Below are 111,982 nucleotides of genomic sequence, written 5' to 3' on the forward strand. Positions count from 1 at the left end.
CATCGATCTGGTCCTGCCGTACCCACTTGCGCAGGGTCTCGGTCGTGCCGATGCCCAGCTTCTGGGCGACCGCTTTCATCGCGGCCCACTCGGTGCCGTACTCCGGCCGCACCTCGGCGACCATCCGCACCGCACGACGGCGCAGCTCAAGCGGGTAGGGGGAAGGACGTGCCATGACTCGATCCTCTCAAACGATCGAGTCCCTACCGAACCCGGAACGGTTCAGTCGGCCAGTTGCTGTCCTACGATGCCCCCGCCCGCGAGGCGCGCGGGTGGTGACGTCGGGGGGAATGGATGCTGGCCGAGGAGTACGGGTACCAGGTGTCGCCGCGGCCCGCGGCGGACACGGTGGGGGTCCGGGCTCAGGTGGAGGAGTTCCGGAAGAATGCGCAGCGCCGGGTGCTGTGGTTGGCCTTGGGCTCGCTCGTCTTCCTCGGTGTCTTCTACGCCATCTTCCGTGAAGATCCCGTGATCGTGCTCATACCCGTGACCGCGATGGTGCTGGGTCTGCTGGCGGGCTACCGCACGGCCTGTGTGAAGGCCCCCCGGAAGTTGCTGGCCCTCCTGGAGAACAGTCGCTGGCAGGTCTGGCCGTGCCGTCTGGAGGAGATCGAGGGGAAGGTGGTGCAGCGCCGCGTGGTGCTGCTGGCACCAGACCGGAGTGTCGCCGCCTCGTTCGTGTCGGTGGTCCCGCACAGCGTGTGGCTCGGGATGACCGACGGGCGGGGGGTGCTGTGGATCGCCGGTGATCTGCGGTTCCAGGGAGTGGCGGCCGTGCCCGGCGGCCGCCCGTTGTGGGTCATCGAACCGGAGAAGCCCGCACAGAGGTCGGCCGCGCCCGCGGCGGGTGGTGCCGGCGGGTCGGGCTTCGACGAGCTGGTCTCCGAGGCCCGTTCGGCGGTCGTGTGGAACATGCTGAACTGAACCGGCGCTGCGGGGAGCGAATCCGTCCGTTCGTCCGGCAGTCGGCGTCGGCACGGTTACGGGTACATGAGCATGCGGCGCTCGACGCGGCCGAGGCCGTGCTCGTCTGAGGCTTCCGAGGACAGAACAAGGCGTTGTGCTCACGCCGGCCGGGGCACAGCCTGCGACGGCTCCGAGTCGGGGCGGGCCCGGACGCGAGGTCGGTGCTACCGCGAAGTGATCCGGGCCGCCACCGTCAGAACGGGGGATACCGTGTGTCCCCGAAGCTGGTCGCCATCGCGACGAGCGAAATGAGGGAAAGCGGCGTCTCGTGGTACACAGGCTCCCGCACGATCGGCCAGAACGCCCCGCGCAACGTCCCCGTCAGCTATTTCCTCCCTGGAACGCAGGGCGCGATGTCCAACGGGGACACACTGAGCCGACACGACACGATGGTCTTCCGCGTCGCAACGGGAGGCGAGACCACCGGTACGGCACGACTCAACGTAGGCGGAACCATTGTCGTCGTTCGATGATCTCTTGACACAGGTGAGCGCCAGTGCGGCTCAAGTGGCGGCATCGCTCAGCCGCCTGAGCGGTGTCGGCGTTCGGGTGACGGCTGTGCGGTCCCATGACGACAGTGAGCTGCGCTCCCAAGGGTCGTCGCTGCTGGGCGTGGCCTTGGAGAGCGACTACCTGGAGGCCGCCGTCGACCTCTCCATCCACGATGAGGAAGTACGCGTCTTCATCAATGCCCAACAAGGGCCTGCGGGGCTGGTCGAACAGCTCGCTCACGCAGTGGTGGACAGCGGCCAGGAGATCTTGGGCAGCACGCCCTTTCCGCCCTGCCCCGGGCATTCCCACCCGATGACCGTCGCGGCCTCGGGGGGTCGTGTCTTCTGGTGCTGTCCCAGCGCTCCCGACACGGCGATTGCGATCCTCGTGGAAACCGCCGATGCTGGACAACCGCGTTCCTCGAAGTGGCCTTCGGACACGTGACGAGCCAGTGCGCGTAGCGCGCGGCTCCTGCGTTGCCGAAGGACGTGTTCGGTATCCCCGCTCATTCGCTCAGGAGCCGCACGGCTTCCCGACTCGCCGAAGCCGCATCGCACCGCGATGACCGATGACCGTGGCGGCAACACAACGTACTCATGACCTCTGCGAACACGTATCGAGGCGTCCGAGGGTGGTACGCCCTTTCGGCGCTTCTCCGTCGAGCGTACGAAACGGAACACCCGTCTCGGACCATGCGACAGGCCGCCTGCCCGCTACCGCAGCGTGATCCGCGCCGCCACCGGCAGGTGGTCGCTTGCCGTCCTGGGCAGGGTACGGATGCCGTGGACAGTGGCCGAGCGGGCCATCACCTGGTCGATGCGGGCGACCGGGAAGGCGGCCGGGAAGGAGAGGGCGAAGCCGCGGGGCGGGGTGGTGAGCCGGGAGGTGAGGGGCGTCAGGGCGCGGTCGTGGACCGTGGCGTTGAGGTCGCCCATGAGGATCACGTGCCGTACCGGCTCGGCGGCGACCGCGCTGCCCAGGCGGCGGGCGCTCTCGTCGCGCCAGGATGAGGCGAGGCCGGTCGGGCGGATGCGGACCGACGGCAGGTGGACGACGTAGGCGGCGAGGCGGCCGTGCGGGGTGTGGACCTCGGCACGCAGGCCGCGGTTCCACGGCTCGGTGATGCCGCGGGGCCTGATGTCGAGGGCGCGGGCGCCGGTGAGGGGGTGCTTCGACCAGAGGCCGACGGTGCCCCGGACCTCGTGGTGCGGGTAGTCCGCCCGCAGCGCCTTCTCGTAGGCCGGGACGGCTTCCGGGAGCAGTTCTTGGAGGGCGATGAGGTCCGGTTCGACGGCGGCCAGGGCGCGGGCCGTGGACGTCGGGTCGGGGTTCTCGTCGCTCACGTTGTGCTGGACGACGGTCAGGTCACGGAGCCCCGGGCTCCCTGCGGGCAGGAGCAGCTCGCCGAAGAGGTGGGTCCAGGCGGCCACGGGGAGCAGGAGGGCGACCAGGGTGAGGGCCGAGCGGCGGATCAGGGCCAGGACGAGCAGCACCGGCACGGCCAGGGCGAGCCAGGGCAGGAAGCTCTCCAGCAGACTGCCCAGGCGGCCCACCGAGTTGGGCACCGCGCGGTGGAAGGCCAGGAGTCCGGCCGTCAGGACCGCCAGTGCGGCGAGCACGCGCCCGCGCACCCATGCGGGGCCACGGGTCCACGCGGGTCTGCGAGGCCGTGGCGCCCGCAGAGGGACGCGGCGCGGGGGCGTTCCGTCCGTTCGCTGCACCGTGCACGGCCCCCTGTCGTGTGATGATCAACAGGACGCCGGGGACGGCACGGTCGGTTCCCCGGGGCGGAACCGTGGACTCCGGGCCGTCAGTCCCGGTCGCCCCGTTCCATGCAGAACTCGTTGCCCTCCGGGTCGGCCAACGTGACCCAGCCTCGGCCGTCCGGCCGCGTGTGGTCGGCCAGTTGGCGGGCGCCCAGGGACAGGGCCCGGGCCACTTCCTCGGCGCGGGTGCGGCCGGTCGGCCTCAGGTCGAGGTGGACGCGGTTCTTGGCCGTCTTGCCCTCCGTCACGCGGACGAAGAGCAGGCCGGGGCCTCCGTCCGGGTCCGCGATCAGCGCTTCCGGGTCGCCGGGCTTGTCGTCGTCGGCCAGTGGCTTGCCCAGCAGGGCGCTCCAGAACTGGGCCAGGTCGTATGGGTCCCCCGTGCAGTCGAAGGTGAGGTGGCGGATGGTGGGGTGCAACGGTCCTCCGGTGGTGGGGTGGCGCGGTCCGCGGGGCCCAGGGCGCAACCTCCGTGTGGTCCCCGGGGGTTCGGCGCCCGGGTTCCTCGGACCGCGGTACGCACGCAGCATGTCCCTCGGGGGCGGAGGCGTCATACGGTTTTCGGCGGGATCCCGCCCTCGGAGGCCGCGCCCACCCACGGAGCCGCGCCGGCCCACTGAGCCCGCGCCGACCCACGGAGGCTCCGTCCTCGAAGGCCGCGCCCACCCGCCGATGCCCCACCCACCGATGCCCCTCACGCCGATGCCCCGCACGCACGGAGGCCCCACGCACGGAGGCAGCGCTCTCCCACGGAGGCTCCACCCACGGAGCCCGTGCCCGGGGCTGCGACCGCCCCCGACCCGCCGCCGTCCGCGGAACCGCCGCCCGGACGGGACGTGCGCCGGGCGATCGGTGCGCTGGACGGCAGCGGGGCAGGGGCGGTCAGAGGCCGAGGCGGTCGCGGTCAGGGGCCGGGACGGCCGCGGGCCGGGCGGCGTCCGGAGCGGCGCGCGCCGGCCCCCGGGGTCACTGGGCCGGGGACAGCTCCGCGCGGCCGAAGAGGAGGGCGTAGCCAGGGGGCAGCTGGTCCAGGATGCGGGTGATCAGGTCGTCACCGGCCAGCGTGGGCAGCACGCTGAGGACCGAGCTGACGTCCCAGCGGGCCGTCGCCGGCGTCGCGCCCTCGATCCGGGTGGCCACCGAGTCGACGAACTCCGCCGCCGTCAGCGGACGGGTCGCCGGGACCTGCGAGGCGACCACCCGCGCCGCCTCCTCGGGGAGGGCACGGGCCAGCTCCACCCGCTCGTCGCCGACGACGTGGCCGCCGAGGGCCGACAGGACGACACGGGTGACGCTCTCCGCCTCCGCCCTCGTCGCGTACTGGCCCGACTCGCGTACGGCGTCGACGAGTTCCCGCCACCGCTCGGCGTCCCCGCCGCCCGGGGTGCGGGCGACACGGTCGTGCTGCGGGGCCGGAATCCCCCGGCCCCGGTACGAAGGCGCGGGCTTGTTCGGGGTCATCGTCGTCATCGTGCTCTGGACTCCTCTCCTGCTGCGGGCCTGCGACGCCCTCCGGAACCGGCGGGCAGGGGGTCGCGCCCCGCGACGGCCGGTCCGCGGGGCGCCTTCGGGCTTCGAGCGGCGCTTCAGCCGCGGAGCTGCTTGCGTCCGCCGCCCCCGCTGATCCGGATGCGGCGCGGCTTCGCCTGTTCGGCCACCGGGATGCGCAGGGTCAGGACGCCGGCGTCGTAGGACGCGTCGATGCGCTCGGTGTCCAGGGTGTCGCCCAGGAAGAGCTGACGGGTGAACGTGCCGCTGGGGCGCTCGGCGACGAGGATGTCGGCGCCCTCGGGGGCCGGGGAACGGCGCTCGGCGCGCACGGTCAGGACGTTGCGCTCGACGTCCAGCTCGATCGTCTCGGGGTCGACGCCGGGGAGGTCGAAGTGGACGAGGAAGTCGTCCCCGGAGCGGTAGGCGTCCATCGGCACGGCTGCGGGACGGCCCGCGGGCCCGTCACCGAAGAACTGCTGCGCGAGGCGGTCGAGGTCACGGAAGGGGTCGGTACGCATGAGCATCACTGGTCACTCCTCTCCTCGGGTCCGGTCAGTGCGATGCCCGTACTTCTTATATAGCTCGGAGGAGGAAACTTGACAAGTGGCGACTCAACTAAGGCACCTCACCCCAGACCACCAGGCCATGGGTACCCTCGGGACGTAGGGAGACGGGCATGAGACGGACGTGGAACCGGCTCCCTTCGGGGGAGCACGGGAAGGCAGGGCGACGTGGCGAGGATCCCCAGTTCGGTGGTGGCGGCGAGCGGGCTCGTCGGCGGCTACGCGGTGGCCCGCTGGACGCGGCAGCGCCCGCTGGGCGGGGTCGTCCTCGCCGCCGCGGGGACGGCCGCCGCCCGGCAGTGGCGGCAGCGCGCCGGAGGGCCGGCCGCGGGCGCGCTGACGGCCGCCTACATCGCCGCGTTCGCCGGGTCGCACCCGCTGGCCAAGAGGGTGGGTGCCTGGCCGTCCGTGTTCGGGGTGGCCGGTGCCATGGCGCTAGCGTCCTGGGCAGTGGCCGACCGGCGCGGCTGAGCAGCCGGGCCGGTCGGCCACCACGTCAGGTGACCGACCGCCGGACACCCCACGTCAGGTGACCGCCCGCCGGGGCACCCCTCATCAGCCGGCCGACCGCCGCGCCTCCACCCCCGGGCCGCCCGGTCCCGAGCCCGCCGGCTCCGCCGCGGTGAGCGGTGTGGCGATGTCCTCCAGTGCGCGGCGTTCCGCGTTCACCGCGAGGAACACGGCCACCAGACCCGCCGCGCACATCAGGCCGGCGCCGATCTGGAAGGCCAGCACGGTGTCGGCGACCTGGCCGGTGTTGGTGAGTTCCGCGAACAGCAGCGGGCCGCTGATGCCGCCGGCGGCGGTGCCGATGGCGTAGAAGAAGGCGATGGACATGGCGCGGGTCTCCATCGGGAAGATCTCGGACACCGTGAGGTAGGCGCTGGAGGCGCCCGCCGAGGCGAAGAACAGCACCGCGCACCAGCAGGCCGTCATGGTCGTCGCGTCCAGGGACCCGCGGTCGAACAGCCAGGCCGTGCCGAACAGCAGCACACCGGAGAGCAGATACGTGCCGGAGATCATCACCCGGCGGCCGACGGTGTCGAACAGCTTGCCCAGCAGCAGCGGGCCGAGGAAGTTGCCGAGCGCGATGACGGCGAAGTAGTAGCCGGTGTGGCCGCTGGCCACGTCGAAGAACTGGGTGAGGATCGCGCCGAAGCCGAAGGTGATGGCGTTGTAGAGGAACGCCTGGCCGATGAAGAGGGAGAAGCCGAGCGTGGCCCGCCTGCGGTACCGGGAGAGGATCGTGCGGGCGATCTCCGTGAACGACACGCTGCGGCGCTGGCGGATGGTCAGCTCACCCTCGGGCGCGGGGAGGGCCTCGCCCCGCTCCTCCTCCACCCGGCGTTCGATCTCGGAGACGATGCGTTCGGCCTCGTCGTCACGGCCGTGGATCAGCAGCCAGCGCGGGCTCTCCGGGACGTGCCGGCGGACCAGGAGGATCACCAGGGCGAGGACCGCGCCGAGGGCGAAGGAGAGCCGCCAGCCCACGTCGGCCGGGAAGATCGACGTGTCGAGCGCGACGATCGACAGCAGGGCGCCGCCGACCGCGCCGAGCCAGTAGCTGCCGTTGATGAGCAGGCCGACGCGGCCCCGGTAGTGGGCCGGGATCAGCTCGTCGATGGCGGAGTTGATGGCCGCGTACTCGCCGCCGATGCCGAAGCCGGTCAGGAAGCGGAAGAGGAAGAACCACCAGGTGTCGAAGGCCAGCGCGGTCAGCGCGGTGGCCCCCAGGTAGACCGCCAGGGTGATCATGAAGAGCTTCTTGCGGCCCCACAGGTCGGTGAGGCGGCCCCAGAAGAGGGCGCCGGTACAGGCACCGGCCACGTAGAGGGCGGCGGAGATGCCGGTGACCTCGCCGGAGGTGATGGGCAGTCCGCTGCCGGGCTCGGACAGGCGGGCGGCGATGTTGCCGACGATGGTCACCTCGAAACCGTCGAGGATCCATACCGTGCCGAGGCCGATGACGATCGACCAGTGCCAGCGGGACCAGGGCAGGCGGTCCAGACGGGCGGGAATGCTGGTGGTGACGGTGCGTCCGGTCCCGGACCGCGCGGTGGTCATGGCCCCCTCCTCGGCTCCTCGACGACTCGCCCGGACCGGGTCCTGGACGCCGTGGCGGGCGTGGCCGGGATCCCGGGGAGCGAACCACCGTCGGATGCCCTGAAGACGGCCCTTCACGCCCCCGCGCGGTGCCGGGGCCGCCCGCCCGCACCCCCACGCGCCGCCGAGGCCCCTCGTCCGCACCCCCACGCGGCGCCGAGGCCCCTCGTCCGCTCACCCGCCCGACGCCAAGGCCCCTCGCCCGCTCACCCGCCGGACGCCAAGGCCACCTATCCGCTCACCCAAGCGGCGCGGAGGACCCTCGCCCGCTCACCCACCCGACGCCGAGACCCCTCGCCCGCTCACCCACCCGACGCCGGGGCCTACGCCCCCAGCGCCCGCGAGACCGTGTGGATGAGCAGACCGACCAGCGACCCCACCACCGTGCCGTTGATCCGGATGAACTGCAGGTCCCGGCCGATGTTCGCCTCGATCTTCTTCGTGGTGTGCTCGGGGTCCCAGCTCGCCACCGTGTCCGTGATCAGGGAGGTGATCTCCTTGCGGTAGGTGGTGACCACGTACACCGCGGCGCTCTCCAGCCAGCCGTCGACCTTGCCCTGCAGCTTGGCGTCGGCGGACATCCGGGACCCCAGGGAGAGCAGCGAGGCGCGCACCCGCAGCCGCAGCTCGCTGCGCTCGTCCTCGGCCGCCGCGACGATCATCGCGCGGACGGCGGTCCACGCCGAGGCGATGAGGTCCTGGACCTCGCCGCGGCCGAGGATCTCGCCCTTCAGGCGCTCCACCCGGGCGCGGGTCTCGGTGTCGGACTGGAGGTCGGAGGCGAAGTCGGTGAGGAAGCGGTCCAGCGCGCCGCGCGCGGGGTGCTCGGGCATGTCCCGCATCTCGGTGACGAAGCGCAGCAGTTCCTTGTAGACGCGCTCGCCGACCTTGCGGTCCACGAACCGCGGGGTCCAGCCGGGCGCGCCGACGTGGACGGCCTCCATCACCGTGTCGCCGTGCAGCACCAGCCAGTCGTGGGCCCGGTTCACCACCAGGTCGACGGCCCGCTTGTGGCCGCCGTCGGCCACGATCCGGTCCAGCATCTTGCCCATGCCGGGCGCGATCTCCTGGGCGTCGGCGCGCCGGGTGATGGCCTCGCCGACCACGGCCTGGACGTCGGAGTCGCGCAGCACGGCCAGCGCACCGCGCAGGGCCGCCGCGAGCTCGGCGGTGACCCGGTCGGCGTGCTCGGGGACGGCGAGCCAGGCGCCCAGCCGGCTGCCGATGCCCACGGCGCGCAGCCGGCCCCGCACGACCTCCTCGGAGAGGAAGTTCTCCCCGACGAACTCCCCCAGGGACACGCCGAGCTGGTCCTTCTTCCGGGGAATGATCGCCGTGTGCGGGATGGGCAGGCCCAGCGGGTGGCGGAAGAGGGCGGTGACCGCGAACCAGTCGGCGACCGCGCCGACCATGCCCGCCTCGGCCGCGGCGGCCACGTACCCCGCCCAGGCACCGGCGCCCCGGTGCGCGGCCCACTCGGCGAGCACGTAGACCACGGCCACGAAGACCAGCAGGCCGGTGGCGGTGAGCTTCATCCGGCGCACACCGCGCCGCTTCTCCTCGTCCGCCGGGCTGAACGCGGTCATCGCGCGGTTCGACACGGCGCCGGGACGGGCATGCTGCCCCTCGGCGCCGCTTCCTGCGGTTTCCGGTGCTTCGGTCCGTTCCATCCACTCCACCCGCTCGGTGATCCCTCACACATTGTCCCTTCCCGACCGACTCCCGGAACGGAACAGGAGTTCCCGGCGTCTGTCCCGAGGGGGACTGCGAGGGGGGTCGCAGGCCGCCCGCCGCCCGTGACGCATCATGGGTACGTCGGACCGGAGCCTCGGGGCTCCCACCTCCCGAGGAGAACAGCACAGCATGACCAGGGGACGTGACGGGGGCTCGGGCTCGCCCCCAGCGAAGCAGCGCGCCCTGCTGGCCGCGGTCCTCGCCGCGATCGTGGCCCTGTCCGCCGCCCTGTACCTGGGCGTCGCGGCCGACGACGGCACCGAGCGGCGCGACACCCTCGCCGGCGGCCGCGCCCCGCACAACCCGGCCGCACCCGCCTCCACCGGGACCTGGGTCGCCTCCTGGGCCACCGCGCCCGTCGGCGGCGAACCCGGCACCGAGACCACCGGGCTGGCGGGCCGCTCGGTGCGCAACGTCGTCCACACCAGCGCCGGCGGTACGAGTGCCCGCGTCACGCTGTCCAATCTCTACGGGCAGTCCCCGCTGACCGTGACGCACGCGTCGATCGCCCTGGCGGCCGGACCCGGCGGTGCCGCCGCCGTCACCGGCACCCTGCGCCCGCTCACCTTCACCGGCAGCCGCTCCGTCGTCGTCCCGGCGGGCGCCCAGGTGACCAGCGACCCGGTGCGCATCACCGTCCCCCGGGACGGCGACGTCCTGATCACCACCTACTCCCCCACCCCGTCCGGGCCCGTCACGTACCACCCGCGGGCCCGCCAGATCTCCTACGTCGCCGAGGGGCAGCACACCGCGGACACCACCGGTGCCCCGTACACCACGCAGACCGGCTACTGGCGGTACGTGACCGCGCTGGACGTGCTCAGCAGCGAGGCGGACGGCACCCTCGTCGCGTTCGGCGACTCCCTCACCGACGGGGTCACCTCCGGCGTCGGCGCCAACAACCGGTGGCCGGACGTCCTCTCCGACCGGCTTGGCGCCGCCCGGGACGAAGGGCGGGACGTGCCCCGGCTCAGCGTCGTCAACGAGGGCATCAGCGGCAACCGCGTCCTCACCGACGGCCTCGGCCGCCCGCCGGAGAACCCCAGCGGCCTCAACCGCTTCGGCCGGGACGTCCTCGGCCGCACCAACGTGCGGACCGTCGTCGTCGACCTCGGCATCAACGACATCCTGCGCCACCCCGGCGCCGGTGACCCGGACCGGATCCTGGACGGCCTGCGCACCCTCGTCGACCGGGCCCACGCCCGCGGCTTGAAGGTCGTCGGCGCCACCCTGATGCCGTTCGGCGGGCACCCCGGCCACACCGGGGAGCGGGAGGCGGTGCGGCAGCGGATCAACGCGGAGATCCGCTCCGGGCGGGTCTTCGACGCGGTCGTCGACTTCGACAAGGCGCTGCGCGACCCCTACGACCCGCGCCGCCTGCGTCCCGTCTACGACTCCGGCGACCACCTCCACCCCAGCGACCGCGGCTACACGCGGATGGCGCAGGTCCTCGACCTCGACGAGCTGAGCGGCGGCGCCCCGGCGCAGTTGTGACGGGGCGCGGGTGTGCCCGCCGGCCGGTGACAGATCCTCCGATCCTCGGATCCTCCGGGGCCGCGGCGGGACGGCAGCGGTAGCGCCTGGGCCGTACGAGGGCCGGCATGCGGACAGGGCGCGGGGCACCGGGTCACACGAGTTACGGGTCACGGGTCACGGGCCGCCCGCAGGTGAAGGGTCACCGGCCGGTGGGAGCGACCCGCCGATGGGGGGCGACCCGCCGGTCACGCCGCCCGGGGGCCGGGCCGGGACCGCACTCAGTGCCCGCCGTGTCCGCCCCGCCCGTCACGGCGCTCGAAGCGTTCCTCCGGGCCCGAGCCGTGCAGGCCGTGCAGGCCGCCGTCCCAGGACGTGGAGCCCGAGGAGGCGTCCAGCTCCCGGCGTCGGGCCTTGCGCTCCAGCTTCTGACGGCGGCGCTCCTCGCGCAGCCGCTGCTTCTCCGCACGGGGCAGCTTGCGCTGCACCCCGACCCCGCCCCAGAAGGCGAAGCCGGTGACGATCACCCGGGGTGCGCCCGGCTCCGCCGGAACGCCCTCCTCCCGGTGGTCGAAGCCGCCCATGATGCCGATCCCGCGCACCACGACCTCGACGCCCGGCGGGACGGTGATGTCCACCCCGCCCATGATCGCGATCGCGTTGATCACGATCTCCCGGTCGGCGAAGTTCGCCTCCCGCAGGTCGATGTCCCCGCCGCCCCAGAACGCGAAGCAGTTGAACTGCCGCGGCGCCGTCCAGTGACCCTTGCGCTGGAACCCCGACATCACCGCGACCGCCCACGACGACCGGCCGGCGTCGTCGCCGCCCACGATCCGCCCGGCCCAGTCGTCGGAGGGGGCCGGGTCCTTGGTCAGCGACACCGCCGGGGCGTCGACGCCGGCGGCCGGCAGATCGCGGGTGATCGGCGCCAGTTCGCCGTACGTGCGCGCCCGGTAGGTGGCGTCCAGCCGCTCCCCGAACTCCTCCATGTCCAAGCGCCCTTCGGCGAGCGCCTCGCGCAGGATGTCGGCGACCCGTTCGCGGTCACTGTCGGAGGCACGGAGGTCCGGGGCGGCGTCGTCGGTCATACCCGTCAGCCTACGATTTCCCGCCGTCCGTCGGCTACGACGTCGGACGGGCCGCCCGCCCGGCCCGCTCCCGTCCCCGGCCCACCCCCGAACGCCCCCGGCGGCCGGCAGCCGTCCCGGCCCGCGCCTCCCCCACCCCTCGCCCTCCCCGTCCCGCGCCCCCGCCCTCCCCGCCCGGCCGGGCCCCATGCGTGTGAGAAGCCGCATCCGACGCGGACGCGCCGCGTCGACACGGAACTGTTCCCCGGATGCGACAGTCTTCAATAGAAGGAGCGCACCAGGCGTACAGCGACGAACGAGGCGAAACAGGAGTCCGTGCACGACATGAGCGACGAGCCGCAGCCACAGCCCGGCCCGGGCTGGGCCCCGAGAGAGCCACAGGCGGCCGACGCCCCGCAGGGCACGGCGGAGGGCGGGCGCAGGCGCACCGGCTGGCGTCGCCTGATCCCCACCTGGCGGATGGTGCTCGGCACCGTCGTGGTCGGCGGCCTGCTGCTGGTCGGAGCCTTCTTCCTCGGCTACCACCTGGTGAAGATCCCGCCCGCCAACGCCCTCGCCACGAAGCAGGCCAACGTCTACCTGTACGCCGACGGCTCGGTCATCGCCCGCGACGGCGAGGTCAACCGGGAGAACGTCACGCTCGACCGCGTCTCCAAGGACGCCCGGCACGCGGTGCTGGCCGCCGAGGACCGCGACTTCTACACGCAGTCCGCCGTCGACCCCAAGGCCATGGTCCGGGCCGCCTGGAACACCGCCACCGGCAAGGGCAAGCAGTCCGGCTCCACCATCACCCAGCAGTACGTGAAGAACTACTACCTGCGGCAGGAGCAGACCGTCACCCGCAAGGTGAAGGAGTTCTTCATCGCGATCAAGCTGGACCGGGAGCAGACCAAGGACCAGATCCTCGAGGGCTACCTCAACACCAGCTACTTCGGCCGCAACGCCTACGGCATCCAGGCCGCCGCGCAGGCCTACTACGGCATGGACGCCAAGGACCTCGACGCCGGCCGCGCCGCCTACCTGGCCGCGCTGGTCAACGCGCCCAGCCAGTACGACGTCGTCGCGCACCCGGAGAACCGCCGGGCCGCGGAGTCCCGCTGGAACTACGTCCTGGACGGCATGGTCGAGAAGGACTGGCTCAGCGAGTCCGAGCGGGCCGGCATGAAGTTCCCCATGCCGAAGGAGAGCACCACGTCCACCGGCATGTCCGGACAGCGCGGTTACATCGTCCGCATCGTCAAGGACCACCTGGTGCAGAACCGGATCGTCGCCGAGGAGGAACTCGACCGGGGCGGCTACCGCATCACCACCACGCTCCAGAAGGACAAGCAGGACGCCTTCGTCGACGCCGTCAACGACAAGCTGATGGACCGCCTCGACAAGAAGAACCGCAAGGTCGACACCTACGTCCGGGCCGGCGGCGCCTCCGTGGACCCGAAGACCGGCAAGGTCGTGGCGATGTACAACGGCATCGACTACGTCAAGCAGTACACCCCGAACGCGACCCGCCGGGACTACCAGGTCGGCTCCATCTTCAAGCCGATCGTCTTCACCTCCGCCGTGGAGAACAAGTCGAACACCCAGGACGGCCGGCTCATCACGCCCAACACCGTCTACGACGGCACCAACAAGCGCCCGGTGCAGGGCTGGTCCGGCCACTACGCCCCCGAGAACGAGGACCACGTCTCCTACGGCGACGTCACCGTGCGCGAGGCCACCGACAAGTCCGTCAACTCGGTGTACGCGCAGATGGCCGTGGACGTCGGCTCCGAGAAGGTGATGCAGACCGCCGTCGACCTCGGCATCCCGGCCAAGACGCCGTCGCTGACGCCGAGCCCGTCGATCGCGCTCGGGGTGGCCACCGCCAGCGTGCTGGACATGGCGGAGGCGTACGCGACGCTCGCCAACCACGGCCGGCACGGCACGTACACCATGATCGAGAAGGTGACGAAGGACGGCCGGGAGACGGTGGAGCTGCCGAAGCGGCAGACCCGGCAGGCCGTCAGCCGCCAGGCCGCCGACACCGCCACCTCCGTGCTGCGCGGCGTCGTGCAGAACGGCACCGGCACCGCCGCCCTCGACGCCGGACGGCCCGCCGCGGGCAAGACCGGCACCGCCGAGGAGGACAAGGCGGCCTGGTTCGCCGGCTACACCCCCGACCTCGCCACCGTCGTCGCCGTGATGGGCCAGGACCCCGAGACCGGCGCCCAGAAGAAGCTGTACGGCGCCATGGGCCTGCCCCGCGTCAACGGCGGCGGCGTCCCGGCCGAGATCTGGGCGCAGTTCACCCGGGAGGCCCTGGAGGGCGAGCCGGTGAAGGAGTTCGACCTCGACCTCCAGGTGGGCGCCGACCAGGTCCAGCCCCTGCCGAGCGACGCCACCCCCGCCGACCCCGGCGCCGGCGAGGAGGACGAGGACCGCTCGCCCACGCCCGGCGGGCCGGAGAGCGGCACCGAGACTCCCGGGGACGATCCGGGGCAGACCGGGGGCCAGACCGACGGCCAGACGCAGGGCCAGACCGACGGCGGCACCGGCACCCCGGACGGCGGAACCACCGAGGGCGGCACCACCGACGGCGGCACCGGCACCGGCGGCACCACCGGGGACCCCACGGGCGGCACCGGGGACGGCGGCGCCGACGGCACCGGCGGCATCGACCAGGGCGGCCTCACCGGCACGCTCACCGGCGGCCGCAGACAGTGAGCGGCGAAGGGTGAGCCGGCCGCGGCCGTGAGCGGCCTGCGCGCGTTGCGGACCCGGACCACGGTCCGCGGTCCGCGGACGGCGGACGGCGGACGGCGGACCACGGACCCCGTGCCCCGGACACGCCAGAGGCAGCCGGACACGGCCAAGCGGCCCGACGCAGCCGAGCCGGCCGGAGACGGCAGACAGAGCCGGGCCCGGACACAGGCACGGCGGACAGAGCCCGGCCCGGACACAGGCACGGCGGAGGGGGCCGGTGACCACCGTGGTCACCGGCCCCCTCCGTCACACAGTCGGCGGACCTACAGGTACAGGCCGGTCGAGTCCTCGGAGCCCTCGAACCGGTCCGCGGCCACCGCGTGCAGGTCGCGCTCCCGCATCAGCACGTAGGGCACGCCCCGCACCTCCACCTCGGCGCGGTCCTCCGGGTCGAACAGCACCCGGTCGCCGGGCTCCACCGTCCGGACGTTCTGCCCGACGGCCACCACCTCGGCCCAGGCCAGCCGCCGGCCCACCGCGGCGGTCGCGGGAATCAGGATGCCGCCCCCGGAACGCCGCTCGCCCTCGGTGGTGTCCTGCCGGACGAGCACACGGTCGTGCAGCATCCGGATGGGCAGCTTGTCGTGCTGGGAGCCGTGGTCGTTACTGTTGGCGCTCACGCTCTGAAACCTACCTGCCCGTACCGCCCACGCACGCGGGCGGGGTCAGCTCCGCCGCCGGCGCGAGCCCATCGCCAGCAGTCCCACGACGCCGACCAGCAGCACCGCTGCCGGCACGACCCGCTCCATACGGGGAGACCCGTCCTCGTCCACGAACTGGGCCTTCACCTCGCTCAGCGCGGCGTTGACCCCGACGTAGGCGCGGCCCAGCGTGTGGTCCACGTGGGAGACGACCCGGGCCTTGGCGTCGTCCACGATCGTCTTCGGGTGCACCCGCACGCCGATCTCGTCCAGGGTCTCGGCCAGCACCGCGCGACGGCGCCGGATGTCCGCCTCGATCTCCGCCGGGGTCCTGGTGTCCGCCGTGTCCGCCACCGTGTCGCCTCCGAAGTCTGCTGGATCCGTGAATCCGCTGATGTGAATCCGCTGAAACCGCTCTTACCTGTGCCGGACAGTCTGTCAGCTTCGCGCCGAGCCGCACCGTCAGCACCCCCGGTTACCCTCGATCCCGGCACCCGATCCACCCAGCGCGCACGTACGAGGAGACAGACCGATGAGTGAACGCCTCCAGCCCGGGGACGAGGCCCCCGCCTTCACCCTGCCCGACGCCGACGGCAACGAGGTGTCCCTCGCCGACCGCAGGGGCCGCAAGGTCATCGTGTACTTCTACCCCGCCGCCCTCACCCCGGGCTGCACCAAGCAGGCCTGCGACTTCACCGACAACCTCGACCTGCTGGCCGGCGCGGGGTACGACGTGATCGGCATCTCGCCGGACAAGCCGGAGAAGCTGGCCGCGTTCCGCGAGAAGGAGTCCCTGAAGGTCACCCTGCTCGCCGACCCCGACAAGAAGGCCCTGGAGGCGTACGGGGCGTTCGGGGAGAAGAAGAACTACGGCAGGACGTACCTGGGCGTCATCCGCTCCACGATCGTGGTGGACGAGGAGGGCAAGGTGGAGCACGCCTTCTACAACGTGCGGGCCACCGGACACGTGGCCAAGATCATCAAGGATCTCGGCATCTGATGCGGCTGCCCGGCCGCTAGCATGGCCGGGCAGCATCGAGCGGCCGTGGTGGAACTGGCAGTCACGCTGGGTTTAGGTCCCAGTGGGGTAACTCCCGTGAGGGTTCGAGTCCCTCCGGCCGCACCAGTGTTCAGCCCACCGGCGCGTTCGGCCCACCGGTTCGTCAGCTCAGCGGTGCGCTCGGCCGACCGGTTCGTTCAGCCCAGCGATTCGTCAGCCCACCAGTTCGCGGATCACCGGCACGAGCGCGCGGAACGCCTTGCCGCGGTGACTGATCGCGTTCTTCTCGGCGGCCGTCAGCTCCGCACAGGTCCGGCTCTCGCCGTCCGGCTGGAGGATCGGGTCGTAGCCGAAGCCGCCGGTGCCGGACGGGCTGTGGCGCAGGACGCCGGTCAGGCGGCCCTCGACGACCCGTTCCGTGCCGTCGGGCAGGGCCAGGGCCGCCGCGCAGGCGAAGTAGGCGCCGCGGTGCTCGTCGGCGATGTCGGAGAGCTGGGCGAGGAGCAGGTCCAGGTTGGCCCGGTCGTCGCCGTGGGTGCCGGCCCAGCGGGCGGAGAAGATGCCGGGGGCGCCGCCGAGGACGTCGACGCAGAGGCCCGAGTCGTCGGCGACGGCGGGCAGGCCGGTGGCGCGGGCGAGGGCGTGTGCCTTGAGGAGGGCGTTCTCGGCGAAGGTGACGCCGGTCTCCTTGACGTCGGGGACCTCGGGGTGGGCGTCGGCGCCGACGAGTTCGTGGGGCAGGCCCGCGTCGGCGAGGATCGACCTGAGTTCGGTGATCTTTCCGGCGTTGCGGGTGGCGAGGATCAGGCGGGTCATGGCGTCCAGTATCCCGGCCGGCGCGGGCCGCCCGTCACGGTGTGCAGACCTTGGTGAGTTCCCCGGCCGCGTCGGTGACGGGGCTGAGGTCGGGGGTCTTGTCACCGTTCTCGATGGAGGTGCGCACGTTGCCGACGGCCCGGTCGAGGTCGTCGACGGCCTTGCCGACGTCGGCGTTGTCGGTCGTGTCGGCGAGCTCGTCGAGGTTCTTGTCGATGGAGGTGAGGGACTCCTCGAGCTGGGTGACGTCGTTCGAGGCGTTGTCCACGGCCTGCTGCATCTCCGTCACGCTGTCGGCGATGGCGTCGGCGGTCCGGACGCAGTCCAGCGCCTTGTCGACGGCGGCACAGCCGGTGGTGAGTCCGGCGGTCAGCGCGACGGCCGCCAGGGTGGCGGCGACGGCTGCGGTGCGGCGTCGGCGGCTCGCGGCCATGGGTGGGGTCCTCCCTCGTGCGGGCCGGGTGGGCCCGGTGACTGGGCGGGCGCGCGGAGTCGGCCGTGCGCCCGTTACCGGTTCAGACGCGGCGGTGACCGGCGCGGTTGCCCGTGCCGGCCACCGGAGTCGGGGCGCGCTTCACCTTTCGAGGACGGTGGCGAGCGCGGCTTGCTGGGCGTCGGCGAGGGTGGTGCAGCCGGCCACGGCGAGGTCGAGGAGCGCGTTGAGTTCGTCGCGGGCGAACGGTTCGGCCTCGGCGGTGCCCTGCACCTCGACGAAGCGGCCGTCGCCGGTGCAGACGACGTTCATGTCGGTGTCGGCCTTGACGTCCTCCTCGTAGCGGAGGTCGAGCAGGGGGGTGCCGTCGACGATGCCGACGGAGACGGCGCTGACGGTGCCGGTGAGGGGGCGGCGGCCCGCGCGGACCAGCTTGTTCGCCTGGGCCCAGGCGACGGCGTCGGCGAGGGCGACGTAGGCGCCCGTGATGGCGGCGGTGCGGGTGCCGCCGTCGGCCTGGAGGACGTCGCAGTCGAGGACGACGGTGTTCTCGCCCAGGGCCTTGTAGTCGATGACGGCGCGCAGCGAACGCCCGATGAGGCGGCTGATCTCGTGGGTGCGTCCGCCGATGCGGCCACGGACGGACTCGCGGTCGCCGCGGGTGTTGGTGGCGCGCGGGAGCATGGAGTACTCGGCGGTGACCCAGCCCTCGCCGCTGCCCTTGCGCCAGCGGGGGACGCCCTCGGTGACGGAGGCGGTGCACAGCACCTTGGTGTCGCCGAAGGAGACGAGGACGGAGCCTTCGGCGTGCTTGCTCCAGCCGCGTTCGATGGTGACGGGGCGGAGCTGTTCGGGGGTGCGGCCGTCGATGCGTGACATGGCGCAAGAGCCTAGCCGTCCGTGCGGGGCGGCCCGTGCCCGAGGTGCGCCAGGGCCCCCGCCCGGCTCGGGGAGGGGGCCCTGGGACCTCGCGTCGGCGGGAACGCCGGCGCGGTGCGCGCGCCGCGCATCTCACATGAGGTCTTCGATCTCCGCCGCGATGGGGTCGGCGTCGGTGCCGATGACGACCTGGATGGCGCTGCCCATCTTGACGACACCGTGGGCTCCGGCGGCCTTCAGGGCGGCTTCGTCGACCTTGGCCGGGTCGACGACCTCGGTCCTCAGGCGGGTGATGCAGCCTTCGACTTCCTCGATGTTGTCGATGCCGCCGAGTCCGGCAACGATCTTCTCAGCCTTGGTGGCCATGTTCGCACTCCCTGATCCGAACCGCTTTGTCGCAGTAACCCACAGTTGGCCCAACTTTGCGAGCGGTCATGTCGTGGGTGCCCAAGGATGGCGTCACGACAGCGGAACCGTCATCAACTGGTCTACACCACCCGGTGGACCGGCGACAAACCCGCGGCCAGCGGCGCCCGGGCACCGCCGGACCGGACGAACACCGGACGAGCGTCCAGCGAAGGGGACCGGATGAGTGCCGACAGTCCCGCGAACGCGGCGAACGGGGTCAGCCCCGTCCGCGAGCGGTGGAACCGGTTCTTCCAGGGCCTGCAGAAGATGGGCCGCAGTCTGCAGCTGCCGATCGCGGTGCTGCCGGCGGCCGGCATCCTCAACCGGCTGGGACAGCCGGACGTCTTCGGCGACGACGGCCTGGGCTGGACGAACGTCTCCAAGGTGATGGCCGGCGCGGGCGGCGCGCTGCTGGACGGATCGCTGGGCCTGCCGCTGCTGTTCTGCGTGGGCGTGGCCATCGGCATGGCCAAGAAGTCGGACGGCTCGACGGCGCTGGCGGCCGTGGCGGGCTTCCTCGTCTACTACAACGTGCTCCGCCAGTTCCCGGAGGACTGCCCCGAGGGCTCCACGGCGGTGCAGGCCATCGGCTGCCAGGTGACGGAGGACCCGGCGACGGTGACGCCGTTCACCTTCCAGAACCCGGGAGTGTTCGGCGGCATCGTGATCGGCCTGATGGCAGCGTACTTCTGGCAGCGCTTCCACCGCACCAAGCTGGTCGACTGGCTGGGCTTCTTCAACGGCCGCCGCCTGGTGCCGATCATCATGGCGTTCGCCGCGATCGTGTTCGCGGCACTGTGCCTGTGGGTGTGGCCGCCGATCGGCGACGCGCTGGAGAGCTTCAGCGACTGGATGACCGACCTGGGCGCGTGGGGTGCGGGCGTCTTCGGCGTCGCCAACCGGGCCCTGCTGGTGGTGGGCCTGCACCAGTTCCTGAACGTGCCCATCTGGTTCCAGTTCGGCAGCTACACCAAGCCGGACGGGACGGTGGTCCACGGCGACATCAACATGTTCCTGGCGGGCGACCCGAACGCCGGGCAGTTCCTGTCGGGCTTCTTCCCGATCATGATGTTCGCGCTGCCGGCGGCGGCGCTGGCGATCACGCACTGCGCGCGTCCGGAGCGGCGCAAGGAGGTCGGCGGCCTGATGCTGTCGGTGGCGCTGACGTCGTTCGTCACCGGCATCACCGAGCCGATCGAGTACTCCTTCCTGTTCGTCGCCCCGGCGCTCTACGTGATCCACGCGCTGCTGACGGGCGCCTCGATGGCGGTGACGTGGGGGCTCGGGGTGCACGACGGCTTCAGCTTCTCGGCGGGACTGATCGACTACGTCATCAACTGGAACCTGGCGACCAAGCCATGGCTGATCATCCCCATCGGCCTGTGCTTCGCCGCGCTGTACTACGTGATCTTCCGCTTCGCGATCACCAAGTTCGACCTGAAGACCCCGGGACGGGAACGGGAGGAAGAGGTGGAGGACACCACCAAGGCGTGATCCGGCCCCGACCCCCTAGGGTGGGGGCGGCTCCACCGGCCCTCGGACCTGTCGGTCCGGGGGTCTTTCGCTGCGCCCGAAGGCGTTCCCACTGGCCGCGGCATCGGATTCCGCTTCGCCTCCGCGGCAGCCACGGTGCGTAGCACCGTGGTTGCGATTCTGACGGGTTCCTTATATGGGCCACATCGTGTTAGAACAGGTCTACACCACTCAGTGGTGTAGACCACCACCGATGGAGGACGTATGAGTACCGCCACCGCATCGGCGGCCCCCGCGAAGAAGCGGGGATCCGGCCTTTTCCAAGGCCTGCAGAAGGTGGGCCGCAGCCTTCAGCTCCCGATCGCCGTGCTGCCGGCGGCGGGCATCCTGCTCCGCCTGGGCCAGCCGGACGTGTTCGGCGAGGACGGGTTCGGCTGGGACCGGGTAGCGGCCGTCTTCGCCACCGCGGGTGGCGCGATCTTCGACAACCTGCCGCTGCTGTTCTGCGTCGGTGTGGCCATCGGCTTCGCCAAGAAGTCCGACGGCTCCACGGCGCTCGCCGCACTGGTCGGCTTCCTCGTCTACAGCAACGTCCTGAAGGCATTCCCCGTCACCGAGGCGAAGGTGCAGGCGGGCGAGGACATAGCCGCGACCTACAACAACCCCGGTGTCCTCGGCGGCATCATCATGGGTCTGCTGGCGGCGGTGCTGTGGCAGCGCTACCACCGCAAGAAGCTGGTCGACTGGCTCGGCTTCTTCAACGGCCGCCGTCTCGTCCCGATCATCATGGCCTTCGTCGGCACCGCGATGGGTGTCTTCTTCGGCCTGGTCTGGGAGCCGATCGGTGAGGGCATCTCCAACGTCGGCGAGTGGATCACCTCGCTGGGCGCCGTCGGCGCCGGCCTGTTCGGTCTGATCAACCGCGCGCTGATCCCGGTCGGCATGCACCAGTTCGTCAACACCGTCTCCTGGTTCCAGATCGGTGACTTCACCAACGCCGCGGGCGAGGTCGTCCACGGTGACCTGAACCGGTTCTTCGCCGGTGACCCGGACGCCGGTCTGTTCATGTCGGGCTTCTTCCCGATCATGATGTTCGGTCTGCCGGCCGCCGCGATCGCCATCGCGCACGCCGCCCGCCCCGAGCGCCGCAAGGCCGTGATGGGCATGATGGTCTCCCTCGCGCTGACCTCCTTCGTGACCGGTGTGACCGAGCCGATCGAGTTCGCGTTCATGTTCATCGCCCCGGCGCTGTACGTGATCCACGCGGTGCTCACCGCCCTGTCCATGGCGATCACCTGGGCGCTCGGGGTGCACGCGGGCTTCACCTTCTCGGCGGGCGCCATCGACTACGGGCTCAACTGGAACCTGGCGACCAAGCCATGGCTGATCATCCCGATCGGCCTGGTGTTCGCGGCGATCTACTACGTGGTCTTCCGCTTCGCCATCGTCAAGTTCAACCTGCCGACTCCGGGCCGTGAGCCGGAGGAGGAGGTCGAGGACACCACCAAGGCGTAGGACCGCCCCCGCGGCGGGTCCGTGCGAAGGCCCCCGGCACCGTGACGGTGCCGGGGGCCTTCCCCGTGGGCGGGCGGCGGTCCGCCTCCGGACGTCAGACCTGGTACGTGACCCCCGGCGCCGCCAGTTCCACCGGGCCGTCGTAGACCGCGCGGGCGTCGCGCAGGTTGACCTGCGGGTCGGTCCAGGGGGCGATGTGGGTGAGGACCAGGCGGCGGGCGCCCGCCCGGGCGGCGGTCTCCCCCGCCTCTCGCCCGTTCAGGTGCAGGTCGGGGATGTTCTCCTTGCCGTGGGTGAAGGCGGCCTCGCACAGGAACAGGTCGGCGTCGCGGGCGAGTTCGTCCAGCACCGGGGTGACGCCCGTGTCGCCGGAGTACGTCAGCGTGCGCCCGCCGTGCTCGATGCGGATGCCGTACGCCTCCACCGGGTGCGCCACCCGGTCGGTGTGCACGGTGAACGGGCCGATCTCGAAGGTGGACGGCTTGACCGTGTGGAAGTCGAACACCTCGCTCATGGAGGAGGCCGAGGGCGTGTCGGCGTAGGCGGTGGTGAGCCGGTGCTCGGTGCCCTCGGGGCCGTAGACCGGGAGGGGGTCGCAACGGCCGCCGTCGTGCCGGTAGTAGCGCGCGACGAAGTAACCGCACATGTCGATGCAGTGGTCCGCGTGCAGGTGGCTGAGGAAGATCGCGTCGAGGTCGTAGAGACCGCAGTGGCGCTGCAGCTCGCCCAGGGCACCGTTGCCCATGTCGAGGAGCAGCCGGAAGCCGTCGGCCTCGAGGAGGTAGCTCGAGCAGGCCGAATCCACGGACGGGAACGACCCCGAGCAGCCGACGACGGTGAGCTTCATGGAGCAGAAACCTCCGCTGCGGGGATGTGAGAACGGGGGTTGTGCGGTCCGTCGAGCGTAAGACGCAAAACGTGTGGTCGCTCCTTCACCGAGGGCGGTTGTGGGGGAACTCACCTGCGCAGTCACCGGTTCGGCTGGAACCGGGGCGCATGGGACGGGTGAGGGGGCGCGCGGCCGGCGCCCGCGCCGGTACGGTCGGTGCCATGGACACGTCCTGGTGGTGGCTCGCGCTCGCCGCGGTCGTCCTGCTCGCCCTGGTCGCCGCGCTCGTCGACGGCTGGGGCCGGGGCCACCGGCCCCCGGCGCGCGGAAGAACGAGCCGGGCCCGGGCGGGCGGGCCGCGGCCGGCGGAGATCTGGTGGGCGGGGGTGCCCTTCGAGGACCGGCCGGGAAGCAAGGACCGGCCCTGTCTGGTGCTGACGGTGCGCGGGGACCGGGTCACGGTCGCCAAGATCACGACGAGGTCGGGCGACGGGCGGCCCGGGGTGGTCCCGCTGCCGCCGGGGTCCGTCGGCGACGCCCGGGGGCGGGCCAGTTACCTGGAGACGGACGAGCTGCGGGACGTCCCGCTGGGAGACTTCCGCCGCCGGGCCGGCGTGCTCGACCCGGCCCTGTGGGAGCGGGTCCGCCACCTGGCGGAGTGAGCACGGCGGGGGGCGGGCGGGCCGCCGGGTGCCGCCCGGGCCCTCGCCCGCGCGGACGCCCCCGGGCAGCGGTGAAGGGGCCGGAGCGGTGCTCGGGCCCCTTCGGGGAGGGTGTGCGGACGGCCGGGGGTCAGGCCCAGAGCTGGCCCTGGAGGGCGTCGATGGCCTGCTCGGTCGTCGGGGCGGTGTAGACGCCGGTCGAGAGGTACTTCCAGCCGCCGTCGGCGACCACGAAGACCACGTCGGCGCTCTCCCCCGCCTTCAGCGCCTTCTTCGCCACGCCGATCGCGGCGTGCAGGGCGGCGCCGGTGGAGACGCCCGCGAAGATGCCCTCCTGCTGGAGCAGCTCACGGGTGCGGGTGACCGCGTCAGCGGAGCCGACCGAGAAGCGCGTGGTCAGCACCGAGGCGTCGTACAGCTCGGGGACGAAGCCCTCGTCGAGGTTGCGCAGCCCGTAGACCAGGTCGTCGTAGCGCGGCTCGGCGGCGACGATCTTCACGTCGGGCTTGTGCTCGCGAAGGTAGCGGCCCACGCCCATCAGCGTGCCGGTGGTGCCGAGTCCGGCCACGAAGTGGGTGATCGACGGCAGGTCGGCGAGGATCTCCGGGCCGGTTCCGGCGTAGTGCGCGCCGGCGTTGTGGGGGTTGCCGTACTGGTAGAGCATCACCCAGTCCGGGTGCTCGGCGGAGAGTTCCTTGGCGACCCGGACGGCGGTGTTGGAGCCGCCCGCGGCCGGGGAGGAGATGATCTCCGCGCCCCACATGGCGAGCAGGTCCCGACGTTCCTGCGAGGTGTTCTCGGGCATCACGCACACGATGCGGTAGCCCTTGAGCTTCGCGGCCATGGCCAGGGAGATGCCGGTGTTGCCGGAGGTGGGTTCGAGGATGGTGCAGCCCGGGGTGAGGCGGCCGTCCTTCTCCGCCTGCTCGATCATGAACAGGGCGGGCCGGTCCTTGATGGAGCCGGTGGGGTTGCGGTCCTCCAGCTTGGCCCAGATCCGCACGTCCTCGGACGGCGAGAGCCGCGGCAGGCGCACCAGAGGGGTGTTGCCCACCGCGGCCAGCGGGGAGTCGAAGCGCATCGGCGATCAGGCCGTTCGCGCCGGTCGCCCGACCGCGGCGGCCGAGCCCCCGGCGACGGCCGGAAGGATCGTCACGCTGTCGCCGTCGGTCAGCTTGGTGTTGATGCCGTCGAGGAAGCGGACGTCCTCGTCGTTCAGGTACACGTTGACGAAGCGGCGCAGCTGCTCGCCGTCCACGATGCGGTCCTGGATGCCGGTGTGCCGGGTCTCGAGGTCGGCGAAGAGCTCGGCGAGGGTGTTCCCGGAGCCGTCCACCGCCTTCTGACCGTCGGTGTACTGGCGGAGGATGGTCGGGATGCGGACCTCGATGGCCATAGCGGAGGGCTCCTGTCGGAAGGTGTCGTCGGGTCGGTGGGCGCGCGGCGGCGCGGGTGCGTGGTGACGCGGGTGGTGCTCGGTGCGGGCGCCGCGGCTCACGGGCCGTACGGCGGCAGGGGTCGTCAACAGATGGCGCTGGCGAGCCTGCACAGGTCGACGTGCAGCCGCGCCACGAGCATGCTGCCCGGCGTCTTGTCGCTCACGTCAGGGAGAACCATGGGGTCATCGTATCGATTCCCGATCGGGGGATCCGAGTGTGATCTCACACTGCGGACGGCTACCGACCGGACACCGAGACGATGCAGGTGGGCGGGGCCGTCCCGGCCCGCCGAGCGGGCCTCATGGCGGTCTCAGTACGCCTCGACGACCTTGACCTCCTCCTCCGTGACCTCGCCGTCCACGATGCGGAAGGAACGGAACTGGAACTCGCCGAGGCCGTCAGTGTCGGCGGTGGAGACCAGCACGTAGTGGGCGCCGGGCTCACTGGCCAGCTCGATGTCGGTGCGCGAGGGGTGCGCCTCGGTGGCGGTGTGCGAGTGGTAGATGACCACGGGTTCCTCGTCGTTGTCGTCCATCTCGCGGTACAGCCGCAGCAGGTCCTTGGAGTCGAACTCGTAGAACGTGGGCGAGCGGGCGGCGTTCAGCATGGGGATGAAGCGTTCGGGGCGGCCGGAGCCCACCGGGCCCGCCACCACTCCGCACGCCTCGTCCGGGTGGTCCTTGCGGGCGTGGGCGACGATCTGGTCGTAGAGCGCCTGGGTGATGGTCAGCATGAGGCTCAGCATAAGCAGACGGGCCGTCCCGTACCGAAGGGTGGTACGGGACGGCCCGGATGCCGGACGCCTTGAGCGGCCGGCCGCGGGGAGCCCCACGAGTGCTCCCCGCGGCCAGGGCGTCCTGGAGGGGACGGTCGGCGGTGCCGGAGGGTCAGAGCGACTTCGTCGCGGGGACTTCGGCCTCCTCGGGCCGGGCGTCGGCGGCCTCGCCGCTCTTGCGGCGGCGGACGAACTCCAGGAAGGAGTTGAGCTCCCGCTTGACCACGGGGGCCAGGAGGTAGAGGCCCACGATGTTCACCACCGCGAGGAGGAAGAGGGCCGAGTCGGCGAGGCTGATCAGCGAGTCGAGGGAGAGCAGGGCGCCCGCCACGACGAAGACGCTCCAGACGCTCTTGAAGATCGTCTCGCTGGTCCTGCTGCGGCCGAAGAGGTACGTCCACGCCTTCAGGCCGTAGTAGCCCCAGGTGAGGATCGTGGAGAAGGCGAACAGCAGCACGGCGACGGTCAGCAGGTGCGGGAACCAGGGCATCACGGTGGCGAAGGCGTCGGAGGTGATGGTGACGCCGCCGATGCCCGCGCCCTCACGGGCCTCGCCCCAGCTGGCCGGGTCGGCGATGACGATGGTCAGCGCGGTCATGGTGCAGACGATGACCGTGTCGATGAACGGCTCCAGCAGGGCGACCAGGCCCTCGCTCGCGGGGTGCTTCGTCTTGACCGCGGAGTGGGCGATCGGCGCGGAGCCGATACCGGCCTCGTTGGAGAAGGCGGCGCGCTGGAAGCCGACGATCAGGGCGCCGAGGATGCCGCCCGCGACACCCTGGGGGTTGAAGGCTCCGCTGAAGACCTCGCCGATCGCGTGCGGCACGGAGGTGACGTTGACCAGGATGACGGTCAGGCAGGCCAGCACGTACATGATCCCCATGGCGGGGACCAGGCGGCTGGTGACGGAGGCGATGGAGCGGATGCCGCCGAGGAGCACCAGGCCGACCAGGACGGCGACCAGCACACCGAAGAGGATCGCGCCGGAGGAGGAGGCCATGAAGCCGTCCTCGCCGCCGAACGTGGAGGCGATCTGGGCGTAGCTCTGGTTGGTCTGGAAGAGGTTGCCGCCGAAGAGGCCGAAGAAGAGGATCAGGATCGCGGCGAGGACGGCGAGCACCTTGCCCAGCTTGGCGCCGCCGCGGCCGAAGCGCTCGGCGAGGCCCTTGGGCAGGTAGTGCATCGGACCGCCGGAGACGGTGCCGTCCGCGTGCACGTCGCGGTACTTCACACCGAGGGTGACCTCGACGAACTTGCTCGCCATGCCGAGCAGACCGCAGACGATCATCCAGAACGTGGCGCCCGCGCCGCCGACGGAGACGGCGACGGCCACACCGGCGATGTTGCCGAGACCGACGGTGCCGGAGACGGCGGCGGTGAGGGCCTGGAAGTGGCTGACCTCGCCGGGCGCGTCGGGCTCGTCGTACTTGCCGCGCACGACGTCGAGGGCCAGTTTGAAGCGGCGGGCCTGGACGAGGCCGAACCAGCACGTGAAGACGAGACCCGCGATGGCGAGCCAGGCGACGATGAGGGGGAGTTCGGCGCCGAACACCGTGACGGTGTAGAAGACGACGTCGCCGACGGCGGACGCGACGGGGTCGAAGAAATCGCTGACGGAGTCGTCGATGTTTTGCGTGATGGAGTCGAGTGACATCGAGCTTCCTCAAGAGCGGGGACGTGCTGGCGTGACGCAGCAGAACGGGTGCGACGTGTGCGAACGCCGTGGTCCTTGCGGCGCGGTGGGGGGAGACGGCTCCGGACCGGGACCGTCGTACTTCCTGCCGTGTGGTGCACGCCGGTGAGGGTGGCCGGCTGCCCGTTCCCGGCGGAGGTGTGCCGCGAACGGGCTGGAGATTCGTACCACGCCGCCACCCCGCCCCCGAGTGACACACATCACAGAAAACCGCCCCTGCGGAATAAATCCACGGGGCGGTGACGGGATCGTTATGCGGACTTGAGGTTCCTCTGAGCGAACAATTTACAGGGACCCATATGGATGTATTGGACATCCTTACGGCATGAGCGTCCCCACGAGCGTCTCCTGGAGGCCGCCCAGCCACAGGTAGGCCATCACCATCGGCTTGCGGGCGTCCTCGTCCGGCAGGCCGAAGAGCACGTCGGTGTCGTCCTCGTCGCCGATGTCCAGCCGGGCGCCGATCGCCAGGCGCAGGTCGTTCAGGGCGCCGAGCCACTGCCGGGACTCCTCCGGCGACAGCTTCAGCACCGCCCCGCCCTCCCCGCCGGAGCTGAGGGCGTCCAGGGTGCGGATCACCGCGAGGGCGTTCTCGCGCTTGCCGGCGCGCAGGTCGTTCTCGGTGTAGCGGCGGAACTCCGCGGAGTGGGCCCGCTGCTCCTCGGCCTCGCCGGGGGTGGCCGGGCCCTCGGGGTCGCTGTAGGCGTCCGGGAAGAGGCGGCGCAGCACCGGGTCGGAGGGCGGTTCGCTCGGCCCGTCGGCGAAGAGTTCGGCGAGCGGGTCGCCGGGGGCGTCCTCGGCGGGTCCCGGGCCGATCAGCTCCATCAGCTGCACGGCCAGCGACCGGATGATGGAGATCTCTACGTCGTCGAGGGCGACGGCCGCGCCGCCGCCGGGGAGGGGTTCGAAGTGTCCGGGCATGGAGGCGATCGCTACTTCCGGTCCTGCGCAGGGGGCGGGTGATGTCCGGAAGGTCACTTCCGGTCGTGCTGGAGGGTGGCCCACAGGCCGTAGCCGTGCATGGCCTGGACGTCGCGTTCCATCTCCTCGCGGGTGCCGCTGGAGACGACCGCCCGGCCCTTGTGGTGGACGTCGAGCATGAGCTTGGTGGCCTTGTCCTTGGAGTAACCGAAGTACGTCTGGAAGACGTACGTCACGTAGCTCATGAGGTTGACCGGGTCGTTGTGCACGATGGTGACCCAGGGGACGTCGGGCTCCGGCACGGCGAAGGTCTCCTCCGCCGACTCGGTGCGTTCGATCTCCAGGGGTGCGGGTGACGTCACACTGCCCATGCTGCCACCGGAGGGGGGTGGACGCACAAACCGGCCCGCCAGAACGGGAGTCGACACGCCTCCCCCGGGAAATCGTCAAACTGACGAAATGGGGGTAGCATCGTCGTATGAACACAGCGGATCCAGGGCTGTCGACGGCTGCCGGACGCGAGGCGTCCGCGCGCTCGGGCGGCGGCGGACGGCGACTGGGCGTCCCCTCGACGGCGCTCTTCACGGACCAGTACGAGCTGACCATGCTGCAGGCCGCGCTCAGCGGCGGCACCGCCGGACGGCGCAGCGTGTTCGAGGTCTTCACCCGGCGGCTGCCCGGCGGCCGACGCTACGGCGTGGTGGCGGGCACCGGGCGCGTGCTGGACGCGGTGGAGAACTTCCGCTTCGACCCGGAGATCCTGGGCTTCCTGCGCGAGAAGCGGATCGTCGACGCCGCCACCCTCGACTGGCTGGCGGACTACCGCTTCACCGGCGACATCTGGGGCTACCCCGAGGGCGAGGTGTACTTCCCGGGCTCCCCGCTGCTGCGGGTGGAGGGCAGCTTCGCGGAGTGCGTGCTGCTGGAGACGGTGATCCTCTCCATCCTCAACCACGACTCCGCCATCGCCGCCGCGGCCTCCCGGATGGCGTCGGCCGCCGGGGACCGCCCGCTCATCGAGATGGGCGCCCGGCGCACCCACGAGCTTGCCGCCGTCGCCGCCTCCCGCGCCGCCTACATCGGCGGCTTCGCCTCCACCTCCGACCTGGCGGCCGGCTTCCGCTACGACATCCCGACGGTGGGCACCTCCGCCCACGCCTTCACCCTGCTGCACGACAGCGAGCGGGACGCCTTCCGCGCCCAGGTGGACTCCCTCGGCGAGGGCACCACCCTGCTGGTGGACACCTACGACGTGGCCGAGGCGGTCCGCACCGCCGTCGAGGTGGCCGGCCCGGAGCTGGGCGCGGTGCGCATCGACTCCGGCGACCTGCTGCTGGTCGCGCACCGGGTCCGCCAGCAGCTCGACGCGCTCGGCGCCACCGGCACGAAGATCACCGTGACCTCGGACCTGGACGAGTACGCCATCGCCTCGCTGGCCGCCGCCCCGGTGGACGCCTACGGCGTCGGCACCCAGCTGGTGACCGGCTCCGGGCACCCCACGGCCTCGATGGTCTACAAGCTGGTCGCCCGCGCCGGCTCGGACGACCCGGCGGCCCCGCTGGTGCCGGTGGCGAAGAAGTCCACCGGCGGCAAGACCTCCGTCGGCGGCCGCAAGTGGGCCGCGCGGCGGCTGGACGAGCACGGCGTCGCCGAGGCCGAGGTGGTCGGCACCGGGCCGGTCCCCGACGAGCTGGCCGACCGGCAGCTACTGGTGCAGCTGGTCAAGGGGGGCGAGGTGCTCGTCCGCGAGCCGCTCGACGTGATCCGCGACCGCCACATCGCCGCCCGCGCCGGTCTGCCGCTGTCCGCCACCCAGCTCTCCCGGGGGGAGGCCGTCCTGCCGACGGAGTACCACCACGGCCCCTCGGGCCACTGAACCGCACCGCTTCACCGGGCGCACCGGACCGGGGCACGGCAGACCGTGCCGCGCCCCTGTCCGACCCGCCCCCCGTTCCCTAGGCTCGGTGGTTCACCGGCCGGGCCGCTTCAGCCGACTTCCCACCGGGAGGAAACCCACCATGCGCCGCGCCTTGATCGTCGTCGACGTGCAGAACGACTTCTGCGAGGGGGGCAGCCTCGGCGTGACCGGCGGGGCCGACGTGGCCGCCGCCATCACCGAGCTGATCGGACAGGCCCCCGCCGGCTACCGGCACGTCGTGACCACCCGTGACCACCACATCGCCCCCGGTGGCCACTTCGCCGACAACCCGGACTTCGTCGACACCTGGCCCGCCCACTGCGTGGCCGGCACCGAGGGCGCGGGCTTCCACCCGAACTTCGCCCCCGCCGTGCTCTCCGGCGCGGTCGACGCCGTCTTCGACAAGGGCTCCTACTCGGCCGCCTACAGCGGCTTCGAGGGCACCGACCAGGACGGCACCTCACTGGCCGACTGGCTGCGCGCCCGCGAGATCGACGAGGTCGACATCGTGGGCATAGCCACCGACCACTGCGTGCGGGCCACCGCGCTGGACGCGGTGAGCGAGGGCTTCCGCGCCCAGGTGCTGCTCGACCTCACCGCCGGGGTGGCCCGGGAGACCACCGATCAGGCCCTGGAGGACATGCGCGCCGCGGGCGTGGAGCTGACCGGCAAGCCGGTCGTCGGCCACTGACCCGGGCCTTCGCCCGGCCGGGCCGGCCGCGACCCGTGGTCCGCGGGCCACGGGCCGCGAATCGTGGTCCGCGGCCCGTGGCCCGTGGAGCATGGAGCATGGTCCACGGCCCGTGGAGCATGGAGCATGGTCCGCCGCGGCCACGGCGGCCACGGCGGCGGGCCGAGGCGTCGAGCCGTGGCGGCGAGCCGAAGTGTCAGGCCAAGGCTTCGGGCCGAGGTGGCGGGCCGAAGCCTCGGGCCGAGGCGGCCACGGCGTCGGACCGAGGCCAGTCCGGCCCGGTGCCCCGGACGGCGCACGACGCCCGCGGACGGCGGCGTCCGATGCCTCAGGCCGGGGCCGCGGGGCGCCTCAGCAGGGCCCGGATCGGCTGCCACAGCTCCACGGCCAGCTCCGGGCCGGTCAGCACGCCGGGGCCGGGGGCGGTGCGCCATATCAGGCCGTCGGGATGGTGCAGCACGGCGGTGATCTCGTCGGGGGTCGGCGGGGCGGCGTTGCCCCGCAGGTAGACCGCCCGCAACCCCAGGTTGCGCAGCCTGGTCAGGGCGCGCGCCCGGTTGCCGGCGTGCACGAGGACGCGGACCGCGCCGGTGCCGTCGGCGGCCGGGCGGGGCAGGTTCAGCGCCACCACCACGGTGCCGTTCGGCAGCTTGCAGAAGCCTCCTGCGGCCATGTGATCAGACCCCCGTGTCCGTCGGTGTCAATAAGAAATCCACGGACGCACCTAAACACGGATCGGCGGCGACCCGCCAGGGGGTCACCGCCGATCATGCGCTGAGCTGGGAAAACGCGGACTACTTCACCGCGGGACGCACCTCGAGCTCGATCGTGGAGCCGTCGCGGGCCTCCTTGGTGATCTTGATCTTGGTGTTGGTGTCAGTGATCTGGACGCTGCCGCCCGGGTTCGCGGGGTCGTAGTAGGTGTGCTTGTGGTCGTTGAACTCCGACACACCCTTCGACGACTTGATCTTCGTGCGGACGCCGTCCTTGTGGAGGGTGATGCCGTCCGTGCGGAAGGTGCTGAAGGTGGAGTCATAGGTCTGGATCCGGTTGCGCATCAGCGTGCCGTCGGACCACTTCATGGCCTTCGGGTGCGCGTCGACGGGGAGGATCAGACCGGTGCCCGGGTGCTGGCTGGTGTTGTTGTCCGCCTGGGAGGTGTCCCACTTCCAGATCAACAGGCCGTTCTGGTACGGGAAGTGCTCCACCCAGTCCGGACGGCTGTTGGCGAAGCCGAAGTTGTACGGGCCGACCTTCAGGGTCTTGTCGTACGAGACGTACTGGCGGTTCTCGGCGATGTAGTACTGCGCGTAGTCCTTGGTGAAGGACGCGCCGATGCGGGAGAAGCCGGTGGCCTTCCACGCGTCGTCCGCCGTCTCGGCGTTGTCGGTGAAGACGGCCTCGCCGTCCGCGGTCACCGCGATCCGGTCGGCCGCGAAGCCCTTGAGGGCCACTCCGCCGTCGGTCTGGTAGCGGAAGCGCAGGTCGATCTTCTGGCCGGCGTAGGCATCCAGCGGGAAGACCATGGGCTTGTAGCCGTCGACCGTGCCGTGCAGGGCCGGCTTGTCGCTGCCGTCACGCGGGAGCGGCTGACCGTCCACCGTGCCGTCCAGGGCGGTCCAGTTGGCGCCGCCGTCGGTGGAGACCTCGGTGTAGAGGTAGTCGTAGTTGGCCTCGATCTCGTACCAGCCGTCGAGGGTCAGCTCCGCCGACGTCTTGCCGGTGAGGTCCACCGAACGCGTCAGGGTGTTCTTGAGGTTGTCACCGCTGCCGCTCCACCACTGGGTCTCGCCCTCGGCGGGGGTGACGACCTCGGTGGTGACGGCCTTCTTCGGCAGCTCGACGACCAGCGCCTGCTTGTGCTTGGTGTTGTACTCGGCCAGGCCCAGCTTGTGCCAGGAGTTGACGCCCGCCTTGGCCCGGTCGTAGTTCAGCCAGCCCAGCTGCAGCTTGTCCCAGGCGGTCATGTCGCCGGGCAGGTCACCGATCTCCTTCTTGCCGGTGCCCAGCCAGGAACCGGAGGACATCAGGGTCCAGAAGCCGGTGGAGTTCTCGCCGCCCGCGGTGTCGTAGAGGTCCGGCAGGCCGAGGTCGTGGCCGTACTCGTGGGCGAAGACGCCGAGTCCGCCGTTCTCCGGCTGGATGGTGTAGTCGCCGACCCAGATGCCGGTGTCGCCGATGGCCGCGCCGCCCAGCTTGTTCTGCTCGGGGCCGGTGGCGCCGGCGTCGGTGCCGAAGGCGTACCAGCGGTGCGCCCAGATGGCGTCCGTGCCCTGCGCGCCGCCGCCGGCGGACTCGTCCTCACCGGCGTGCACGATCTGGAAGTGGTCGATGTAGCCGTCGGGCTCGTTGAAGTCGCCGTCGCCGTCGTGGTCGTAGCGGTCCCACTGGTCGAACTCGGCGACGTTCGCCTTGATCTCGGCGTCGGTCTTCCCGGCCGCCTTCTGCTGCTCGACCCAGGCGTCCAGGCCGTCGCTGACGACGTTCCACACGCTCGGGCAGTTGCTCTGGCCGCAGGCGTTGTTGCCGTAACGGGCCTCGTTGTAGGGGACCTTGACCCAGTCGGAGACCTGGCCCTCGACGGAGTAGCGGCCGGAGGACTGCTTCTCGAAGTACGTCTTGACCGACTCGGTGCCCTTGCCCTCGCCGAAGTACAGGTCCTCGAAGTGCTGCTGGTTGTAGTCGGCCTGCCAGGCGGTGGAGTTGTCCTTCTTGCGGTCCGGCTCGGCGATCTGGTTGTGCAGCGGGCCGGGGGTGCCGCCGTAGCGGCTGTCGATCTGGTCGCCGAACTCGACGAGGATCGTGAAGATCTTGTCGGTCTTCTCGCGGCCGAGCTCGACGTACTTGGTGTCGCCCTTCTTGCTCTTCAGGCCGACGACCTTGGATCCGTGACGGTTCTTCACCGTGTTCTTGCCGGAGATGACCTGCTTCAGCGCCTCCTCGCGCTGTGCGGCCTGGGTCTTGGAGAGCGGGCCCTCGAGGTCGTGCTCGACGTGGGTCAGCTCCGCCGGGTCCTTCCGGTCCACGGTGGCGGGCCGGTCGGCCCGATCGGCCGTGTCGGCCTGGGCCAGGGTGAACGCAGAGCCGGTGGCGGTGGCCGCCGCGACGGCCACGCCTATCGCGGCCGCTCTGAACGTCCATGGTCTCGTGGTCACTTGAGAGTTCCCCTCCCGCGTGCGTGTGCGCGGCAGGGGGGTTCCGGTAATGGATGCAGTCCGCGCACACGTGATCAACGCGTGTAATCAAGTGACGACATTTGACTAGAGGTTCCGCTGAAAAAACAGACCTTGACTTGAACAGATCAAAGGCGTTATGCGGAACGGGGGTTCGCATTGCGGACACACCGCCGCGAACCGCACGGCGCGTACTGCCGTCCACAGGGTGGACGTCATGACTCCGTGCGCCCCCTGTGCACCGGTCCTGTCGGTCAGGTCACGCTTACTGTCCGTTCCCCTCGGGCACCCTCGGCGTTAGAGTCGGATGGCGGATCGCCCATGAGCCGGCGGTTGCCAGGCCGACAGCCCCCGACCTCCGAGGACACGATGGCCATGCCCCGTCCGACTGTCGCTCAGCTCGCCTGCGGTTCGTGCACCGTGGTCCTGTCCACCCTCGCCATGCTGCTGCTATCCGGGGCGAGTTCGGGCCCCGGCGTCGCGGTCGTCTCCGTCGCGGCCCTCGCCCTCGGCCTGCTGGCCGCGGTGCGGCTGCCGCTCGCCCGGCCACGCCCCGCCACGGCTCCGGCCGCCTCGGCTACGACCGCCACGGCTCCGGCCGCCTCGACTCGGGTTGTCTCGGCGGAGCGTCCCGCGCGCCCGGCCGCCGTACGGGCCACGGTGGGGTCCCCGGTCCGCGAACCCGTACGGGAGCGGGCGGCCTCCTGAGGCCCGCCGGCAGCCGCCGCGGCGTCAACGGGTGCTGACCACCACGGTCTTGGCCGCCTTGTCGTGCAGGCCCTGCTTGTACGGCCGGTCGAAGTAGCTCCAGCCACCGGCGATCACGGTCCACACACAGGCGCAGCAGAACGCGAACGGCAGCCACAGCACGGCCGCGCGCGTCAGCGAGGTCTGCGTCGAGGGCGTCGCCCCGTTGTCCAGGTTGGCCACCCGGAGCCCCAGCCACTTCTTGCCCAGGGTCTGCCCCAGACGCGCCGTCAGCAAGGTGTCGTAGGCGATGTACAGCACCGCGGCCACCAGGGACTGCCAGAAGGAGTTGCCCACATTGATCTGATCGGTGTCGACGTTGTACTCGCTCACCCCGAACGGCCAGGTGAGCAGCCAGACCACGATGCCGACCAGGATCATGTCGATGATGCGGGCGAGGGTGCGCCGGCCGCTGTCCGCGAGCGGCGGCATCCCGGCGAGCGGGTCGCCCGGACCGCCGGCGCCGCCGGGACCGTACGGACCGCCGCCGCCCCCGCCGTAGGGGCCGCCCCCTCCCCCGCCGTAGGAACCGCCACCGCCCCCGTAGGGGCCGCCGCCCTGGCCCCCACCGCCGTACGGGTCACCGGGGTACGGCGGAGGCTGCTGCCCGGGCGGCGGATCGTAGGGGGAACCCTGGCCCGGACCGGGACCCTGCCCGGGCCCGGGGGCTCCCGGGCCGCCGGGGCCGCCGGGCGGGGGGTGCTTGCGCAACGGGTCGTCGTCCGGGGGCTGCTGTCCCGGACCGGGAGGCGGTGTGCTGCTCATAGGCCCGAGTCGACCCCGAACCCCACGGCTCCGCATCCGGCGCGCCGCCGTCCGGAGTACCGGGACGACGGCACGCCCCGGGAGGCCCCGGCAGGCGTCCCCAAGAGGTCCCGGGAGGCGCCCCCAAGAGGTCCCGGCGAGGTCAGCCGGCCACGAAGGTGTGGGCCGCCTTGTCGTGCCAGCACTGGCGCCACGGCTTGTCGAACAGGCACCACAGGACGCCGACGATCCCCACGACGAGCAGCCCGGGGACGCTGTAGACGAGCCAGCGGCGCAGCGCGGCGCCGAACTCCGGGCTCTCGTGCCCCTCGATGTCCCGGACGTCCAGCCCCATCAGCCGCTTGCCCAGCGTGCGGCCCCACTTGACGGTGGGCAGCACCTCCAGCAGGAGCCCGGCGAGCAGCAGCACGGCCAGCACGATGCCGAGGTGGACCGAGGTGGTCCCGTCGAGCAGCCACACCGTGACGGTCCGTCCGGACAGCTTGGCGGTCTCGATCTTGGCCTCGATGTGGTCCAGCGCCCGGCTGCCCAGCGGCACCGCGGCCACGGCGGTGACGGCGCCGAGGACGACGGTGTCCACCAGCCGGGCGGCGAACCGCTTGCCCAGCGGGGCGGGCCGGGCCTCGGCCTGCCGCCGGGCGGCGGCCTGGAACGGGTCGTCCGCCGGCGGCTTCCACGGCACCACCGGCGGCTCGTCCCCGCCCGCGAGCCGGTGCACCTGCTGCGCCCAGGACGACTGTCCACCGCCCGCGCCGCCCGCCAGCGGCCCGGAGGCCGCCGGGGGCGGGGAGGCGGGCGTGGCCGCCGGGGCGGGAGAGGGGGCAGGCGCCGGGGCCGGGGCGGGCGTCGGGGCGGGCGCTGGGGCCGCCGCCGCGGGCGGTGCCGTCTGCGGGGCAGCGGCGCGGGCGGCCTGCGGGGCCGGGGACTGCGGGGGCACGGTGGGGGCCGGTGCCTGCTGCGGGCCGGACGGCGGGACGGCGGCGGCCGGGGCGGGCGTGGCCGCCGAGGCGGCGGGCGCCGGGCTCGCGCCGCCCCCGTCGGCCGCGGCGGCACGGTCGGCCGCCGCCCTGCCGGCGCCGAACCCGGGACGGCCGCCCCCGGACGGGGCGGTGGCGGCCCGGAACGTCATGGTGCCCTCGTCCTGACGGGTGCTCCCGGACGGCGCGGCGGGCCCCCCGGTCCCGGCCGCCGACGCCCCCACGGGAGCGTCGGCCGCCGCGCCGCCGTCCGCCTCCGGCCCGGAGGCGAGCGGCGCCCGGGGGTCGGCGCCCCAGGAGATCCGGCGGTCCGGCCCGCTGCCGAAGCCCGACTGGCGGGAACGGTCGGCGCCCCAGGCCGAGGCGGGTTCGGGACGGCTGCCGTGCTGCGCCTCGGCCGGGGACGGCGCGGACGGCGGCCCGGCCGCGGGCGGTTCCTGGGCCGGGACGGCGGGCGGCGCGGTGGCCTGGGCGACGGGCGGCTCGACCGGGTCCTCGTCGAAGAAGTGCGGTCCCGTCTCCTCCACGGCGGGTGGCGCGGGGGCCACCGCACCGGGCGGCGGCGCGAGGCGCTCACCGGCCGCGGGCGCGGGACGGCTGGTGCCGGGCACCCAGGCGGCGCCGTTCCAGTACCGGACGTATCCAGGAATGGACGGGTCCGGGTAATACCCTTCGCGGGGCCTGTCGTCGCCCGGGGCCGGGGTTGGGGCGCTCATGTCCGTCGTCCCGTATCTGCTCGTTGGGTGGGATGGGGGGATACACATCTATCAGACCGCCCGGGGCCCCACCGCCCGTCCTGCCGGACCCGCCCCTTTCGGGGACCGATGTGGTACGTCCCTCGACGCCCGGGAGCGCCCGTGACGCCCCTGCCGCCGCCTTCTCCGGACCGTTCCTCGGCGGCGGCGACACCCACGGACTTCGCGACACCCACGGACTTCGCGACGCCGGCGAGGTGCGCGAAGGTCACGGCGTCCGGCGGGTCCGGCGCCACCCGCGAGAAAGTTCCCGGAACCCGCGTAATGCTCCCGGCCCCGGCCGCTCTCTCCTCGTGCGGGCCCCCGACGGGTCCGGTCACGCGAGAGGAGCACAAGCCATGAACACCGTGGTGGAGCGGGAACTGGAACTGCGGCTGATCCTGTCGCCGGAGCGGGCGCTGCCCGTACCGGCCCGGCTCGGCTACCGGACCGACGACCCCTACGCCGTGCACGTCGCCTTCCACGTCACCTCCGAGCAGCCCGTGCACTGGACGTTCGCCCGGGAGCTGCTGGTGGAGGGCGTGTTCCGGCCGTGCGGGCACGGGGACGTGCGGGTGTGGCCGTCGAAGGCGGACGGGCGTTCCGTCGTGCTGATGGCGCTGAGCTCGCCCGACGGCGACGCGCTGCTGGAGGCGCCGGCGGCGCAGGTGTCGGCCTGGCTGGAGCGCACGCTGCGGCTGGTGCCGCCGGGCAGTGAGAGCGAGCAGTTGGACCTGGACGAGGAGCTGGCCGGGCTGCTCGCGCCGTGACCGCCGGGCCGGCGCGGTGCCGGACGGGCGGGTCAGAACAGCTTGCCCGGGTTGAGGAGGTCCAGCGGGTCGAAGGCCCGCTTCACGGCCCGCTGCATCTCCAGTCCGACGGGCCCGAGCTCACGGGCCAGCCACTCCTTCTTCAGCAGCCCGACGCCGTGCTCGCCGGTGATGGTGCCGCCGAGTTCCAGGCCGAGGGCCATGATCTCGCCGAAGGAGGCACGGGCGCGCCGCGACTCGTCCTCGTCGGTGGCGTCGAAGCACACCGTCGGGTGGGTGTTGCCGTCCCCCGCGTGGGCGACGACGCCGATGGTGAGCCGGTGCCGGCCGGCGATCCGCTCGACGCCCTCGATGAGTTCGCCGAGCCGGGAGCGGGGCACGCACACGTCGTCGATCATCGTGGTGCCCCGGACGGCGTCGAGGGCGACCAGGGAGGAGCGCCGGGCCTGGAGCAGCAGTTCGGACTCGGCCGGGTCCTCGGCCGGGACGACCTGGGTGGCGCCCGCGGCCTCGCACAGCGCGCCGACGGCGGCGAGGTCGGCGGCCGGGTCGGTGGTGTCGAAGGCGGCGAGCAGCAGGGCCTCGGTGGTCTCCGGCAGGCCCATGCGGGTCAGGTCGTTGACGGCGCGGACGGTGGTGCGGTCCATGAGTTCGAGGAGTGAGGGGACGTGACCGCCCTCCATGATCCGGCACACGGCGTCGCAGGCGGCGGCGCCGGAGGCGAACTCGGCGGCCAGCACGAGCTGCTGGGGCGGCTTGGGCCGCAGGGCGAGGACGGCGCGGACGACGACGCCCAGGGTGCCCTCGGAGCCGACGAAGAGGCGGGTCAGGTCGTAGCCGGCGACGCCCTTGGCGGTGCGGCGGCCGGTGGACATCAGGCGGCCGTCGGCGAGGACGACGTCCAGGCCGAGCACGTACTCGGCCGTCACCCCGTACTTCACGCAGCACAGCCCGCCGGAGGCGGTGCCGATGTTCCCGCCGATGGTGCAGGTCTCCCAGCTGGAGGGGTCCGGCGGGTAGGCGAGGCCGTGTGCGCCGACGGCGCGGGAGAGCGCCGCGTTGACGACGCCGGGTTCGACGACGGCGATCCGGTCGACGGGACTGATCTCCAGGATGCGGTCCATCTTCGTCAGCGAGAGCACGATGCAGCCGTCGGTGGCGTTGGCGGCGCCGGACAGACCGGTGCGGGCGCCCTGCGGGACGACGGGCACGCGCAGCGCGGTGGCGGTGCGCAGGACGTGCTGGACCTGTTCGACCGTCCGGGGCAGGACGACCACCGCGGGGCTGCCGGCCGGGCAGAAGCCGGCCATGTCGTGGGCGTAGGAGGCCGTGACGTCGGGGTCGGTGAGCACGGCCTCGGCCGGCAGGCCGCCGAGGAGCCGGTCGACGAGCGGCCCGGCCGCCACCGTGTCCGTGTCTGCGTCGCGTCGCGCTTCGGTACGGCTCATGATCACAGCGTGACATCCGGGGCCATCGGTGTGAACCCCGCGTGCGGCGGCCGGCCGACCCCGGAGTGTGATCGTCGTACGGCACGGAGGGTGGCGCACAGTGTGCGCCATGGACGACGCCACGGACGACACGCCACCACGGCCGGAGCAGCGGGGGGCCGCGGGGACGGCGGGGAACGGCCCGGATCCGCACCCGTCCGGCGGGCCCGCCCGGCGGCGCCGCAGGGTGCTGGTCGCCTCGGTCGCCGGGTGTGCCGTGCTCGGGGGCGTACTGGCGCTGCTGCCCTGGGGGCGGGGACCGGAAGGGCCGCCGGAGCCGGAGCCCTGGGCGCGGGCCCGGGCCGCCGTCACCGCCGGGGTGCCGGCCGCGCTGCCCGACCTGGAGGCACTGCTGGAGGAGCACCGGCGACGGGTGCGGGACGACCCCCGGGACTCCGCGTCCTGGGCGGTGCTCGGCGCGGCCCGGGTGGAACGGGGGCGGCGGCTGGCCGACCCGGCGTCCTACTCCCGGGCGGAGGAAGCCCTGCGCACCTCGCTGAAGGTGCGGCCGAAGGGCAACGCGCCGGCCCTGCGCGGCCTGGCGGCACTGGCGAACGCCCGCGGGGACCACGGCCGGGCCCGCACCTGGGGCGAGGCGGCACGGAAGCTGGAGCCGGGGCGGTGGACCTCGTACCCGCCGCTGATCGAGGCGTGCGCGGGGCTGGGTGACCACAAGGCGGTCGGCCCGCTGCTGGAGCGCCTGGCCGCGCTGCGGAAGGGGCCGGTGGTGAAGGCGCGCAAGGCGGCCGTGTACCGGGACCGGGGCTGGCGGGAGGACGCGGCGGCGCAGATCGCGGACGCGGCGGCCGGGGCGTCCGCACCGGCCGAGCGGGCGGCGTACCTGGAGCGGGCCGGGCAGTTGGCGTGGGAGCGCGGTGAGCGGGAGAACGCGCTGCGGCACTTCCGGGCGGCGGTGCGGACCGACCCGGACCAGCGGGCGGCCCTCGCGGGCGAGGCCCGGGTGCTGACGGCGCTGGGCCGCACGACGGAGGCGCTGAGCGCCCACCGGATCGCCCTGGAGAAGCAGCCGCTGCCCGAGTACGCCCTGGAGCTGGGCGAGTTGTACGAGTCGCTGGGCATGGAGCAGGCCGCCGGGGTGCAGTACGGCCTGGTGCGCGAGCTGGTCCGGAAGGCCGCCGCGCACGGGGTGGCCGGGGATCTGGTGCTGGGCCGTCTGGAGGCGGACCACGGGGACGCCGGGGCGGCCGTGCGGCGGCTGCGCGCGGAGTACCGGCTGCGGCCCTCGGCGGCGGTGGCGGACGCGCTGGGCTGGGCGCTGCACCGGGAGGGGCGGCACGAGGAGGCGCTGCGGTACGCGGTACGGGCGACGGAGGGCACGCACGGCGGCGGGGCGCGCGTCGCGCTGCACGTCTTCCACCGGGGCATGATCGAGCGGGCCCTGGAGCGGCCCGGTCCGGCCCGGCGGCACCTGCGGGAGGCGCTGCGGATCAACCCCTGGTTCTCGCCGCTGCGGGCGCCGGAGGCGAAGGCGGCGCTGACCCGGCTGGGCGAGCCGTCGGTGGCGGCGGGGCCGGAGTCGTCCTGAGCGGTCACGGCCTCGGGGCGGGCACGGCTGGGGCCGCCCGGTCCCGGGGCCGGCACGACGTCAAAGCGGGAACGGCGTCCGGGCGGGAACGGCGTCAAAGCGGGGACGGCGTCAAAGCCGGGCACGGCGTCAGGGCGGGCACGGCTGGGGCCGGCACAGCCCCAGGTCCGACACTGCGTCGGGGCGGCACGGCATCGGACCGACACGGCATCGGGGGCGGCACGGCATCGGGGCGGGCGCCGGTCGCTGCCGGTGTCCGCCCCGGGGCCGTGACCGGCCCCGCCCCCGCCCCGCCCGTGACGGGCGTCGGCCGCTCGTCACGGGTGGGGGGCGGTGCTCAGCGGCTCACAGGTTGCCGCGCTTCTCCTGCTCCCGCTCGATGGCCTCGAACAGAGCCTTGAAGTTGCCCTTGCCGAAGCCCATGGAGCCGTGGCGCTCGATGAGTTCGAAGAACACCGTCGGGCGGTCCTGGACCGGCTTGGTGAAGATCTGCAGCAGGTAGCCGTCCTCGTCGCGGTCGACGAGGATCTTCAGCTCGCGCAGGGTCTCGACCGGCACCCGGGTCTCCCCGGCCCACTCGCCGAGCGTGTCGTAGTAGGAGTCCGGGGTGTCCAGGAAGCGCACGCCGGCGGCGCGCATCTGGCGAACCGTCCGCACGATGTCGTTGGTGTTCAGCGCGATGTGCTGGACGCCGGCACCGCCGTAGAACTCCAGGTACTCGTCGATCTGGGACTTCTTCTTGGCGACGGCGGGCTCGTTGATCGGGAACTTGACCTTGAGCGTGCCGTCGGCGACCACCTTGGACATCAGGGCGCTGTACTCGGTGGCGATGTCGTCGCCCACGAACTCCTTCATGTTCGTGAAGCCCATGACCTTGTTGTAGAACCCGACCCACTCGTTCATCCGGCCGAGCTCGACGTTGCCGACGCAGTGGTCGATGGCCTGGAAGGTGCGCTGCGTGGGCGGCTCGACGATCGGGTCGGCGGCCACGTAGCCGGGCAGGTACGGACCGTCGTAGCCGCGGCGCTCCACCAGGGTGTGGCGGGTCTTGCCGTAGGTGGCGATGGCGGCGAGGACGACGGTGCCGTGCTCGTCCTTCATCTCGTACGGCTCGGCGACCGAGCGGGCGCCGTGCTCGACGGCGTAGGCGTGGGCGGCCCGCGCGTCCGGGACCTCGATGGCGAGGTCGACGACGCCGTCGCCGTGCGCCGCGACGTGGTCGGCGAGGAAGGCGCCCCACTCGGTGGACTGCTTGATCACCGAGGTGAACACGAAGCGGGCGGAGCCGCTCTCCAGGACGTAGGAGGCGGTCTCGCGGCTGCCGTTCTCCGGGCCGGAGTAGGCGACCAGCTTCATGCCGAAGGCGGTGGAGTAGTAGTGCGCCGCCTGCTTGGCGTTGCCCACGGCGAAGACGACCGCGTCCATTCCCTTGACCGGGAAGGGGTCGGCCTGCCGGGCGGTGTCGGGAGTGTGGTGTGTGGTCTGCGTCATAGGTGCAGGGTGGTGCAGCCCTGCAAGGTGCGCAATAGTTCGCTGGATCACTGGGCAATCTGTACAGCGCCGCACGGGTGACGGCGCACTTCCTGTACAGGATGACCACCGGGGAGGCGGGAATGGCGATCGATCATCTGGACGGCCGCATCATCGTGCTGCTGGCGCGGGAGCCGCGCATCGGGGTGCTGGAGATGTCCCGGCGGCTGGGGGTGGCCCGGGGCACGGTGCAGGCGCGGCTGGACCGGCTTCAGTCGAACGGAGTCATCCGCGGCTTCGGTCCGCAGGTGGACCCGGCCGCCCTCGGCTACCCGGTCACGGCGTTCGCCACGCTGGAGATCCGGCAGGGTCAAGGCGCCGACGTACGGGCCCACTTGGCGGGGGTACCGGAGGTGCTGGAGCTGCACACCACCACCGGCACCGGGGACATGCTCTGCCGGCTGGTGGCCCGCTCCAACGCCGATCTCCAGCGGGTGATCGACCGCGTCGTCGGTTTTGATGGCATCGTCCGGGCCGCCACGGCGATCGTCATGGAGAACCCCGTTCCGTTGCGGATCATCCCGCTGGTGGAGCAGGCGGCGCTGGGCGGCACGTCCGGGCCGGAACGGAACGGACAGGACTGAACCGGCGGACTGGGGTGAGCGGATGTGAACTTCCTCGAGTACCTGGACAGCCGCCACCAGCAGTTGCTGGCGGACGCGTACCAGCACGCCAGCGTGGTGTTCCAGTGCATGGTCGTGGCGACCGTGCTCGGGGTGCTGATCGGGATCGCCACCTACCGCAGCGAGTGGGCGGGCAACCTCGCCACGACCACCACCGCCACCCTGCTGACCATCCCCTCGCTGGCCCTGATCGGTCTGCTGATCCCGCTGGTGGGCCTGGGCGTGCCGCCGACGGTGATCGCGCTGACGCTGTACGGGCTGCTGCCGATCGTGCGGAACTGCATCGTCGGGCTGCGCGGGGTCGACCCGTCGCTGGTGGACGCGGCGACCGGCATCGGCATGTCCCGCCCGGCCCGGCTGGCCCGGGTCGAGCTGCCGCTGGCGTGGCCGCCGATCCTGACCGGCATCCGGGTCTCCACCCAGATGCTGATGGGCATCGCGGCCATCGCCGCCTACGCCTCCGGGCCCGGCCTGGGCAACCTGATCTTCCGCGGGATCGCCTCCCTGGGCAGCAGCAACGCGCTCAACCAGGTCCTCGCCGGAACCCTCGGCATCATCGTCCTCGCGCTGCTGTTCGACGCCGCGTACGTGCTGATCGGGCGGCTGACCATCCCCAGGGGGATCCGTGCCTGAGCCGACCACCGCCACCGCGGCCGACGACGCCTCCCCCGCGCCCTCCGGCGGCGCCGCCATGGGCGCCACCATCGAACTGGACGGCCTGACCAAGCACTACCCGGGCAGTCCGCAGCCCGCCGTGGACGACGTGACCATGGACATCAGGGCCGGGGAGACCGTGATCCTCGTCGGCCCGTCCGGCTGCGGGAAGTCCACCACCCTGAAGATGATCAACCGGCTGATCGAGCCGACCGGGGGCCGGATCCGCATCGACGGCGAGGACGTCACCGACATGGACCCGGTGCGGCTGCGCCGCAAGATCGGGTACGCGATCCAGGCCAGCGGGCTGTTCCCGCACATGACGGTGGCCCAGAACATCGCCCTGGTGCCGAAGATGCTCCGCTGGCCGGCCGCCCGGGTGCGGGCCCGGGTCGAGGAGATGCTGGACCTGGTCGGCCTGGACCCCGGCGAGTTCCACGGCCGCTATCCGCGCCAGCTGTCCGGCGGGCAGCAGCAGCGCGTCGGGGTGGCCCGGGCGCTGGCGGCCGACCCGCCGGTGCTGCTGATGGACGAGCCGTTCGGGGCGGTGGACCCGATCACCCGGGACCACCTCCAGGACGAGCTGATCCGGCTCCAGCACGAGCTGCACAAGACGATCGTCTTCGTCACCCACGACTTCGACGAGGCGATCAAGCTGGGCGACCGGATCGCGGTGCTGCGCGAGCGCTCGCACATCGCCCAGTTCGACACCCCGGAGGCCATCCTCACCAACCCGGCGGACGACTTCGTCTCCGGCTTCGTCGGCGCCGGGGCGGCGCTGAAGCGGCTCAACCTCACCCGGGTGCGGGACGTGCCCATCACCGACTACCCGACGGTGACGGTGGACGACCCGCTCCAGGAGATCTTCAACCGGCTGCGTTCCAGCGGCACCAACGAGATCCTGCTGCTCGACCGGCGGGGCCGCCCCTACAAGTGGCTGCGGCGCGGCGACCTGATGCGGGCCAAGGGCTCACTGGCCCGGGCGGGCACGCTGGTGCACGACCACGTCAGCCGGGCGGCGACGCTGCGCGACGCGCTGGAGGCGGTGCTCACCGACAGCTCGGGGCGGGTGGTGGTCACCGGTCCGCGCGGGGTCTACGAAGGGGTCGTCGACGTGGAGACGCTGATGAACTCGGTGCACGAACTGCTGGAGGCGGACCGGCTGGAGGCGCTGGAGGCGCAGCACGAGCTGGAGTCCCACCGCACCGACCGCACCCCGGCCGAGCAGGAGGGGTACGGCGGGGAGGAGGAGGCGTGAGCGCGACCCCGGGGCGGCGGCCCGACGGCGAGCACGACGTCCGGGGGCTCGCCTTCCGCGACGAGGGCGACGACGACGCCGACGACACCGCCGACGGGCCCCGGCCACGGCTCGCGCCACCGCCGCGGGCGCCCCGGGTGACCTGGCAGAAGCTGACGTTCCTGCCGCTGGCGCTGGTGGCGCTGCTGCTCGGCACCTGGCTCTGGTTCCTCCAGGCCGACCTCGACCCGCTGGAGCAGAACGCGCTGTCCGACGGGCAGGTGTCCAAGGCGCTGTGGCAGCACATCGAACTCACCGTGATCTCCACGTTCTTCGTGCTGATCATCGCGATCCCGCTCGGCATCCTGCTGACGCGTGGGGCGATGCGCCGGGCCACCCCGGCCGCCATGGCGCTGGCCAACATCGGCCAGGCGACCCCGGCGATCGGTCTGCTCGCGCTGCTGGTGATCTGGCTGGGCATCGGCCGCAGGGCCGCGCTGGTCGGCATCATCGCCTACGCCGTGCTGCCGGTGCTGGCCAACACCATCGCCGGGCTGCGGGCCAACGACCCGACCCTGCTGGAGGCGGCCCGCGGCATCGGCATGTCTCCGCTGGGCGTGCTGACCCGGGTGGAACTGCCGCTGGCGGTGCCGCTGATCCTGGCCGGGGTGCGCACCGCCCTGGTGCTGAACGTCGGCACCGCCACCCTGGCGACCTTCGGCGGGGGCGGCGGCCTGGGCGTACTCATCACCACCGGCATCACCAGCCAGCGGATGCCGGTGCTGATGCTCGGGTCGATCCTCACCGTCGCGCTGGCCCTGCTGGTGGACTGGCTGGCCTCACTGGCCGAACTGCTGCTGCGCCCGCGCGGTCTGGAGGCCGGATCATGAGCCGGTACGGAGCACGTCCGGGGCACGGCACCCGGCGACCCGGGGTACGGAGGCGGACGCGGGCGCTGCTCGCCGGGGCCGTCCTGCTGTCGGCCGCGGCCTGCGGCCTGACCAGCGGCTCCCCCATGGTGGACGACGTGGAGCCGGGTTCCATCGGGCGGGGCAAGCCCTTGGAGGGCGCCGAACTCACCGTCACGTCGAAGGAGTTCACCGAGCAGCTCATCCTCGGCGCGATCATGGGCATCGCGTTCCAGGCGGCCGGCGCGGAGGTCATCGACCGCACCGGCATCCAGGGCAGCGTGGGCTCCCGCGAGGCGGTGGTCAACGGGGAGGCGGACGCCGCCTTCGAGTACACCGGCACCGCCTGGATCACCTACCAGGGCAACAGCAAGCCGCTGCCCGACCCGCGCGAACAGTGGGAGGCGGTGCGCAAGGCGGACCTGAAGAACGGGGTGACCTGGCTGGAGCCGTCCACCCTGAACAACACCTACGCCCTGGCGATGAACCGGGCGAACGCGAAGAAGTACGGCACGAGGACGCTGTCGGACGTGGCGGCGCTGGCGAAGTCCGACCCGGGCGCGGTGACGCTGTGCGTGGAGGGCGAGTTCGCCAACCGGGCCGACGGGCTGCCGGGCCTGGAGAAGGCGTACGGCATGAACATCCCGGCGGGCAACATCACCCAGATGGACACCGGGATCATCTACACCCAGGCCGCCAAGGGCACCTGCACCTACGGCGAGGTCTTCACCACCGACGGCCGCATCAAGTCGATGGACCTGGTGGTGATGGAGGACGACAAGAAGTTCTTCCCCAACTACAACGCGGCGCCGACGGTCAACACCAAGACCCTGAAGGAGTGGCCGGCCATCAACGAGGTCCTCGACCCGGTCACGGCCAAGCTGGACAACGACGTGGCCCAGACCCTGAACGCCAAGGTGGACGTGGACGGCGAGGATCCGCACCAGGTCGCGCTGGACTGGATGGTGGACGAGGGGTTCGTGAAGGAGGGGTAGGGGCTGCCGCGCCGTGCGGTTCTGGTCCCACCGCTCGGTCGTGGCCGGCTGCCCGGCCTGGCCCGCCGCTTGGTCCTGGCCGGCTGCTCGGTGCGGGCCCGCGGCTCGGCGGGGGCCTGCCGTTCGGTCCGGGCCTGATGTCCCGTCCGGGCCCGCCGTCCGATCTGGTTCGCTGTCCGGTACGGGCCCGCGGCTCGGTACGGGCCCGCCGCTCGGTACGGGCCCGCGGCTCGGTGCGGTCGGGCCTCGGGCGTCCGCCGGTCAGCAGGTGGGGACCTTGCCGCCCTTCTCCAGGGAGACCAGGGCGTCGACCGCGCCCTTCAGGGTGGTCACCGGGATCAGGCGCAGGCCGTCGGGCCGTTCGGCCTGCGCGTCGGCGCACTCGGCCTCGGGCACCAGGAAGACGGTGGCACCGTCACGCCGGGCGGCCTGGGTCTTCAGGGGCACGCCGCCCACCGGGCCGACCGTGCCGTCCGCGTCGATGGTGCCGGTGCCCGCGACGACCCGGCCGCCGGTGAGGTCGCCGCCGCTGCCGTCGCCGTCGAGCTTGTCGACGATGCCGAGGGAGAACAGCAGCCCGGCGCTCGGGCCGCCGACATCGGCCAGCTTCAGCTCGACCTCGATGCCCTTGCCGTCCTCGCCGAGGTAACCGAGGGCGGCCTGCGTCGCCACGTCCTGCGACTCCTCCATCTGCTCGCGGTTGTAGCGCTCGATCTCCTTGAGAGTGTCGCCGCTCGGGTAGACCGCGTCGCGGGGCATGACCGCCCGGTCGGTGCTGAACCAGCTGTCGATCACGTCGGGCAGGCTCACCCGGGTGTCCGGCGAGGTCGCCTCGATGGTCGTCATCCGCAGCTGGCCGCGCGTCTCACGGACCGGGGCGCCCGAGATGGTGATCACCTGGGTGCCCTTGTTCTCACCGAGCACGTCCGCCGTCAGTCCCGGCTGGGCGACCGAGAACGGCAGCGGCGCGAACACCGCCGTGGCCAGCAGGGCGACGACGGGGACGGCACAGACGGCGAGGGCCCGGGGGCGTGTGAGACGAGAGAGCACGGGTTCAATCTACGGGGTGGCCCGGACGGGGTGGCCCGGACGGGGTGGCCCGGACAGGACGGCCCGGACAGGACGGCCCGGACAGGGCGGCCCGGACAGGGCGGCCCCGGTGGGGGTCGCCAGTGTGGGTCGCCGGCCCGGGCCCTCGTGCGGGGACCACGGCCGGGATGATCGCGACCTGCCCCGCAGAGGCACCGGGGCGACCCCGTAGGCGCACCGGAGTGACCCCGTAGGGGCCTTAGGGTTGCCGCCGTCAGGGCTCCGGTGCGGCCGCTGGGTCCCGGGGTGCCGTTGTCCGGGGTCCCGAGGTGCCCCCGTAGGGGTCCCGGGCTCCGTCGGCACGGGGTGTGGCCCGGTCGGGCCCCGCCGGGAGCGGGTCAGCGCAGGGCGTCCGCGACCTCGCGGGCCGCGTCCACCACGCGCTGCCCGACCCGTTCGGGGACCACGTCGGCGAGCATCACCACGCCCACGCTGCCCTCGACTCCGGTGACCCCCAGCAGCGGTGCCGCCGCCCCGCACGCCCCGGCCTCCAGTTCGCCCGCGGTGAGGGTGTAGCCGGGGTCGTCCAGGCGCTGGCGGGCCGAGAGGATCGCCCGGCCGGCGGCGCCCCGGTCCAGCGGGTGCCGGAACCCGGCCCGGTAGGCCACGTGGTAGTCGGTCCAGGAGGGCTCCACCACGGCCACGGCGAGCGCCTCCGCGCCGTCGACCAGCGTCAGGTGGGCCGTGGCGCCGATGTCCTCGGCCAGGGACCGCAGCGCGGGCATCGCGGCCTCGCGCACCAGCGGGTGCACCTGCCGCCCCAGGCGCAGCACCCCGAGACCGACCCGGGCGCGCCCGCCCAGGTCGCGGCGTATCAGCGCGTGTTGTTCCAGGGTGGCGAGCAACCGGTACACGACGGTCCGGTTCACGCCCAGTCGGTGGGAAAGCTCGGTGACGGTCAGCCCGTGGTCCGTGTCGGCGAGCAGCTTGAGGACACGCAGTCCCCTGTCGAGCGTCTGAGAGGTCTCCGCGGTCACGACGCCCACTCCTTAGTGGTGAGGTCGGCGGCCCCCTCGCGGCGTGTGCGTCACCGAGTCCCGTCGGAGACGCGCTTCAGAGGCCGCCGATCGGCCGGCGGCCCGGACGTGGTCCCGGGCACAGTCGCTTCACGGCTGCGCTCCGCGGCAGCGCTGCCACGGGGCGTGTGCGTTGCGGGGACAGTAGCGAGCCGGTCCGGTCAGCGGAAGGCTCCGTCCAGAATCCGGTCACCTCTGCGCGCGAAGTGCCGCTCTTTGTCCGCAAAAGCCCGGTGGCGGTCCGGCGCACGCGCACCCTGCGGGCCCGTGTCACCGCATCCGGGTGGCCCACTCCTGCACCTTGGCGATGCGCGCCCGCAACTGTCCGGCGGTGGCCTCGGCGGCGGGCGGGCCGCCGCAGACGCGGCGCAGTTCGGTGTGGATGACCCCGTGCGGCTTGCCGGACTGGTGGACGTAGGCGCCGACCATCGTGTTGAGCCGCTTGCGCAGCTCCATCATCTCCTTGTGGGAGACCACCGGGCGCCGCTCGGCGGGCAGTTCCAGCAGGTCGGCCTCGGTGTCCGGCTTCCTGCGGCTGTGCGCGATCTGCCGGGCCTGGCGCTTCTGCAGCAGCAACTGCACCTGGTCGGGCTCCAGGAGGCCGGGGATGCCGAGGTAGTCCTGCTCCTCCTCGCTGCCCGGGTGGGCCTGCATCCCGAAGTCGGCGCCGTTGTAGGTGACGCGGTCGAAGACGGCGTCGGACTCCAGCGCCTCGAAGGGCAGCATGTCCTGCTCGCCGGTGTCCTCGTCCTGCTCCCGGTTCGCCTCGTCCATCTCCGCCTCGGACTCGGCGTAGGGGTCCTCCTCGCCGTCCTTCTTCGGCTTGTCCAGGACGTGGTCGCGCTCGCGCTCCATCTCATTGGCGAAGCCGAGCAGGTCGGGGATGGTCGGCAGGAACACGGACGCGGTCTCGCCGCGCCGCCGGGACCGCACGAAACGGCCGACGGCCTGGGCGAAGAACAGCGGGGTGGAGATGGTCGTGGCGTACACCCCGACCGCGAGGCGCGGCACGTCGACACCCTCGGACACCATGCGCACGGCGACCATCCAGCGGTCGTCGCTGCCGCTGAACTCGTCGATCCGCTTCGACGCGCCCGTGTCGTCGGACAGCACCAGGGTGGCCTTGTGACCGGTGATCTCCCGGATCAGCTTGGCGTAGGACCGCGCGGAGTCCTGGTCGGAGGCGATCACCAGGGCGCCGGCGTCCGGGACGGACTTGCGGACCTCGGTCAGGCGCTGGTCGGCGGCGCGCAGCACGGACGGCATCCAGTCGCCGCGCGGGTCGAGCGCGGTGCGCCACGCCTGGCTGACGGCGTCCTTCGTCATCGGCTCGCCGAGCCGGGCGGCGATCTCGTCACCGGCCTTGGTGCGCCAGCGCATGTTGCCGCTGTAGCTCATGAAGATCACCGGCCGCACGACCCCGTCGGCGAGCGCGGAGCCGTAGCCGTAGGTGTAGTCGGCGGACGAGCGGCGGATCCCGTCGTCGCCCTCCTCGTAGGTGACGAAGGGGATCGGGTTGGTGTCCGACCGGAACGGCGTACCGGTCAGGGCGAGCCGCCGGGCGGCCGGTTCGAACGCCTCCAGGCACGCCTCGCCCCACGACTTGCTGTCACCGGCGTGGTGGATCTCGTCCAGGATCACCAGGGTCTTGCGCTGCTCGACGCGGTTGCGGTGCAGCATGGGGCGCACCCCGACGCCCGCGTAGGTGACGGCGACGCCGTGGTACTCCTTGCCGAGCGGGCCCGCGCTGTACTCCGGGTCCAGCTTGATCCCTATCCGCGCGGCGGCGTCGGCCCACTGCTTCTTCAGGTGCTCGGTCGGCGCGACGACGGTCACCTGCTGCACCACGTGGTGGTGCAGCAGCCAGGACGCCAGCGTCAGCGCGAAGGTCGTCTTACCGGCGCCGGGGGTCGCCACCGCCAGGAAGTCGCGCGGCTGCTCCTGGATGTACTTCTCCATCGCCCCCTGCTGCCAGGCCCGCAGCTTGCTGGCGGTGCCCCAGGGGGCGCGGCCGGGGAAGGCGGGCGACAGGTGGTGCGAGGCAGAGGCTGCGGTGGTAGTCACGGTCTCCGTCGGGGGTGGCTCGGCTGCGTCGGACGACCGAGCCACCCTACCCAGCGGCCGAGCGGACGGAGGCGCGGACCGGGCCGGGCCGGCCGGGGGTGGGACCGACGTCACACCGACGGCCCGGGCCGCTTCCCGCGGACCCGCCGGGACGGCCCCTCCCCCGGCCGCGGTGGCCGGACAGCACCCTTCCGGAGGCCCGGTGGGACGACCCCGTCCCGGTCCCGGCGGGTGGTCCGGGCGCCGCTACCTGCCGGCCCGCAGCCGCGTCGTCACCCAGACCCCGGCCAGGGCGACCGCCGCCATCGGCAGGAACACCGCGGCGAAGGCGGCCGGGTGGGAGCCCGTCACCTCGGTGGCGACGTGGGTGACGGTGCCGCCGCCGAGGGCGACGAAGGCCGCCCCGCCGACGGCGAGCAGGAGCACGTTGGACAGGCCGTCGGAGATCTGGAGGGCGGCGGAGTTGGTGCCCGCCTCCTCGGGGGCGGAGAGCTGGAGCAGCAGCACACTGGTCGAGGAGATCACCAGGCCCATGCCGAAGCAGCCGAACGCCCAGCCGACGGCCAGCGTCCAGGCGGGCACCGACGGGATCAGCACGCTCGGGGCCGCCGCGATGGCGAGGGCCACCAGCAGCATGCCGAGGCTCATCAGCCGCTCCCGGTGCGGCTCCAGGCGGGGCCGGGACTGCACCCACGAGCCCAGCGCCCAGGTGCCGCCGCCGGCCGCGAGGGAGAAGCCGGCGAGCGTCGGGCTGAGGCCCCGCTGGGTGACGAGCATCAGCGGGACGAAGGACTCCGCGGCGATGAACGACCCGGCCGCGATCCCGCGCAGCAGCACCACCGACGGCAGCCCGCGCGCCGCCCGCCAGGTGCCGCGCGGGAGCAGCCCGAGCACGGCCGGGACCAGCAGGGCCACGCCCGCGGCGGCCGGCAGCAGGGACATCCAGCGCAGATCCTGCGCCGCGTACTGGAGCAGGCCCGCGCCGAACGAGATGGCGAGGGCGAGACGGATGCGCCGCCGGTCGAACGACGGCCGCCGCTTCCCGGACGGGCCCGCCGCGCCGTCCGGCCCGTCCACCGGGCCGGCGGCCCGCCGCCGTATCTGCGGCAGCGCCAACGCCAGCGGGAACACCACGAGCACCGGGATGCCGAGGAACACCCACCGCCAGCCGATGTGCTCGGTCACCGCGCCCGAGGCGAGCGGACCGACGATCGACGGCACCACCCAGCTCGCCGCGAACGCGGCCATGATCGCGGGCCGCAGCCGCTCCGGGTAGGCCCGGCCGACGACCACGTACAGGGCGACGATCACCAGCCCGCCGCCGAGCCCCTGCACGGCCCGCCCCAGGATGAACAGCCACATCGCCTGGGCCGTGCCGGCCAGCAGCAGCCCGGCGGCGAAGGAGGCGATCCCCGTGGTCAGCGGCGCGAGCGGGCCCCGCCGGTCGGACCACTGGCCCGAGAGCACCATCGCGAACAGGCTGGTGGTGAAGAACCCGGAGAAGGCGAACGCGTACAGCGACACCCCGTCCAGCTCCCGCGCCGCCACCGGCATCGCCGTCCCGACCGCCGTCGCCTCGAAGGCGATCAGCAGCACCACGGAGACGATGCCGATGCTCAGCGCCCGGTAGGAACGGCTCAGCACGGTCTCGTCGGGCTCGAAGGGTTCGACGGGTCCGGTGTGCTTGCCGGGCGGCGGGCCGGGCGGGGCGCCCGGCTCGGCGCCGGGCAGGGCGACGGACGTGTCGCGCGGGTCGGGCATGGTCATGCTCGCCAGAGTAAGGCGCGCGAAGCGGTTACACGCCTGTCGGTGGTCGGTCCGGTTCCCGGACCATGGTCCTAGGACCGGCCGGCCCGCCCCTTCATGAACGGCGCGTTGCGGTCATGTGGCAGCCCCGCCCGTTTCCTTGAGCCCGCCTCCCGCCCCGCCCTACGGTCGTCCCACCGGTCCACCACGGCGAAGCGCCCCAGGGCACTCCGCCTCCGACCCGGCCGTGTGCCCGAGTGGTTCAGGGACTCGCCTGCAAAGCGAGTAACGCGGGTTCGATTCCCGCCACGGCCTCCAGCGCCCGACCAGAGGCGATGAAAGGGCGGCGCCCTAAGCGGGTGCCGCCCTTTCGGTCGTCCGTCTCAGTTCCCGTCTCAATTGACGTTCATGAGCGGAGAAGGCGCGATGCCCCGCACCGAAGGTAACGGGCGGGGCATCGCGTCTACTGGGACTACTCGAAGATGTTCGGGACGGGGATGCGGTTGGTCTCCGCGCGGCGGTTGGCGTTCCAGGCGGCAGCAACCGACAGGTGAGCGGCCTTGAGGCGGCCCTTGGTGCCGTCGGCACGCGTGTTGTTGTTGGTGGCGATGGTCTGGATCTTGGCCTTGAAGGACGTGGGGTCTCCCTGGCGCTTGAGCTTCTCGGCCAACTCCTTGGGCTTGACCACGTCGGGGTGCTTGGAGACCACGATGGCTATACCGCCGAGGGTGACGGAGTGCCAGGTGTCAGGGTGACGGCCCCACGCGTCCTCGGCGATGGTGAGCGACAGGTCCAGGATTTCGGGGCCGTGCTCCGCGACGATGTCGAGGACCCCCTTGATGCCGCGCACGCCGTTGGTGGCGCGGCTACCGACCTTGAGCTGGTGCTTCTCCAGCACGGTGTTGGTGTCCACGAAGAGCGGATGCCCGGCCAGCACTCCGATCCTGAACTCGTCGTTCGGGCCGACCTTCGAAGACTCCTTGTTCTTGATGATGAACAGGGACGCCTCGTTGGCCGTCGACAGCTCGAAGTGCACCTCGCAGTTGATGGTCTCGACGGCCTCGCGGACGCTCTTCGGGACCTTGACCTCCCCAGCCAGGATGAGCTGGCAGGCGTAGACGCGGTGCATGCCGTCCACCGCGTACTTGCCATCCGCCCGCTGCGAGAGGATCGGCGTTCCAAGCGCGGTGGGGACCAGCTTCTCGGCTATGGCCCGCGCTCGGGTCTTGTTGAGTTGGCGCTGCGAGCGGGCGTCGAACTTGATGGTTCTCGGGTCCACCTTCATGTACTCGATCGGGTGGTCCGGGATGTCGTAGCTGTAGTCCTTGCTGGGCAAGGCTTCTCCTCATACGTCAGCGCCCCAGTGGGGGCGACAGCGACTTTTTGTGTCAGCGCCCCAGTGGGGGCGACAGCGGCACGCGTCAGCTCCCGAATGCGGGAGACGGCGACTGCCGATGATGCTATCGGACAACTCGCCCACTTGGAGGAGGATTTGACCGTCAGGCCATGCCCTCGCCGCCGTCGTCCGCCGACCGAAGCGCGTCGGACTGCCAGATCAAGCCGTCCACCTGCCTCGCGACGTCGGCCCGCACGGCATCCACCATGTGCTGATACCGAGCTGCCATGGCGGTGGTGGACCACCCCATGAGGCCCATGACGGCCCGCTCGGGTACGCCGAGGATAAGTAGGACCGTGGCGGCCGTGTGGCGGGCGTCGTGCAGACGCCCGTCCCGGACATTTGCCTCTGCCAGCAGCGCCTTCCACTCGGCCCAGTCCCGACGGTGGGAGGGACTACGGCCGTATTCGTCCGGGAACACCAGGCCGTTTTCCTCCCAACGTTTCCCGGCCGCCTCCCGCTCTGCCTCCTGCGCTTCCAGATGAGCCCGCAGTAGGTCAACTAGCTGTTTCGGAAGGCCGACCGCACGGCGGCCGGCACGCGACTTGGTGGTGGAGATCTCGGGGTTGGTGCGTCGGCGCTCCGGGCAGTAGCCGGCGGCCTTGCGCCCGCAGGGCTCCACGCACCCGTGGGCGTACTGCGGCCGGTGGCGGCTGCGGCGGACTACGAGGAACCCACCGTCGAGGTCCACGTCTTCCCACTTCAGTGCCAGCACCTCCCCTTGACGCAGTCCGAGGGCGAGGGCGACCGCCCAGCGTGCGGAGTTGCGGTGCTGGGCGGCGGCCTTCAGCAACCGCTGCACCTCTTGGACGCTGTAGGGCTCCACCTCGTACTCGCCCGTCTTGGGGGCCTTGGCCAGCAGGACCGGATTCTTGCCGAGATGGCCGCGCCGTACGGCCTCGTTAAGGGCGGTCCGGAAGGTGCGGTGCACCTGATGGGCGGTCGCGGGCTTGCTGCCGTTGCCCTGCATCTTCGCGTAGAACGCCTCGATGTGCTCGGGCTTGAGCCTGTCGAGCCGGTGAGCGCCCAGCCCGGGGATAAGGTGCTTCCGCACGGCGACGCCGTACCCCACCATGGTGTTGTCATTCACCGCGAGGGGGGCAACGTTCTCAATCCAGTGCGTCAGCCATGACTTCACTGTCCAGGGCTTCCCCGGCTTGCGCACGGTGCCGGCGTCGCGCTGGCGCTCCAGCTCCCGCACAGCGGCGACGACTTCCGCCTTGGTCTTTCGTTCAACGTGGCGACGGTCGGGCTTGCCGTCGTCGCGGACACCGACCGTGACCCGGCCGTGCCACTTGCCGTCCTTGCCGAAGTAGATGGAACTGCGACCATTCGGCTGGCGGGTGCGCTTCTCTTTCTCTGCCACAGGCAGGCTCCTATTCATGGTGTCGGGATGGAGGCCGGGGCGGCGGGCTGTCCTTGTCCGGGAGTGCCGCCGCCCCGGTCGGCGTCAAGCGGCGCGTTGGGCGGTACGGAGCCGCGTGACGAATGCGGGTACGGCGTCGGCCGGCACCCGGCGCAGGTGGCCGACCTTCACAGACTCCAGCGCACCGGACCTCACGAGGTTGAAGCACGTGGTCCGGCCAATGCGGAGCCGACGGGCGGCCTCTTCGACGGTGAGGAGAACCAGCGTCGGGTCGTCGTCGGTGGGCGCCGCGAGGGTGCTGTGCTCGCTCAAGGCTCACTCCTCTTGTGCTGCGTTCGCGAGAGGTGCCGCCGCACAAACCGCGTTATCCGCAGAAAGCCCGGTAGTGGCGGCTGAGCTGCGGTGATGCGGTGTGGGGGCGGCACGGGGGCAGGGTCCGCAGAAACCCGCGATATTCCGCAAAAATGCGTGGCGTCGCGTCGGCGGCCGGTCCTGCCGCTCCGGGCAGGGGTTTGTGCGGAATATCGCGGGATAGTGCGGCGGGGCCTCCCCGGGCGGTGCCGCGAGGTCCCGACGCTGGTCAGCGGCAGTGCCAGGGTTTTTTGCGATTTCGCGGTTTGTGCGAGCGGGGCCGAGAGGGCCCCGGCTCACCGGCCGCCGTGCCGCAGGGCCGGGTGGACCTGCAACCGGGGCGCCGGCGGCCTGCCACGCTTGCCCGTGCGCTCCGGCTGATAGGTCCGCAAGTACCCGTGGTCCTCCAGCAGAGCGAGGGCCGGTTCCAGGTCCGCGATGCTGGGGACCTCGGCACGCGAGAGGACCGTGAGCAGGTCACGTCGGCTCACGTCGTCCCATCCGTTGTCCCTGAGCGCTTCCAGGACGCTGCGGGCGCGGGACAGGACCGGGTCAGCACCCATGACGTCGAACACGGCGAGGGCGTGAGCGGTGTAGTACTCCCCCAGCTCGATGGCCGCGCGCATGGTGGCCTCGGAGACCGGGTGGGCGTAGCCGTTGCCCAGGTGCTCGGCGAGGTGCAGCAGCGCGGCCATGCGGGCGGTCGCTCCGGCGAGCTTTCCGGCCCAGTTGGAGATGTGACCGAGCTTGCCGCCGCGCGCCTTGAGCTGCGGTTCGACGTGCTCTTGGTACTCGATCAGTGCCGCGTCCGCCTCGGGGCTGAGCTGGATGACGGCCGGGTCGGTCCACTCCGCGAACGCCAAGGTGAGGTTGATGACGTTGGCGGTGTAGGTGGCGGCCGTCTGCTCCGGGACCGGGTCGGTGATGACCTTCCGCTCACCGACCGTGGACGGGGGCAGGGAGTACAGGAAGCGGGCCAGCAGGCCGCGCCCGTCGAACCCCTTCACCTTGCCGATGTCCCGCAATACGTCCGGCTGGACGGCGAGGCCGATGGTCAGGGCGGGGGTGTCGATGTACTCGCGGCGGGTCTGCCGGTTGACCCTCAGCCGGTCCCCGGCGTGCCCCTTGAGGAACACTTCCATGTTCGGGGCCCCGGAGTAGCGGCCGGCGATGATGTCGAAGATGCCGCCCTCGGCACTCATCACCGACAGCCGACCGCCCTGCTCAGCCATGAGTGAGGTGACCGTCTCCGGGGTGGAGTCGTCCGCCAACAGGACCGGATCGGCCGGGACGGTGAGCGTGTCAGCGGTCTGCGCGAGACCGACGGCGGTGGCCACCATCTCGTCACGCTTGTCCGCGTCAGCGGACGCGGCCTTGGCGGCGGCCTTGTCGGCCGCTTCCTTGGCGAGACGGGCGGTCAGCTCCGCCTCGACGATGACCGGCTTCATCGCGGCCTTGAGTTGCTTTTCCGCCTCGTACAGCGGGTCCGTCAGCAGCGCGAAGACGGCGGACTTGCGGTTGGCTGGCGGGAGCGCCACCACGGTGTAGAGGTTGGTGGGCTCACGCCAGTTGCCGCGCACGTGGACGACGGACCGACCGCCCGCGGCCGTGGCGAGCACGGCGAGGGCGATCGATCCGGAGAGGTCCACTGGGGTCTGCGTCTCCTCGGCGACGGCCGCCACGTAGTCGTGCAGCCACGTGGGGAAGACGTGGACCGGGAACGGCGGACGCTCGCGCCGACCGGTGAGGGGAATGGGGTCTTCCCACACGTCCGGCATCGTCTCGCCCTCGGCGGGCGGTGCTTCGAGGGTGGACAGTCCGGCCCACAGGTCGGGGCTGCCCACAGGCTGTGGAGTCATGCGGCTGCCCTCCCTTCGGTGGCGGCGGTCGTGTGCGGGCAGATACCGACGCGGACGCGGGCCGTGAGCTTCATGACGGCGGCTCGGCCACGGGCCCGTTCGTGGTGGCCACAGCAGCAGAGCCAGTCGGCAACGGACGGTTCGGTGAAGCGGACTTGTAAGCCCGACTGAATGCCGGTGATGGTGACCGGCTGCGGGTCAGAACGAACAGCAGAAAGGACGCCCTTACGGGCGGCGTTCTTCGGTTCGCCCACGGCCGTTCGTGGCGCGGCCCGTACGGCGTCCTGCGGGCCGTTCGCGGGATTACGGGATGCTTTGTTCATGCCGCTCGCTCCGAGGCCGTCTCAAGGCCGTTGGCGACGGCGCGGCGCGCGTACGCCTCGGGGACTCCGACAGAGACGGCGGCGGACACGATCTCTTCCGCGATGGCTTCCAGCCCGCACGGACCGGGGCAGTTCGCGTGCTGAGCCGCGAGGAACCGGGCGACCCCGAACGCCTGTGATCCGGCGCCAGATTCGATGCGGGAGCGCACCTTGGCGAGGCCGCGTTCCAGGCCCGTGCGTACGTAGCGCTCGGTGTGGCGGCACCCGGTGGCAACCTTCCGGTCCCAGGTGGCGCGGGTGGGGAAAGAAGAAGCCACCTCGCCGCGCGCGGGGGTGGTCTCTTCCTTCACCACGAGGCCGCGGACGACCGGCGGCAGGTCCGTCATGGTGCCGCTGCCGGGCCCCAGCCACCGGGCGTAGGACATGAGCGACTTGACGTCCACACCGGGCCGGACGGCGTTGTGCGAGGTCATGGCTCCCCGGTAGATCCAGTGCTGGCCGCGAGTGGTCGACACGGTCCGGGTGGAGGGCAACGTCTCGCGGGCCCACGCGACGGCCGCCGCGTTGTCGAGGTCCACCACGGTCAGCCCGGCCCCGCCGGGGTGGTAGCCAACGCAGACGGCCTCACTCCACGCCGACGCCCACGCGAGCGAGGTGATCACCTCCGGGTCGGTCGTGGCGGCGGCCCACGCGTGGCAGGGGGCGGGGCACTGGCAGGCACCGGCGTTCTTCATGTTCGGCCGCCCGCCACAGGCACCACCCGCGCACGCGCGGCAGTTCCCGAACGGCACCTTGCCCTCACGCAAGGGCAACACGGGCACGCCCGCCACCGCGAGGTCCAGCGCGGTTCGCAGGGCGTTCCCGTCCGGGTGATTCCCGCCGGCGGGGCGCCGGGTCTTGCAGTCAGGTGTCATCCTGTAGGTCTCCTGTTCTGCTTCGTCGGGATTGGGAGACCGGGGGCGGCGGGCTGTCCTTGTCCGGGAGTGCCGCCGCCCTCGGGCGTTGCTAGTGGTCGGGCTCGGGGTGCAGCAGGCAGTCCCCCTCGCCGAAGTCGTCGCACACGCAGTAGGCGCGCAGGGCGTACTGCTCGCGGACGCAGCCGCGCGGGTCCCTCTCGGCTCGTTCCGCCATGAGCGGTTCGAGGTGTGCGCGGTCGGTGTCCAGCAGGAACACGGCCGCCGCTTTGGCGGCCTCGGTGGCGTCCCCGAACGGTGGAGCCGGTTCGTCCATGAGCGCGATGCGGTCCAACAGGGCGGCCTTGCGCAGGTAGTAGTCCCGGTCCAGTTCCGTGAAGCACTCCGCGGTGGCGATGGTGTTCGTCACCCATGCCATCTCGCGGAGAACGCTCGGGGCGAGCGCGTACGCCCGGTCCGGGCTCGGGAACGGCTTGGGGGCGGGGCGGTGGTCGGCGGTGACGTACAGGCGGGTGCGCTTGCCGTCGCGGGCGGGGTACTGCCGTACGTCCCCGGTGATGAACGTCGCCTTGAGGGCTCTGGTGATGCGGTCGGTGTCGGCGGGATCGCAGATGACACGGATGTCGAACACGGAGGTTCCTCCTTCGTCAGCCGTGGAAGTGGCTGCGCTTGATGACGGTCTTGCGGATGTTGACCGTGGTCCCGCCTCGGTGTCCGCTCGCGCTGAACACCTGCACGGCCACCCAGCCGCCGAAGATGACGGCGGCGAGGATGACGAGCTGGGTGATGAGCGTGGTGAGGGCGGTGATGAAGGCAGTCAGCAGGAACAGTCCGCCGCACACGGCGAGGAAGCCGACGCCCCCGAGGGCGATGTTCACGGCCGCGCGGGAGACGGGCGGCTTGGCGGCGACCGGGTCGGGCTTGGCGGGCTCGATGGCGTAGCCGGTGACAACGCGGCCGTCGGGCAGGACGACGCTCGCCACAGCCGGGACGCCGTCCGGCTGTACGGGCAGCAGCGGCGCTGCGGGCGCAAGCGGGGCGGGGTGGTGGACTTCGACGGCCGTGGCGTTGAGCACGGCCAGATGGCGGTTGGGGTGCTTCATGACGGGTGCCCCCTTGTCAGTGGCCGAGTTGGGCGATGGCGTCGGCGGACGCCTGCACGAGGTTGTGGATGGGCTCGTAGGCCCCGGTCCCGGCGGCGAAGAAGCCGAACAGGAACAGGACGATGGCCGCGCCGCCGCCGGCCGACTTGGTCTTGACGGCGAGGGCGGAGGCCGCGCCGAACAGCAGCACGGCGGAGATGCTGAGGACCACGTGTGTCTCCCTCGGGGTTCAGTCGGTGGTGCCAGCGCGGTAGATGCGCGCCCAGCGGTTGTAGAGCCAGCGGCCGACGCGGATGCGCTTGCCGGTCGCGCGGCAGCAGCGGCAGTCCTTGCCGCGCTTCATGCGGCCCTTGCGGTCGGTCTTCATCTCGAAGCCCCAGCCGTGGCACTTACGGCAGTTGCCGAACGGCGAGGCCGCACACAGCCCGCCATAACCGAACGTGACGGTGAGCAGGCAGGCGATAGCAAGGATGATGGGGGTCATGAAGGGCCCTCCGGGGCGGTTTCCAGGGGTTTCCGCAGGTGGGCCGCTATCCGCTAGCGGCCTGATCAGGAGCGGTATGGGGCGCTAGCGGGGCCGCTAACGTTAGCGGGGCTTGCCGCTATCGTTAGCGGCCCCGGAGCCTCAGCCCGCGTCCCGGTTTCCGTCACGCTCCGCAATCACTGTCGTGATGTGGGCGCGGGTGATGCCGCGCCGGTTGACGACCTTGCCGTCCACCCGGCGACCCACCTGCACCGTGCTGATCCCGTGCGGTTTGAGCGCGGCGGCCAACGCGTCGGGGTCCCATCCGCCGTAGACCTCGGGGCGCAGCTCGGCGAGCCGGGCCACGACGGTTTCGGACCACACCTTGGCCTCGGCGGCCGGCACCACGGCGAGGATGTCGGCCAGCAGGTCATACGCGGGGCCGGTGACCTCCTCCGGCGCCTCACCGAGGGCATAGCCGGACAGCAGCTCGGCCTTCTCGCGCGCGGTGCGGGCGCGCGCGGCGATCGCCTCGGCGCCGGGAGCGTCGACGTAGACCGAGGCGACGATCCGGGCATCCGCCCCTTCACCGACGAAGTAGTGAATGCCCTTGTCACCCCAGGCGAACATGGTGGCGCGCACCCCGCGCTTGTACTGCGAGGTTCCCAACACCATGTCGTTCTCGGTCTGGCCCATGACCTTGAGGCACCACCGGGCCGACGCGTTCGCGCTGATCCCAGTGGGCAGCGACTTGGCGTCCGGGCGCTGCGTGGCCAGCAGGACCACGATGCCGGTCGCCGGGCCGCGCTTGACCAGGTCGGTGGCGATCTCCTCGAACTCCTTGCCGTGGTCGGGGTGCTCGAACAGCACCTGGCACTCGTCCACTCCGACCACGATCGGGTGCAGCCCGAGCGACCCCTTGTCAGCGAGCTGGCTGGTCACCTTGGACTCGGGGCAGATGTCCCGGGGCAGGGACCGGATCACCTTGGTGCGGCGGCGCAGCTCCTCGCGCAGGGCGCGAAAGTCGGCGAGCGCGTAGGCGATCGACTCGTCGTCGTCGCCGGCGGCGTGCCGGTGGGAGACCGCGTTGCCGACCGGGTCCAGGTCGCCGGTGCCCTTCATGTCGTAGGTGTGCAGCTCCGCGCGCGGGTCGAGTGCGGCGATGAGCAGCAGCAGCCGCAGCAGGAACGTCTTGCCCATGCGCGGGATGGCACCGATCACGCCCGCGATGTACATCAGCGTGACCTCGACCCAGCGTCCGCGCTGGTCAGTGCCGTAAGCGACCGGCTTGAACAGGTCCACCGTCCCGGACTTGACCAGCGGCCACGCGGGCTTCTTGGCCTTGTTCATGTCCTGATCGCCCACCCACAGCACCAGGTGCCCGGTGTGCTCATCCGGCACCGCCTCCGGCCACACGCAGCCCAACGGGCGGCGCAGACCCGAGGCGAGGCGTTCGCGGCGCTCGATGATGTCCGTCACCGTCACGCCGAACGGGAGGTTGCCCTCGGCGCGCCACCCGGGGCCGTCCCGGGTGATCGGGGCGGTGAACTCGAACCCGTCCCGCCCCTTGGCCTGAGCCTGGCTGATGGCGGAGATACCCAGCGAACCGAGCGCGCGCAGGACGATGTCCGACGTGAGCTTGGTCGCCTTAGGCAGTTCCACCGCCCGGTGGATGACCGGGTCATCGGCCTTGCGGCCGGCCGCCCCGAGGGCGAGCACCACCGCGCTCACCGAGACCGCCTGCAACCAGGCGGGGGCGAGCACGTAGATGGCGAGCGCCGTGGCGAGGCCGACGAACAGCGCGAGTCCGGTCACGAGGGTGCGCAGCCGTACCCGGCCGTCGCGCTGCCGGGAGAGCTTGAGGTATTCGGCCGCGTCCTCGCGGCGCACGGCGGCGAGGCGGACCGGTTCGCCCTCGCGGTCGGCCACCCACCGCATCGTGCCCCCGATGAACCGGGCCGCGCCGGTCGGGGCCTGGAAGGTGAGCCGGGCGGCGTACACCGGGGCACGCAAGGCGTGGTAGCCGATCGTGTGGGCGTAGTGGCGAGCCACCCACGCCGACGCGGTCCGCAGCTCAGCCACCGACCGCAGCCAGATCGGGACGGCCGGTCGGCGCCGGGCGGCGGCGAGCCGACCCAGGTAGCCGGGCCCGGTCGCGGCCGGGGTCGGCTGATCCACCATGACGGGGGCGGTCGGGTCGTCCACCTCCGGGCCGGCCGGGGTCGACTCACGGGCGGCGCGGGCCTTGTCCAGGTCGACCACATCTGCGCCGCCCTCGGCGGCCATCTCGGCTTCCAGCCGGTTGAACAATTCGTCGTCGTCGGGATGCTTCACTGAGGGTCCCTTCCAGTGGGAGGAAAGGCGGGACCCGACCGGCGCTGTGGAAGGTGAGCGGTCGGGCCCCGCCGGGATCAACGGGACGCGCCGGGCGAGCGGCGAGGCTCAAGCGGCGCGCTGTTCGGGATAGGCGCAGGTCACGCACATGCCGAGCGAGGCGGGAACGACGTAGCCGGCGTCCTGGCCGCACTCGGGGCAGCGGCGGCGGGCGCGCATCATCGCTGCGTGCGCACGCCACCTGCCCGGCGTCATCGGCCGCACGGGAAGCGCCCAATCGATCCGGTAGAGGTAGGCGGTCAGCGGCTCGCGCCGACGACGCGGCCGGAGGATCTGTGCCGCCACGTCCTGACCGCCCGGCCGTAGCCCTTGACTGCGCAGTTGGCGGCGGGTGGCCAAGCCATCGGGAGCGCAGCGCCACGGATAGGTGGGGATGCCGAACCGCTCGCCGCCGGGGTCGAAGCAGTCGGCGAGGGTCAGCCGCGTCACGCGGCCACCGCTCCGGCGTCACCGTCGGCGCGCTCGGCAAGGATCGTGTCCCGCAGCATCCGGGCGTTCGCCGGCGAGGTGCGCACCGTGCGACGGATGCCCTCGGCAGTGATCTGCGCGTCCGGCCAGTCCGCGGTTGCGGCGCGTGCCTCGTCGAGCAACTGAGCCGCCGTGCGCTTCGGTCGCTGCGACCGGGCCACCTCGGGAACCCGGCCGGTCGCCCGGCGGGGTCGGGGGGAGTCGGCCGCCACCGCCTGAGGCTTGCTCGACCCGACCGGGGCCCGATCGACCTTCTTCGGGTCGACCGGAGCGGCGATCGCCGGGGCGGGCTTGAGCGGGAGAGTCGACTTGGCGAAGTCGACCGGCACCGGATCGGACATCGGCAGTCGAGTCAGCATTACCGAGGGGACCGGGGTCGATTCCGGCAGGTCAGCCGTAGACCGATTTCTCACGATCTCGGTAGATTCCTTCGCATTCGCGGCCCCGCCGAACATGGCGGACAGGGCGGCGTTCGCACCGTCCGTTACCCGATCGCGCTGCACGTCCAGCAGCCTCGATCCGAGCGCCACGTCACCGACGCCGACCCTGCGCGCGAGCCGCCACGACTTGCGGTCCGACCGCTTCCGTACCCCCTTGTCGGGGTGGTTGGCAGCGCGGGCGCGGTGGTAGGCGAGCGCCTGGACGACGGCGGCGGCCTTGCGTTCGGCCTCGGCGTCGCGGCCGTCGGTGTGGACGACGATGCGCCGCGCGAGGAACGCCATGCCCTCGGCGGACACGCACATGCCCATGGGGGTCACGGCGTAGATGACGGTGCGGCCGGCGTCGGGTCCCGCCATCGCGGCCATGACCGAGGCGGCGGCCGGCAGTGCCCACAGCCCGACCCGGACCGGCCACGGCGACGACTGCCCCAGCATGGTCAGGCCCAGCAGGACCAGGCCGAGCACGGCGGTCGCGCCCTCACCGGCCGCCACCGCTCCCAGCGCGGTGCCCTTGCCGTAGGCGTGGCCGATGTTGCTGAACGTGCCGACCCCACCGGCCACACCGGTCAGCAGCATGGGCACGAACGCGGCCGTCAGTACGGTCTTCTGCGTCTTGGTCAACGGCTTGCGTCCGGCCATCACGCGGCCTCCCTTCCAGCCGTTCCGGGGCGCCCGGTGCGGCGGCCCGCCGTGGTCGTGTAGGTGAGCGCGGGGCCGTCGGCGATGCGCCATCCGCCACCGCTGCGCTTGGCCTCGTACATGGCCTCATCCGCCCGTCGCAGCGCCAGCGACAGCGAGGGCGCCGGAAGGTCAGTGGTCACGCACGCGCCGATCGAAGCGCCCACGGCGAGCGTCATCCCCTGGTAGGCGAACGGGGCAGTCACCTCGCCGTGCAGACCACCCAGCAGCCACGGCAGCGGCGCGGGGTCCGGCAGCGGCACGACGGCGGTGAATTCATCACCACCGAGCCGGGCGGCCACGCTGCCACGCCGGTCGTTAAGCGCGTCGTTCAGGCTCGCGGCCGTGGCGCGGATCGCCTCGTCACCGGCCGCATGCCCGAACCCGTCGTTGAGGTGCTTGAACCCGTCCAGGTCCATCACGATCACGGCGTGCGGACCACGGGCCAACGCGCGTTCCGCCCGCCGCTCGAACGCGGCCCGCGTCAGCAGACCCGACAGCGGGTCCCTGCGCGCGGCGGCCAGACGGCGCCGCATCGCCACACCGTGCCAGGCCCACCCCGAGGCGAGCGGCGCTGCTGCGGCGAGCGCGGTGATGAAGTCGTTCATGCCGCTTCCCCTGTCCCCGGCAGGTGGCCGCGAGCGGCGCGCAGGAACGGCACCGTGTGGGTCAGCGCGTCGGCGTACAGGGCGTCCCAAGCGGCGATCTCGTCACCGGCCTCGCCCTGCGCCCGCAGGTCAGCGAGCACGTCGCGGGCCGCGTCCTCACGGGCGGCGCGCTCGGAGTCCGTCTCCGGCTCCAGCGGCCCGCGGAACAGGTCGATGTCGATGCCGAGCGCCAGTTCCGCGAACTCGGCCTCGCTGACGGCCTCTTGGCCAGCGACGAAGGTGCGCATGCGCATGGTGGATCTCTCCTAAGCGTCGGGAAGGCGCGGGGCGGTCTGCTGTCCTGTCCGGGAGTGCGACCGCCCCGCACCATGCGGGGATCAAGTAGTGCAGGTGACCGGTCAGCGGTTGCGGACGCGACCGGAGACGGTGTTGGCGGAGACGTTGAGGTGCCGGGCGCCGAAGATCTGAACGTCACCGGAGACGCTGTTGGCGCTGACGTGGCCGGCGGCCCCGTTGGTGGCCTGCACCGTGATGTCCCCGGACGTGGTGCCCAGGGCGGCGCCACGGCCGTCGTACAAGCCCACCTCGATGTCACCGGAGACCGACTGCGCGGTGATCTGCTCGGTGACGCGGCCGGCGCGGATGTCGCCGGAGGTGGTGTTGGCGCGCAGCTCGCGGACGCCGTCGGCGACCAGGTCGCCGGAGATGGAGCGGAACTCCATGCGGTCGACGTAGCCGAAGACGTGCGCGTCGGCGGACTGCGAGACGACCGCGAGGGAGGAATGCGGGGGCAGGCACACCGTGGCCTCGATCGGGCTCACGGTCTGCATGGCGCCCATGACGCCGGAGATGACGCGGCCGTTGACGATGGTCACGCCGGTCACGGAACCGTTGATCACGCCGAAGTTCTGGACGACGCGGTTGCCGTGTCGGCTCTGCACCATCACGTTGCTGGGCATCTCCGGCACCTCGATGCCGAACGCCTGCCCGTTCTGCGTGCTGCGGGCGCCGTTCACGGCGTCGGCCGCCGGCCCCGTGGCGTCGTCCGTCCGCAGCACCACGCGGGCGGCGGTCAGGCTGTCGATGACCTGGACTCGGACGCTGCCGACCGGAAGCGAGATGCCCAGCGCGATGGGGCCAGAGGTGACGGAGTCGAAAATGCGCTCGGTCATGGATGAACTCCTTGACTGTGTCGGGTGGAAGACCGGACGCGGCGGGCTGTCCTGTCCGGGAGTGCCGCCGCGCCGGGCGTGAGGGCCAACACCGCAGATAGCGGGCCCAAGCACCCCGGGCAGAGTTCGACCCTGCGCCCTTCACGGCTGGATACCGGGGCGGTGATGCTGCCCGTGCGGGCGGCGGGACGTACGGATGCGCGGTCTTGCAGCCGCGCGGCCGTCACTTCGGGGGAGACGGCTCAGAGACCCACTTATGCAGCACCACCAGCGGTGGGGCGTTCTCAAACACCGACCGGTACGGGGCTGGAGGCGCGCGGCCGTAGCCGCCTTCCTGTCGAGCGATCCCGTCCGGCGTTGCAGTACCTGTTGCACAGGTACCGCATAGGGGTCCGTCAAGCTCCGCGACGGAACCTCTTGGTTTCGTGCCGGGGCTTCTTGGCGCGCCATCAGAATCGCCGCGTGTCAGGGGAGTTGGTCACCCCATGCGTGGACAGCTCAGGGAGTTCTGACTACGGTCAAGAGGTCCCTAGACGTCCCACCCGGGTGGTGCAGATGTCCAACGAGCGTTTGCGGTCGGCCCTGTTGGCACGCGGCATGAGCATTCAGGACCTGGCCGACGAGATCGCGGTCAACCCGAAGACGGTCGAACGTTGGATCACGCAAGGGAAGGTGCCGTATCGCCGACACCAGTACGCCACCGCGGCAGCGCTCAAGGTCGATGTCACCACGCTGTGGGATGACGGCCGCACGCTGGAGAGCGCAACAGACCTGACCAAGGCGGAGATTGTGGCCGTCTACCCACACCGCCACACGGTGCCGCCGAACCTGTGGCGTGAGATGTACGCGCGCGCCGAGACCAACCTTGACGTTCTCGTCTACTCCGGGCTCTTCCTGTCGGAAGACCCCCTGTTCATCGACCTTGTGAAGAAGAAGGTTGAGGGGACCACTCAGGTGCGCATCCTGCTCGGGGACCCGGACTGCGAGGCCGTGCGGCAGCGCGGCATGGACGAGGGGCACCGGATCATGGACGGCAAGATTCGGAACGCGTTGGTGAACTACCGGCCGCTCTTCAAGAGCCACCCTGAGATCAGCTTCCGGCTGCACGCCACGACGCTCTACAACTCCATCTACCGGTCCGATGACGAGATGCTCGTCAACCCCCACGTCTACGGCATCGGGGCCTACATGGCCCCCGTCTTCCACCTGCGTCGCATGCCGGGCGGCGGACTGTTCGACACGTACGCGAATAGCATCGAACAGACCTGGGGAGGCGCTCGCCAGGTTTCGGACCGCGACATCACGGGAGCCTGACCATGGCACGCATTGACTACCTGCACGACCCCGACGCGCCGCCGGCCAACTCGGTCGTGCCCTCCGTCGTGGCGTTCGTTCAGAACGATGCGGGGCAGATGCTCATGATTCAGCGGTCCGACAACGGGCGCTGGGCGCTGCCCGGCGGCGGGCACGACGTGGGCGAGTCCATCAGCGACACCGTTGTGCGCGAGGTCTGGGAAGAGACGGGCATCACGGCCGAAGTCGTCGACATGTCCGGGATCTACACCGACCCCGGACACGTGATGCAGTACGACGATGGCGAGGTCCGCCAACAGTTCAGCATCTGCTTCCGTGCCCGCCCGGTCGGCGGTGACCTGCGTACGAGCAATGAGACGACGCAGGTCCGTTGGGTGGATCCAACGGACCTGCCGGAACTGGACGTCCACCCCACGATGCGGCTCCGTATCGAGCACGCCATGGACCGGACGCGGGCAACCCCCTACATCGGCTGACTCTTGGCGGCGGCGACCCGTTCGAGGACGCGCGCCGTGCTTGCGCAGATCTCCGGCTCGGCGCGGCGGATGAACGTGCCGATCAGACTGTCCGGCCCGTAGCGGCCAGCGATCTCGTTGACCCGATCCACAGGGTTCGTCGGTACGCCGTCCGGCGTCGTGTTCATGTCGCAGTAGCACAGCGCGTCATTCAGGTGTGCGCTCTCGCGGGGGAACTCGCCTTCCAGCTCCGCACGCAGTCCCCGAGCCTCAGCCTCCATCCATGCACAGGAATGGTGGGCAACGAGGTTCACGACCCGTTCGTCCGCGCAGGCGATATCGCGGAGGTAGCGCGCGCCATCGAGCGGGTGAAAGCCGGTCTTGGCCAGGTCTGGCGAGTAGCCGATGTCGTGCAGGACGGCAGCGGCTTCCAGTAGCTCCGCGTCCTGTCCGAGGATGGGCGCGATGGTGCGCGCCCGCTCGGCGACCCCCACCGAGTGCTTCCAACGGCGTGGCAGCGGCTCTGCAAGCAGGGACTCAGCCAAGGGATAGGCCCACTCTGTCAGCTCCGACAAGCTAGGAACGCTCCTCTCGAATCGGCACGGCGCGGACCGTCCGCACCCTGCCCTGTCCTCCACTCGCGAGCACGCCGGCGGCCTCCAACTTGTCGAGAGCCTTGGTCACGGTCGGGCGCGAGACCCCGAACCGCTCGGCCAGAACCGACGCGCTGGGAAACGCTGCCCCGACTTCCAGACGCTCATCCGCGATGATGTCCGCGATGCGCTCTTCCAGCGGGCGGCGGTCAGCCCGCTCACCCGCCCGTACGACACGCCACCGTCCACCCGGCACCGGCTCGGCGACACCATCCTTGTGAAGAGCTGCGAACGCACGGAGAGCGACCCCGCGCGAGATCTTGTACTCGCTCATGAGATCAGCAGCAGACGGAAGCTCCGTCATGTCCGGGTCCGCCTCGACTCGTGCCTTCACGGCATCGGCGACCTTCAGGAAGGTTCCCCGAGGACTGGCCTGCTGCGACACTCGTTTCCCTCTCTGCTCACCGTCGTCGCCCTCAAGAGTCGCACGTCCGGCGACGGCTGCGGAGTGCGGATCCTGTGCTCTGTTCACGGCCCCGCCCCGTTGGGTGCGCAGGAGTCCGTGTGGCAAGCAGGGCAGTCTTGAAAAAGGGGCCGCTTGTGGGCTGTTGAGTGGTTCTATTGTTGTCTGATGTTGTGCACCGAGGCGGCGTCCACTGTTCGACAGCAGGACGAACACCCGTGCGGACACCATCCGGTGCACTTCAGCAAGGCTCAGGGCGGGGCGGCTAGGACTACGTGCTTCACCATCGAAGGTGACGCACGATCCTTCGGGGAAGTAGAGCGGGAGCAATGGCAACAGTAGAACAGCAAGTGAAGAGCGCCGACGACGTAATCTGCCAGAACCTTGCTAACCCAGTAGGTGACCGAGGCTTCCTCTCGCAAAACGTGCTAGGGCAACTCCGAAACCTTGTCGAGGGTCTCGCCGTCTGGGCGCACCTTAAAGATCGCTCGACTGAGTTTCACTACAACCAGGTCGGGCCAGCTCTGGATGCCGTTAAGGCGCTCGCCAAGTTCAGGCTCTTGAGTAGATTCCATGGCCTACTCCAGGCCAGCGTCTCGCACTACACGCTGGATCGCGACCCGTCCGAGCGCTTGATGCTGAAGTACTACGAGTACCTACTCCGCACCCGCGACCTCGCACAGGATCAGCTCGGAATTGCAATCCTGACCAACATCGAACAGTTCCCGATCGACCTCGACCCCTCGTTGCGGGAGTACTACGAGAAGATCGCTGCCTGCATCGAGCAGGGAAAAACGAGGCAGTCCTCAAGTCCACGTCACGAGCGATACTACATTCACAGCTCGCGACCATTCTTCATCGCCGGCCGGATCTACTATGAGGTTACGTTTCACCTCGCCCACAACCGGACGAGCAAGTTCGATCGCATCATTGGGTTCACCGACATCGACGTCACCGACAAATACGCGGCCAGTTTGGAGTTGGCGAGCGACACGATCGAGGTTCTCGGCAAGAAAATGCCCATCACGCTGATCCGCTCATGGGAGGTGTCAATCCGACCGTGCGAGTTCGACAACTTCGCACGCCTATTCGACGCCTCACACGGAAAGGTCAGTAGGTCACATTCCGAGTACCGCAAACTGATGCGGTACCTCACATCAACACGATCAAGTCTGCTTGATCTCATGGATATGACAGATGCGGCTTACGGCTCGCTCCGCTCCTGGGCACTAGACGGCGCTCAACGAGATGCGACCATCTTCCCTGTCCTAGACCGCGCGCGCTCACTCATCCGCAACAACCGGCCAGGTTCTCGTCTGTTGCGGTACCTCATGCTGCGGATGAACAACCGCATCATCAAAGCACAGTTCGATGTCGACCAGTGTTCTGCACTCTCCGGGCTGCGCGTATCTTGGGGTTGCAGGCCCTTCGACACGATGCCGTTCTGCACATCACCACGTGGACATAACCCGCGCTTTGGGGACCTTGCTGAGAGTCTGGACTCGAAGACTCGGCCTCATGAGCTGCTGGCCAGACGAGTCAGGAGCAATGTCGAGCAGCACGGCGTGATCTATACGCCGGCAGCTGAGCTGGAGGACCTCGGTGACCTCGACGAGCTGATCGCGCGTCACAACCGAATGCTTCCGCCCACAGAACGACATGCGCCAAGGAAGCTGGCTCAAGCAAATGGGCATGTGTTCATCGTCGGTTACGAGGACGACACAGTCTCGATCATCAACAAACTCCGGGAAGTCTCTGCTAGTGGCGTCCCCGATCACAGCAGCGACGTGCAGGCATGGATTGACGCGAACCCCGGCGTCATCGATGATCCGTTGAAGGCTACGGCTCTGACCAGCTTGTTCGAGCACTCGAATGTCGCCCTCGTCTACGGCGCGGCCGGTACGGGAAAATCGACGATGGTGAATCACATCGCGAACTACTTCGCGGGCGCGCGGAAGCTCTTCTTGGCGCATACCAACCCGGCCGTCGACAACCTGAAGAGACGAGTACAGGCGCCGAACTCCGAGTTCAGCACGATCAGCAAGCACGTGCGCAGCGGCACGTCGTTCGGAGCCACGTACGACGTTCTTGTAATCGACGAGTGCAGCACCGTGAGCAACGCAAGCCTGCTCGATGTACTCGAGAAGACATCTTTCGATCTGCTCGTGCTTGTCGGCGACGTATACCAGATCGAGTCGATTGAATTTGGCAACTGGTTCAGCATCATCCGGTCGTACATCCCGAGCGAGTCTGTATTCGAACTCACACAGCCCTTCAGGACGACCGATCAGGGCCTTCTCACGCTGTGGGACAGGGTGCGGAACCTGGAGGACCACATCGAGGAGTCGCTCTCCAAGAATGGCTACTCGACGGTTCTGGGAGAGTCGCTTTTTCAACATAGAAGCGACGACGAGATCGTGCTCTGCCTTAACTATGACGGCCTGTATGGCATTAACAACGTTAACCGGTTCCTGCAGGCAAGCAACCCTAATCCAGCTGTCACCTGGAGCGAGTCCACCTACAAGGTCGGAGATCCCGTACTCTTCAACGAGTCTGATCGATTCAGCCCAGTCATCTTCAACAACCTGAAGGGAATGATCGTTAAGATCAATCGCGTGCCCGGCCGTATCACTTTCGATGTGAATCTCGAACGGGATGTCACTGAAGACGACGTGCTCTTCACAGGTCTACGCTGGGTGGAAGGCTCGACTGTCCAGTTTGATGTCTTCGAGCGCGGAAATAGCGACGATGATGACGACTCCGTCACCACCATCGTGCCATTTCAAATCGCTTATGCCGTATCGATCCACAAGGCACAGGGTGTTGAGTACGATTCGGTGAAGGTTGTCATCACGGATGCCAACGAGGAGAGTATCTCCCACAGTATTTTCTACACTGCGATCACACGCGCTCGGAAACGTCTCGAAGTGTTCTGGACTCCGGAAACGCAGCATCGAATCCTAAGCCGTATCGCAGTCCGCGAGAACACGAAAGACGAGCATCTGATGAGGATCCGCCGGGGTTTGGTCCCTGTTGAGAAGCGACCGAAGCGCCAAAAGACGCGTCAGCTGCCGTAGACGCCGGCAGCGATAGCAACGGCGGCGCCGTGGGGCACCTCCCAGTCGACACGAGAGTGTGAGTCGGAGGTGCCTCATCAATATTGGGCAGGGCCTTGCAGCGCTGACTCAGGCAACCCCTATTGGCCAGTACGCGACTGCCATTCCCTGTAGCGCCAGCGCAGCGCCTCAGCGTGTGGGCGCCGAGGCAGCTCACGAAGGTGTGGCGTGACGATACCGAGCTCCTCGGCAGTTGGCCCCTGAGGGCGCGTCACCACGCTGAGGGTCTCGGGCTCAATGGCGAACAGGTGCGCATCGTAGGCACGGTGGAGCGCTGCGTTGAGCGGCAAGCCATTGCGAGGATCGTCTGTGCCGTCCTCGGCGTCGGGCCTCAGGTGAGCTGCCTCGATCATCTCTGGCACTGCGATTCCCGAGAGGGGACAGCGAGGTCCGTAGCGCTGGAAGACCCGCAGCTTGAAACGGCGCTGCCCAGGGCGTTCGCGAACGTTCCGCTGGCTGCTCCGGCTGCGGCTACCCGTCAGAGAAAAGGGCTGGTCGTCCGAGTGATCCTCAGTCAGTAGGTGCTCCGGCCTGCTGTCTCCGAAGCTGATCAGAAAGATCCTGGAGCGCTCTTCCCAGCCCTCCACCCAGGCCAGACGCACGATGCGGACGCTGGACCGAGGAGTCGGCTTCGCGATGACGAAGATGGGCAGCTTCAGGGCTGCTGCTGCCTTGGTCGCGGCGACCTCCGACTCGTCCCGACCGGGGCCCCGGCCAGTAGTCGGGTAGTGGTAGATCACATCGTTGTCGCTGATCTCGTCCGGGTAGTGCGCACCGGTGTGGAGAACTCCCATAGTGATTCCGCCCTCATGGACGGCCTCGGTCCTGGCTTTGTCCATCCAAATGCCCTGGCCTCCGCCATAGACACCGAACGCACGGAGGACACCCGGCGGGACCTGGCGGAGGTCTTCAGTGAGCTGGAGGTGTGACCAGACTGCGAGACGCCAGGCACGCTCACCTTCCACCGTGGTGGGGCGCCCGTCGACCACCGTGAAACCGAGGCGCTCCAGCAGGCGGTTGCTGTGATCCCGTCCACCGCTGATCACGCGCGCGTCAGGGGCCTGGTGCTCGTAGCGGTATGCCACGTTGGCGATGGCCTTGGCGTCGTACAGCCGACCACCCACCTGAAGGTAGTACTGATTGGCGCGCTCGAACCCGTGCCCGTCCAGGAAGGCGTCCCTCCCTCTGTCGTCGTACTCCTCGACGACGCGCCGAACGATGCTGGCATCCGTCAGCCCTGTGGTCATGAGCCCCCTCCGTCACCTGGTTGAGGGTTGATCCTAGGAAGGGGCACTGACAGTGAGTCGATCGTTGTCCTGTTCTTTGTGCAGTGCGCTGACAGCCACCCCCGTTCGCCGCCGTACGCGCGCCCCCTCTGACCTGCTGCGCGAACCCCTACGGACGCCCCCGTACAGCCACGCGGACAGTTGGAAAGCGTGTTGGGGCCCTGCCCTCTCACGAGACGAGCAAACGGATGGCCCCTGTCGCGCTTACACAGCATGATCGCCGACACACCCTCTGAACCCTGCCACCGCTGCTATTGCTGCCGGGCCTCAGTGTTCTCACGGATCGCGGCAGCGACGTCGAGCAGGGCATAGGCGATGGCAGCGAGGCCCTCCCCGATGGCGTCGGTTCGGTACTCGTCGCCGGTCCGGCCCGCCGCCGCGTCTGCCTTGCCCTCCGCGTAGCTCCCGTACACGCTCTGATTCGGCATCCGTTTCCCTCCCTTTCCCCGGCTTGTCCAGGGATCTTTGCTGCCTCCCCCGGCCGGAGCTCGGCCAAGCCTCAGATCGCGCCAGCTTCGCGCTCGTCACAGTGGCACGAGGAGACGCGTCAGACGCTAGAAGCGCCTCCGCGTGCAGGCGCCGAGCCCTCACAGCGACGAGGCGGCGGCGAAGCTTCAGAAGGACCCTCCCTCAAACCCCGAAGAAGAAACGGAACGAGGCGTACCCCTTTGCACTGCTCTGCGGAACATGACAGCATCCCCTTTCACGTTCAAACGGGCATGACTAAGGGGATGTGGATTTATTTTGATGGACGGTTCATGCAAGGATCCAAGCTGCAGACGGAAAGTGTACTCGCGCGGCTACTGCCAAAACCACTACGACGCACTCCGTCGAAAAGGGGTTCTCTCTCCCATCCAGAGACGGATGCCCACCGACGGGCCGTGCCGGTTTAAAGGATGCAAAGAGAAGGTCTACGCGAAGGGACTGTGCAACGCGCACTACCAGCAACACCGACGCGGCATCCGGCTGACAGAAATCGGTTCGCGGCGCATCTCTCCGGGGGCCCAGTGCACTGGCCCAAACTGTGAGCGTCCGCAGTACAGCCGATCCTTGTGTAGGACCCACTACAGCCAAGCGGCAGAGGGACGACAGTTGACGATCCTGCCTGCTCCTCGCACTGCTCACGATGGTTCCTGTCGAGTGCCTGGTTGCCGCCGAAGGGCTGAGTCCCCGGAGCAGGGCGACGACCTCTGTCTGCCACACGGCGTCATGCATCGACGCGGGGCTGAGTTGGTGGCACTGGTTGAGCGCACCTCAACTGCACAGATGCAGAGCCTGCTGGCACGGGGCGTGTACTGGTGCACCATGTGTCAACAGGAGCTTCCTGCGGAGCGCTTCCTTACGGACGCCATTCGAAATGGCGCTCCACGCAGCCATTGCCGCGCCTGCTCCGGCAAACGAACCCGTGCCAAGAAGTTCAATTTGTCCTTCGCGGCGGTGGACCGCCTTTTCGCTTTCCAGAACTACCGCTGCGCTCTCTGCGACAAGGAGTACAAGGACGGGGACGGACTAAACCTTGATCACAATCACGCTTGCTGCCCTGATAAGGGCACCTCATGTGGCGAGTGTGTTCGAGGCCTGCTCTGCTGGAGCTGCAATGCAGGCGTGGTGACTTGGTATGAAGGAGTCAGGGGAAGGGTCACCCCTATCCCGCTGTTCGAGAAGTACCTGAACAACCCGCCGGCCGTCGCCGCAGGACTGGTGAGGCGTCGGCCCTGAGAGACAGGACGACCGTCTCAGTTTCCGTCTCGTTCCTCGCCGTGCGCGAGCGTCCAGGGCCGTTCGCTCAGCCACGCTCCGCGCAGCGCCCGTACGAGAATGAACGCCGCAGAACGTGTCCGGATCATGCTCCGACCAGCGCGGACAAACCTGCAAAGCGAGTAACGCGGGTTCGATTCCCGCCACGGCCTCCACCTGCCTGACCAGGACAGCTGCTGCCACAGCCCACCCGGAGCTCTGTACCGACTCGATCACATCGTCGGTCCTGGGCCCGGCAAGCGCCCGCTCATGGTCCAGCGACTCAGGCCGTATTCGGTCGCGCATGAGGCAGAGACGGCAACCCCCAGTGATCCCGCCGTCCACCTCGCTCCCGCCCACCACTGCTACGGTCGCCTACATGACGCTCTCGCTCGCCACGGGGCAGACCGTTGATCTACGGGTGCAGCCGGTTGATGACGTTCTTGATCGCGTCGAGCGGTCTCTGCAGGTGCGCCTGCTCCGGGACACAGTGGTGCGCAAACGCCGATCTGCTGGAGCCAGGACGGTCCGTGACACCTGGGTTCGGATCGAGCGGCGCTCGCTCGAGAAGATTCCCGACCAGGGATGGAACGGCACCGAGAGCGCCGCGCGTCTGGAGGGCATCGCCCAGCCTGAGTGGCACGGATGCGTGGTCTGGCGGGATACGGACGAGCCAGCGATGTGGCGAGCCGACGAAACCGGGCTCCTGCCGGGGGCTCCTGTCGGGAGCGCCATCTTGAGTGAGGCTCCGGAGCTGTCGGACGACTGGTGGGAGGCGTTGAACGCCTCGTTGGACGCTCTGGCAGCGCAAGACACCCGGCGGATCGCCACACCGGACACCGTCACCATCACCCAGAGTCGCGTCACCGAGTCCATCCGCCGTGCCTTCTCGGACAACGTCGATACCACCGTGGAACGGTGGGTTCCAGCCCACGCAGACCTGAACTGGGCGAACATGACCGCGCCGACATTCAGCCTCTTCGACTGGGAGGACTGGGGCAACGCGCCGCTGGGGCTGGACTCGGCATCGCTGTGGGCGAGTTCCCTTGCTGTCCCGGCCCTGGCCGATCGCGTGAAGCGCGAGCGTCGGTCGGACTTCGAGAGCCGGGACGGCAAGTTGATGACGCTGTTCGCCTGCTCGAAGATCCTCGGGCCGCACGCGCACCCGGAGGACCCTCGGCTGGAACCCGCCCGGCGCATGGCCGAGCAGTGCATGAAGGAGCTTCAAGCGCGCTGAGCGTACGAACGGTCCACACTCGGGACACCCCACCACATTCATCGAGGCCGACAGGTTGCCGCTCGTCCGCCCCTACGTCATCGCCCACGAGCGGGAGCAGGAACGACGCCGCCAGCGGGACAGGCCACGGGCGGCTGTGCCGGCGACACTCGGGCAGGACTACCCGGCGGCGGTGACCGCATGACCCGAACCGAGCCCGAGAGCAGGCTTCTCCGTCTCCTGCCGTGGGGTGAGGACGGTAGGGCGGCCGTCCTCGTGACCGACGGCACGGAGACGTACCTGTCCCGTCTCGCCGACAGGGTCAAGGAACAGCAGATCGAGACGGCCGCCCTCGTCCTGAAGCTGACCAGGCCGATGGTCGAGGACAGCTCGGAGCTCCCGGCGTCTGAACTCCGTTGGGCCGCGCGGCGGCTCGTCGGGAGCCTGACCGATCTCCTCCTCATCGCCGAGAGCAGGGGCCGGCGCATTCCGCCGTACGTCGAGCAGGACGACGCCGACACGTAGCCACCCGGTACGGGAGGGGTGCGGGGCCGGCGGGGTGCGGCCACGGCATCCGGTGCCACGAGAAAGGGCCTCCGGCCGGCGCCCCGGGGCACCGGCCGGCTCACAGCACCCCGTCCGCCTCCTCACGGAGGAGACCGGGCCGGGCGTGCTCGTCGGTTCCGGCGGTCGCGTCGGCCGGGTCGGTCGCGTCGGCCGGGTCGAAGGCGGAGAGGGCCTGGATCATCGCCATCACCAGCCCGTCGTACGCCCGCGCGGTCAGGGCGTCCTCCGCGTCGGCGTCCAGGGTGTGTTCGCGCTGGAGGAGCCAGAGCGTGGCGGCGAGGGTGGAGACGTCCGTGGTCAGGGGGCGCAGGGCGGACGCGTGCTCGTCCCAGTGCAGGACCTCGCCCGTGGCGCCGTCGACGACCAGGTCGTGGTGGGCGGCCGGGGAGCCGAGGCGGAGCAGCCGGTCGGCGTGGGCGGGGAGGCCGGCGTCGTCGTGGCCCTCTTCGGCGTGGTGTTCGGCGAGGGTGCGCGGGGGCCGGTCGGTGTCCTGGCGGAAGAGGAAGCTCTCCTCGGGCAGGCCGGTGTCCCGGAGGAAGCGGCGGGTCGGCTCGTGGGTGAGGGTGGCGGGGAGGTCGACCTCCTCGATGCGGACCAGGCGGCCCCGGCCGAACGTCTCGTGCAGCAGGCGCGGCGGGAGGTCGAGGGCGAGGCCGGAGAGCGTGTCCGGGCCGGCCGCGGGTGCCAGGGGGCGGAGCAGGGCGGCCAGGCGGCAGGGCGGGGAGGGACGGCCGTCGGCGCCGTCCTCGAAGGCGGCCAGGAGGAGGCGGGCGGCCTCGGCGGCGGCCTGCGGGCCGCGGCGGGCCGCCCGGGCGGCGAACCGGTTCCTGAGGCCCGCCAGTTCGTCGGTGGCCGCCGCGAACCGGGCCAGGGTCGGCAGGGACGGGGGCAGCGGGCGCTGGTCCATCGGGTCCCGGCCGGTGCAGGCGAGGCGTGCGGCGGCGAGCGCCACGGGCGGGGCCGCGAGCGGGGCGGGGACCCTTCCGCCCGCCGCGCCGAGCAGGGCGCCGATGACGAGCCGGTCCCGCAGGACGTCGGCGAGGCGGTCGCCGAGGGGGCCGCGGACCGCCGCCCCGGCGCACGCGCCGTCCGCCGCGCGGAGGCCGGTGAAGGTCAACAGGGCCGGATCGCCGGGGAGTCGGGGGCCGTCGGGCCGGTGCCGGACCGGGGCGTACGCGAGGTGGGGGCCGAGGATGTCCTCGGTCAGGGCGATCGCCGTGACAACGGTGTCCCTCGTGCTCATGCTTCCCCCGCGATGACGTGTGCTCGGCTCCGGGCCGCGAACGTTCCGGCCGGGCGGACGGTCGCCCGCCGCCGTGCCCGGCAGCCGTCCCCCACGACTCGGCACATTACGCGTCACCACTGACAACGCCCCCGGACCGGGAACGCGCACCCGCACGTTCCGTATCAGGAGACGCCCGGACGGGGCCGGGAGTTGCCCCGGGGGCCGGAATTCGCCCCCGGTTCACCGACCGGGCCGCAACCGGCACCCGCCCGGGGTCCGGCGGGTCCCCGCCCGGGGCCGGGCACCACGGCGGGTGCCCCGAGCCTCAGCCCGCCGTCACCACCGCCGCCTGCGGCCGGATCGGCAGGCGGTTGACCGGGCGGCCGGTGGCGGCACGGACGGCGGAGGCGACGGCCGCGGGGGACGTCACCACCGGCACCGCGCTGACCGCCTTGGCGCCGAACGGGGCGACGACGTCCCGCTCCTCGACCAGCTTGACGATCCGGATGTCCGGGGCGTCCAGCGCGGTCGGCAGGGCGTAGCCGGTGAGGTCGGGGTGGCGGATCAGGCCGCGCGGGGTGCGCAGGTTCTCGGTGAGGGCGGCGCCCACGCCCTGGGTGACGCCCGCCTCGATGCGGGCGGCGAGCTGGGCCGGGTTGAGCACGCGGCCCACGTCCTGGGCGACGGCCAGTTCCACCACCCGTACCGAGCCCAGTTCGATGTCGACGTCGACGACCGCGCGGATCGCGCAGAAGGCGAGGCCGACGAAGGCGTCGCCCTGGCCGGACTCGTCCAGGGGTTCGGTGGGGTGCGGGCGGCACTGGGCGGTGGCCCACAGTTCCTTGCCCTCCAGCGCCTCGGCGACCGTGGTGGACAGGACGCCGTCGTAGGAGGTGATCTTGCCGTCGGTGATCTGCAGCAGTTCGGTGGACATGCCGAACTTGTGGGCGAGCGGCTGGAGCAGCTGGGTGCGGACCATCTTGGCCGCGCGTTCCACCGCGCCGCCCGACACCCAGGTGTGCCGGCCGCGGCAGCCCGCGCCCGCCGGGGGCTGGTCGGTGTCCACGGGCGCCACGTGCACCTCGTCGACGCCGAGGGTCTCCTGGACGATCTGCCGGGCCAGCGTGGTGAAGCCCTGCCCGGTCTCGACGGCCGCGCACAGCACGGTCGCCACGCCGTCCTGGACCTTCACGGTGGCGGTGGAGACCTCGTCGGCGCCCTCCGCGCCGAGCATGTGGACCATGCCCAGGCCGTAGCCGACGCCCCGGCGCACGGCGCCCGGCTCGCCCGCGCCCTCGGGGCCGCCGGGCAGCAGCCACTCGTCCTCGGGGGTGTCCTTGGGCAGCGGGGGCAGCGGGTGGTCCCGCACCGCCTGGAGGAGTTCGGCGACCGGGGCGGGGCAGGTGACGGTCTGGCCGGTCGGCAGCACGTCGCCGGTGGCCAGGACGTTGCGCAGGCGCAGTTCGGCCGGGTCGGTGCCCAGCTTCTTGGCCAGCTTGTCCATCTGCGCCTCGTAGGCGGCGCACACCTGCATCGCGCCCTCGCCGCGCATGTGGCCGGAGGGCGGGTTGTTGGTGCGGACGGCCCAGCCCTCGATGAAGGCGTGGGGGACGACGTACGGGCCGCAGGCGAAGGACACGGCGGCGGCCAGGGCTTCGGAGGAGGTGTCGGCGTAGGCGCCCGCGTCGAGCAGGATCTGCGCCTCGACCTTGACCAGGCGGCCCTCGGCGTCGGCGTGGTGCCGGTAGCGGAGCAGCGTGGGGTGGCGGTGGGCGTGGCCGAGGAAGGACTCCTCGCGCGAGGCGGTGAGCTTGACCGGGCAGCCGGTCCTGAGCGCGAGCAGTCCGAGCGGGAGCTGGAAGCCCTGGTCCTCGCGGTCGGCGGTGGCGCCGGGCACCCCGGTGACGACGATCTTGACGCGGTCGGCCTCCAGGCCGAGGACGGCGGCGGCCGTGTCGCGGTCGGCGTGCGGGTCGGTGGACGCCAGGTACAGCTCGACGCCGCCGTCGGGGCGGGGCACGGCGAGCCCGGCCTCCGCGCCGATGGGGGCGGGGTCCTGGCGCCCGATGCGGTACAGCCCCTCGACGACGACGTCGCCGGTCGCGTCGGGGTCGCCGTGGCGCAGCGGGATGTGCCGGATCAGGTTGCCGTCCGGGTGCAGGGGCTCGGCCTCGAACGCCTGCTCCGGGTCGGTGACCGGGTCGAGCGCCTCGTACTCGACGATGACCGCGGCGGCGGCCATCCGCGCGGTGTCGGGGTGGTCGGCGGCGACGGCGGCGATGGGCTCGCCGTGGTGCCGCACGACCTCGGAGGCGAAGACCGGGCGGTCGGAGGTGCCGCGGCCGTGCACCGGCCGGCCGGGGACGTCCTCGTGGGTGACGACCGCGCGGACGCCCGGCATCGCGCGGGCGTGGCTGGTGTCGATGGAGACGATGCGCGCGTGCGGGTGCGGGGAGCGCAGGACGGCCGCCCACAGCAGGCCCTCGGCCCACAGGTCGGCGGCGTACGGGAAGGTGCCCTCGGTCTTGGCGCGCGTGTCGGCGGCGGGCAGGGAGTTGCCCAGCCCGTGCGGCAGGGGCTCCGGCTCGGGCAGGTCCCCGGTGGGCCGCGCGGCCTGCGCGGTGGCTGTCTCGTCGGTCACGCCTGGCCTCCGTCCTGGCCGTGGGGCTGGTCGTCCGGGCCCGGGTGGGCCGGCGGGTGCGTGCCGCCGTCACCGGGGCCCGCCTGGTGCGGGATCCGGGCCTCGTCCGCCGCGGGGTCGCCGTCCTGGCCGGTGTCGTCGGGCGCCGCGTGCGCCTCGCGTTCGGCGACGACCTGCCGGACGGCGTCGACCACGCCCCGGTAGCCGGAGCAGCGGCACAGGTTGCCGCACAGGGCCTGGCGGGTCTCCAGCTCGGTGGGGGCGGGGTTGCCCTCCAGCAGGTCGTGCACGGTCATCGCCATGCCGGGCACGCAGAAGCCGCACTGCACGGCGCCGCACCGGGCGAGCGCCCGCTGCACGTCGGAGGGCCGGCCGTCCTGGGCGAGGCCCTCGACGGTGCGGACCTCGCTGCCGGCGGCGGTGACGGCGGGCACCAGGCAGGAGGCGACGAGGCGGCCGTCGACCTGCACGTTGCAGGCGCCGCACTCGCCCTGCGAGCAGCCGTCCTTGGCGCCGGCCAGGCCGAGCCGCTCGCGCAGGACGTAGAGCAGGGACTCGCCGATCCAGGCGTCGGTGACGGGCCGGTCGGTGCCGTTGACCCGCAGCACGTACGAGGCGAGCGGGTGGTCGTCGTGCGGGCCGCCCGCGGGACCGCCGTCGGCGACGTCGGGCGCGGGCTCGGGCCGCCCGTCGTCGGCGTCCGCGCGCGGGGCGTCGCCGTCCCGCGGGCCGGGCGGGTCCGCGGGGCCGGCGGGGTCCGGGGCCGGCGCGGGTGCGGCGGGTTCCGCGTCGTCCGCGGGGCCGCCGGGGCCCGTCCCGGCGTCGGCCGGGCCCGCGGAAGCGCCGTCGTCGCGCGGCCGGCCGTCGGCGGGCTCACCGGTGCCGGGGTCGGCCGGGCCGGTCTGCTCCGGGGCCGGGTGACCGCCGGCGGTGTCCGGGTGGCCGGGCTCCCCGGCGGGGGCCGGTCCGGTCCCGGCGGGGTACGCGTGCGGCGGGTGGCCGGTGCCGGGGTCGTCGTGGGCGGGGCGGCCGTCGGCGCCGCCGTGCCGCGGCCCGGCTCCCTCGTCCCGGCCGTGGCGGTGGTCCGGGCCCCCGGGGGTGTCGGGGCCGTCGTCCTGCGGGACGCCCGGCACGCCGGGGCCCCAGGGGCGGCCGATGGCCTCCGGCGGTGGGGCCCAGGGGGCGGACGCGCCGCCCGGGAGGGTGGCGGGCGGGGTGCCGCCCCACTGCTCGACCAGCGAGGACGTGGTGAACTCGCCCGACTCGTCCGGGATGTCGCCGCGGGCGACCGGGATCGACCACTGTCCGGTCACGTCCTGGCCGGGCGCCTGCTCCTCCCCGCCGCGGCCCTCTCCGGGGGCGGCCTCGTCGAAGGTCCATCCGCCGGTGTCCCCGGGCCGGTACCCGTAGCGGTCGTGCCCGTCCTGCGGGGCGGCCTGCGGGTCCTGGTGCTCCGGGTGTTCCTGGCCCGCGCGGGCGTCGTTCCACCCGGTCCCGTCCAGGGGTGCGCCGGGCGCGCCGGGGAGCGCCCAGGTGCCGGTGGCGGCCGGGTCGGTGCCCGCGGTGGTGGCCGGGGCGACCGTTATCTGCGGCGGCACGTAGCCGTGGCCGCCGGGGGCGGCGAGCGGGGTGTCCGGGGAGGACGCCGGGCCGCCGTCGAAGCCCTCGGGCAGCTGGACGAACGCCGTGGCGCCGTCGTCGTACTCGCCCTGCGGCAGCGGGTCCCAGCGGCCGCCCCCGCGCGGGGTGCCCTCTCCGTGCTGGTCGTCGGTCACGACAGCGCCCTCCCCAGTGCTCGTCGGGCCAGCGCGGCGACGGTGCGCCGCAGGTGCAGTACGGCGGGCGGCAGCGGGGCGAGGGAGCCGTCCTCGGCGGGGGCCGCGTCGGGGATGCAGGCCGCGGCGACGTACTCGCCGAAGGCCGTCAGGGCCTCGGGCACGATCGCGCGGTTGTTGTCCCAGTCGATGAGCCCGGCGACCCACTGCTCGGCGTCCACGGGGCGCAGCGGCATCGGCGCTATGGCGCCCACCGCGCAGCGCACCCCGCGCCGCGCCGGGTCGAGGACCAGGGCGACGGACGCCGTCGCGCGGCCGGGCCCGGTGCGGCCGGTCGCCTTCAGGAAGACCTGCGGGGCGTGCAGCAGCGGCACGCGGACGTAGCCGATGAGTTCGCCGGGGCGGAGCATCTCCATGCCCGCCAGCAGGTGGGAGACGGGCAGCTCGCGGCGGGCGCCGCCCGGGCCGGCGACGATCAGGGTCGCCTCCAGGGCCGCCAGCACCGGCAGCGCGTCCCCGGTGGGGGCGGCGGAGGCGATGTTGCCGCCGAGGGTGCCGGCGTTGCGGATGTGCGGCGGTCCGGCCGCGCGCGCGGCGGCGGCGAGCGCCGGGATGAGGGCGGCGAAGTCGGGGCGGCCCATGCGTGCGTGGGTGAGCCCGGCGCCGAGCAGCGCGTGCCCGTCGAGGTACTGCCAGCTGCGGATCTCGCTGATCCGGCCCAGGCCGACCAGGGCGGCGGGCCGGAGCTGTCCGGAGTTGACGGCGGCCATGAGGTCGGTGCCGCCCGCGACGGGCACGGCGGCGGGCATGGCGGTGAGCGCCGCCACCGCCTCGTCCAGCGTCGTGGGCAGCGTGACGGTCTGCGCCGCCTGTGGTGCGTGCGTGGTCAAACCGGCTGCCCCTTCCCGCTGCCCCACCTGGTCCCACCTGTGTTGCCGTACGGTACGACCTGACAGGGCGGACGTGGCAACTCTGGCACATCTTCGCGGGTGCCGAGGACAGGGGTCCGCTAGGAGACGTTCGCCCACCTCACCCCGCACATGGTCCGATTTCGGGCGACATCACCAGTGTGCTCGGTTCGGCACGTTTCCGTGATCCTTGTGACTTTTCGTGACCTGTTCGAGGTGGGGCGGACGCGGGCGCGTGACCCGCCGGCGGCGGAACGGGCGTGCGGGCTACCGGTTCGGGGGCGTGCCGTCGATCGGGCGCCCCAGGACGCCCGGACGCTTCTGCCAGGGCAGCGGCCCGGCGGGCGGCCGGTGGGCGACCCCGAGGGCGGCCAGGCGCCGGTAGTGGGCGTCCATCCGCCGCTCGAAGCCGGCGAAGTCCCGCTCCTCGGGGGCCGGCAGGGCACTCCAGGCGACCTCGGCGAGCGCGCACAGCCGGGGGTACAGCTGGTAGTCGACGCGGGCCCGGTCCTCCGTCACCTCGCTCCACAGGTTGGCCTGGGTGCCCAGCACCCGCTCCGCCTGCTCGGGCGTCAGCTCGGCGGGAACGGGTTCGAAGCGGTAGACGTCCTCCAGGGTGCGCACGTACCCGATGGGCACCGGCTCGTCCGGGCCCGCGTCCTGACGGTGGTCCAGGTACACCTGCTGCTCGGGGCACATGACCACGTCGTGGCCGGCGCGTGCGGCGGCGATCCCGCCCGCACGGCCGCGCCAGGAGGACACCGCGGCGCCGGGGGCGAGGCCGCCCTCCAGGATCTCGTCCCAGCCGATGAGCCGGCGTCCGCGTGCGGTGAGCCAGCGGTCGAAGTGGCCCGTGAACCACGCCTGCAGCGCGTCCTCGTCCGCGAGTCCGAGCCGGCTCAGCTGTTCCTGCGCGGCCGGCGAGGCGCGCCACTGGTCCTTGGGGCATTCGTCGCCGCCGAGGTGCACGAACGAGGAGAACGGGCTGCCGGCGTCCGCCGGGAACAGGTCGAGGACTTCCTCGAGCACCTCCTCCAGGAAGCGGAGGGTGGTGTCGGTGGGGGCGAGGACGTTGGGGTTGATACCCCAGGTGTCCCAGACGGTCAGGGCGGTGGTGTCCACGACGTCGGAGTTGCCCAGCTCCGGGTAGGCGGCGATGGCGGCCTGGGAGTGCCCGGGCACGTCGATCTCGGGGACGACGCCGATGTGCCGGTCGGCGGCGTAGGCGACGATCTCCCGGATGTCGTCCTGGGTGTAGAAGCCGCCGTGCGGACGGTCGTCCCACAGCGGTGAGGCGCGGTGGCCGATCTTCGTCCGGGACCGCCAGGACCCGATGGTGGTCAGCCGCGGGTGGCGGCGGATCTCGACGCGCCAGCCCTGGTCGTCCGTCAGGTGCAGGTGGAGGACGTTGAGTTTGTGGGCGGCCATCAGGTCGAGGTGGCGCAGCACGTCGTCCTTGGGCATGAAGTGCCGCGCCACGTCGAGCATCAGACCGCGCCAGCGGAGGCGGGGGGCGTCCTCGATCCTCTGCTCGGCCAGGCGCAGGGGCCGCCCGTGCGGGCGGACGGGGGCCCGGCGGAAGGCGTCGGGGCCGAGCAGTTGGCGCAGGGTCTGGGCGCCCCAGAACACCCCGGCCGGGCTGCCGCCGGTGATCTCGGTGCCGGTGCCGGCCTCGACGGTGAGCCGGTACGCCTCGGGCGGGAGGGTGTCGTCGACGCGCAGCCGCAGCCCGTCGGGGGCGTGCTCGGGGCCGGGGCGCAGCGGCAGGCGCAGGGCGGCGCCGAGGGTGGAGCGCAGCCAGCGCTCGGTGGTGCCGGTGCCGGGTCCGGCCCACAGGGTGGTGGCGTCGGTCAGGTCGACGGTGCCGTCCCGAGGGCGTTCGACGGCCGACGGGGCGGGCAGGAGTTCGGTCGGTGAGGTCACGTCAGTCCTTTACCGCGCCGCCCGGTCCGACGACCGGACGCCGCTGCACGAGTACGGGGGAGACCGGTACGGGGATCGCCGTCACCGTGGACGCCGTCGTGACGCCGCCGTCCCGGTCGGGCTGTCCGGTGTGCGGAGGACGAGCAGAGCCGTCGGGCGGGTCGACGCGCACGCGAGGGCGGCGGGGACGGCCGGGTCGGCCGCCGGCCGGACGGGCGGCTCCATGAAGCTCCTCCGGGTGTTGCGACATGCGCAATGACGGTTCCGCTCTGCACAACACCCCGGAGGCTAGGGAGCGGGACCGCGGGCCCACAAGAGGTCTCCACCACTCTGTGACCGGCGGACGCACACCGCGCAACACGCAGGCGCACAAAGGGCAGCACAAAGGCCCCCGGAGGCGTGCGCACACGCTCCGGGGGCCCGGGAAGTCCGTCGTGGGCGACCGGCCGGGGGACGGGCCTACTTGTCGCCCTTGCCCTTGCCCTTGTCCTTGTCGTCGCCGGAGCCCATGGACTCGTAGATCTCCTTGCACATGGGACACACCGGGTACTTCTTCGGGTCGCGGCCGGGCACCCACACCTTGCCGCACAGCGCCACGACGGGAGTCCCGTCGAGGGCGCTCGCCATGATCTTGTCCTTCTGGACGTAGTGGGCGAAGCGCTCGTGGTCACCGTCGCCGTGGGAGGTCTGCGGCGTCGGCTCGACGAGGGTCCCCGTACCAGTCCCGCGCTCGGGCTCAAGAGTGCTCATGGAAGAAAGGGTACTGAAGGTCACAGGCTTCAGTTGAGCGACGGGTCGTCCGGATACGTCGCGACCATCGCCAGCTCGTTGCGCTGGCGGCGGAGCACTTCGCGCCAGAGCCGCTCCGGCGCCGGTGAGGAGACGTCCCCCGGCTCCGACTCCACCACGTACCAGGCGCCCTCGGCCAGCTCGTCCTCCAGCTGGCCCGGGCCCCAGCCCGCGTAGCCGGCGAAGATGCGCAGCGAGCCGAGCGCCGAGGCCAGCAGCTCCGGCGGCGCCTCCAGGTCCACCAGGCCGATCGCACCGTGCACCCGGCGCCAGCCCAGCGGCGCGGCCCGGTCCCCCGGCTCCCCGGGGACGACGGCGACGCCGAGGGCGGAGTCCAGGGAGACGGGACCGCCCTGGAAGACGACACCGGGCTCGCCGGCCAGGTCCGCCCAGCCCTCGAGGATGTCACCGACGTCCACCGGCGTCGGCCGGTTCAGGACCACGCCGAGCGACCCCTCCTCGTCGTGGTCGAGGAGGAGCACCACCGCACGGTCGAAATTCGGGTCCGCCAGGGCGGGGGTGGCCACGAGCAACCGCCCTGTGAGCGAGGACACCTCGGTCATGGCAGACATGATCCCGCATCCGCCCGCCCGATGGGGAGGCAACCGGTGCACGGGAGTGGACGCAGCTCAGGGCGGCCCGGTGCACCCGGGGCGCACGGCCGCGCCGGTGACCGCCCGTGGCCGCCCCCGGACGGTTCGTGTTGTGACGGATTCATGACGTGGCCGGACCCCGTCCGGGCATACAGAAGCGGGCCCGGGGCCGACTACCCTGTGCCTTTCGGCCCTGCCCCAAACACCCCACGGAACGCGAGATCCATGACCGTCAACGGCGCTGATGACGTACTGCTGGTCCACGGCGGAACCCCGCTGGAGGGCGAGATCCGGGTCCGCGGTGCGAAGAACCTCGTACCGAAGGCCATGGTCGCCGCCCTGCTGGGCAGCGCTCCGAGCCGGCTGCGCAATGTTCCGGACATCCGTGACGTCCGCGTCGTACGCGGTCTGCTGCAGCTGCACGGCGTGACGGTCCGTCCGGGGGAGGAGCCCGGCGAGCTGGTCCTCGACCCCACGCACGTGGAGAGCGCCAACGTCGCCGACATCGACGCCCACGCGGGCTCCTCGCGGATCCCGATCCTGTTCTGCGGGCCGCTGCTGCACCGCCTCGGTCACGCCTTCATCCCCGGCCTCGGCGGCTGCGACATCGGCGGCCGGCCCATCGACTTCCACTTCGACGTGCTGCGGCAGTTCGGCGCGACCATCGAGAAGCGGGCGGACGGCCAATACCTGGAGGCCCCGCAGCGGCTGCGCGGCACCAAGATCCGGCTGCCGTACCCGTCGGTGGGCACGACGGAGCAGGTGCTGCTGACGGCGGTCCTCGCGGAGGGCGTCACCGAGCTGTCCAACGCCGCGGTCGAGCCCGAGATCGAGGACCTGATCTGCGTCCTGCAGAAGATGGGCGCCATCATCGCGATGGACACCGACCGCACCATCCGCATCACCGGCGTCGACAAGCTCGGCGGCTACACCCACCGCGCCCTCCCGGACCGCCTGGAGGCCGCCTCGTGGGCGTCGGCGGCGCTGGCGACCGAGGGCAACATCTACGTCCACGGCGCCCAGCAGCGCTCGATGATGACGTTCCTGAACACCTACCGGAAGGTGGGCGGCGCCTTCGAGATCGACGACGAGGGCATCCGCTTCTGGCACCCGGGCGGGCAGCTGAAGTCCATCGCGCTGGAGACCGACGTCCACCCCGGCTTCCAGACCGACTGGCAGCAGCCGCTGGTGGTGGCGCTGACCCAGGCCACCGGCCTGTCGATCATCCACGAGACGGTCTACGAGTCCCGGCTCGGCTTCACCTCCGCGCTCAACCAGATGGGCGCGCACATCCAGCTGTACCGCGAGTGCCTGGGCGGCTCCGACTGCCGCTTCGGCCAGCGCAACTTCCTGCACTCCGCGGTCGTCTCCGGCCCCACCCGGCTTCAGGGCGCCGATCTGGTCATCCCGGACCTGCGCGGCGGCTTCTCCTACCTCATCGCCGCCCTGGCCGCCCAGGGCACGTCCCGGGTCCACGGCATCGGGCTCATCAACCGGGGCTACGAGAACTTCATGGAGAAGCTGATGGAGCTGGGCGCGAAGGTCGAGCTGCCGGGCAAGGCACTGGGCTGACGGCGACCTCCCGGCCGGGCGGGGCGCTCGTCGGCCGACGGCGCCCGGCAGTCCGTCACGGGCGCCCGTCGCGGCGCGCGTGCCCCGGCCGGCGCCCAGGGGCCCGGCTTGACGGCCCTCGCGCGCCGACGCGCCGCCCGTCGCCCGGACGCGGTGCCCGTCGGCCCCGCCGGCGCCCGGCACCCGTCGCCCCGGCCACCGGCCGGGTGAGGACAAGCAGAAGGGGCGGCCACCCGGACCGGGTGGCCGCCCCTTCGGGCGTCACTGTGCGCCGTACGCCGTCCCGGGACGTACGGACGTCAGGATCACTTGCCCTTGGCGGCTTCCTTCAGCTTGGAGCCCGCGGAGACCTTCACGCTGTAGCCGGCCGGAATCTGGATCGGCTCACCGGTCTGCGGGTTGCGGGCGGTGCGGGCGGCACGGTGGGTGCGCTCGAAGGTGAGGAAACCGGGGATGGTGACCTTCTCGTCGCCCTTGGAGACGATGTCGCCGACGACGTCGGCGAACGCGGCCAGCACGGCGTCGGCGTCCTTGCGAGTCACCTCGGCGCGGTCGGCCAGCGCGGCCACCAGCTCACTGCGGTTCATGTTGTTACTCCCGTGTTCTTCTTGCTGTTGAGGCGAGCCACGCGGCGGGGCCGCATGGTGCGCACGGCCAGGCCGATGCTGCCAGGGCCCCGGAAAAGGCCCGGAACCCGGGTCCGTCATCCGGACCCACGCGCCACTGGGGGTGCCCCCGGACGTAGTCCTTGGTGAAGCATCCTGCCTCTACCTGCGGCGGGAATGCCAATCCGGCACCCGCATGCGCCGTGAGTACACCCGTGGGAGTCACCCGACGGAGCGCCCCGCCCTCCCGGGCGGTGACGGCGCCGCCGTCCGCCGGCGGCCGCGGTCGGCAGGAGACCGGTAGCTCGTACCGGCCGCCACCCTAGAGGGCACCGGCGCCGCGCGGGTTCCACGACGCGCCGCTCCCGGCGCGCGTGGCGATCCTCACAGCGCCCGCGCCCCGGCGCCTACGCCCCCGGGCGCGCCTCGTCGGCGGCGGCCTCGCGCACCGCGCCGGCGACCGCGCCCGCGACCTTCTCGTTGAACACGCTGGGGATGATGTAGTTCGGGTTCAGCTCGTCCTCGGTGACGACGTCGGCCAGGGCCTGGGCGGCGGCCAGCATCATCCCGGTGGTCACCGAGCTGGACTGGGCGTCCAGCAGGCCGCGGAAGACACCCGGGAAGACCAGCACGTTGTTGATCTGGTTCGGGAAGTCCGACCGGCCGGTGGCCACCACGGCGGCGGTCTGGCGGGCGATCGCCGGGTCCACCTCGGGGTCGGGGTTCGCGAGCGCGAAGACGACCGCGCCCTCGGCCATCGCGGCCACGTCCTCGGCGCCGAGGACGTCCGGCGCCGAGACGCCGATGAAGACGTCCGCGCCGCGCACCGCCTCCTTGAGGGTGCCGGTGAGGTTCTCCGGGTTGGTGTGCTCGGCGATCCAGCACAGCGTGGAGTCGGGCGCGGCCTGCTTGAGGTCCTCGCGGCCCGCGTGCACCACGCCGTGGATGTCGGCCACGACGGCGTTCTTCACCCCGGCGGCGAGCAGCAGCTTCAGGATGGCCGTGCCGGCCGCGCCGGCGCCCGACATGACGACGCGGATGCCCTCGATCGACTTGCCGGTGACCCGCAGGGCGTTGGTCAGAGCGGCGAGGACGACGATCGCGGTGCCGTGCTGGTCGTCGTGGAAGACGGGGATGTCGAGGGCCTCGCGCAGCCGGGCCTCGATCTCGAAGCAGCGCGGCGCGGAGATGTCCTCCAGGTTGATGCCCGCGAAGCCGGGGGCGATGGCCTTGACGATCTCGACGATCGCGTCGGTGTCCTGGGTGTCCAGGCAGATCGGCCAGGCGTCGATGCCCGCGAACCGCTTGAACAGGGCGGCCTTGCCCTCCATCACCGGCAGCGCGGCCTGCGGGCCGATGTTGCCCAGGCCCAGCACGGCGGAGCCGTCCGTCACGACCGCAACGGAGTTGCGCTTGATGGTGAGGCGGCGGGCGTCCTCGGGGTTCTGGGCGATGGCCATGCAGACCCGGGCCACGCCGGGCGTGTAGATCATGGACAGGTCGTCGCGGTTGCGGATGGGGTGCTTCGCCTGCATCTCGATCTTGCCGCCGAGGTGCATCAGGAAGGTGCGGTCGGAGACCTTGCCGAGGACGACGCCCTCGATGCCGCGCAGCTGCTGGACGATCTGGTCGGCGTGGGCGGTGGAGGTGGCGGCGATGGTGACGTCGATGCGCAGCTTCTCGTGGCCGGAGGCGGTGACGTCGAGACCGGTCACCGAACCGCCTGAGGACTCCACGGCGGTGGTGAGCTGGGACACGGACGTTCCGCTCGCCGGCACCTCCAGCCGGATCGTCATCGAGTAGGAGACGCTGGGCGCCGTTGCCATGGCCGACTTCCTCTGCTTTTTCCGTTACTGCGCCGCCATGTCCCCACAGCGGCGCGTCGTGCTGTCCGATCGTCGCACCTACCAGCGAGTACGCGGTAGCCGCCTCGGATTGCGAACGTTGTGTTCGCGGGCCCGGGACCACGAGAAGAGGCCCACGTCACTGGTGACATGGGCCTCTCGGACGATATGGGCGACACCGACCCGCCATGCTCGCCTCGCGGCAAGTGGTCGCTCGAAGCGACGAAGGTTGGGCCCGGGGGCTTGGATCGGGCCGGTGTCACGTCCAGGCTAACAAACGGATCGCCGTCGGCCATTCCCGCGCGGGGACGAATTTCCCGCGCGGTCCCTCAGTCCCGCAGCAGGTCCGGGACACCGGCCGCGTCCGGCTCGTCGCGCTCCCCGGAGACCACCGTGAGCTGCTGGGTGGCGCGGGTCAGGGCGACGTACAGGACGCGCAGGCCGGCGGGGGACTCGTCGGCGATCTCGGCCGGGGAGACGACGACCGTCGCGTCGTACTCCAGGCCCTTGGCCTCCAGGCTGCCCAGGGCCACCACCCGGTCGCCGAGTCCGTCGAGCCAGCGGCGGGCCTCCTCGCGGCGCTGCATGGCGACGACCACGCCGATCGTGCCGTCGACCCGGTCCAGCAGGCGCTCCGCCTCGGCGCGCACGGCCTCGCCGAGCGGCCCGCCGGCGACCGCGAACCGGGGTTCCACGCCGGTGGAGCGCACCGCGCGGGGGGCCGCGGAGCCCGGCATGGCGAGGGCGAGGACCCGGGAGGCCAGGTCGGCGATCTCGGCCGGGTTGCGGTAGTTCACGGTGAGCTCGAAGCGGCGGCGCGGCCGGGAGCCGAGGGCCTCGTCGCGGGCCTCGGCGGCCTCGTCGGGGTCGGACCAGGAGGACTGGGCCGGGTCGCCGACGACCGTCCAGGTGGCGTGCCGGCCGCGGCGGCCCAGCATCCGCCACTGCATGGGGGTGAGGTCCTGCGCCTCGTCGACGATGACGTGCGCGTACTCGACGCGTTCCTGGGCGAGCCGCTCGGCGCGCTCGCGCTGGGTCTCCTCGCGCACCGGCATCAGCTCCTCCAGGCCGGTGAGCTGGTCCAGCGGGTCGAGTTCGCGCCGCTTGCGGGGGCGGGCGGGGGTGCCGAGGAGCGCGTGGAGTTCGTCGAGCAGGGCGACGTCGTGCACGGAGCGGCCGTCGCGCTTCAGGGAGCGGGCGACCCGGCGGACCTCGCCGGGGGTCAGGACGCGCCGGGCCCAGCGGCCGAGGCGCCGCTCGTCGGCCATGGCGTCGAGCACGGCGGCCGGGGTCAGCTCGGGCCACCAGGCGTCGAGGAAGGCGAGGAAGTCGTCCTCGGAGGCGATGTCGTCGTCGAAGGAGGAGCGCAGTTCGGCGGCGAGCTCGGGGTCGGTGTGCCGGGTGCCCGCGCCGGAGCGCTCCCACAGCGCGTCGAGCAGCAGCTTGCGGGCGCGCGGGCGCAGCAGGTTGACGGGGGCGGTGCCGCCGAGGGCGGCGCGGCGGATGCCGGCCAGGTCGTCGGCGTCCAGTTCCAGGCGGCGGCCGAAGGCGACGACCCGCAGCCGGTCCGGCGCGCCGTCCGTCTCCAGGGCCCCGCGGGCGGCCTTGCGCAGCACCTTGAGCATGCGGGCGGAGCCCTTGACGCGGGCGGTGGCGGGCGTGTCGTAGAGGGTGGCCTCGGCGCCCTCCACCAGGGAGCCGAGGGCGCGGATGGCGACCTGGCCCTCCTCGCCGAGGGAGGGCAGCACGCCCTCGGTGTAGGCGACGAGCAGGGGGGTGGGCGAGACGACGAGGATGCCGCCCGCGTACCGGCGCCGGTCCTGGTAGAGCAGGTAGGCCGCCCGGTGCAGGGCGACGGCGGTCTTGCCGGTGCCGGGGCCGCCCTCGACGAGGGTGACGGAGGCGGCGGGGGCGCGGATCACCAGGTCCTGCTCGGCCTGGATGGAGGCGACGATGTCCCGCATGCTGTGGGTCCGGGCCTGGCCGAGGGCCGCCATCAGGGCGCCGTCGCCGACCACGGGCAGTTCCTCGCCGTCGAGGCACGCGGTCAGCTCGGGGCGCATCAGGTCGTCCTCGACGCCGAGGACGCGGCGGCCCTTGGAGCGGATGACGCGGCGGCGCACCACGCGGCCCGGGTCGACGGGGGTGGAGCGGTAGAAGGGGGCCGCGGCGGGGGCCCGCCAGTCGATGACCAGCGGGCTGTAGTCGCTGTCGAGGACGCCGATGCGGCCGATGTGCAGGGTCTCGGCGATGTCGGCGGTCCCGTCGGGCCTCACGGCGCCCTCGGCGGGCTCGACGGCGGTGTAGGCGCCGTCGGGGCCCTTCTTGCCGTCCTTGCCCTCGAGCAGGTCGATGCGGCCGAAGAGGAAGTCCTCGAACTCGTTGTTCAGCCGGTTGAGGTGGATGCCGGCCCGGAAGACCTGGGCGTCCCGCTCGGCGAGCGCGCCGGGGGTGCCGACCTGGCCGCGCCGGGCCGCGTCGCGCATGAGGAACTCGGCCTCGTCGATCTTCTCCTCGAGGCGCCGGTACACCTGGTCGAGGTGTTCCTGTTCGACACGGATCTCCCGGTCGCGGACGGAGTCGTGCACCGGTCCGACCGCGGATTCCTGTTGAGCCTGAGCGGCCACCGGGCCCCCTTCTGACGTGCTGGGCAGCCGTCAACCGTACGCGAAGGGGGCCGGGTGAGGCTACGCGTCCACTTCGACGAGCTGCTTGCCGTCGAAGTCCACCACGACGAAGTGGTCGATCTCGTTCATCTCGAAGGCCGCGCCGCCCTGGATGTAGAGCGGCTGCCGGGCCTTGTCCGTCTTGGCGTCGGGCACGCCGTAGCCCTCGGCCGGGACGGACCACGAGGTGACCGTCTCGCGCTCGCCGTTCTTGCCGACGGCGATCAGCGAGCACTTCTCGAAGCCCTTGAGGTTGCGCAGCTCGGTGACGGTGCCGGTGCCCCAGTCCTTCTCCTGGAGGGCGACGGTCACGGTGACCTTGGTGGTGGGGTCGGTGGCGGTGACCTTGTCGGGGATCTGTTCGAAGGCGTCCTTGGCCGGGTTCGCCGAGAGCGTCCGGTTGGTGTCGCCCCCGCCCCCGCCGTCTCCCCCGCTGTTCGCCGCGACGGCGACGAACGGACCGCTGACGATCAGCGCGCCGGCGGCGGCCACCATGTAGAAGTTGCGGCGGCGCTTCCTGGCCCTGCGCTCGGCGACCTCGTCGACCAGCTTCTCCACCACGCGCGGGGAGGGCTTGGCGGCCAGCGACTCACCGATCGACGGCGTGCCGGAGCCGGGCAGGTCCGCGAGCGCGGCCAGCATCGGTTCCATCCCGGCGAGTTCGTCGAGCTGCTGGGCGCACCACTCGCAGCTCGCGAGGTGCATCTCGAAGCGGCCCGCCTCGGCGTCGTCCAGGATGCCGAGGGCGTAGGCGCCGACGGTCTCGTGCTCGTTCGGCACCGGTGATCCCTCCATGGGAGCAGACATACCCGTACCACCCGCGCCGAATCCCTGGTTTCCCCCGTACACACCCATCACGCCGTCACCCCCCGCTCCTCCAGTGCCAGCTTCATCGAACGCAGGGCGTAGAACACCCTGGAGCGCACCGTACCGCTGGGTATCCCGAGCGTTTCGGCCGCCTCGTTGACCGTACGTCCCTTGAAGTACGTCTCGACGAGCACCTCCCGGTGGGCAGGTGTCAGGTCGTCGAGTGCGTCCGACAACGTCATCAGCCACAGCGCCTTGTCGATCTCGTCCTCCGCGGGGATGACCTCCAGCGGCGACGGATCGACCTCCTGCGGCCGGGCCTGCCGGCTGCGGTGGCCGTCGATGACGATGCGCCGGGCGACCGTCACCAGCCAGGGGCGTACCGAACCGGTCGCCCGATTGAGCTGACCGGCGTTCTTCCAGGCACGGATGAGCGTTTCCTGCACGACGTCCTCGGCGCGCTGCCGGTCTCCGGCGACCAGCCGCAGCACATAGGCCAGCAGGGGTCCGGCGTGCTCGCGGTACAGAGCACGCATCAGCTCCTCGTCAGGTTCCGAGGGCTGGGACGCGCGATGTCGGGCCCTCGTTCCACGTTCATTGGCCACGACGGAATCCTTGCGCACGCCCACCTCCGGTGTCCGGGGGATCCCCCAGTCGGTCGCTCGACTACCGGTACGCAAACCAAGTGGCGGGTGTTCAAACCGTGGTGGCACTTTTCTGCGGGCCGACGTGACGAGGGAGGACATGGAGCCACATATTCCCCCCGTGCTCTTTACATTTCCGACACACCTGACGGGAGGGGGCCCGCTGCCCGCACTCCGGAACCGGCAAACGGGGTGTAAGCAACGTCACTTCGGGGTGGCGTGCACACAAGCCGCATACGGGACACGGGCGCTGCGTGCGGGTCCCGCGGGTGCACCGGGGCGCGGCGCGCGGACCTCCCCGCACGCCGTTTCCGGGACCAGGCGGGGGTGGTCAGGCGCGGGTCAGGGCGGCGGCGCGGCGGCGGTGGCGGGCCACCCGCTCACGGTTGCCGCAGACCTCACTGGAGCACCAGCGCCTCCTGCGCCCCCGGGACGTGTCCACGTACACGATGGGGCAGTTGTCCCCCTCGCACTGGCGCAGGCTCGCCCGCGCCACCGGATCGGTCAGCAGGTCCACCGCGTCCCGGGCGATCGCGCCGAGCAGGGCGCCCCGCCGGGGCGGACCGTCCAGGCGCCGCACCAGCGTGCCGTCCGCCCCCGCCACGGCCCGCGGGGCGGGCGGTGCCACGCGGGCGAGTTCGTTGACCCGGGCCAGCGCGAGGTCGTGCGCGGGACGTCCGGGCACCGGCCGGCCGCGCAGCAACGGCACGAGCAGGCCGCGCAGTTCACGGAACGCGGGCGGCCACGAGGCGTCGGCGTGGGCGAGCGAGGTGCCCGGCGGCACGAGACCGGAGCCGGTGATCCAGGCGCGCAGCACCGCCAGGGAGTCGAGCCGTTCGACGGGATGCGTGGTGGCGAGCAGGTCCAGACACACCCGTCCGGTGTCGAACCGCAGCTCGTGGGACGCCGTGGCCGTGCCGAGTGCCATGAGCCTGTCACCGCCTGGGGTGCGCCCCGGCCGGGGCCGGTGCGGCGCGAGCGAGGGGGCCGGGGAACCGTCCTTCTACAGTGCCCGTCCCCGTGCCCGCCCGGAAGCCCCCCGGGGCCCTCCGCGGCCGGCGCCCCGCTCAGGAACCGGCGTACTTCTCCTCCGCCCGCGGGTCCAGGGCGAGCCGGTAGCCGCGCTTGACGACGGTCTGGATCAGCTGCGGGGCGCCCAGGGCCGCCCGGAGCCGGGCCATCGCCGTCTCCACGGCGTGCTCGTCCCGGCCGGTGCCGGGCAGCGCCCGCAGCAGGTCCGCGCGGGCGACGACCCAGCCGGGCCGCCGGGCCAGCGCCCGCAGCAGGGACATCCCGGCCGGCGGCACCGGCCGCAGGGTGCCGTCGACGAGGGCCGCGTGCCCGCGGATCTCCAGCCGGTGCCCGGCGACCGGCAGCGAGCGGGCGCGGGCGGGCAGGTCCCGGCAGAGCAGCTGGACCAGCGGGCCGAGCCGGAAGCGCTCGGGGTGCACGGTGTCGATGCCGCGGGCCTGCAACGGCAGCGCGGTGACCGGGCCCACGCAGGCGGCCGGCACGTCGTGGCCGAGCGCGGCCAGCAGGTCGTCGAGCCGGCCGCGCTCCTCGGCCCGGGCCAGCAGCGAGGCCGCGGCGGGCGCGCTGGTGAAGGTCACCGCGTCCAGCGTGCGGGCGACGGCCGCGTCCAGCAGCCGGTCGAGGGGGCCGAGGTCCTCCGGCGGCAGCCACCGGTAGACCGGCACCCCGATCACCTCCGCTCCCCCGGCCCGCAGCGCCTCCACGAACCCGGGCAGTGGCTCCCCGTGCAGCTGGATCGCGACGCGCAGCCCGTCGACGCCCTCCGCCAGCAGCCGGTCGAGCACCTCGGCCATCGACTCCGAGGACGGCGACCACTCCTCACCGAGCCCGGCGGCCCGCACGGCGCCCTTCACCTTGGGGCCGCGGGCCAGGATCCGGGCCCCGCGCAGGGTGGTCAGCAGGTCCTCGCCGAGGCCCCAGCCGTCGGCGGCCGACATCCAGCCGCGGAACCCGATCGCGGTGGTGGCGACCACGATGTCCGGGGCGCGGCCGATGATCTCCTTGGTGGCGGCCAGCAGTTCGCCGTCGTCGGAGAGCGGCACGATCCGCAGGGCGGGCGCGTGCAGCACGACGGCCCCGCGCCGCTCCAGCAGCGCGCCCAGCTCGTCGGCCCGGCGCGCCGCGGTCACGCCCACGGTGAAGCCCGCGAGGGGCCCGTGGGCCGGTGGCTGCTGCTGTTCGTCGTCCATGGCTCTCGTCCCGGGATCGAGTCGGCGTACCGCGGGGAGGCGCGGCTCCGCCTCCCCGCCGTCCGAGCCTGTCAATGATCCATGACGGGCTCGGATCGGCTGCGTGTCACCAGTGTTACGTCATACGTCGGCGTAGCTGACCTGCGGGTTCCGCTCGGGGGCGGTTTCCGGCCCGGACGGCCGGGCCGCGGGGCGACGGCGCAGGTATACGGCCCAGGTGACCGCGCAGCAGACCGCGTAGCAGGCGAGGAAGGCCACGAACGCGCCGGTGCCGGAGCCGTGCGCGAGGAAGGACTGGCGGAACGCCAGGTTGATGCCGACCCCGCCGAGCGCGCCCACCGCCCCGATCAGCCCCATGGCCGCCCCGGACAGCCGCCGCCCGTACACCGCCGCCTCCTCCCCCGTGAGCCCCCGGGCCAGCGCCTTCGCCCGGAAGATGCCCGGGATCATCTTGTACGTCGACCCGTTGCCGAGGCCGGTCAGCACGAACAGGACGACGAAGGCGGCGGTGAACAGCGTGAGCGACTGCCGGGTGGAGGCGGCGATCAGCACGGCGGTCGCCGCGCCCATGGCCACGAAGGTGCCCAGGGAGATCCGGGCGCCGCCGTACCGGTCGGCGAGCCACCCGCCCAGCGGCCGGATCAGCGACCCGAGCAGCGGGCCCAGGAAGGTCACGTACGCGGCCTGGAGCGGGGTGCGGCCGAACTGGGTCTGGAGCACCTGCCCGAAGGCGAAGCTGTAGCCGATGAACGAGCCGAAGGTGCCGATGTAGAGGAAGGACATGATCCAGGTCTGCGGGTCCCGCGCGGCCTCCCGCACGGCGCCGGTGTCGTTGCGGACGGAGGCGAGGTTGTCCATGTGCCGGGCGGCGAGCACGGCGGCGACGACGATCAGCGGGATGTAGAGGCCGAGCAGCACGCGCGGTCCCCCGCCCGCGCCGATGATCGCGAGCGCGGCCAGCTGGATCACCGGGACGCCGATGTTGCCGCCGCCGGCGTTCAGACCCAGCGCCCAGCCCTTCCTCCGCAGCGGGAAGAAGGCGTTGATGTTGGTCATGGAGGAGGCGAAGTTGCCGCCGCCGATCCCGGCCAGCAGGCCGACCAGCAGGAACGTGGAGAAGGAGGTGCCCGGCTCCATCACGGCGAAGGCGGCGACGGTCGGCACCAGCAGCAGCCCGGCGCTGATCACCGTCCAGTTCCGCCCGCCGAAGACGGCGACGGCGAAGGTGTACGGCACCCGGACCACGGCACCGACCAGGGTGACCACCGAGGTCAGCAGGAACTTGTCGGCCGGGGTGAGCCCGTACTCCGGGCCCATGAAGAGCACCAGCACGGACCACATCGTCCAGACCGAGAACCCGATGTGCTCGGACAGCACGGAGAAGAGGAGATTGCGGCGGGCGATCCGCTCCCCGGTCCGCTTCCAGAAGGTCTCGTCCTCCGGATCCCACTGCTGGATCCAGCGGTTACTGCGGGCTGTCATGACGCCTCCACGGTGTTCCACAGCTCGGTCGTGCCGAACGTAGGGAGGGGGCGTTTCAGGCCGGGGGGCATGTGGATGACCGTGCGGGAACGTTGCCCTCACCCCCCGATGCGCCGGGGTGAGAGGCCGCCGTCATGCCCGCGGCCCGGCTCCCCTGGTGAGTGGGCCGGGCCGCGGCAGTGCTCCGGTCGTCCGTCGTCCGGACGGCGACCTACTCGTCGGACCGGACGCGCCGCACCTCGTAGCCGTACTCCTTGTCGGGGTCGACGGCGAAGTACAGCACCGGCCGGTCACCCGTTTCCTTGACTTCGAGCAGCGCGGACTGGCTGTCGTCCGGGAACGAGCCTCCCGCGCGGAACCCGAGCTCGACGGTGCCGCTCTCGTCGCCGTCGGCGAGCTCCCACTCGCCCCCGCCGGAGAGCTTGCCCTCACCCGGCGGGGGGTCGGCGAAGGCGAAGACGACGGCACTACGGGGAATGCCCGACATCTCGAACCGCCCGTCGGCCCGGAACTCCACCCTTCCGCCACCGGCGCCCGTCCATACGCCGATGACCTGCCGGGAACTGAGCTCGCCTCCCTCGTCAGCCCCGCACCGCACCAGTGCGAACAGACCGATCACGCAGAGCCCGAGGACGACCGCGACGGTGGTGCACCCACGAAGTACCTTCATGCCCGCCTACTGGTGGATCGTTTCCTGCCATCTGACGTCGACGCGGAACCCGGCGAAGTAACCGCCCATGTACTGCGGTGCCTCATGGAACCCCTCTTGCCACGCCTGATGGCCCGGGACGAATGATGCGTTGTTGATGTCGGTCCACGCCCTGTATTCGACAGTCAAAGTGTCTCCCTTTTGACGATCTCGTAGTCGAGAGCGTGAGAGCCCAGGAGGCCCTGAACCTTGCGGTCCCTTGCCGACGATCAGCCCGCCCAGGCGTTCCTGCCGGGTCCCGTCGGCGCCGGGGCGGTGACGGGTGTTTCCGGTGGCGGTGCCGTCGTAGGTCCCGCTCAGGGCGCCCAGCGGGCCAAGGTCCCCGGCCTCGAGCGGGTAGGGCGGGGCGCCGATCGGCACCAGGTAGTTGAACAGCTTGACCAGGGCCCGGAGCCCGCCGCCCTGGCCAGGGTCCTCGCCCGGGAACGGGACAGTCGATCGACTATCTGTCGGGGCCCGTCCCGCAGCTCGACACCGTGCAGCTGGACACCCACCACGGGTGCGAATTCGTCGACGCAGAAGCCCAGTTGACGAAGTACCGTTCCGTACTCGACCGCATGGAGTCGAACGCCCTCAAGCCCGCCGCATCCCGCGACCTGATCCACCGCATCGCCCAGGAGACCTGAGAGAGGCACTATGTCCGATCACGCTTGGCGCAAGTCCTCCTACAGCCCGGATGCTTCCAACTGCGTCGAAGTGGCCACCGCTCCCGCCACCGTCCTCGTACGCGACTCGAAGACCGCGCCCGGCCCCCGCCTCACCCTCTCCCCCGCCGCGTGGGCCGCCTTCCTCGCCCACCTGTCCAAGTGAACGGTGGGGCGTCGGAGTTGCCCGCTGTGGCCGTCAGCGCAGGGCATGACGTGCGGCGCCTCCGCTCTCACCCCCGGTGCGTCCTCCGTGGCGGCGGCCCCCTCGGCGTCCGTCCGGCCACAGGCGGGGCCGGCGCTTGGCGGCGAGGTCCTCGGCCCAGCCGAAGGCCACCACGCAGCCGGCGATCAGGATCCAGGTCAGGAGCAGCACCGGCCAGATGCTCTCCAGCAGCCAGGGCACATGGCGTTCCAGCGTCTCGAAGCCCCACAGCCGGTCGTAGAGGGTGGCGGCGGTCAGGATGCACACGTTGTGCCAGAGGTAGACGGTCACCGCGCGGGAGTTGAGCAGGGTGACCGGCCGGTCCCAGCGGCGCAGCCGGCGCGGCCACTCGCTCCACGAGGGGCTCAGGTGGAGGAGCAGCAGGACGGTGCCGAAGGACCACAGGGCCTGCGCCGGGGGGATGGAGTCCAGGTCGTGGCCGGTGCCGAAGCCGTCGCGGAAGGCGTACCACAGGCCCGCGCAGGCGATGAGCGGGGCCAGCGACGGCACCACGTACTGCGGCAGGCGCCTGAGGACGCCCTGCTGGTGGGCCATGCCGAGGATCCAGCAGGCGCCGAAGGTGCTGAAGTCGGTGAGCGCCGAGTCGACGCGCTCGCCCGGCAGGGAGATCCAGCCGAGGTGGAGCACGCCGGACAGTGCGAGCGGGGCGAGGATCGCCGCCCAGGGCAGCGCGCGCAGCAGCTTCAGCAGGTACGGGGAGAGCAGCACGAACCACAGGTAGGCGCGGAGGTACCAGAGCGGGCCGGCGAGTTCCGCGGCCCAGTCCTCGCCGAGGACGCCGTGGACGCCGGGCAGGCCCTCGGCGTACGGCGGGTCGCTGAGCGGCAGGATCCAGAAGCCGAGGTGGAGGAACCACCAGCCGGGGTGGCCGTCGTCGTCCGGGCTCCAGCCCTGGGCCAGCATGCCGGTCACGCCGATCGCGCCGAGCAGCCACAGCGGGGGCAGCAGACGGCGCAGGCGCCCGCGGACGACCTGGACGGCGGGCCGCTTCAGCGAGCGGGCCACGAGGTGGCCGGCCAGGGCGAACATCACGCCCATGGACGGGAAGAGGACGGGCAGCCAGGCCCAGCCCGTCAGGTGGTAGAGGACGACGCGGAACAGGGCGACCGCGCGCAGCAGGTCGAAGTAGCGGTCGCGCGCGGGAGGCGGTGCGGCCGGTCGAGCCGGGTCAGCCGGACCGGTCGGGTCCGCCGGTTCGACGGTCGGGGGCCCGGGCGGTTCGTCCGGGCCGGGGGCGCCGTCCCGGGGGGACGGCAGGCCGGTGGTCGTCATGCGGTGCGGGGCTTCCTGGTCGTGCCCCGGCCGACGGGCGCCGGCCGGGGGCGGGAGGGGACGGCGCTCAGGCCACCGGGCGGCCGTCCCGTACCTGCTGGGAGGGGATCTCGGCGGCCCCCGGCGGTGCGGACACACCGCCCTTGCGGCGCAGCTTCTGCCAGCGCAGCCGGCCGCCGGTGAGCGCGGTGATCCAGGACTGCAGCAGCACGACGTACATCAGCTGCCGGTAGAGGATCTGCTGGAGCGGCAGGGAGAGCAGCGGGGTGAGCTTCTCCTTGTCGAGGACGAACGCGTAGGCCGCGCAGGCCGCCTGGATGGCGAGGACGCCGAACCAGGCCAGGACGGTCTTGCCGGTGGGGCCGAAGACCAGGCCGTAGATGAGGAACACGTCGATCAGCGGGGCCAGCAGCGGTGCCAGCACCATGAACAGCGACACCAGCGGCAGGCCGACCCGGCCGAAGCGGCCCGAGGGTCCCCGTTCGACCAGGGCCCTGCGGTGCTTCCAGATGGCCTGCATGGTGCCGTAGGACCAGCGGTAGCGCTGGGACCACAGCTGCTGCACCGACTCCGGGGCCTCGGTCCAGGCGCGGGCGTTCTCGGCGTAGACCACCTTCCAGCCGTCGCGGTGGATGGCCATCGTGATGTCGGTGTCCTCGGCGAGCGTGTCGTCGCTCATGCCGCCGACCCGCTCCAGCGCCGAGCGGCGGAACGCGCCGACGGCACCGGGGATGGTGGGCATGCACCGCAGGACGTCGTACATCCGGCGGTCGAGGTTGAAGCCCATCACGTACTCGATGTGCTGCCAGGCGCCGATCAGCTTGTCCTTGTTGCCGACCTTGGCGTTGCCGGCGACCGCGCCGACGCGCGGGTCGCCGAAGGGCTGCACGAGTTCGCGCACGGTGGTCGGTTCGAAGACGGTGTCGCCGTCCATCATCACGATGATGTCGTGGCGGGCGTTGGCCACCCCGCGGTTGAGCGCCGCGGGCTTGCCCGCGTTGAGCTGGCGCACCACCCGGACGTTCGGCAGGCCGAGGTTCTCCACGATGCGCGCGGTGCCGTCGCTGGAGCCGTCGTCGATGACGATCACCTCGATGGGGTGGTCGCTCGCCATCAGTGAACGCACCGTGTTCTCGATGCACTTGGCCTCGTTGTACGCCGGGACCAGCACCGACACCGGCTCGGTGACCGGCGGCCCCCAGGCGAAGCCCCTGCGGCGCACCTTGCGGGCGTGCAGGGCGGACAGCAGCAGCATCAGCAGGAACCGGGCGATGACCAGGAAGCCGACGACGGCCAGGCCGACCACCAGCACGCCGGTGATCGAGTCGCTGGCCTGGACGAGGAACACCCAGGCCTTGCCCTTCCACAGGTCCGGGCCGGTCACCGGGCTGTGCGCGCTGGGCGCGTCCAGGGCCTCGGTGAGGTTGTCGAAGGAGTAGCCCCGGTCCTTGAGGTCGGGGAGCATCCGGTCGAGCGCCCGCACCGTCTGCCCGCGGTCGCCGCCGGAGTCGTGCATCAGGACGATGCCGCCCTTGCCGTCCTCGGGCGTGGACCGCCGGATGATCTCCTCGACGCCGGGCTTGCGCCAGTCCTCGCTGTCGTGGGTGTTGACCACGGTGATGTAACCGCGTTCCCCGATGTACTGCGCCACCGGCCAGGACCGGTTGTCCATGGCGCCGGCCTGCGAGGAGTAGGGCGGCCGGAACAGGGAGGTGCGGATGCCGGCCGCGCCGGTGATGGCGAGCTGGGTCTGGGACAGCTCGAAGTCGATGCGGCGGTCCGACTGGAGGGCGAGATCGGGGTGGTTGAAGGTGTGCAGGCCGATCTCGTGGCCCTCGTCGACCATGCGCTGGACGAGGTCCGGGTAGCGGGAGGCCATGGTGCCGGTGACGAAGAAGACGGCGTGCGCGTCGTGCCGCTTCAGCACGTCGAGGACCTGCGGTGTCCACACGGGGTCGGGGCCGTCGTCGAAGGTGAGCACCAGATGGCGGTCGGGCACCTGGAGGGTCTCCGCGCGGCCGCCCCGGGTGTCGATGACCGGGCCTCCGTCGAGGACCTTCTCCGGCACCTGGTCGGAGGCGACCGGGGGCTGGACGCGGTGGTCGGCGAGGATCTCGCTGTGCACGAAGCCGCGCAGCAGCAGCATCGCCATCAGGGCGACGAGGAACAGCAGCGGCAGCAGCAGGCGCAGAGGCAGGCGGCGTCGCCGGGAACCGCCCCGGGCCGCGGCCGCGGTTCCCGGGCGGCGGGTGCGGATGGCCATCAGAGGACGTGCTCCGGGGACGGTGCGGCGGACGGGTCGGACGGGGCCTGCGGGGCGTCGGGGCTCTCCGCGGCCACGACGGGCGGGCCGGCGGGGGCGTCGGCGACGTCGTCGGTGTCCGCGCCGTCGTCCCCGCCACCGCCTGCCGGGTCGGTCGTCACGGGCGGGGGCTCCTCCGCCGGGGTGCTGGCGGGCGGAGGGGCGACCGTGGTCGCGGGCGGGGCCGACGGGGTGGGGTCGGCGGCGCCGTCGGGGGCCGGCTTCGTCGCGCGGCCGGAGGAGCCGGGGACCGGTGCCGTGGTGCGTGCGCCGCCGGCGTCCTGGCGGGCGGTCGCCCCGGGTGCGGGGAGGCTGGCGCCCGGCGTCGGCAGGGTGAGGTCGCCCGCGTCGGGCAGGCCGCCCGGGCCGAGGCTGGCGCCGGAGCCGGGGACACCGTCGGACTCCGCCGCGTCCGGCGAGGTCTCGACCTTCCCGGCGGGCGTGTCCTGCTGCTGGCCCGGGACGGGCAGCCAGGGGGCGTCGGAGTTGCCGGACAGCAGGGTGGCGACGATGACGACGGCGTACCCGGCGCAGGCCAGTCCGACGGTCAGGCCGATCCTGCGGTAGCGGCGCCCGCGCCGGCCGGACTCGTCGACGAAGACGGGCCCGTCCGAGGGCTCCGCCCCGCCGCCCCGGCCGCCGGGGGTCCGGCGCAGCACGCCGTCCGTGAACTGCACGGAGTCGAGCTGGACGGTGACCTCGTGCGGGTCGTGGGTGTGGTCCCCCGGCTCCGCGTCCGTGGCGTCGTCCTCCTGCCAGGGGTCGCGCACCGGGCTCCCGGAGCCGGGCGGCGGGAGGGTGGCGGGCCCGCCGTGGGCACGGCCGGGCGGCGGGACGGTGGCGGCTCCGCCGGGGGCACGACCGAGCGACGGGACGGTGGCGGCTCCGCCAGAGGCACGGCCCGGCGACGGGGCGGTGGCGGCTCCGCCGGAGGCACGGCCGGGCAGCGGGGTCGTCGGCAACGAGGCCGACGAGGGCTTCAGCAGCGAGGGCGCCGGGGTCTTCGACAGGGGCGCCGGGGTCCTCGGCAGCGGGGTCGTGGGCCGTGCGGTGCGCGGGGCCGGCACCCGCAGGGCCGTGGTCCGGTCGTCGCCGGGAGCCCCGGGGCCGCCGGAGACGTCGGACCCGGGGACGTCGGAATCGGAACCGCCCGGAGCGGAGTCCTCGACGTGGGAGTCGTCGACACCCGAGTCGTCGACACCGGAGTCGTCGACACCGGAGTCGTCGGCGGCGGCACCCGGGCCGGGAGCCCCGCGGCCGGCACCGGATGCACCGGACGTCTCGGCAGCTTCAGAGGCTTCGCAGGCTTCGGAGGCTTCGGAGGCGGCGTCACGGCCGGTGCTCAGCACCTTGTCGGCCGGTGACGCACCGTCGGAACGCTCCGGTTGGGCGTCTTCTCGCCAAGCTTTCACGCGCACGCACTTCCCCCCAGGGACAGATCCGGGTGCGCGTTCGACCCGAGCACGCGTCGCGGACCGGGCCCCCACCCGCTCCGAGCGCCCCGTTTATCACACTGTGCTCGGGCGTTGAATGTAGCGCACGCGGAGGTCCTGTGTTCGCCGCGTGGTGATTCGTAGCGGTCGTGAGACAGACCGGGGAAGACACCAGGACAGAGACGGTGGCCGGATTCTTTCGGTCCAGATGTCCCCCGATACCGGACATACCGGGAAGGGACCCGTACTGGAGGACGAGGAGCGACACGAGAGGTGCGAGCGGGCACCGGCAGCGGAGGGGCCGTCCCGCCCGGGACGGCCGGCCGGCGCGGGCGCCGTCGCCAGGGCCGTCCGCCACGCGCCAGGATCCGGCCATGATCCACCGAAGACCGGCCACCCGACACCGGACACAGGTCACATCGCGTCGCGTCACACGTCGGCCGCGCGCACCACCCTCCTGCTGCGGTGCCGGTGGAACGACGAAGGCCCCGCCGCTGACGCGACGGGGCCTTCGCCCACATGGGGCAAGTGGAGATGGCGGGAATCGAACCCGCGTCCAACGGTGCGGAACCAGGGCTTCTCCGTGTGCAGTCGGCTGTGCTTTTCTCGGCCCCGGAGATCACGCCGACAAGTCTCCGACGGGCCCAGTCACTGTGTGATTTCCCTTTTCACCCCGTGACCGGGATCAAGGTTTAGTTCCCTCAATGATGCCAGGATCCGGGTCGGGAACACCCCCGGGCTGACACTCCCTTAGATAGGGGAGCCGCTACTCGCTACCTGGATCAGGCAGCGAGGGCGAGCTCGCCCTGGGAGATGGATCGCTTGGAATTGGCGATTATTTTTTTCGGCCTGTGGTTTACGAGATCATGGCCGCTTCCTCGACACGCTTCCCCTGCTTCGACATCCGCTGTCGAAACCGATCATCCCCATGTTGTTTTTTCAAACCCTCCGAGGAGGGGCCTCGCGCCCTCCATGGGGCGCTGGTGCCATCGTACGTGACCAACGCGGGTCGGTGCCAGCGTATTCCCGCGCAGGCCGGGGCCCGCCGGACTGCCGCACCGACGGGCGCGGTGCCGGCGTCGCGGGCACGCGCCGGACACCGGCCTACGCGCGCTGCTTGCGGCGGACCGCCGAGATCGCCCGCTCGGCCTCGCGGCGGTCCTGCTTCTCCCGCAGCGTCTGGCGCTTGTCGTACTCCTTCTTGCCCTTCGCCAGCGCGATCTCGATCTTCGCGCGGCCGTCCTTGAAGTACAGCGCCAGGGGCACGATGGTGTGCCCCGTCTCCTGGGACTTGGACTCCAGCTTGTCGATCTCCGCGCGGTGCAGCAGCAGCTTCCGCTTGCGGCGTGCGCTGTGGTTGGTCCAGGTGCCCTGGCTGTACTCCGGTACGTGCACGTTGTGCAGCCACGCCTCGTGGTCGCTGAGCTGGACGAAGCCGTCCGCCAGCGACGCCCTGCCCTGACGCAGCGACTTCACCTCGGTACCGGTGAGGACCAGGCCGGCCTCGTAGGTGTCGATGATGTGGTAGTCGTGCCGCGCCTTCTTGTTCTGCGCGATCAGCTTGCGCCCTTTTTCCTTAGCCATAGTGCAGCCATCTTCGCACTGAGCGGGGGGTCGGGGGGAAGCCGTTTACGGGCGGGGCGGGTCCTGGCGGCCGAGGCCCCGCAGCACGGTGGTGGCCCGGTCCAGCGCCGCGTCCTCGGCCTCGACGTCCGGGGTGATGCCGCGGCCGTCGACGCCCCGGCCGGACGGGGTGCGGTAGTGGCCGACGGTCAGTTCGGCGACCGAGCCGTCCGGCAGCCGGCTCGGCATCTGGACGGAGCCCTTGCCGAAGGTGCGGGTGCCCACCACGACCGCCCGCCCGCGGTCCTGCAGGGCACCGGTGAGCAGTTCGGCCGCGCTCATCGTCCCGCCGTCGACGAGGGCGACCAGCGGTCTGCCGGTGTCGCCCCCGTGGTCGGCGTGCAGGGCGCGCTGTTCGCCGTCGACGTCGTAGGTGGCGACCAGGCCGCCGTCGAGGAAGGCGGAGGCGGCGGTGACGGCCTCGGCGACCAGTCCGCCGGAGTTGCCGCGCAGGTCCAGGACGATCCCGGCGTCGGCCGGGGCCTCGCGGACGGCGGTGCGCACCTGCTCCCCCGAGCCCTTGGTGAAGGCGCCGACCGTGACGAGGGTGACCTCGGGGGCCAGCTCCCGCGTGGCGACGGAGTCCCGTGACAGCCGCACCCGGCGCACGGTCTCGCTCCAGGTCCGTCCGGCCCGCTCCAGGCCGAGGCGGACGGTCGTGCCGGCCCGGGCGTCCGTGCCGTCGCCGCGCAGTAAGGAGACGACCTCGGTGACGGGCCGCCCGTCGACCCGGGCGCCGTCGACGCTGCGCAGCCGGTCGCCCGCCCGGATGCCGGCGCGGTCGGCGGGGGTGCCCCCGCCCACCCGGGTCACCTCGATGCGGCCGTCCCGGGCGCGGGCCCACAGGCCGACGCCGGTGTACTGCCCGTCCAGGGTGTCCTCGAACTCCTCGTACTCGCCCGGGGAGTAGACGGCGGCCCAGCGGTCCCCGCTGCGGCTGACGGCGCGCCGCGCGGCCTCCACGGGCGAGGTGCCGTCGGCCACCGCCTCCGCGACCGCCTCGCTCACCTCGGTGTGGTGCCCGGCGGGGAGCGCCGGGCGGGCGCCGTCCGCCGTGGCCTCCGGGTCGACGCCGGGCAGACTGCCGGTGGCGGCACCGGCGACCAGCACGCTCGCGAACACCAGGGTCAGGGCGGCTCCACGACGCGGGCGACGGGGCCGACAGAACAGGTCACGACCTGACATGCCGGTGAGTCTAGGACAAGGTCGAGGGGCGCACGGCCCGTTGGCCGCGCGCCCCTCACGGGGAAGAGTCACACCTTCAGGTACTTGCGCAGCGCGAAGAACGCGGCCACCGCCGGCATCAGGAGACTCGTCGCGAGGATGAGCGGCAGCTTCGTCAACACCGCGTCCCAGCCGATGAAGTTGATCAGGTTCAGCTTCTCCGACAGGGCGAGGCCGTTGTCGATGATGAAGTACCGGCCGACCACCAGGAAGGCGCAGGCGAGCGTGCCGCCGATGAGTCCGGCGACGGCGGCCTCCATGATGAACGGCGCCTGGATGTAGAAGCCCGAGGCGCCGACCAGGCGCATGATGCCGGTCTCGCGCCGCCGGCTGAACGCCGAGACGCGCACCGTGTTGACGATCAGCATCAGCGCCACGACCAGCATCAGCGCCATCACCATGCGGGCGGCCCAGTTCATGCCGTTCAGCAGGCCGAAGAGGTTGTCCAGGATGCCCTTCTGGTCCTGCACGGACTGCACGCCGTCCCGGCCGTCGAAGGCAGTCGCGATGACCTGGTACTTCTCCGGGTCGGTCAGCTTGATGCGGTACGACTCCTGCATCTGGTCCGGCGTCAGCGAGCTGGCCAGCGGGGAGTCGCCGAACTGCTCCTTGTAGTGCTTGTAGGCCTGGTCCTGCGTCTCGTGGGCGACCGTGTCGACGACCGACATCTTCTCCAGGTCGGTCTTGATCTGCTTCTTCTGGTCCTCGGTCACCGCACCCTTGGCGCAGTTGGGGTCGGTCTCCGCGTCGCTCTTGTTGCACAGGAAGATCGAGACGTTGACCTTGTCGTACCAGTAGCCCTTCATCGTGTTGACCTGGTCGCTCATCAGGAGCGAGCCGCCGAACAGGGCGAGCGAGAGGGCGACGGAGACGACGACCGCGAAGGTCATCGTCAGGTTGCGGCGGAGACCGACGCCGATCTCCGACAGAACGAACTGGGCGCGCATGGCGGGTCCTTCAGGCCTTATGGGGGACGCGATCGGGGGTGATCAGTGCTGGTAGCCGTAGACGCCGCGGGCCTGGTCGCGGACGAGGCGGCCCTTCTCCAGCTCGATCACGCGCTTGCGCATCTGGTCCACGATGTTCTGGTCGTGCGTCGCCATCACCACGGTGGTGCCCGTCCGGTTGATGCGGTCGAGCAGCTTCATGATGCCGACGGACGTCTGGGGGTCGAGGTTGCCGGTGGGCTCGTCGCAGATCAGCAGCTTGGGCCGGTTGACGAAGGCCCGGGCGATGGCCACGCGCTGCTGCTCACCGCCGGACAGCTCGCCCGGCATCCGGTCCTCCTTGCCGCCGAGCCCGACCAGGTCGAGGACCTGCGGCACGGACTTGCGGATCTCCCCGCGCGACTTGCCGATGACCTCCTGGGCGAAGGCCACGTTCTCGCCCACCGTCTTGTTGGGCAGCAGGCGGAAGTCCTGGAACACCGTCCCCAGCTGGCGCCGGATCTGCGGCACCTTCCAGTTGGAGACGCGGGCCAGGTCCTTGCCCAGGACGTGCACCTGGCCGTGGCTGGCCCGCTCCTCGCGGAGGATCAGCCGCAGGAAGGTGGACTTTCCGGAGCCGGAGGACCCCACCAGGAACACGAACTCGCCCTTCTCGACCTCCAGGGAGACGTCCCGGAGGGCTGGACGGTTCTGTTTGGGGTAGACCTTGGAGACGTTGTCGAATCGGATCACGGATGCACCACGGGTCGCCGGGGGTAGATGAGCGTGACCTTACGCGAAGCGGAAGGCCGCCCGCAGTCACCGGCCGGGGTTACGCCGCAGTTGCGCCCTATGTGAGGCATGTGCCGCGGCGCGCGGCCTCCCGGCCCCCGGTCTCCCGGCCTCCCGGTCGCCCGGTCTCCGGGCCTCCCGGTCTCCCGGTCTCCGGGCCTTCCGGTCGCCGGAAGGGCGAGCGGGACGCGGCTCCCCGGCGGCACGGACCGCGTGCTCCGCGGCGGCACGGTGGAGCGTCCCCCCGTACCACGGGGTGGGGGTTCCGGGGGCGGGCCGCGCCGATCCCCAGGGGACCTGGCACAGTGGGAGGGGGAACGTTCGCGGCGTCGCGGACGTTGTACGAGTGGGACCGCTGCGAGGAGGCGAGCGCATGACGTACGACCGGCTGGTGTGCGCGAACTGCGCTGCGCCCGTGAACGAGGGCCGGTGCCCGGTGTGCCGCGCGAACCGTGAGCGGCTGCAGCAGGACAGCTTCTTCGCGGGCCTCAACCCCATGATGCTGATCGCCCTGCTGGCGGTGCTGGTGGCGGCGGTGGCCCTGCTGGCGCACGGGACCGCCTGACCACTCCGGCGGCCCCGTGCGCCAGGGGCGACCACGAGACGCACGAGGAGGGGCCCGGAGCGCGCTGCGCTCCGGGCCCCTCCTTCATGTTCCGCGCACGGTGCGTGCGGGTGCCGTCACCGTCAGGCGGCGGCGCCCCCGCGGCCGGTCATCAGACGCGGCAGCACCCGGAAGCCGATACCGCCGGCGATCATCGTGGCGGCGCCGATCACCAGGAAGGTCATCTCGGCGGCACCGGTCTCGGCGAGCTCGTCACCGCTGCCCTGGGCGGAGGTGGCGGGCGCGTCACCGGTGTCGGTCAGGGCCGAGGAGCCCTGGTCCTGGGCGGAGGGGCCGTTGCCCCCGGCCGGGGTGGTGCCGGCGTCGTCGTCGCCCTTGTCGCCGGGAGTGGTCGGCTTCTCGGTGGGCTCCTCGATGGGGTCCTCGTCACCGCCGCCCGGGTTGCCCGGCTCCTCGCCGCCGTCACCACCGCCGGGAATACCCGGCTCCCCGTCACCGCCGCCGGGGTTGCCCGGCTCCTCGTCACCGTCACCGCCGCCGGGGTTGCCCGGCTCGCCGTCACCGCCGCCGGGGTTGCCCGGCTCGCCGTCACCACCGCCAGGGTTACCCGGCTCCCCGCCGTCGTCCTCGCAGGCCGGGTCGGTGCCGACGATGCCGCAGCTCGGGTCGGGCACGATCGGATCGGCCTGAGCGACACCCGCCACCATCAGCGACGCACCCGCGGCGACCACGGCGCCGGCTGCGATGCGTGCGACGCGGACCCGCGTCTTCTTCGTCATACGTGCTACCCCCAGTAGCTGAATCGTCGATGAGGCCGCGCCCGGGGCCGTGATCGACGGGGGTCAACTGCGATGACGCGTCCCCCGGTTCACATGCGCCCCGGAGATGCGCATGCCACCCCGCACCCTTCCGATTTTCCAAAAGAACGTCAAGGCCGTTGCGTACGCGATGTCCCCGTACGTGCGCTTTGCCGAACGAGGAACACGCAAGTGTGACGCAAAAGGTGCTCGTTTCGGACGCCGGAACGACAAATGCCGCCACGAGGGCGGCAGTTGCCATGTCGACAAAGCGCTCAGGGGCGCAGGGTCCTACTTGTCCCGCTGCTTGCGCCAGCGAATCCCGGCCTCCAGGAAACCGTCGATCTCACCGTTGAACACGGACTCGGGGTTACCGACCTCGTGGTCGGTGCGCAGGTCCTTGACCATCTGGTACGGGTGCAGCACGTACGAACGCATCTGGTTGCCCCACGAGTTGCCGCCGTCGCCCTTGAGGGCGTCCATCTTGGCCTGCTCCTCCTGGCGGCGCCGCTCCAGCAGCTTGGCCTGGAGGACGTTCATGGCGGTGGCGCGGTTCTGGATCTGGGACCGCTCGTTCTGGCAGGAGACCACGATGCCGGTGGGGATGTGCGTGATGCGGACCGCGGAGTCGGTGGTGTTCACACCCTGACCGCCGGGTCCGGACGACCGGTAGACGTCCACCCGCAGCTCGGACTCGTCGATGTCGACGTGGTCGGACTGCTCGACGACCGGGAGCACCTCGACGCCCGCGAACGAGGTCTGGCGGCGGCCCTGGTTGTCGAAGGGCGAGATGCGCACCAGGCGGTGGGTGCCCTGCTCGACGGAGAGCGTGCCGTAGGCGTAGGGCGCCTGCACGGCGAAGGTGGTCGACTTGATGCCGGCCTCCTCGGCGTACGACGTCTCGTAGATCTCCGTCTTG

105 protein-coding genes, 2 tRNA genes, 1 other RNA gene and 3 pseudogenes (1 of these 111 cut by a window edge) are annotated in these 111,982 nt (G+C 71.8%); 32 read left to right on the forward strand and 79 right to left on the reverse strand.

All coding sequences use genetic code 11. The features are described 5' to 3' along the window. A pseudogene (locus tag AB0F01_RS22750) lies at positions 1-175 on the reverse strand (IS3 family transposase); the annotation flags it as partial. Positions 176-294: 119 nt separating this feature from the next. Here AB0F01_RS22750 and AB0F01_RS22755 point away from each other — a divergent pair. The 3 genes from AB0F01_RS22755 to AB0F01_RS22765 all read left to right on the forward strand — a co-directional run bounded on the left by AB0F01_RS22755 (position 295) and on the right by AB0F01_RS22765 (position 1,902). Further along, positions 295-924, forward strand: a complete 630-nt coding sequence (locus AB0F01_RS22755) for a hypothetical protein (RefSeq protein WP_362098680.1) — start codon at positions 295-297, stop codon at positions 922-924. A 254-nt stretch (positions 925-1,178) separates the two neighbouring features. Next, positions 1,179-1,439, forward strand: a complete 261-nt coding sequence (locus tag AB0F01_RS22760; protein ID WP_362098683.1) for a hypothetical protein — start codon at positions 1,179-1,181, stop codon at positions 1,437-1,439. A 4-nt stretch (positions 1,440-1,443) separates the two neighbouring features. Further along, positions 1,444-1,902 (forward strand): hypothetical protein, encoded by a 459-nt coding sequence (locus tag AB0F01_RS22765; RefSeq protein ID WP_362098686.1) that lies wholly within the window; start codon positions 1,444-1,446, stop codon positions 1,900-1,902. A 269-nt stretch (positions 1,903-2,171) separates the two neighbouring features. On the opposite strand, the gene AB0F01_RS22770 is transcribed toward AB0F01_RS22765, so the two are convergent. From AB0F01_RS22770 to AB0F01_RS22785, 4 genes are all read right to left on the reverse strand, one after another. Continuing rightward, entirely contained in the window at positions 2,172-3,077 is a 906-nt protein-coding gene (locus AB0F01_RS22770) for an endonuclease/exonuclease/phosphatase family protein (protein ID WP_362098689.1), read from the reverse strand. Between the two features lie 191 nt (positions 3,078-3,268). Further along, on the reverse strand, positions 3,269-3,643 hold the full coding sequence (locus AB0F01_RS22775; protein ID WP_362098692.1) for a VOC family protein: 375 nt from the start codon (positions 3,641-3,643) through the stop codon (positions 3,269-3,271). 547 nt (positions 3,644-4,190) lie between these two features. After that, positions 4,191-4,694: a DUF2267 domain-containing protein gene (locus AB0F01_RS22780; RefSeq protein ID WP_362098695.1), complete on the reverse strand. Its 504-nt coding sequence runs from the start codon at positions 4,692-4,694 to the stop codon at positions 4,191-4,193. Between the two features lie 116 nt (positions 4,695-4,810). Beyond that, entirely contained in the window at positions 4,811-5,239 is a 429-nt protein-coding gene (locus AB0F01_RS22785; RefSeq protein WP_362098697.1) for an Hsp20/alpha crystallin family protein, read from the reverse strand. Between the two features lie 207 nt (positions 5,240-5,446). Here AB0F01_RS22785 and AB0F01_RS22790 point away from each other — a divergent pair, with 207 nt between their 5' ends. Next, positions 5,447-5,749: a hypothetical protein gene (locus AB0F01_RS22790; RefSeq protein ID WP_362098700.1), complete on the forward strand. Its 303-nt coding sequence runs from the start codon at positions 5,447-5,449 to the stop codon at positions 5,747-5,749. 84 nt (positions 5,750-5,833) lie between these two features. Here AB0F01_RS22790 and AB0F01_RS22795 read toward each other — a convergent pair whose 3' ends face one another. Both AB0F01_RS22795 and AB0F01_RS22800 read right to left on the reverse strand, forming a co-directional pair. Beyond that, on the reverse strand, positions 5,834-7,342 hold the full coding sequence (locus tag AB0F01_RS22795) for an MFS transporter (RefSeq protein ID WP_362098703.1): 1,509 nt from the start codon (positions 7,340-7,342) through the stop codon (positions 5,834-5,836). A gap of 362 nt (positions 7,343-7,704) precedes the next feature. Then, positions 7,705-9,051, reverse strand: coding sequence for a DUF445 domain-containing protein (locus tag AB0F01_RS22800; protein WP_362098706.1), 1,347 nt, complete (start codon positions 9,049-9,051; stop codon positions 7,705-7,707). Between the two features lie 193 nt (positions 9,052-9,244). On the opposite strand from AB0F01_RS22800, the gene AB0F01_RS22805 reads away from it, so the two are divergent. Then, positions 9,245-10,609, forward strand: a complete 1,365-nt coding sequence (locus AB0F01_RS22805; protein ID WP_362098708.1) for an SGNH/GDSL hydrolase family protein — start codon at positions 9,245-9,247, stop codon at positions 10,607-10,609. 260 nt (positions 10,610-10,869) lie between these two features. Here the strand turns inward: AB0F01_RS22805 and AB0F01_RS22810 are convergent, their stop codons facing one another. Then, positions 10,870-11,676: a DUF1707 domain-containing protein gene (locus AB0F01_RS22810; RefSeq protein ID WP_362098710.1), complete on the reverse strand. Its 807-nt coding sequence runs from the start codon at positions 11,674-11,676 to the stop codon at positions 10,870-10,872. Positions 11,677-12,000: 324 nt separating this feature from the next. Between AB0F01_RS22810 and AB0F01_RS22815 the strand changes: the two genes are divergently transcribed. Then, positions 12,001-14,379: a transglycosylase domain-containing protein gene (locus AB0F01_RS22815; RefSeq protein ID WP_362098713.1), complete on the forward strand. Its 2,379-nt coding sequence runs from the start codon at positions 12,001-12,003 to the stop codon at positions 14,377-14,379. Positions 14,380-14,681: 302 nt separating this feature from the next. Here the strand turns inward: AB0F01_RS22815 and AB0F01_RS22820 are convergent, their stop codons facing one another. Then, positions 14,682-15,038, reverse strand: a complete 357-nt coding sequence (locus AB0F01_RS22820) for a co-chaperone GroES (protein WP_362098716.1) — start codon at positions 15,036-15,038, stop codon at positions 14,682-14,684. A gap of 45 nt (positions 15,039-15,083) precedes the next feature. After that, the gene (locus AB0F01_RS22825) at positions 15,084-15,413 is read right to left on the reverse strand and encodes a DUF3618 domain-containing protein (RefSeq protein ID WP_362098719.1); all 330 of its coding nucleotides are present in this window, start codon (positions 15,411-15,413) and stop codon (positions 15,084-15,086) included. A gap of 178 nt (positions 15,414-15,591) precedes the next feature. Between AB0F01_RS22825 and bcp the strand changes: the two genes are divergently transcribed. Both bcp and AB0F01_RS22835 read left to right on the forward strand, forming a co-directional pair. Beyond that, on the forward strand, positions 15,592-16,059 hold the full coding sequence (bcp, locus tag AB0F01_RS22830) for a thioredoxin-dependent thiol peroxidase (protein WP_362098721.1): 468 nt from the start codon (positions 15,592-15,594) through the stop codon (positions 16,057-16,059). A 39-nt stretch (positions 16,060-16,098) separates the two neighbouring features. Next, positions 16,099-16,185, forward strand: a tRNA-Leu gene (locus AB0F01_RS22835). A gap of 87 nt (positions 16,186-16,272) precedes the next feature. On the opposite strand, the gene rdgB is transcribed toward AB0F01_RS22835, so the two are convergent. From rdgB to AB0F01_RS22855, 4 genes are all read right to left on the reverse strand, one after another. Continuing rightward, the gene (rdgB, locus tag AB0F01_RS22840) at positions 16,273-16,875 is read right to left on the reverse strand and encodes an RdgB/HAM1 family non-canonical purine NTP pyrophosphatase (RefSeq protein WP_362098724.1); all 603 of its coding nucleotides are present in this window, start codon (positions 16,873-16,875) and stop codon (positions 16,273-16,275) included. A 34-nt stretch (positions 16,876-16,909) separates the two neighbouring features. Continuing rightward, a complete protein-coding gene (locus AB0F01_RS22845) occupies positions 16,910-17,308 on the reverse strand; it encodes a hypothetical protein (protein ID WP_362098727.1) in 399 nt (132 codons plus the stop codon). A gap of 141 nt (positions 17,309-17,449) precedes the next feature. Then, positions 17,450-18,187 (reverse strand): ribonuclease PH, encoded by a 738-nt coding sequence (gene rph / locus AB0F01_RS22850; protein ID WP_362098729.1) that lies wholly within the window; start codon positions 18,185-18,187, stop codon positions 17,450-17,452. 132 nt (positions 18,188-18,319) lie between these two features. Continuing rightward, a complete protein-coding gene (locus tag AB0F01_RS22855; RefSeq protein ID WP_217127552.1) occupies positions 18,320-18,553 on the reverse strand; it encodes a PTS glucose/sucrose transporter subunit IIB in 234 nt (77 codons plus the stop codon). A 222-nt stretch (positions 18,554-18,775) separates the two neighbouring features. Here AB0F01_RS22855 and AB0F01_RS22860 point away from each other — a divergent pair, with 222 nt between their 5' ends. Both AB0F01_RS22860 and AB0F01_RS22865 read left to right on the forward strand, forming a co-directional pair. Beyond that, positions 18,776-20,089 carry a PTS transporter subunit EIIC gene (locus AB0F01_RS22860; RefSeq protein ID WP_362098732.1) on the forward strand — a complete coding sequence of 438 codons (1,314 nt, stop codon included), beginning with the start codon at positions 18,776-18,778 and terminating at the stop codon, positions 20,087-20,089. A 243-nt stretch (positions 20,090-20,332) separates the two neighbouring features. After that, on the forward strand, positions 20,333-21,583 hold the full coding sequence (locus tag AB0F01_RS22865; protein ID WP_362098735.1) for a PTS transporter subunit EIIC: 1,251 nt from the start codon (positions 20,333-20,335) through the stop codon (positions 21,581-21,583). Positions 21,584-21,677: 94 nt separating this feature from the next. Here AB0F01_RS22865 and AB0F01_RS22870 read toward each other — a convergent pair whose 3' ends face one another. Further along, positions 21,678-22,430, reverse strand: coding sequence for an MBL fold metallo-hydrolase (locus AB0F01_RS22870; protein WP_362098738.1), 753 nt, complete (start codon positions 22,428-22,430; stop codon positions 21,678-21,680). A 203-nt stretch (positions 22,431-22,633) separates the two neighbouring features. On the opposite strand from AB0F01_RS22870, the gene AB0F01_RS22875 reads away from it, so the two are divergent. Continuing rightward, complete coding sequence (locus tag AB0F01_RS22875) at positions 22,634-23,074, forward strand: type II toxin-antitoxin system PemK/MazF family toxin (protein WP_362098741.1); 441 nt, start codon at positions 22,634-22,636, stop codon at positions 23,072-23,074. A 130-nt stretch (positions 23,075-23,204) separates the two neighbouring features. On the opposite strand, the gene AB0F01_RS22880 is transcribed toward AB0F01_RS22875, so the two are convergent. The 7 genes from AB0F01_RS22880 to clpS form a co-directional block, all read right to left on the reverse strand. Next, positions 23,205-24,155 (reverse strand): cysteine synthase, encoded by a 951-nt coding sequence (locus AB0F01_RS22880; protein ID WP_362098744.1) that lies wholly within the window; start codon positions 24,153-24,155, stop codon positions 23,205-23,207. A 6-nt stretch (positions 24,156-24,161) separates the two neighbouring features. After that, positions 24,162-24,470: a MoaD/ThiS family protein gene (locus AB0F01_RS22885; protein WP_362098747.1), complete on the reverse strand. Its 309-nt coding sequence runs from the start codon at positions 24,468-24,470 to the stop codon at positions 24,162-24,164. Between the two features lie 125 nt (positions 24,471-24,595). Continuing rightward, entirely contained in the window at positions 24,596-24,691 is a 96-nt protein-coding gene (locus tag AB0F01_RS22890; RefSeq protein WP_318653187.1) for a putative leader peptide, read from the reverse strand. Between the two features lie 132 nt (positions 24,692-24,823). Continuing rightward, positions 24,824-25,246: a M67 family metallopeptidase gene (locus AB0F01_RS22895; protein ID WP_362098750.1), complete on the reverse strand. Its 423-nt coding sequence runs from the start codon at positions 25,244-25,246 to the stop codon at positions 24,824-24,826. Positions 25,247-25,400: 154 nt separating this feature from the next. Continuing rightward, a complete protein-coding gene (locus tag AB0F01_RS22900) occupies positions 25,401-26,942 on the reverse strand; it encodes an alanine/glycine:cation symporter family protein (protein ID WP_362098753.1) in 1,542 nt (513 codons plus the stop codon). A gap of 357 nt (positions 26,943-27,299) precedes the next feature. After that, complete coding sequence (locus tag AB0F01_RS22905; protein ID WP_362098756.1) at positions 27,300-27,902, reverse strand: DUF2017 domain-containing protein; 603 nt, start codon at positions 27,900-27,902, stop codon at positions 27,300-27,302. Between the two features lie 53 nt (positions 27,903-27,955). Next, the gene (clpS, locus tag AB0F01_RS22910) at positions 27,956-28,273 is read right to left on the reverse strand and encodes an ATP-dependent Clp protease adapter ClpS (protein ID WP_164337819.1); all 318 of its coding nucleotides are present in this window, start codon (positions 28,271-28,273) and stop codon (positions 27,956-27,958) included. Between the two features lie 185 nt (positions 28,274-28,458). On the opposite strand from clpS, the gene AB0F01_RS22915 reads away from it, so the two are divergent. Both AB0F01_RS22915 and AB0F01_RS22920 read left to right on the forward strand, forming a co-directional pair. Then, positions 28,459-29,778 (forward strand): nicotinate phosphoribosyltransferase, encoded by a 1,320-nt coding sequence (locus AB0F01_RS22915; protein WP_362099023.1) that lies wholly within the window; start codon positions 28,459-28,461, stop codon positions 29,776-29,778. 142 nt (positions 29,779-29,920) lie between these two features. After that, positions 29,921-30,511, forward strand: coding sequence for a nicotinamidase (locus AB0F01_RS22920; protein WP_362098758.1), 591 nt, complete (start codon positions 29,921-29,923; stop codon positions 30,509-30,511). 328 nt (positions 30,512-30,839) lie between these two features. Here the strand turns inward: AB0F01_RS22920 and AB0F01_RS22925 are convergent, their stop codons facing one another. Together AB0F01_RS22925 and AB0F01_RS22930 are read right to left on the reverse strand one after the other, a co-directional pair. Further along, positions 30,840-31,184, reverse strand: a complete 345-nt coding sequence (locus AB0F01_RS22925; protein WP_362098760.1) for a hypothetical protein — start codon at positions 31,182-31,184, stop codon at positions 30,840-30,842. 121 nt (positions 31,185-31,305) lie between these two features. Next, complete coding sequence (locus tag AB0F01_RS22930) at positions 31,306-33,666, reverse strand: immune inhibitor A domain-containing protein (protein ID WP_362098762.1); 2,361 nt, start codon at positions 33,664-33,666, stop codon at positions 31,306-31,308. Between the two features lie 393 nt (positions 33,667-34,059). Between AB0F01_RS22930 and AB0F01_RS22935 the strand changes: the two genes are divergently transcribed. Then, positions 34,060-34,392 carry a hypothetical protein gene (locus AB0F01_RS22935; RefSeq protein WP_362098765.1) on the forward strand — a complete coding sequence of 111 codons (333 nt, stop codon included), beginning with the start codon at positions 34,060-34,062 and terminating at the stop codon, positions 34,390-34,392. A gap of 24 nt (positions 34,393-34,416) precedes the next feature. Here the strand turns inward: AB0F01_RS22935 and AB0F01_RS22940 are convergent, their stop codons facing one another. Together AB0F01_RS22940 and AB0F01_RS22945 are read right to left on the reverse strand one after the other, a co-directional pair. Next, positions 34,417-35,196: an RDD family protein gene (locus tag AB0F01_RS22940; protein WP_362098768.1), complete on the reverse strand. Its 780-nt coding sequence runs from the start codon at positions 35,194-35,196 to the stop codon at positions 34,417-34,419. Positions 35,197-35,338: 142 nt separating this feature from the next. Next, positions 35,339-36,889 (reverse strand): RDD family protein, encoded by a 1,551-nt coding sequence (locus AB0F01_RS22945; RefSeq protein ID WP_362098771.1) that lies wholly within the window; start codon positions 36,887-36,889, stop codon positions 35,339-35,341. 377 nt (positions 36,890-37,266) lie between these two features. Between AB0F01_RS22945 and AB0F01_RS22950 the strand changes: the two genes are divergently transcribed. Next, a complete protein-coding gene (locus AB0F01_RS22950) occupies positions 37,267-37,677 on the forward strand; it encodes an SsgA family sporulation/cell division regulator (RefSeq protein ID WP_362098774.1) in 411 nt (136 codons plus the stop codon). 32 nt (positions 37,678-37,709) lie between these two features. Here AB0F01_RS22950 and AB0F01_RS22955 read toward each other — a convergent pair whose 3' ends face one another. Continuing rightward, a complete protein-coding gene (locus AB0F01_RS22955; RefSeq protein WP_362098776.1) occupies positions 37,710-39,125 on the reverse strand; it encodes an FAD-linked oxidase C-terminal domain-containing protein in 1,416 nt (471 codons plus the stop codon). A gap of 109 nt (positions 39,126-39,234) precedes the next feature. On the opposite strand from AB0F01_RS22955, the gene AB0F01_RS22960 reads away from it, so the two are divergent. Beyond that, on the forward strand, positions 39,235-40,710 hold the full coding sequence (locus tag AB0F01_RS22960; protein WP_362098778.1) for a tetratricopeptide repeat protein: 1,476 nt from the start codon (positions 39,235-39,237) through the stop codon (positions 40,708-40,710). A gap of 345 nt (positions 40,711-41,055) precedes the next feature. On the opposite strand, the gene hppD is transcribed toward AB0F01_RS22960, so the two are convergent. Next, complete coding sequence (gene hppD / locus AB0F01_RS22965; RefSeq protein ID WP_362098780.1) at positions 41,056-42,201, reverse strand: 4-hydroxyphenylpyruvate dioxygenase; 1,146 nt, start codon at positions 42,199-42,201, stop codon at positions 41,056-41,058. Positions 42,202-42,323: 122 nt separating this feature from the next. Between hppD and AB0F01_RS22970 the strand changes: the two genes are divergently transcribed. The 5 genes from AB0F01_RS22970 to AB0F01_RS22990 are packed head-to-tail and all read left to right on the forward strand — an operon-like array spanning position 42,324 to position 46,657. Continuing rightward, on the forward strand, positions 42,324-42,824 hold the full coding sequence (locus AB0F01_RS22970) for an Lrp/AsnC family transcriptional regulator (protein WP_362098783.1): 501 nt from the start codon (positions 42,324-42,326) through the stop codon (positions 42,822-42,824). Between the two features lie 24 nt (positions 42,825-42,848). Next, complete coding sequence (locus AB0F01_RS22975; RefSeq protein WP_362098786.1) at positions 42,849-43,496, forward strand: ABC transporter permease; 648 nt, start codon at positions 42,849-42,851, stop codon at positions 43,494-43,496. 58 nt (positions 43,497-43,554) lie between these two features. Beyond that, positions 43,555-44,775 (forward strand): betaine/proline/choline family ABC transporter ATP-binding protein, encoded by a 1,221-nt coding sequence (locus AB0F01_RS22980; RefSeq protein WP_362099026.1) that lies wholly within the window; start codon positions 43,555-43,557, stop codon positions 44,773-44,775. Next, positions 44,772-45,644 (forward strand): ABC transporter permease, encoded by an 873-nt coding sequence (locus AB0F01_RS22985; RefSeq protein ID WP_362098789.1) that lies wholly within the window; start codon positions 44,772-44,774, stop codon positions 45,642-45,644. Before AB0F01_RS22980 ends, AB0F01_RS22985 begins: the two co-directional genes overlap by 4 nt. Next, a complete protein-coding gene (locus AB0F01_RS22990) occupies positions 45,641-46,657 on the forward strand; it encodes a glycine betaine ABC transporter substrate-binding protein (RefSeq protein ID WP_362098792.1) in 1,017 nt (338 codons plus the stop codon). Before AB0F01_RS22985 ends, AB0F01_RS22990 begins: the two co-directional genes overlap by 4 nt. Positions 46,658-46,918: 261 nt before the next feature. On the opposite strand, the gene AB0F01_RS22995 is transcribed toward AB0F01_RS22990, so the two are convergent. The 4 genes from AB0F01_RS22995 to AB0F01_RS23010 all read right to left on the reverse strand — a co-directional run bounded on the left by AB0F01_RS22995 (position 46,919) and on the right by AB0F01_RS23010 (position 52,593). After that, positions 46,919-47,707 (reverse strand): S16 family serine protease, encoded by a 789-nt coding sequence (locus AB0F01_RS22995; protein WP_362098794.1) that lies wholly within the window; start codon positions 47,705-47,707, stop codon positions 46,919-46,921. 377 nt (positions 47,708-48,084) lie between these two features. Then, positions 48,085-48,723 (reverse strand): helix-turn-helix domain-containing protein, encoded by a 639-nt coding sequence (locus AB0F01_RS23000; protein WP_362098797.1) that lies wholly within the window; start codon positions 48,721-48,723, stop codon positions 48,085-48,087. 309 nt (positions 48,724-49,032) lie between these two features. Beyond that, positions 49,033-50,826 (reverse strand): DEAD/DEAH box helicase, encoded by a 1,794-nt coding sequence (locus tag AB0F01_RS23005; RefSeq protein WP_362098800.1) that lies wholly within the window; start codon positions 50,824-50,826, stop codon positions 49,033-49,035. Positions 50,827-51,072: 246 nt separating this feature from the next. Further along, complete coding sequence (locus AB0F01_RS23010) at positions 51,073-52,593, reverse strand: MFS transporter (RefSeq protein WP_362098803.1); 1,521 nt, start codon at positions 52,591-52,593, stop codon at positions 51,073-51,075. Positions 52,594-52,815: 222 nt separating this feature from the next. Here AB0F01_RS23010 and AB0F01_RS23015 point away from each other — a divergent pair. Further along, positions 52,816-52,890: transfer RNA gene (locus AB0F01_RS23015), tRNA-Cys, on the forward strand. Between the two features lie 154 nt (positions 52,891-53,044). Here AB0F01_RS23015 and AB0F01_RS23020 read toward each other — a convergent pair. The 16 genes from AB0F01_RS23020 to AB0F01_RS23095 form a co-directional block, all read right to left on the reverse strand. Continuing rightward, on the reverse strand, positions 53,045-53,908 hold the full coding sequence (locus AB0F01_RS23020; RefSeq protein ID WP_362098806.1) for a DUF6551 family protein: 864 nt from the start codon (positions 53,906-53,908) through the stop codon (positions 53,045-53,047). Positions 53,909-54,071: 163 nt separating this feature from the next. Further along, the gene (locus AB0F01_RS23025; RefSeq protein WP_362098808.1) at positions 54,072-55,334 is read right to left on the reverse strand and encodes a tyrosine-type recombinase/integrase; all 1,263 of its coding nucleotides are present in this window, start codon (positions 55,332-55,334) and stop codon (positions 54,072-54,074) included. A gap of 84 nt (positions 55,335-55,418) precedes the next feature. Beyond that, on the reverse strand, positions 55,419-55,646 hold the full coding sequence (locus AB0F01_RS23030; protein ID WP_362098811.1) for a helix-turn-helix domain-containing protein: 228 nt from the start codon (positions 55,644-55,646) through the stop codon (positions 55,419-55,421). A 335-nt stretch (positions 55,647-55,981) separates the two neighbouring features. Further along, the gene (locus AB0F01_RS23035; RefSeq protein ID WP_362098814.1) at positions 55,982-57,544 is read right to left on the reverse strand and encodes a YfjI family protein; all 1,563 of its coding nucleotides are present in this window, start codon (positions 57,542-57,544) and stop codon (positions 55,982-55,984) included. Continuing rightward, a complete protein-coding gene (locus AB0F01_RS23040) occupies positions 57,541-57,867 on the reverse strand; it encodes a hypothetical protein (protein WP_362098817.1) in 327 nt (108 codons plus the stop codon). The genes AB0F01_RS23035 and AB0F01_RS23040 overlap by 4 nt, the downstream gene beginning before the upstream one ends. Further along, positions 57,864-58,781 carry a bifunctional DNA primase/polymerase gene (locus AB0F01_RS23045; RefSeq protein ID WP_362098819.1) on the reverse strand — a complete coding sequence of 306 codons (918 nt, stop codon included), beginning with the start codon at positions 58,779-58,781 and terminating at the stop codon, positions 57,864-57,866. The genes AB0F01_RS23040 and AB0F01_RS23045 overlap by 4 nt, the downstream gene beginning before the upstream one ends. A 91-nt stretch (positions 58,782-58,872) precedes the next feature. Beyond that, complete coding sequence (locus AB0F01_RS23050) at positions 58,873-59,412, reverse strand: hypothetical protein (protein ID WP_362098822.1); 540 nt, start codon at positions 59,410-59,412, stop codon at positions 58,873-58,875. 16 nt (positions 59,413-59,428) lie between these two features. Then, on the reverse strand, positions 59,429-59,884 hold the full coding sequence (locus AB0F01_RS23055) for a hypothetical protein (protein WP_362098825.1): 456 nt from the start codon (positions 59,882-59,884) through the stop codon (positions 59,429-59,431). Positions 59,885-59,900: 16 nt separating this feature from the next. Further along, positions 59,901-60,095, reverse strand: a complete 195-nt coding sequence (locus AB0F01_RS23060) for a hypothetical protein (RefSeq protein WP_031024752.1) — start codon at positions 60,093-60,095, stop codon at positions 59,901-59,903. Between the two features lie 18 nt (positions 60,096-60,113). Continuing rightward, complete coding sequence (locus tag AB0F01_RS23065; protein WP_362098828.1) at positions 60,114-60,368, reverse strand: hypothetical protein; 255 nt, start codon at positions 60,366-60,368, stop codon at positions 60,114-60,116. Between the two features lie 141 nt (positions 60,369-60,509). Continuing rightward, positions 60,510-62,681, reverse strand: coding sequence for a cell division protein FtsK (locus AB0F01_RS23070; protein WP_362098831.1), 2,172 nt, complete (start codon positions 62,679-62,681; stop codon positions 60,510-60,512). Positions 62,682-62,789: 108 nt separating this feature from the next. Continuing rightward, the gene (locus tag AB0F01_RS23075) at positions 62,790-63,170 is read right to left on the reverse strand and encodes an RRQRL motif-containing zinc-binding protein (RefSeq protein WP_362098833.1); all 381 of its coding nucleotides are present in this window, start codon (positions 63,168-63,170) and stop codon (positions 62,790-62,792) included. Beyond that, positions 63,167-64,288, reverse strand: a complete 1,122-nt coding sequence (locus AB0F01_RS23080) for a conjugal transfer protein (protein ID WP_362098836.1) — start codon at positions 64,286-64,288, stop codon at positions 63,167-63,169. Before AB0F01_RS23080 ends, AB0F01_RS23075 begins: the two co-directional genes overlap by 4 nt. Further along, the gene (locus AB0F01_RS23085) at positions 64,288-64,935 is read right to left on the reverse strand and encodes a GGDEF domain-containing protein (protein ID WP_362098838.1); all 648 of its coding nucleotides are present in this window, start codon (positions 64,933-64,935) and stop codon (positions 64,288-64,290) included. The genes AB0F01_RS23080 and AB0F01_RS23085 overlap by 1 nt, the downstream gene beginning before the upstream one ends. Continuing rightward, positions 64,932-65,222 (reverse strand): hypothetical protein, encoded by a 291-nt coding sequence (locus AB0F01_RS23090; protein ID WP_362099029.1) that lies wholly within the window; start codon positions 65,220-65,222, stop codon positions 64,932-64,934. Before AB0F01_RS23090 ends, AB0F01_RS23085 begins: the two co-directional genes overlap by 4 nt. A 111-nt stretch (positions 65,223-65,333) precedes the next feature. Beyond that, positions 65,334-66,107: a DUF4097 family beta strand repeat-containing protein gene (locus AB0F01_RS23095; RefSeq protein ID WP_362098841.1), complete on the reverse strand. Its 774-nt coding sequence runs from the start codon at positions 66,105-66,107 to the stop codon at positions 65,334-65,336. 555 nt (positions 66,108-66,662) lie between these two features. Between AB0F01_RS23095 and AB0F01_RS23100 the strand changes: the two genes are divergently transcribed. Together AB0F01_RS23100 and AB0F01_RS23105 are read left to right on the forward strand one after the other, a co-directional pair. Continuing rightward, positions 66,663-67,421: a helix-turn-helix transcriptional regulator gene (locus AB0F01_RS23100; protein WP_362098844.1), complete on the forward strand. Its 759-nt coding sequence runs from the start codon at positions 66,663-66,665 to the stop codon at positions 67,419-67,421. Positions 67,422-67,423: 2 nt separating this feature from the next. Further along, a complete protein-coding gene (locus AB0F01_RS23105) occupies positions 67,424-67,897 on the forward strand; it encodes an NUDIX domain-containing protein (protein WP_362098847.1) in 474 nt (157 codons plus the stop codon). On the opposite strand, the gene AB0F01_RS23110 is transcribed toward AB0F01_RS23105, so the two are convergent. Both AB0F01_RS23110 and AB0F01_RS23115 read right to left on the reverse strand, forming a co-directional pair. Next, positions 67,885-68,451, reverse strand: coding sequence for an HD domain-containing protein (locus AB0F01_RS23110; RefSeq protein ID WP_362098850.1), 567 nt, complete (start codon positions 68,449-68,451; stop codon positions 67,885-67,887). The two genes, AB0F01_RS23105 and AB0F01_RS23110, sit on opposite strands and share 13 nt — an antisense overlap. 1 nt (position 68,452) lies before the next feature. After that, the gene (locus tag AB0F01_RS23115) at positions 68,453-68,914 is read right to left on the reverse strand and encodes a GntR family transcriptional regulator (protein ID WP_362098853.1); all 462 of its coding nucleotides are present in this window, start codon (positions 68,912-68,914) and stop codon (positions 68,453-68,455) included. Between the two features lie 368 nt (positions 68,915-69,282). Here AB0F01_RS23115 and AB0F01_RS23120 point away from each other — a divergent pair, with 368 nt between their 5' ends. Next, positions 69,283-72,009 (forward strand): ATP-dependent RecD-like DNA helicase, encoded by a 2,727-nt coding sequence (locus AB0F01_RS23120; protein WP_362098855.1) that lies wholly within the window; start codon positions 69,283-69,285, stop codon positions 72,007-72,009. Between the two features lie 119 nt (positions 72,010-72,128). On the opposite strand, the gene AB0F01_RS23125 is transcribed toward AB0F01_RS23120, so the two are convergent. Continuing rightward, complete coding sequence (locus AB0F01_RS23125) at positions 72,129-73,295, reverse strand: HNH endonuclease (protein WP_362098858.1); 1,167 nt, start codon at positions 73,293-73,295, stop codon at positions 72,129-72,131. 290 nt (positions 73,296-73,585) lie between these two features. Continuing rightward, positions 73,586-73,762 carry a hypothetical protein gene (locus AB0F01_RS23130; RefSeq protein ID WP_362098861.1) on the reverse strand — a complete coding sequence of 59 codons (177 nt, stop codon included), beginning with the start codon at positions 73,760-73,762 and terminating at the stop codon, positions 73,586-73,588. An 838-nt stretch (positions 73,763-74,600) separates the two neighbouring features. On the opposite strand from AB0F01_RS23130, the gene AB0F01_RS23135 reads away from it, so the two are divergent. The 3 genes from AB0F01_RS23135 (at position 74,601) to AB0F01_RS23145 (ending at position 76,812) form a co-directional block, all read left to right on the forward strand. Next, positions 74,601-75,053, forward strand: a complete 453-nt coding sequence (locus AB0F01_RS23135; RefSeq protein WP_362098864.1) for an endonuclease domain-containing protein — start codon at positions 74,601-74,603, stop codon at positions 75,051-75,053. 397 nt (positions 75,054-75,450) lie between these two features. Continuing rightward, the gene (locus AB0F01_RS23140; RefSeq protein WP_362098866.1) at positions 75,451-76,308 is read left to right on the forward strand and encodes a hypothetical protein; all 858 of its coding nucleotides are present in this window, start codon (positions 75,451-75,453) and stop codon (positions 76,306-76,308) included. Positions 76,309-76,488: 180 nt separating this feature from the next. Continuing rightward, complete coding sequence (locus AB0F01_RS23145) at positions 76,489-76,812, forward strand: hypothetical protein (RefSeq protein ID WP_362098869.1); 324 nt, start codon at positions 76,489-76,491, stop codon at positions 76,810-76,812. 100 nt (positions 76,813-76,912) lie between these two features. Here the strand turns inward: AB0F01_RS23145 and AB0F01_RS23150 are convergent, their stop codons facing one another. The 8 genes and pseudogenes from AB0F01_RS23150 to AB0F01_RS23185 all read right to left on the reverse strand — a co-directional run bounded on the left by AB0F01_RS23150 (position 76,913) and on the right by AB0F01_RS23185 (position 86,678). Next, entirely contained in the window at positions 76,913-78,097 is a 1,185-nt protein-coding gene (locus tag AB0F01_RS23150; RefSeq protein ID WP_362098872.1) for an SUKH-4 family immunity protein, read from the reverse strand. Positions 78,098-78,404: 307 nt separating this feature from the next. Then, the gene (locus tag AB0F01_RS23155; RefSeq protein ID WP_362098875.1) at positions 78,405-80,720 is read right to left on the reverse strand and encodes a molybdopterin cofactor-binding domain-containing protein; all 2,316 of its coding nucleotides are present in this window, start codon (positions 80,718-80,720) and stop codon (positions 78,405-78,407) included. Further along, entirely contained in the window at positions 80,717-82,495 is a 1,779-nt protein-coding gene (locus tag AB0F01_RS23160; RefSeq protein WP_362098878.1) for a 2Fe-2S iron-sulfur cluster-binding protein, read from the reverse strand. The genes AB0F01_RS23155 and AB0F01_RS23160 overlap by 4 nt, the downstream gene beginning before the upstream one ends. Then, the gene (locus AB0F01_RS23165; RefSeq protein WP_362098880.1) at positions 82,492-83,385 is read right to left on the reverse strand and encodes an FAD binding domain-containing protein; all 894 of its coding nucleotides are present in this window, start codon (positions 83,383-83,385) and stop codon (positions 82,492-82,494) included. The genes AB0F01_RS23160 and AB0F01_RS23165 overlap by 4 nt, the downstream gene beginning before the upstream one ends. 285 nt (positions 83,386-83,670) lie before the next feature. Then, entirely contained in the window at positions 83,671-85,326 is a 1,656-nt protein-coding gene (locus AB0F01_RS23170) for a beta-N-acetylhexosaminidase (RefSeq protein WP_362098883.1), read from the reverse strand. A gap of 1 nt (position 85,327) precedes the next feature. After that, positions 85,328-85,491: pseudogene (locus AB0F01_RS23175) on the reverse strand (carbohydrate ABC transporter permease); the annotation flags it as partial. 294 nt (positions 85,492-85,785) lie between these two features. Continuing rightward, the gene (locus AB0F01_RS23180) at positions 85,786-86,076 is read right to left on the reverse strand and encodes a DUF3039 domain-containing protein (protein WP_362098886.1); all 291 of its coding nucleotides are present in this window, start codon (positions 86,074-86,076) and stop codon (positions 85,786-85,788) included. 29 nt (positions 86,077-86,105) lie between these two features. Next, a complete protein-coding gene (locus tag AB0F01_RS23185; RefSeq protein ID WP_362098889.1) occupies positions 86,106-86,678 on the reverse strand; it encodes a YqgE/AlgH family protein in 573 nt (190 codons plus the stop codon). A 255-nt stretch (positions 86,679-86,933) separates the two neighbouring features. On the opposite strand from AB0F01_RS23185, the gene murA reads away from it, so the two are divergent. After that, complete coding sequence (gene murA / locus AB0F01_RS23190) at positions 86,934-88,280, forward strand: UDP-N-acetylglucosamine 1-carboxyvinyltransferase (RefSeq protein WP_362098892.1); 1,347 nt, start codon at positions 86,934-86,936, stop codon at positions 88,278-88,280. 305 nt (positions 88,281-88,585) lie between these two features. On the opposite strand, the gene AB0F01_RS23195 is transcribed toward murA, so the two are convergent. From AB0F01_RS23195 to AB0F01_RS23235, 9 genes are all read right to left on the reverse strand, one after another. Next, complete coding sequence (locus AB0F01_RS23195; protein WP_003990598.1) at positions 88,586-88,867, reverse strand: HU family DNA-binding protein; 282 nt, start codon at positions 88,865-88,867, stop codon at positions 88,586-88,588. Positions 88,868-89,292: 425 nt separating this feature from the next. Beyond that, entirely contained in the window at positions 89,293-90,711 is a 1,419-nt protein-coding gene (locus AB0F01_RS23200; protein WP_362098895.1) for an NAD-dependent malic enzyme, read from the reverse strand. A gap of 347 nt (positions 90,712-91,058) precedes the next feature. Then, entirely contained in the window at positions 91,059-93,356 is a 2,298-nt protein-coding gene (locus AB0F01_RS23205; RefSeq protein ID WP_362098898.1) for a UvrD-helicase domain-containing protein, read from the reverse strand. 60 nt (positions 93,357-93,416) lie between these two features. Continuing rightward, on the reverse strand, positions 93,417-94,202 hold the full coding sequence (locus AB0F01_RS23210) for a zf-HC2 domain-containing protein (protein ID WP_362098901.1): 786 nt from the start codon (positions 94,200-94,202) through the stop codon (positions 93,417-93,419). Between the two features lie 47 nt (positions 94,203-94,249). After that, positions 94,250-94,831: a sigma-70 family RNA polymerase sigma factor gene (locus AB0F01_RS23215; RefSeq protein WP_164338096.1), complete on the reverse strand. Its 582-nt coding sequence runs from the start codon at positions 94,829-94,831 to the stop codon at positions 94,250-94,252. Positions 94,832-95,177: 346 nt separating this feature from the next. Next, the gene (locus tag AB0F01_RS23220; protein WP_362098904.1) at positions 95,178-95,774 is read right to left on the reverse strand and encodes an ABATE domain-containing protein; all 597 of its coding nucleotides are present in this window, start codon (positions 95,772-95,774) and stop codon (positions 95,178-95,180) included. Between the two features lie 139 nt (positions 95,775-95,913). Next, positions 95,914-97,068, reverse strand: coding sequence for a uroporphyrinogen-III synthase (locus AB0F01_RS23225; protein WP_362098907.1), 1,155 nt, complete (start codon positions 97,066-97,068; stop codon positions 95,914-95,916). Positions 97,069-97,188: 120 nt separating this feature from the next. Continuing rightward, complete coding sequence (locus tag AB0F01_RS23230) at positions 97,189-98,550, reverse strand: nitrate/nitrite transporter (RefSeq protein ID WP_362098910.1); 1,362 nt, start codon at positions 98,548-98,550, stop codon at positions 97,189-97,191. Between the two features lie 211 nt (positions 98,551-98,761). Continuing rightward, a complete protein-coding gene (locus AB0F01_RS23235) occupies positions 98,762-99,220 on the reverse strand; it encodes a hypothetical protein (RefSeq protein ID WP_362098913.1) in 459 nt (152 codons plus the stop codon). Positions 99,221-99,678: 458 nt separating this feature from the next. On the opposite strand from AB0F01_RS23235, the pseudogene AB0F01_RS23240 reads away from it, so the two are divergent. Both AB0F01_RS23240 and AB0F01_RS23245 read left to right on the forward strand, forming a co-directional pair. Beyond that, positions 99,679-99,885: pseudogene (locus AB0F01_RS23240) on the forward strand (Scr1 family TA system antitoxin-like transcriptional regulator); the annotation flags it as partial. Positions 99,886-99,895: 10 nt separating this feature from the next. Continuing rightward, positions 99,896-100,069 carry a DUF397 domain-containing protein gene (locus AB0F01_RS23245; protein WP_362098916.1) on the forward strand — a complete coding sequence of 58 codons (174 nt, stop codon included), beginning with the start codon at positions 99,896-99,898 and terminating at the stop codon, positions 100,067-100,069. A 33-nt stretch (positions 100,070-100,102) separates the two neighbouring features. Here AB0F01_RS23245 and AB0F01_RS23250 read toward each other — a convergent pair whose 3' ends face one another. From AB0F01_RS23250 to ftsE, 8 genes are all read right to left on the reverse strand, one after another. Next, on the reverse strand, positions 100,103-101,401 hold the full coding sequence (locus tag AB0F01_RS23250; protein ID WP_362098919.1) for an acyltransferase family protein: 1,299 nt from the start codon (positions 101,399-101,401) through the stop codon (positions 100,103-100,105). 67 nt (positions 101,402-101,468) lie between these two features. Continuing rightward, the gene (locus AB0F01_RS23255; RefSeq protein ID WP_362098922.1) at positions 101,469-103,664 is read right to left on the reverse strand and encodes a glycosyltransferase; all 2,196 of its coding nucleotides are present in this window, start codon (positions 103,662-103,664) and stop codon (positions 101,469-101,471) included. Continuing rightward, positions 103,664-105,115 (reverse strand): hypothetical protein, encoded by a 1,452-nt coding sequence (locus AB0F01_RS23260; protein WP_362098925.1) that lies wholly within the window; start codon positions 105,113-105,115, stop codon positions 103,664-103,666. Before AB0F01_RS23260 ends, AB0F01_RS23255 begins: the two co-directional genes overlap by 1 nt. Positions 105,116-105,662: 547 nt before the next feature. Further along, positions 105,663-106,064, reverse strand: a transfer-messenger RNA (tmRNA) gene (ssrA, locus tag AB0F01_RS23265). A gap of 176 nt (positions 106,065-106,240) precedes the next feature. Continuing rightward, positions 106,241-106,720, reverse strand: a complete 480-nt coding sequence (smpB, locus tag AB0F01_RS23270) for an SsrA-binding protein SmpB (protein ID WP_362098928.1) — start codon at positions 106,718-106,720, stop codon at positions 106,241-106,243. A 45-nt stretch (positions 106,721-106,765) separates the two neighbouring features. Further along, a complete protein-coding gene (locus AB0F01_RS23275) occupies positions 106,766-107,944 on the reverse strand; it encodes a S41 family peptidase (protein WP_362098931.1) in 1,179 nt (392 codons plus the stop codon). A 68-nt stretch (positions 107,945-108,012) separates the two neighbouring features. Beyond that, positions 108,013-108,930 (reverse strand): permease-like cell division protein FtsX, encoded by a 918-nt coding sequence (gene ftsX / locus AB0F01_RS23280; RefSeq protein ID WP_362098934.1) that lies wholly within the window; start codon positions 108,928-108,930, stop codon positions 108,013-108,015. Between the two features lie 42 nt (positions 108,931-108,972). Then, positions 108,973-109,662 carry a cell division ATP-binding protein FtsE gene (gene ftsE, locus AB0F01_RS23285; protein ID WP_164333262.1) on the reverse strand — a complete coding sequence of 230 codons (690 nt, stop codon included), beginning with the start codon at positions 109,660-109,662 and terminating at the stop codon, positions 108,973-108,975. Positions 109,663-110,074: 412 nt separating this feature from the next. Between ftsE and AB0F01_RS23290 the strand changes: the two genes are divergently transcribed. Continuing rightward, positions 110,075-110,266 carry a hypothetical protein gene (locus AB0F01_RS23290; RefSeq protein ID WP_362098937.1) on the forward strand — a complete coding sequence of 64 codons (192 nt, stop codon included), beginning with the start codon at positions 110,075-110,077 and terminating at the stop codon, positions 110,264-110,266. Between the two features lie 122 nt (positions 110,267-110,388). On the opposite strand, the gene AB0F01_RS23295 is transcribed toward AB0F01_RS23290, so the two are convergent. After that, entirely contained in the window at positions 110,389-111,045 is a 657-nt protein-coding gene (locus tag AB0F01_RS23295) for an LPXTG cell wall anchor domain-containing protein (RefSeq protein WP_362098940.1), read from the reverse strand. Positions 111,046-111,354: 309 nt separating this feature from the next. Beyond that, positions 111,355-111,982, reverse strand: partial view of a peptide chain release factor 2 gene (gene prfB, locus AB0F01_RS23300; RefSeq protein WP_362098943.1) — the 3' portion only. It continues 479 nt past the right edge of the window; 628 of the gene's 1,107 nt are visible here — the last part of the coding sequence; its start codon lies off the right edge, out of view; the stop codon is at positions 111,355-111,357.

The organism is Streptomyces sp. NPDC029526 (assembly GCF_040637405.1).
Lineage (GTDB): Bacteria > Actinomycetota > Actinomycetes > Streptomycetales > Streptomycetaceae > Streptomyces.

Coding starts and splice junctions, on each gene's coding strand:
- AB0F01_RS23085 (WP_362098838.1), bottom strand. CDS start 64,935: ATGAACGACTTCATCACCGCGCTCGCCGCAGCAGCGCCGCTCGCCTCG.
- AB0F01_RS22800 (WP_362098706.1), bottom strand. CDS start 9,051: ATGGAACGGACCGAAGCACCGGAAACCGCAGGAAGCGGCGCCGAGGGG.
- AB0F01_RS23010 (WP_362098803.1), bottom strand. CDS start 52,593: ATGACCATGCCCGACCCGCGCGACACGTCCGTCGCCCTGCCCGGCGCC.
- AB0F01_RS23200 (WP_362098895.1), bottom strand. CDS start 90,711: ATGGCAACGGCGCCCAGCGTCTCCTACTCGATGACGATCCGGCTGGAG.
- AB0F01_RS22980 (WP_362099026.1), top strand. CDS start 43,555: ATGGGCGCCACCATCGAACTGGACGGCCTGACCAAGCACTACCCGGGC.
- AB0F01_RS22960 (WP_362098778.1), top strand. CDS start 39,235: ATGGACGACGCCACGGACGACACGCCACCACGGCCGGAGCAGCGGGGG.
- AB0F01_RS22945 (WP_362098771.1), bottom strand. CDS start 36,889: ATGAGCGCCCCAACCCCGGCCCCGGGCGACGACAGGCCCCGCGAAGGG.
- AB0F01_RS22785 (WP_362098697.1), bottom strand. CDS start 5,239: ATGCTCATGCGTACCGACCCCTTCCGTGACCTCGACCGCCTCGCGCAG.
- AB0F01_RS22890 (WP_318653187.1), bottom strand. CDS start 24,691: ATGGTTCTCCCTGACGTGAGCGACAAGACGCCGGGCAGCATGCTCGTG.
- AB0F01_RS22990 (WP_362098792.1), top strand. CDS start 45,641: ATGAGCCGGTACGGAGCACGTCCGGGGCACGGCACCCGGCGACCCGGG.
- AB0F01_RS23080 (WP_362098836.1), bottom strand. CDS start 64,288: ATGGCCGGACGCAAGCCGTTGACCAAGACGCAGAAGACCGTACTGACG.
- AB0F01_RS23125 (WP_362098858.1), bottom strand. CDS start 73,295: ATGACCACAGGGCTGACGGATGCCAGCATCGTTCGGCGCGTCGTCGAG.
- AB0F01_RS23095 (WP_362098841.1), bottom strand. CDS start 66,107: ATGACCGAGCGCATTTTCGACTCCGTCACCTCTGGCCCCATCGCGCTG.
- AB0F01_RS22875 (WP_362098741.1), top strand. CDS start 22,634: ATGGACACGTCCTGGTGGTGGCTCGCGCTCGCCGCGGTCGTCCTGCTC.
- AB0F01_RS23255 (WP_362098922.1), bottom strand. CDS start 103,664: ATGGCCATCCGCACCCGCCGCCCGGGAACCGCGGCCGCGGCCCGGGGC.
- AB0F01_RS22855 (WP_217127552.1), bottom strand. CDS start 18,553: ATGGCCACCAAGGCTGAGAAGATCGTTGCCGGACTCGGCGGCATCGAC.
- AB0F01_RS23225 (WP_362098907.1), bottom strand. CDS start 97,068: ATGGACGACGAACAGCAGCAGCCACCGGCCCACGGGCCCCTCGCGGGC.
- AB0F01_RS23185 (WP_362098889.1), bottom strand. CDS start 86,678: ATGACCGAGGTGTCCTCGCTCACAGGGCGGTTGCTCGTGGCCACCCCC.
- AB0F01_RS22795 (WP_362098703.1), bottom strand. CDS start 7,342: ATGACCACCGCGCGGTCCGGGACCGGACGCACCGTCACCACCAGCATT.
- AB0F01_RS23065 (WP_362098828.1), bottom strand. CDS start 60,368: ATGACCCCCATCATCCTTGCTATCGCCTGCCTGCTCACCGTCACGTTC.
- AB0F01_RS23150 (WP_362098872.1), bottom strand. CDS start 78,097: ATGAGCACGAGGGACACCGTTGTCACGGCGATCGCCCTGACCGAGGAC.
- clpS (WP_164337819.1), bottom strand. CDS start 28,273: ATGGGCAGTGTGACGTCACCCGCACCCCTGGAGATCGAACGCACCGAG.
- bcp (WP_362098721.1), top strand. CDS start 15,592: ATGAGTGAACGCCTCCAGCCCGGGGACGAGGCCCCCGCCTTCACCCTG.
- AB0F01_RS23140 (WP_362098866.1), top strand. CDS start 75,451: ATGACGCTCTCGCTCGCCACGGGGCAGACCGTTGATCTACGGGTGCAG.
- AB0F01_RS22935 (WP_362098765.1), top strand. CDS start 34,060: ATGCCCCGTCCGACTGTCGCTCAGCTCGCCTGCGGTTCGTGCACCGTG.
- AB0F01_RS22950 (WP_362098774.1), top strand. CDS start 37,267: ATGAACACCGTGGTGGAGCGGGAACTGGAACTGCGGCTGATCCTGTCG.
- hppD (WP_362098780.1), bottom strand. CDS start 42,201: ATGACGCAGACCACACACCACACTCCCGACACCGCCCGGCAGGCCGAC.
- AB0F01_RS22870 (WP_362098738.1), bottom strand. CDS start 22,430: ATGAAGCTCACCGTCGTCGGCTGCTCGGGGTCGTTCCCGTCCGTGGAT.
- AB0F01_RS23295 (WP_362098940.1), bottom strand. CDS start 111,045: ATGACGAAGAAGACGCGGGTCCGCGTCGCACGCATCGCAGCCGGCGCC.
- AB0F01_RS23220 (WP_362098904.1), bottom strand. CDS start 95,774: ATGGCACTCGGCACGGCCACGGCGTCCCACGAGCTGCGGTTCGACACC.
- rph (WP_362098729.1), bottom strand. CDS start 18,187: ATGTCACGCATCGACGGCCGCACCCCCGAACAGCTCCGCCCCGTCACC.
- AB0F01_RS23035 (WP_362098814.1), bottom strand. CDS start 57,544: ATGACTCCACAGCCTGTGGGCAGCCCCGACCTGTGGGCCGGACTGTCC.
- AB0F01_RS23130 (WP_362098861.1), bottom strand. CDS start 73,762: ATGCCGAATCAGAGCGTGTACGGGAGCTACGCGGAGGGCAAGGCAGAC.
- AB0F01_RS23210 (WP_362098901.1), bottom strand. CDS start 94,202: ATGTCTGCTCCCATGGAGGGATCACCGGTGCCGAACGAGCACGAGACC.
- rdgB (WP_362098724.1), bottom strand. CDS start 16,875: ATGACCCGCCTGATCCTCGCCACCCGCAACGCCGGAAAGATCACCGAA.
- AB0F01_RS22885 (WP_362098747.1), bottom strand. CDS start 24,470: ATGGCCATCGAGGTCCGCATCCCGACCATCCTCCGCCAGTACACCGAC.
- AB0F01_RS23100 (WP_362098844.1), top strand. CDS start 66,663: ATGTCCAACGAGCGTTTGCGGTCGGCCCTGTTGGCACGCGGCATGAGC.
- AB0F01_RS23235 (WP_362098913.1), bottom strand. CDS start 99,220: ATGAAGGTACTTCGTGGGTGCACCACCGTCGCGGTCGTCCTCGGGCTC.
- AB0F01_RS23135 (WP_362098864.1), top strand. CDS start 74,601: ATGCAGAGCCTGCTGGCACGGGGCGTGTACTGGTGCACCATGTGTCAA.
- AB0F01_RS22755 (WP_362098680.1), top strand. CDS start 295: ATGCTGGCCGAGGAGTACGGGTACCAGGTGTCGCCGCGGCCCGCGGCG.
- AB0F01_RS23145 (WP_362098869.1), top strand. CDS start 76,489: ATGACCCGAACCGAGCCCGAGAGCAGGCTTCTCCGTCTCCTGCCGTGG.
- AB0F01_RS22955 (WP_362098776.1), bottom strand. CDS start 39,125: ATGAGCCGTACCGAAGCGCGACGCGACGCAGACACGGACACGGTGGCG.
- AB0F01_RS23040 (WP_362098817.1), bottom strand. CDS start 57,867: ATGAACAAAGCATCCCGTAATCCCGCGAACGGCCCGCAGGACGCCGTA.
- AB0F01_RS23090 (WP_362099029.1), bottom strand. CDS start 65,222: ATGCGCACCTTCGTCGCTGGCCAAGAGGCCGTCAGCGAGGCCGAGTTC.
- smpB (WP_362098928.1), bottom strand. CDS start 106,720: ATGGCTAAGGAAAAAGGGCGCAAGCTGATCGCGCAGAACAAGAAGGCG.
- AB0F01_RS22925 (WP_362098760.1), bottom strand. CDS start 31,184: ATGGCCGCAGGAGGCTTCTGCAAGCTGCCGAACGGCACCGTGGTGGTG.
- AB0F01_RS23195 (WP_003990598.1), bottom strand. CDS start 88,867: ATGAACCGCAGTGAGCTGGTGGCCGCGCTGGCCGACCGCGCCGAGGTG.
- AB0F01_RS23275 (WP_362098931.1), bottom strand. CDS start 107,944: ATGTCAGGTCGTGACCTGTTCTGTCGGCCCCGTCGCCCGCGTCGTGGA.
- AB0F01_RS22895 (WP_362098750.1), bottom strand. CDS start 25,246: ATGCTGACCATCACCCAGGCGCTCTACGACCAGATCGTCGCCCACGCC.
- AB0F01_RS23180 (WP_362098886.1), bottom strand. CDS start 86,076: ATGAGCACTCTTGAGCCCGAGCGCGGGACTGGTACGGGGACCCTCGTC.
- AB0F01_RS23290 (WP_362098937.1), top strand. CDS start 110,075: ATGACGTACGACCGGCTGGTGTGCGCGAACTGCGCTGCGCCCGTGAAC.
- AB0F01_RS22805 (WP_362098708.1), top strand. CDS start 9,245: ATGACCAGGGGACGTGACGGGGGCTCGGGCTCGCCCCCAGCGAAGCAG.
- murA (WP_362098892.1), top strand. CDS start 86,934: ATGACCGTCAACGGCGCTGATGACGTACTGCTGGTCCACGGCGGAACC.
- AB0F01_RS22905 (WP_362098756.1), bottom strand. CDS start 27,902: ATGCCCGGACACTTCGAACCCCTCCCCGGCGGCGGCGCGGCCGTCGCC.
- AB0F01_RS22815 (WP_362098713.1), top strand. CDS start 12,001: ATGAGCGACGAGCCGCAGCCACAGCCCGGCCCGGGCTGGGCCCCGAGA.
- AB0F01_RS22880 (WP_362098744.1), bottom strand. CDS start 24,155: ATGCGCTTCGACTCCCCGCTGGCCGCGGTGGGCAACACCCCTCTGGTG.
- AB0F01_RS23045 (WP_362098819.1), bottom strand. CDS start 58,781: ATGACACCTGACTGCAAGACCCGGCGCCCCGCCGGCGGGAATCACCCG.
- AB0F01_RS22970 (WP_362098783.1), top strand. CDS start 42,324: ATGGCGATCGATCATCTGGACGGCCGCATCATCGTGCTGCTGGCGCGG.
- AB0F01_RS22940 (WP_362098768.1), bottom strand. CDS start 35,196: ATGAGCAGCACACCGCCTCCCGGTCCGGGACAGCAGCCCCCGGACGAC.
- AB0F01_RS23245 (WP_362098916.1), top strand. CDS start 99,896: ATGTCCGATCACGCTTGGCGCAAGTCCTCCTACAGCCCGGATGCTTCC.
- AB0F01_RS23250 (WP_362098919.1), bottom strand. CDS start 101,401: ATGACGACCACCGGCCTGCCGTCCCCCCGGGACGGCGCCCCCGGCCCG.
- AB0F01_RS23055 (WP_362098825.1), bottom strand. CDS start 59,884: ATGAAGCACCCCAACCGCCATCTGGCCGTGCTCAACGCCACGGCCGTC.
- AB0F01_RS23230 (WP_362098910.1), bottom strand. CDS start 98,550: ATGACAGCCCGCAGTAACCGCTGGATCCAGCAGTGGGATCCGGAGGAC.
- AB0F01_RS23105 (WP_362098847.1), top strand. CDS start 67,424: ATGGCACGCATTGACTACCTGCACGACCCCGACGCGCCGCCGGCCAAC.
- AB0F01_RS22900 (WP_362098753.1), bottom strand. CDS start 26,942: ATGTCACTCGACTCCATCACGCAAAACATCGACGACTCCGTCAGCGAT.
- AB0F01_RS22845 (WP_362098727.1), bottom strand. CDS start 17,308: ATGGCCGCGAGCCGCCGACGCCGCACCGCAGCCGTCGCCGCCACCCTG.
- AB0F01_RS22920 (WP_362098758.1), top strand. CDS start 29,921: ATGCGCCGCGCCTTGATCGTCGTCGACGTGCAGAACGACTTCTGCGAG.
- AB0F01_RS22860 (WP_362098732.1), top strand. CDS start 18,776: ATGAGTGCCGACAGTCCCGCGAACGCGGCGAACGGGGTCAGCCCCGTC.
- AB0F01_RS22810 (WP_362098710.1), bottom strand. CDS start 11,676: ATGACCGACGACGCCGCCCCGGACCTCCGTGCCTCCGACAGTGACCGC.
- AB0F01_RS22780 (WP_362098695.1), bottom strand. CDS start 4,694: ATGACGACGATGACCCCGAACAAGCCCGCGCCTTCGTACCGGGGCCGG.
- ftsX (WP_362098934.1), bottom strand. CDS start 108,930: ATGCGCGCCCAGTTCGTTCTGTCGGAGATCGGCGTCGGTCTCCGCCGC.
- AB0F01_RS22865 (WP_362098735.1), top strand. CDS start 20,333: ATGAGTACCGCCACCGCATCGGCGGCCCCCGCGAAGAAGCGGGGATCC.